The organism is Arthrobacter sp. K41, assembly GCF_059089645.1.
The window spans coordinates 337,135-448,139 of record NZ_JBNHEW010000002.1 but is presented as its reverse complement, the minus strand read 5'-3'; the positions used below and the strand labels follow the sequence as shown (position 1 = coordinate 448,139).

Below are 111,005 nucleotides of genomic sequence, written 5' to 3'. Positions count from 1 at the left end.
CAGCAAAACGTGTTACTCCACCACCCACGGACTCCACCACGCCAGCAACTTCCCGGCCCCGCACAGAAACTTTAGGCTTCTTCAGTCCGTAACCAAACAGCCGGAGCAGGTACGGCAGGCCGGTCATCAGGTGCCACACCCCCTGGTCGACGCCTGCCGCCCGCACGCGGATTTATACCTCATTTTTGTGCGGTGCCGGCACCGCTGTATCCCGCAGCTTGTTCACCTTTGCCGGCCCATAGACGTCCTGCACGATCGCTCTCATTCGATCTCCTTGGGCTGCTGGTACGTGTGGTCCTCAAGCAGTATTCCCGACGGCACTGGCGGCCTATCAGGACCCTTCAAAGTAAGGAACAACCGGACATCGAGTCAAGGACGGCGGACGACGGCGGGCTGGCCTTTCGGAAAAGAGGCCGCCGCTGCCGGTGGCCACCGCAGCCCGCTTCAGCAAGCAGGGAAGGAGCGCGTGGGAATCAGGACCGGGGACGAAACGGGCCCCGCCGGAGTTAGGATCAGGCATGGTCCCGACCTCCAACCTGGCGGCGTTTTCCCTTGCGGCCGTGATCCTCATAGCCGTGCCGGGGCCAAGCGTATTGTTCGTGGACGGCAGGTCCCTGGCGCTCGGCTGGAAGGGTGGCGTCCTTTCCGTCCTGGGCAACGCGGCCGGGCAACTGCTGCAGGTGGCAGCGGTGGCGTTGGGGGTGGGCGCCGTTGTTGCTCAATCCGTGGTCCTCTTCACGGCGGTTAAGCTGGCCGGCGCCGCCTACCTGATCTGCTTGGACATCAAAACCATCCGGCAGCGGCGTAACCACCAGCTCCCCCAGCCTCGGCCGGCGTCCTCCCCACCGCTGCGCCTGATGGCAGAGGGCCTGATGGTTGGTGTCACCAATCCGAAGTCAGTGGTGTTCTTTGTGGCCGTCCTGCCGCAGTTTGTGGATTACCCCTCAGGCGCCATTCCGCTCCAACTGGCGATGTTGGGTGCGGTCTTCCTGCTGATCGCGCTGGTTTCGGACAGCATTTGGGCCATAGCTGCCGGTTGGGCGCGCCAGTGGTTTGCACGGTCGCCGGGCCGGATTTCAACCATGGAAGCAACAGGCGGGGCGCTGATGATCGCCTTGGCAGTACTGTGGCGCTCACCGGCACGGGATCCTAGCTGCCCGAAGAGGTGCCGGGCAGCCAGGCTTGAACTCGGATGGTAGTCCGGCGCCGCAGGGACTATCCCGAAACACCGCTGCCCGATAACAACTGCTATACAGCAGCAGCAGCTGAACGGACCGCGTCTGCCAGCGAAGTGGCAGGTCGTCCGATCAGCTTGCGCAGGTCGCCGGAGCTTACCAGGAGGTCGCCGCGGGCAATCCCGAGGTCGGAGTCCGCAAGGGTTTCCGCGAAAGCCTCCGGTACGCCAACGCCGGCCAGCATTCCGGCGTATTCCTGCGCCGGGAGGTCCTGGTAGGAGATGTGCTTGCCGGCCGCGGCGCTGATCTCGGCCGCAAGCTCAGCCATGGTGAACGGTTCATCGCCGCCCAGCTCATAAATCCTGCCTGCCTGGCGCTCTGCCACCAGCACTGCCGCCGCCGCATGCGCGTAATCCGCCCGGGACGCTGCACTGACCCGCCCCTCCCCGGCACTTCCGGCGATGGCACCCTGTGCGAGGGTGCCGGGCAGCTGGTCGGTGTAATTTTCGAGGTACCAGCCGTTACGGAGAAGGACGAAAGGAACGCCCGAGGCCCTGAGGATAGCCTCCGTGGCCTGGTGCTCGGCGGCCAGCTTCATCCCGGTGGTATCCGCGTTGGCGATGCTTGTATAGGCGACCAAGTCCACACCCGCCGCCTTCGCCGCCTCAATGACGGTACGGTGCTGCTGCACCCGCTGGCCAACTTCATTGCCCGAAATGAGGAGCACCTTGGCGGCGCCCTTCAAGGCCTCGGCTACGGAGGCTGCATCGGCGTAGTCCATGCTTCTAACCTGTACGCCGCGCGCCGCCAGGTCTGCGATCTTTTCGACGGACCGGCCCGCGGCAACAATGTCCTGCGCGGGCACGTTGCGCTCCAGCAGGGCCTCAACCACATGGCGGCCCAGCTGGCCTGTTGCTCCAGTGATAACGATGCTCATGATTTTCCTTTCAGTCGGTGTCTGTCAGGAAGCACAACTGCGGCGATTCCCGCTTACTTCCCAAAAGGAAGTACGCACTTTCAACTAAGGTATTCCGCCGCGGGTCAATTACAGCCTGACGAAGCACGGATACGAACTGGCGGCACTCCTGGTTCCGCTCGTGGCGTGGGTGTTCGAAAAGGCCGATGACGTCGTCACCGGCAAGCGGTGAACAGCGCCCGGAGTGCACCGCGAGGCTGGTTCAAGCAGCCCTTCCAAGTACCGGGAATAAACGAGTATAGGCGCTCCGAAAACATGAGTACCTGTTACTGGTGTGACTGCTGGGAATACTGCGTACCGTAAGCGTAAGGTGCCAACCGGGATTGGAGGGCCGCCCTCACGCTGGGAGCGTTCCGGTTAACCTGCACCGCCAGGCAGCGGCTGAACGCCGCGGGCAAGGAGTTGGTACGCATGGTGAAAGCTATTGTCCAGGACCTTTCCAGCATGGGCCGGCCCGTGAGCCTGAGCTCAATGGCCGCTCGCGTATGGAGCCGGGCACGGAGTACCTTCACCCCGCAGTCCCCCTACAGGATTGGCGACGCCGTGGTGGGCGACGATCCTTTCAAAGGCCGGCGCGAGGGCGTGGTGGTATTCCTGCAGGGAACATCTGCGGGTGTGGACACGGCCCAAGGGGTCTTCTTCTACGACCACCGGCAGCTCAGGAAGCTGGACTAGCCACCACTGCGGCCAGTCCAGCCCGGATTATTATTGGGCTAACGGGCTGACCAGCCGCCGTCCATGGTGTAACTGGCGCCGGTCACCATGCCGGCATGGTCCGAGGCCAGCCAGCCGACCAGCGACGCAACCTCCTCGGGCTCCACGAGACGTTTGATCGCCGATTCCGTAAGCATCACCTTGGCCAGGACCTCGGATTCGGGGATGCCGTGCACCTGTGCCTGGTCCGCGAGCTGCTTTTCCACCAGGGGCGTGCGCACATACCCCGGATTGATGCAATTGGATGTGACCCCGTGGTCACCGCCTTCGAGTGCCGTGACCTTGCTTAGCCCTTCCAGGCCGTGTTTTGCGGAGACATAGGCGCTCTTGAACGGCGAGGCCCGGATCCCATGCACCGAGGACAGATTGATGATGCGGCCGAACCCGTTGTTGTACATATGGGGCAAGGCAGCCCGGATCAGCAGGAACGGCGCCTCCAGCATGAGGGCGAGGATCCGGCGGAATTCCACAGGATCAAATTCTTCGATGGGGCTGATGCGCTGGATTCCCGCGTTATTGACCAGGATGTCGCAGTCCAGGGTCAGGGTGGCAAGCGAGTCCACGTCCAACAGGTCCACGGTCCAGGCGGTGCCGCCCACCTCGTCGGCGAGCGCGGCGGCGCCGGCGGAGTCGACGTCGGCCACCACCACCTTCGCTCCGTGGGCAGCCAGTTCACGGACGCAGGCTGCGCCGATCCCGCTGGCGCCGCCGGTTACCAGGGCCTTGCGTCCGTTCAAAGAATTTTCCATAGCATCCCCTTTGGTGTTTCCGGTGTACTCCCCAGCGCTGAAACAGCCCAGCCGGCGTGCTGCCTGCAGCACTCGCGGCTCCACCGAGTATTGCTGCACAGACATGCACTATCAATAACCAAACCAGCACCAAACATGTGCACAATTGCAGACATGAAAGCCAACCCGGATGACCTGCTGGTACTCCTTGCAGTTTCCCGCTCCGCAAAGTTCACGACGGCGGCCCAGGCTTTGGGACTGAACCACACCACCGTCTCGCGCCGGATAGCCGCCCTCGAGAAGGCACTCGGCGGAAGGGTCCTGGCACGCGCCACCGGAGGCTGGGAGCTGACTGAACTCGGCGCGCAGGCTGTGCGGGTGGGCGAGCAGGTGGAAGCCGTGATGGGCACGCTGGGAGCGGCCGGCCAGGCGCCAGACCCGATTACCGGCGTCGTCCGCATGACGGCGACCGACGGCTTCAGCGCCTACATCGCGGCGCCTGCGGTGGCGCGGCTGCGCCGCGACCACCCCGGGCTGAGCGTGGAGGTGGTCACCATGACCCGCCGGGCGCTGCAGCAGCGCTCGGGCCTGGATATTGAAGTGGTGGTGGGCGAGCCGCAGGTGCACCGCGCCGAAGCGTTGCGGCTTGGTGACTACATGCTGGGAATGTACGCCTCGCGCGCCTACCTGGACGAGCACGGGACCCCTGCCACTGTGGCGGAACTGAACGAGCATCCGTTGGTTTATTTCGTGGATTCAATGCTGCAGGTGGATGACCTGGATGCGCCGCGCAGGCTGGTGCCCGCCATGCGCGACGGCCTCACCTCCACCAACGTCTTTGTCCACGTGGAGGCAACCCGTGCCGGCGCCGGCATTGGTTTCCTGCCGTGTTTTATGGGGGACCTGCACACCGACCTGGTCCGCTTGCTGCCCGCTGAGATCGCCGAGCTGCTGCCGTACTGGATGGTGCTGCGGCCGGACTCGCTGCGGCGGCCGGCGGTGGCGGCGGTAGTCCAGGGGTTGCGGGAGCAGATGGCCGGGCACCGGGAGTGGCTGCTGGGCCGCGGCCTCAGTGCTTGAGCTACTTAGCCACCAGGTCGCGGCGCACCGGTGATCCTGCCGCGAAGGCCCGAACTTGCGCATCGTCCCACAGGTGCGCCGGGACCGCTCCGCCCAGGAGCCGCCGTGCCAGCTTCGGGTCCTCGCCGAAGGGCGTATCGCTGCCGGCCATCACCATGTTTCCGTAGCGGCGGCCCTTGAGCATGGCGGGGTCCGCGATGATCACTGTGTGTTTGAAGGCTGCAGCGATGGTGGCGGCGTCCTCGCGGGCGTTCTTCAAATCAGGTGCGTCACCGGAGTTCACCACGTACAGCCCACCGGGCGCCAACACGCGCCTGACGTGCTGGTTGAATTCCGCCGTGGTCAGCGGGTGCGGAGTCAGGGCACCGGCGAAAACGTCCCGGATGATGAAGTCGCGGGTCTCAGGCGTCAGGGTTTCCGTGACCTCACGGGCATCCCCCACCCGCAGGCGCAGCAGCGGTGCCTTGGGCAGGTCGAACCAGCCGCGCACGTACTCGGCCAGTTTGCCGTCCAGCTCCACCACTACCTGCCGGGCGTCAGGATAGACGCTGTGGAAGTAGCGGGCCAGGGAGCATGCGCCCCCGCCGAGGTGCAGGCCGCGGAGCCTGGGCCCCGTTCCCGCAGTGCCCGACGGCGGCCAGCGCGACTCAATGAGCGCGGCCATCCAGCGCATGTACTCAAAGTCCAGGAAAAGCGGATCCGCAAGGTCGATGTGCGAGCTCATCACGCCGTTGATTTTCAGGAGCCAGCCGGTGGAGTTGTCCTGGTCCGCGATCAGCTCGCAATCCCCGGTATCGATGTAGTAAACACCTTCAACCGGCCCCTTTGGGCGTGTTCCTGCCGGAATGTCCACCACGCCTGCAACAGGGCGCAGGCCGTTCCGGGCCCCAGACCTACCGCGTTTTGCCATTACCATGCCACGCTTCAGTCATGCTTCAACCCTAATTGGTTTCAGCAGCCCTGTTGCTCCGCGCCCTAGGTTGTGGGCAGGGCTCCTTCGCCTTCCCGGATCCGCTTGACCACGGCAGTGGTGGATCGTTCCGCTACGTAATCCAGGATGGCTACCCGCCCGCCGTACTGCTCCACGGCGGGCGTCTCGGCAAGCATTTCCGGAGAATAGTCCCCGCCCTTGGCATAGACCTCGGGCCGCAGCTGTGTGATCAGCGGCGCAGCCGTGGGGGTGTCGAAGACGGTCACGTAGTCCACGCAGCTCAAAGCCGCTACTACTGCCGCCCGGTCCGCCACCCCATTGATGGGCCGCCCTGCTCCCTTGAGCTTGCGCACGGAGTCATCGCTGTTCAGCGCCACGACCAGGACGTCCCCAAGTTGTTTTGCCTGGTTCAGGTAGCGGGTGTGGCCACTGTGCAGCACGTCAAAGCAGCCGTTCGTCAACACGATCCGCTGGCCTTGGGACCGGTGCAGCTCCAGCTGCCGCTGCAGTTCGTCAGCGCCCAGTGCCGTGTCAGCGAAGGCTTTGAGGTACCGGCTCAGCTGGCCCGTACTGCAGACCGAGGTGCCCGGCTGATGCACCACCACATCGGCGGCCGACTGGGCAAGGTCCAGGCTCGCCGTCAGCGGCAGGCCGACGGAGCGCGCCAAAGTCAGCGCCGCTACGAACGTGTCACCGGCACCGGAGGCCTGCTTTTCCGCGGCCGGGCGGGCCCACGTACGGTGCGTCACGCCGTCGGGCCTGAGCAGCACTGTACCGTCACGGTCCAGGGTGACCACCACGGCCCGTGCCCCCGTGGCTTCCAGCAGGGCAGGGGCGTGCCTGCTGACCGCTTCCACCCTGTCCTGGCCGTCGGGAAGTTTCAGGTCAAGCATCCGCGCCGTTTCCTGTGCATTGGGGGTCACCAGGTCCGGGCGGAGCGGTGCCCAGGGCCGGGGATCATGGGAGTCAACCACCAGCAGCGGACGGTCCCCGTCACCGGACGCCGGCCCGGCCAGGGAGTCCACCAGGCTTGCACGGACCGGGTCCGCCAGCACCCCATTGGCGTAATCGCACACCAGCACCGCGTCCTGATGTTCGACGGCGGTGCGCACCGAAGCCGCCAGTGCGGCCAGCGCCTCGGCGGGCACCGCCGTGGCAGAGTCGTCGATGCGGAGCATTACCTGCCCGCCGCTGCTGATCCGGATCTTGGTGGTGGTCACCATGTCCGGGTGGCTGTGCAGGTGGCTGACGTCGATGCCCGCAGCCACGAGCTGGTTCCGAAGGTCCGCCCCGGCATCGTCTGTTCCGACGATGCCCGCCACGGAGACCCGTGCCCCGAGGGCGGCCAGGTTCATGGCAGTGTTGGCCGCCCCGCCCGGAACTGACTCGCGGGTCTGCACGTCCACCACAGGGGCGGGGGCCTCACGGCAGAGCCGTTCAATGCTGCCGCTCCACCAGCCGTCCAGCATCAGGTCGCCAACCACGAGGATGGCCGGCTCCTCAGCTGCCAAACGCCCCGGCAGCCACTCCGACAGGGCCCGCTGGCTCGAGAGGTCAACGGCACCGGGCTCTTCCGGCGGGTTGCCCGGAAGGTCCGCGGGGATGTCGTCCCGTGACCGGTTCTCAGCTGACAGGCTCATGACTCATCCCGCAGTTCAACATCAGGCTCTTCAACTTCCCGGTCTTCATCCGCCGCGCCGGGAGCTGCAGCGGGCGGTGCGGAAATGTGCACCACCTTCACCCGGCTGAACTCATCCAGCAGTTCCGGGCCGTAGCCAAAGCCCGCGCCGCTCTCCCCCCGCGGCTGCGCTGCGCCGCCGGGCGCCCCGCCAAAAACTGCGTTGACCTTCACGGTTCCCACCGGGAGGGCGGCAACGGCCTGCTGGATATGGGCGATGTTGCCGCTCAGGACGGTGGCGGCCAGGCCATACCTGCCGCTGCATGCGAGGCGCAGGCCGTCGTCGAACGATTTCACCACCTGCACGGGGGCAACCGGCCCAAACGTTTCCTCCGTCATGACCTGCATCCGGTCCGTGCACTCTAGCAGCACGGTGGCGGGGTAGAAGGAGCCCGGCCGGTCCGGCAGGGTGCCGCCTTCCACGGCATGTGCGCCCTGATTCAGTGCATCGGTGACCTGCGCATGGACCTCATCACGCATCCGGAGATCAACCAGCGGCGCCACCGTCCCGTTGCTGTTGCGGAGGGCCGCCTCGGCCTCAAGGGCCTTGCAGAACTTGGCGGCGATGTCCTCATGGACGTAGATCCGTTCAACCGCCACGCAGATCTGGCCGCTGTTGCTGAAGGCACCGATCGCTGCCTGCTCGGCAGCCCACAGCGGATCGACGTCACGATCCACCAGCAGCGGATCATTTCCGCCGTTTTCCCGGATGACGTGGGCTCCAGTCAAGGCTCCAGCCCTGGCGATCCGCGCGCCCGCCGCGCTGGAGCCAACATGTGCGATCACGTCAACTTCGGACTGTGCCAGGAGTGCACCTACGGCGGCGCCGCCCGAAAGGGTCTGGAACACGCCGGGTGGGAAGGCCGGGGCCAGCACTTCGCCAAGCGCCTCGCCCAGCCTCGGGCACCGCTCGCTCGGCTTGTGCACCACGGTATTTCCGGTGGCCAACGCGGCCCCGATCAGGCCGCAGGCCACCGCGACAGGATCATTCCACGGGGTGAGCAGCACAGCGACGCCGCGGGGTTCAGCCACGGTGTAATCGGAAGCGAGCGGGTTGCCGCGCAGGCTGTGGCCCCGGTGGACGGGCCCCAGCTCCGCGTACTGCTCAAGGGTGGAAACCCCCGCGCCAATGCCGGCGAGGGATTCCTCCACCGGCCGCCCCGTTTCGCTGGCGTTCAGTTCGGCCAACTCCTGGGCGGCCGCAGCCAGAGCTTTAGCCGCGGCCCGCACTGCCGCACCCCGCTGGGCCGGCGCCGTGGAAGCCCAGGCCCCCGCAGCGCTCCGGGCCACCGCTACTGCACGGGACACCGCTTCGGGTTCGGCCTCCGGCACAGTCCAAAGGACATCACCGGTTCGGGGGTTCCGGATGGTGATGCCGCTGCTGTCAGCGGTTTCCGGGCGAGCAGTCGTTTCTGTGGCAATGGTGGGCATGAAGTTCCTCCCGTCGGTTCCGGCTGGTGAGTATCGGGGTTTAGGGCCAGGAGCCCTCTTCCTCGTGGCAGATCAGCATTTCGCGGACCTCGCAGCCGGTGGGCTGGTTCAACGCGAACAGGATTGCCTGCGCCGTGTTGGCGGGGTCGTTGAGTCGTGAGTCGTCCTGCGGCTTGTACTGCTCGGTGCGGTCATCAAAGAAACGGGTTTTCATGCCGCCCGGGATGATGGTGGTGACGCCGATTTCGCCGCCGGTCTCAGCGGCCAGCGCATGGCTGAAGCCAACGACGCCGAACTTTGAGGCGCAGTAGGCGGTGGCATCGGCCACGGCTCGCTTGCCCAGGGTGGAGGCGATGGTGACCACCCTGCCGTGGGAGGCCTTGAGGTAGGGCAGGGCTGCACGGACAACAGAAACAGTGCCCATCAGGTTCACGCCGATGACCTTTTCCCACTCGGTGGCCTCGACATCCGCGAGCTTGCCGCAACGGTCGATTCCGGCGGCCGTAACCACTGCTTCGAGCCCACCCAGGGACTCCGCGGCTTCCTTGACAGCGGCCTCAACGGCCAGCCTGTCCGCCACATCCACTTCAAAAGCCTTTACGGCCGAGACGCTGCTGATGTCGCGGTCCAGCACCACCGGGGTGCCGCCTGCCTTCAAGACGGCGTCGACGACGGCGGCCCCCAGTCCGGAGGCCCCTCCCGTCACGAGTACACGGCCGGGTGAATTGAACTCTGCAGTCATGGTGTTCCTTTCGAATGGGACGTACAAAACTTGTTGGCTACCGCTCGTTTGCCGGGCAACCCGGGTTTGCGGCCGCGGCCGCGGACCTGTTTAGCTGACTTTGGCCAATGCATCCGCCAGGCCGGTGGTGGAACGGGCGGGGTGGTACGGCACGGTGACGCAGCGCCCGCCCCAGCTCTCCACCAGACCGGCCTCCGGGAGGCTGGCACCTTTGTAGTCGCCGCCTTTGACCCAGATGTCGGGGCGGAGGCGTTCAAGCGCTGCCTCCGGGGTGTCTTCGTCGAACACCATCACGGCGTCCACGCATTCCATTGCCAGGAGCAGTTCTGCCCTGTCGTGCTGGCCGATGATGGGCCGCTCCGGGCCCTTCAGCCGCCGGACGGAGTCGTCCGAGTTGAGGCAGACGATCAGGCAGTCGCCGAGCTCACGGGCCGCCGCCAGGGACCGGACGTGGCCGGCGTGCAGCAGGTCGAAGCAACCACCGGTGGCCACAACCTTGCCGCCGTTTTCGCGCACAGCGCGGGCCAGCAGCAGGGGGTCGTTGACGCGCGGTTTTGGCTGCGGCGCTTGTCCATTGGTGTCGGGAAGGGCGGACACCCCGCCGTTGGCGAGGAAGTCGGCAGCGTCATGGACCGCAAGTTCAGCGGCTTCGGCCAGGTCCCGTCCGGCCAGCAGGTGGACGGCGAGGCTGGCGGCGAGCCTGTCACCGGCTCCACAGGGATCACCGGCTTCCACCCGCGGCGCAGGAACGGCCCGGGGGCTCTGGTCGCGCCGGCACAGGACGGCGCCCTCTTCTCCCTTGGTGACCAGGACAGCCTGGCTGCCCCATTCCTCGAGCAGGACTGCGCCCACCCCGGCTGCAGGATCTCCCGCAACTGTCTGCCCACGGTCCGCGCCATCCTGCCGCGTCACGGCGTCCCGGCCCCGCGACTGCACAGCCTTTTGGGCCTCGGCGAAGTTGGGGGTGACGACGGCGACGCCGGGTACCGGGTCGGGTCCGGCAGGATGCGGGTCCCACACAATGGGCACGTGGCCGGCAAGCCGGGCAAGGAGCTCCCGCAACTGCGGGTTTGCCGCCAGTCCCCGGCCATAATCCGCGACAATGATGACGCCTGCCTTCTCCACCTCGCGCAGCATGGCAGGACTCACTTCGGGGACGGGAGCCTTCTCACAGCCCTGGTCGAACCGGACCACCGGATGCGAGCCGGCCCGCACGCGGGTCTTGACCGGTGATGCATGCCCGCTGGGGCCGGTCACGAGCCGCACTCCGGCGAGGTGCGCTTTAAGCTGCCGGCCGGCGTCGTCATCGCCCAGGACCGTCACCAGCGTGACTGGCCAGTTGTCCTCGCCAAGCATCCGGGCCACCAGCCCGGCTCCCCCGGCCCGGCGCTTGACGCCGGACACGTCGACCACCGGTACCGGGGCGTCGGGGCTCAGCCGGGTGGCTTCGCCGGAGAGGTCCACGTCCAGCATGACATCGCCAACCACGACAATCCTCATGCCTGGGCACCCCGGTTCTGAAGGCCCTGGTTCTGCAGGCTCCAGCCGTCGGCGGAACTGTGCCGGGCAACTTCCAGGTCAAAGGCGCGGCAGATCGCGTGCAGGGCGATGAGGTGGCCTTCCTGGGCATTGGCATTGAGGGCGTCAATCATCACCGCCTGGTCGCAGGCATCGGCCAACGGATTGGGACCGGCTCCCGTCAGCGCCCACGTGGTGACGTTCAGGCGTGCGGCCACCTCGGCTGCGCGCAGCAAGTTGGGGCTCTTGCCGCTGGTGGACAGCAAAAGCAGCACATCGCCGGACCGGGCGTGCGCCCGCACCTGGCGGGCAAAGACGTCGTCGTAGCCGTAATCATTGGCAATGGCGGTAACGGCCGAGGACTCAGCGTGCAGCGATATGGCGGAGAACGGAACCCGCTCGCCGTCGAACCTGCCCACGAGCTCCGCGGTGAGGTGCTGGGCTTCGGCGGCCGACCCTCCGTTGCCGGCGGCGAGCAGGCGCTGGCCGCGGAGCAGGCGCTGGGCCAGCTCCACGCCCCAGGCCGCAAGCCGGCCGGACTGGCTCCGCAACGACTCGAGCGCGGGTACGACGTTGTCCAGGTGCACGCGGACCGCTTCCGCACTGTCGGGGTCCACAAAGGCCGCTCCGGGCAGAACCGCAGGCAATGCGTCAGTTGTTGGCAAAGTGTGCAGGTCAGCTTCCCGCACGGTTGATTCCGCAGTCACAGTGCCGCTCCTTCCATTGGGACGACGCCGGCGGAAGCCCCGGCCACCGCCAGCTGGTAAGCCTTTTCGGTTTCGGCCGCGACCCGGTCCCACGAATACCTGGTGCGGGCGCGCTTCTTGCCTGCGCTGCCAAGCTCAGCGCGCAGGGCAGGGTTCTCCAGCAGCAGGGCGAGCGCCGATGCAATGGCTTCGGGGTCCCGCGGCGGCACGTGCAGTCCGGTGCCGTGGTCAACCACAGTGTCACGCAGGCCGCCCACTGCGGCTGCAACAACCGGAACGCCGCAGGCCATTGCCTCCAGCGGGACGATGCCGAATGGTTCATACCAGGGGGCGCACACCACGGCGTCGGCGCTGCGGAGGATGCCGGGCATCTCGCTGCGGGACACCTGGCCCTGCAGGCTCACCTGGTCCGCCACACCGAGTTCGGCTGCCAAATCCATGAGGCGCCGCACTTCAGGGTCCGCGTGGAGCACCCCGGAGTCTCCGCCGCCGCCCACGATCAGGAGTTCGACGTCGTCGAAACCCGCCGCCCGCAGGTGCGGCAGCGCCCGGATTACCAGGTCCACTCCCTTGCGCGGCACGAGGCGGCCCACGGAAAGGATGCGGTGGGTGCGCTTCCTCGGCGCGACCGACCCGTCTGCGGAAAAGAATCCGAGGTCCACACCGCAGGGGGCAATGGAGATCTTGCCCGTAGTGATTCCCATGGCTTTGAGCTCGAAGACCTCGTCGGAGCAGGTAGCCACGATCCTGTCGGCGGAACGCCCCACACCGGGCTCCAGCCAGCGCCGCTCCAGGGGGCTGGTGTCCTCTGCCCCCTGGTGCCGCCGCTTCACGGTGCCCAGCGCGTGGAAAGTCTGAATGACGGGAACCCGGTAGCCCTGGTTCGGCCGCCGGGCGGCGTCCAGTGCGGCAAGCCCGGACATCCAGAAGTGCCCGTGCACCACATCCGGCGGCCGCTGGCTCCAGTCCTTGGCAACGCCGTCGGCAAGTTCTCCCATGTAGGGCAGCAGTTCGTCCTTGGGGACATGGTGCGCGGGGCCCGCGTCCACATGGACCACCTCAAGGCGGCTTCCCACGCGGACCCTGGCCGGGAGCTCCGTTGCATCCCTGCGCGTGTAGACAGTCACATGGTGGCCCCGCCTGGCCAGGGCTTCGGACAGCGCGGCAACGTGCACGTTCTGACCGCCGGCGTCCACCCCGCCCAGTGCCGCCAGCGGACTGGCGTGCTCGGAAATCATGGAGATTCTCATGGGGTCTTCCTCTCTCCCGCCGGAACGAGGATCTTCTCCTCCAGGCGTTCGTTGTAGGAGTGCCGGGACCGGCCGCCCAGGTCCGCCAGGAGCTCATCCCAGCGGTCCTGGAACCTGCCCAGGCTGTAGCGTTCCAGTGCAGCCTCACGGGCGGCAAGGCCCCGCCGTCGGGCCTCATCCGGATCGGCGACCAGCCGCCGCGCGGAGCGCAGCAGCTCATCGACATCGGCGGAAACGGCCCCGGCCTCCGCCGGCACCGCCCGCGGCGCTTCGGTGGTTGCCAGCGCTACCACCGGCATTCCCAAGTGCATCGCCTCCAGCAGGGACAATCCCAGGGAGGTCCACCGCATGGGGTGGACATAGACGCGGCACCGGGCCAGTTCGCGGTGCAGCTGCTGGGTCTTCAGGTCGCCGCGTACCGTCAGCCGCGACTCGTCAATCCCTGCGGCGGCGGCCAGCCCGTCAGTCTTCATGCCGAAGACCTGCAGCGGCGCCACGGAGGCGAAAGCGGGTAACAGATCTGTACCGGTCACGCGGCCGCGGCGGATGGGCTCGTTCACCACGACGCCCAGTTCGGGCAGTTCCCCCGTGTAGAGCAGGCCCGGGTCCGGAATCCCGTGTTCGATGACCAGGCTGCGGGCTGAGCCATTGTCCCAGGCAAGCTTGTTGAAGTGGGTCACGTGCACCACGGGAATACGGTCCTGGTCCGCGAGCGGGTGCCGGGCGAACGGGAAATCGACTTTGGGGGTGTTGTGCTCCAGGTACACGGCGGGCAGGTCAACGCCGGGCCTCCGGCCGAGCAGACGGGCAACTTCGTCGATTTCCTCAGGGCGTTGCAGGACGACGGCGTCAACGGCGTCGGCGTCCAGGCTTGCCAAATCCACCTCGCGTACCGACGAGGGCCAGTTCCTGTCGGCACGGCCAAGACCCCAGGCACCGCCTTCGGGCAGGACGGGAAGGAGGTACTCGTGACGGCCGCGGACGAACGCGTCCGTCCAGGAACCGTGGACGTGCCAGAGCAGGATTCTCATCTGTTGCGGGCCTTTCTACGGGTGCTGACGTGCGTGCTGAAAGAGCTGACTCCGCCGATCAGGCGTTCCACGGCGGCCACCACTTCTTCAGGTGATACGGAGTCAAGGCAGGGGTGGCCGGGAACGGGGCAGACACGGGCGCGGGTCATCCGGCAGGCCGCGTTCTGGTCACCGAGCAGTTCCAGTGACACCCCGTACGGTGCCCAGCGGATGGCCGGGACCACGGGCGAAAAGAGGCACGCAACAGGGGTGCCCACGGCCGCCGCGAGGTGTGCCGGCCCGGTATTTCCGGTGACAACGGCATCCGCGCCCGCCATGACCCCAGCGAGGGTGTGGAGATCCGTGCGTCCGCCCAGATCCAGGGCGGAAGGCCCTGCGACGGTGGCGGTCAACGACATCTCGGCCGGACCGCCCGTTACTACTACGCGGTGGCCGGCACCCTGGAGGAGTTCGACGGCGGCGGCATGGTGCAGCGGTGGCCAGGCCCGGGCGGGGACTGCGGCTCCGGGGTGGACAACCACGTAGGGTTCCTCACCCACGAGGCCGCGGACATCGGGGACGGACGTGACGCGGAGTTTTCCGTCGTCGCCCTGTGGAAGGCGGAATCCTCCTGCCTCAGCGATACCCAAAGCACGTTCCGCCTCAGGCTGGTCCTCCGGAAAGTCTTCGCCCGGTTTGAGCCGGACATCAAGCAGGGAGCCCGCGTAATCAGTGGAGGCTCCGGTGATCCGTTCGACGCCGGCCAGCCGGAGCAGCAGCGCCAGCGGCAGGGGCGACTGGTGGAAAGAGGTGAGGATGACCGCTTCAGTAATCCTGGAGTTCCGGACGTATTCGATGAGCCTGTCTGCATGGGGTCCGGTCATTTTGGGCGCGGGGTTCATGATCCACGGGCTGTCCCAACTGTAGACCTCCGCGGCGCCCGGCAGCATGCCTGCCGCTGCCTCGCCCTGCCTTCCGCAAAGCATCACCACGTGGTTCGGCCGGCTGCCATCGGGAAACCGGCCGTTGGCCACGGCCCGTACGGCGGGCCCGGCCAGGAGAACGTCGCCCATGCTGTCCAGGCGTGCCACCAGCACGCGGCCCATCAGGGCCGCTCCGACAGGAGCGAAACGGCCTCGGCCAGGTCCCGGGCCACCAGTTGTGCCTCGGCCACTTCCTCGGATCGGGTCACCGGCGTGGGCACCAGGACTCCCCTTGCTCCTGCCGCTTCGGCAGCACGGACGTCAGCGCCGATATCACCGATGAGCGCTGCCTCCGATTCCTGGATGCCAAGTTTGCGGCAGGCGCTGTGCACCATTCCCGGTTCGGGCTTGCGGCAGGCGCAGCCGTCCTGCTCGGAATGCGGGCACACCTCCCACACGTCAAAGGGGCCGAGCAGTTCCTCCACCCGGGCATTGACGTCTGCAACGTCGGCTGCAGTGATCAGGCCGCGGGCAATGCCCGACTGGTTGCTGATGACTCCGGTTGCTATCCCGTCTGCACGGAGCGCATCAAGGACTGCCTTGGCGCCGGGCATTGGTGTGACCAGGCGGGGGTCCCCGTTGTAGGGCACATCGACCACCAGGGTCCCGTCCCGGTCGAACAGGACAGCGCGGAGCTTGGAGGTTACGGAGCTTCCCATACCCTCACTGTTCCCCACTGCTGCTGCTCCTAAACAGGGGCCGCTGGTTTTCTCGCCTTTCGACTGGTGAACGGGGAGGCGGCTGAACAGGCAAGATAGGGCATCTGAGGCTTCCCTGACGGGCCCTGAACCTGCTTCCGGGACGGGACGACAGGCGTTGCAGAGCTAGCTGCTCCGGGCCCGGGACGCGCTCTGGCGGGTGGAAATCTTGCCGGAAACTCCGGTGCCGGCAGTACGGCCGATTGCCGCTACAGAAGCCGTGGACCCCGTTGCGCGCTCCTGATCCTCACGTTCGCCGTCACTCAGGGTGCTGCTGCGCAGCCTGCGCTGGAGTTCAACGAGCACCCGGGCCAGCCGCCGCGAAACCTGCATCTGCGACATCCCGAGCCGCTTTCCCAACTGCACCTGGGTTTCCTCGCAGAAATAGCGGCGGTAGAGAAGTTCCCTGTCCGCGGCATCCAGGTCCTGCATTGCCTCCCGCAGGCAGGCAAGGTCTTCCAGCCGCTCCAGAGGTGTCTCAGGGCAGGCCAGCAGCTCGCCGATGGACGGCGCGTCACTGTGGGGGTTTGCCGCGTCCAGTGAGTCCGGGTGCATGCTGCTGGACGCAGAAATGGCTTCCTGCACGTCAGCGGCATCCGTTCCCAGCTCAACGGCGAGTTCGTCGACGCTTGGATTCCGGCCCAGGGACTGCACCAGCTCCGGCTCAACCCGGAACATCCTGGTGCGGAGGTCCTGAATGTGCCGGGGCGGCCGCACCACCCACGTGCGGTCACGCAAGTATCGCTTCAACTCCCCCGCAATGGTTGGAGCTGCATAGGCGGGGAAGCTTTCACCCTTGCTCTGGTCGAAACCGCGGGCGGCCTTGACCAGGCCGAGATAGGCCACCTGGTTGAGGTCTGCCCGTTCCCGGCCCCGGGCTTCGAAGCGGGCGGCCAAGGCCTCGGCAAGGTCCAGGTAGCTCAGGACGAGGTCATTTTCGAAGGTCTCCCGCAACCGCCCCGCCTTGGCGGAGGAGCGGCCCTGAGGGGCTTCGGGGCATGGATCATGGACAGGCGTAACGTCCACGGCAAGCGCGGTCAGTGGTTCGGGCATTGTCGTTTGGTTCCCTCGGTCTGGTTCCGAAGCCTGCGGCAAGACTTAGCAGTAGGAAATCATAAGGTTGCTTATAAAACAATCCTTGGCGGTATTAGGCTCGGCATGTAAGACGATCCGCACACCCCCGCCAAGGAGCCTTTGCCATGCATATTGCCGTTATCGGAGCCAGCGGAAACGCCGGAACAGCACTGCTGCGGAACCTCCAGGGCCAGCTGGCCGCGAAGCCTGGGAGCCTGCAATTGACAGGGATCAGCAGGCGCCTGCCCGACACCTCACGGGCACCCTATGCGGGAGTTGAATGGCACACGCTGGATGTTGGTTTGGAACGCGACCGCTCAAAGTTGGAGTCGGCCCTGTCAGGAGTGGAGGCCGTTGTCCACCTGGCCTGGCAGATCCAGCCGAACCGGGACCTCGACCAGCTGCACCGGACCAACGTGACAGGAACAGCCAATGTCCTGGAAGCGGCGCGGAAGGCCGGGGTCAAGCAGATCGTTTGCGCGTCGTCCGTCGGTGCCTACAGCAAGGCCCCCAAGGACCGGCGCATGGATGAGGCGTGGCCTGCCGGGGGCATGGCGGGCTCGCATTACAGCCGCCACAAGGCGGAGCAGGAGAAACTCCTTGACGGGTTTGCGGCCGCGGAGCCGGGGATCGCCGTCGCAAGGCTCCGGCCAGGGCTCATCTTCCAACGCGACGCCGGAAGCGAGATCGGAAGGTACTTCCTGGGACCGGCGATCCCCCGGCTCCTGCCCAGGAGGCTGTGGCTTCCACTGTTGCCCGCTCCGGATAACCTGATTTTCCAGGCCGTCCACGCGGACGACGTAGCGGAAGCCTACTGGCGGGTGATCGATCAACGGGCTTCCGGAGCGTTCAATATAGCCGCCGAGCCGGTCCTGACACCCCAGGAACTTGGGCGGATCGTCCAGGCCCGAAGAATCCTCCCCATCCCGATGGGCCTGCTCCACAAAGCAGTGGGCCTTGCCTGGCGGCTCCGGCTGCTGCCCACCGATTCCGGCTGGGTGGAGATGGCAGCGGGAGTCCCCGTGATGGACACCGGCCGGGCCCGCCGGATCCTGGGCTGGGAAGCGAAAATTTCATCCGTAGCGGCAGTCCTGGACGTGCTGGACGGCTTGGCGGCGGGGAAAGGAATCAGCCCCTCCCCCGCCCTGAAACCGAGGCGGGTAACCCTGTCAGGAGCCAGGTGAAGCCCAGCCTTAATCCGCCGGCGCGCCCCCCGGCGGATTAGATGCCTGAACGGGGGTCCTCGCGATCCACGTGCGCGCCGCCCCGGCCGGGGTTGGCGCCGTCGTTGCGCCATTCATCTTGGGCACCCTCACGGTCCGCGGTGACGGGATTAGTGGCGCCCCGGTGGGTATTATTGCCCGCGCCGTCACGGCTGCCCCTGACGTCGGGGTCGAGCTCGTCCGCCTTCCGCGTCCGTTCGCTCACATCGTCGCGCAGGGCCTTGGCCTCATTTGCCTGCTGGTCTGCCTGTTGCCGCAACCGGGCTGCTTCAACCTGCGCCTGCTCGGCGTCCGCCCTGGCCCGCGTCGCTTTCGCTTCGCGCTCCCGGGCATCGAGTTCCCTGTCTTCGGCTTCACGGCGGATCTCCGCCGCCTTCTGGCGATGCGCATCATCCCGCTTTTGCTGGATGGCCTTTCGGCGCCGTCCTGTTGCAAGCAGCAGCAGCACAATCAGCACCACCACAACTACGGCCACCAATACCCAAACCCACGGAGCTATTTCCAAATTACCCACCACTTCCACTTCGATGTGACCCGGGCCGGCAGAGCCATTCCGGCTGACAATTTTGGAACCGTTTATAACTCGCTTAGCAAGCGTACTTACCTTTTATTAGTAATCATGCTTATTATTTTAGGGCCAGTATCGCTGGTTCTTGATCAACAACCGGCCTTCTTGGAAAGAGAGAGCGAAGATGACAGAGAACCAATGGCCCGAGGATCCCGCCTACACGGCTCCGCCGGCCTCCACAGGAATTCCAGGGGAGCGAAGCGCCACCACTTTCCCGTCCGCCGCCACTCCACCATATGGAGATGCACCCGCCGGTGATGCCTCCGGGTCCCGAAAGGAAGCAGCGAAGGAAGAAGCAGCTGATGTTGCACGCACCGCGAAGGGCTCCGCGCAGAATGTAGCCCAGACCGCCAAGGAAGAAGCAGCCCACGTTGCCTCCGAAGCGAAGTCCACCGCCCAGGACCTGCTGTCCCAGGCGAAGTCCGGGCTTTCCAGCCAGGCCGGAACGCAGCAGCAGAAGGCCGCCGAAGGCATCCGGACCATCTCGGGCCAGCTGCAGAGCATGGCCGAGGCACCGGATCAGCAGGGCTTGGCCAGCGACTTGATCCGCCAGGCGGCCCAGCGCAGCGAATCAGTGGCGTCCTGGCTTGAGAACAAGCAGCCGGGTGACCTACTCGGTGAAGTCCAGAGGTTCGCACGCAACAAGCCCGGCACTTTCCTGCTGCTGGCCGCAGGTGCCGGCGTCCTGGCCGGCCGGTTGACCCGCGGCCTCACCGCAGGCACCACCGAAACCTCATCCACCACCGGCACTGCTGGTACGGCAGGACTGGCCGGCCAGTACTCCAGCCCCTACGGCGACCAGTACACCGAGGGTTACACCCCTGCCGGTGGAACGGTCCCTCCTCCTCCGGTCCAGCTCCCCGGTCCGGCCACCACAGCCGGTTACGATGCCGGCGCGCCCGGCAGCAGCTATTCCGCGGCTGGGCGTCCCGCCAGCCCGCTGGACAGCCCCCAGCTGGTGGAAGAGGAGCCTTGGTCCGGAACCCGGACAGCCGAGGACCCCTTGGGTGACCCCCGGCTTGCCGCTGATCCGCTGGATGACGATCCCCTCGCCCGCGACCGCCGCGCCGGCGGGCAGGCAGGCGGGCTCTGATGAGTAGCCAAATTCCGGAGCCTGCTCCGAGTGAGGCGCATGTGAAGGCGGACAACGCGTCCCTGGGTGAGTTGCTTGGTGATGTCACCCGTGATCTGTCCACCCTGATGCGCCAGGAAGTCGCTCTCGCCAAGGCTGAGCTGAAGCAGTCCGCCACGAAGGCAGGCAAGGGCGGCGGGATGCTCGCCGGCGCCGGCGTGGCCGGGCACTTCGTCCTTCTGTTCCTGTCCCTGGGGCTGATGTTCGCCCTGGGCGCGCTGATGCCGCTGGGCTGGGCCGCTGTGATCGTCGCCGTGATCTGGGGCATCATCGCCGCGGTCCTGGCCTCGATCGGCCGCAAGGAACTCAAGCAGATCCAGGGCCTGCCCCAGACGGGCGAAACACTTTCTGAAATTCCCCCAACCCTAAAACCAGGTGAGGTAAACCGATGAGCGATAACCCGGATGCAATCCGTCAGGAAATCGAAGAAACCCGTGCGCGCCTCGGCACCAACGTCGACGCGGTAGCGGACAAGGTCACCCCGGCCAACGTTGTCCAGCGCCAGACCGACAAAGTCACAAGCACAGTGAAGGACGCGGTCAGCGGGGTTAAGGAGAAAATCATGGGAGCAGCAGACACCGCCACCTCCACCGTCCAGGACAAGGTCACCTCGGCCACCTCCACAGTCCAGGACAAGGTCTCCTCCGGGACCGGGCACACCGGGAACGCCCTGCACAGCACCGGCGATACCCTGCACGGGGCCAAGGACAACGTCAGCGCCAAACTCTCCGACGCCGGAACCGCGATCTCCCACGCACCGGCACAGGTCAAAGCCCAGGCCCAGGGCAACCCGCTGGCCGCCGGGCTGATCGCGTTCGGCGCCGGGATGCTCATCTCCTCCCTGATCCCGGCCAGCCAGAAAGAACGCGAAGCGGCCCAGCAGCTCAAAACCGCTGCCGAACCCCTGGCCGGAAAGGTCACCGACGCCGCCAAAGACGTCGTCCAGGACCTGAAGGAACCCGCACAGGAAGCCATGCAAAGCGTCAAGGCCACCGCCGCTGACGCCGCCCAAAACGTCAAAAACGAAGGCCAAAGCGCCGTCACCGACGTCAAAGACCGCGCCACCGACGCCAAAACCAACGTCCAAAACACCTGACCCGCCACTAACGCGGCACTAAAAGGCACGAGCACCATCTGAGAGGCCGGCCCCGCCACCGCGCGGAGCCGGCTTCTCAGATTAAGCACCCTTATCGAGAGGACACCCCATGGCCACTCATGACGCATCCGAGAGCAGCACGGCCAAAGCACGCCAGGCGCCGGATCCAAATGATTCCCGGAAACCTGACAGCCCAAAGGACCTGGACAAGCCGAACTGGAAATACATTGCCAGGAAGACGCTGCGTGAGTTCAGCAAAGACCAGTGTCCGGACCTTGCTGCTGCACTGACGTATTACGCGGTGCTCTCGCTGTTCCCGGCCATACTCGCACTCGTCTCGCTGATCGGAATCTTCGGCGACCCGCAGAAAACCACCGATGCCCTGCTGCAGATCGTGCGCGGTTTCGCCCCTGCCGAGACCGTCAACACCGTCAGCGGCACCGTTTCGGACCTGGCAAACGCACCGGCGGCAGGATTGACCCTGGTCCTCGGCCTCGCCACCGCTCTATGGTCCGCGTCCGGATACGTTGGTGCTTTCGGCCGTGCCATGAACCGCGTCTACGAGGTGGATGAGGGGCGGCCGTTCGTCAAGCTGCGCGGCACCATGCTGGTGGTAACCCTTCTGGCGGTAGTCATCATCGCGATCCTGGCCGGCATGCTGGTGCTCAGCGGCCCCGTGGCGGAAGCGGTTGGTGGCCTGATTGGCCTCAGTGGTGTTTTCCTTGCCATCTGGGATATCGCCAAGTGGCCGGTCATGGTGGGGCTCATCATCGTGATCATCGCTGTCCTTTACTACGCGACACCCAACGTCAAGCAGCCCAAGTTCAAGTGGATGAGCCTTGGTTCAGGCATTGCCCTGTTCGTCTTCCTGCTGGCCTCATTGGGCTTCGGCTTCTACGTGGGCAACTTCGGCAACTACAACAAGACGTACGGCGCCCTGGGCGGCGTGATCGTAATGCTGCTGTGGCTGTGGATCCTGAACATGTCCTTGCTCTTCGGCGCTGAGTTCGACGCCGAGATGGAACGGGGCCGCCAGCTCCAGGCCGGCATCGAGGCTGAAGAGACCATTCAGCTGCCGCCGCGCGACACCAAGAAGAGCGAGAAGATGCAGAAGCAGGAGGAAGAGGACATCCAGCACGGACGGGAACTGCGTGAGAAGTACAGCGCGCAGAACGGCAAGGATGCGGAACCGGGCCAAAACGGGAACCAGGACCGGAATGACGACCAGCCTGCTCAGCCTCACCGCGACCGGGTGCGGGACAAGTTGCGCGAACGCGGCACGGGCCGCGACTGACCGGAAGGACCAGGGAGACAACGGCAGGCAGGCGTTCGCCGTTGTGTCCGGGGACTAGGCAGGACCTTCAAGATGGGGGAAAATTGTCTTGGAGGTCCTGTTCAGGTTTCCCGGGTCAACAAGGTGGCCCGGGGCGAAGGCGGGGTCGGCGGTGAGATGGCCTCTTCTGAGACCGAGGCCAGTCCCCCCAGTCGCCGTCGGCCCCCTCGAATGCAGCGGCGGGACTGCCGACTGGACAAAGTGAGCTCAGCTGCCATACCTTCATGATTACTCTGCTTGGCTTCCCGGAGCCTGCAGGTCCGCTGAAGCAGATACGGCGGCATCACGGTCGACCCCGAATGAGCGAACAATGCCTGCTACACATTTTGAACAATTCATCGCCGAAGCAGTCGTCGCGGACAGGGAACCCGGACTGGGCCTCGGACGGGATGAGCTGTACGGGCTTTATACGAGCTGGTGCCTGCTCCAAAAAGCCCCGCTTCAGGCTCCGGAAGCCCTCTGGGATGCACTGCAGGCACAGGGTATTAGCCCGGACAGCAACAACTTGTCCATGACCGGTCCAGCCGCTGCTGACTACATTGTTGCCAGCGCGCCCGACCTGGTCTGACGTTCCGATCGGGCCTGTTGAAGCTGCCTTCGGCTGGTTAGCATAAGGCATGGCCGGCGGTATACGTCCGCCGGCCATCCGCCGAAGGGAGAACCGCCATGGGTTTGGACGACAAGATTGACAACGCCGCTGAAAAGTTGAGTGGCAAGGCCAAGGAAGCTACCGGCGCGGCCACCAACGACGAGGGCCTTCGTGCTGAAGGCCAGATGGACCAGGCCAAAGCGGACCTGAAACAGGCCGGCGAAAAAATCAAGGACGCTTTCAGGAAAGAATAAGCCGACCGGCAAAAACCGGGCCTGGCAAGGGGCTGCTGCGGACACCGCGGCAGCCCCTCTTCGTGTGTCCGTACCAGTTCTCCTGGCACCCAGGAAGGATCAGGCAGGCTCCGTGACAGGGGCCGTGGCTGCCATGGTCTCGGCGTTGACCATCCAGGCCAGCTGCTCCAGGCGTTCAATCGCGGCATGAAGCAGATCGGCGCTGGTGGGGTCTTCCTCGTCCACTTCATCATGGACGTCCCGCATCGTCTGGACCGTGCGTTCGAGCCGGGCGGTAACGAGTTTGACGGTGTCCTTTGTACTGGTCAGCCCTTGCGGAAACTCCTCCAGCCGGCTGCCCGCCGAAACCGTGCTGCTCCGGCCGTCCGGAAGGGCTTGCAGAGCCCTCATCCGTTCTGCCGTCTGGTCGGCAAAGAGACGGGCGGCCAGAATAATTTCGTCCAACTGAAGGTGCAGATCGCGGAAATTGGTGCCCACGAGGTTCCAGTGGGCCTGCTTACCCTGCAGGTGCAGCTCAATGAGGTCCGTGAGCACCATTTGCAGGTTGCCGGCAAGGCTGGGCGAAGCTTTCATTATTTTCCTCCACTGGTGCACCGGGCCCGGCTGCGGACCAGCCGGCGAATAAATCTAAGCATACTTACCAATTCGGACACCCAGCCAGCCCGGCAGTTCCGCTCCGGGAGGCTACCGGATACGGGCCAGCGCGAACCCGTCCCACCCCTTGGAGCCCACTGTCTGAATGACTGTGGCGTCGAGCCTGGGATGCCCGCCCAGCAGCCTGAGGGCGTCAACAATTCCCTGCGCGTTGACCGGATCCATCCCCGGATCGAGCACAGCGCCTTCCCAAATGGTGTTGTCCAAAACCACTGTCGCCCCCGGACGGCCGAGGCGGACGGCCCACTCCAGGTAGCGGCTGTTGTTCTCCTTGTCCGCATCAATGAAGATGAAGTCGAAAGGTTCCCGGTCTTCCTCCGCCAACGCCGCCAGGGTGTCCAAGGCTGGTCCGAGCCGGATCTCGACTTTCTGCCCCAAGCCTGCAAAGTCGATGTTGGCCCAGGCCACTTCGGCATGCTTCGGCAGGAACTCGCAGGTAACCAACGTGCCGTCGTCGGGCAGGCCCTGCCCCATCCAGATGGTGCTGAAACCGGCCAAGGTGCCTATTTCCAGGATCCGGCGGGCGCCCGAGAGCTGAACCAGAAGCTTGAGGAGTTTGCCGGCATTTGGTGCCACTTCGATGGCCGGCATGCCTGAAGCGGCGGCGGATTGGACTGCGCGGAGCACGGCGGGATCCGGGTGGACTACGACGTCGGACAGGAACTGCTCCGTTGCAATCCACTCCGGCCGGGGCTTGTGCTCAAACATGGGCACAGTTTGGCACGCGGCCACGCGCGGGTCCAGAGTTATTAGCCGACGACGGCGGCCGGCACGCCCGGGTTCAGGAACCGTCGGTAAGCGCTTCTTCGAGGCGTTCCACTTTCGCGGTCAGCTCCCCCGAGTAGCCGGGCCTGATGTCCGCCTTGATGACCAGTGAAACGCGGCTGCCGTAATGTCCCACCGCCTCAGTGGCGCGCTTTACGACGTCGAACACCTCATCCCATTCGCCTTCGATGGTGGTGAACATGGAGTCGGTCTTGTTGGGCAGCCCCGATTCCCTGACGATCTTTACGGCGGCGGCAACGGCGTCGTGAACGGAAGCGTCGGCGGGCCGGGCACCTTCGGTGGGAGTACCGGACGGGGCGACAGAAAACGCAAGCAGCATGAAGCCCAGTGTGCCACGGCACCGGCTGCACCGCAGCGCAGGAAGCCCGGCGGCATCGTCACAAAACCCCCTACCCTCCAGTAACGGTGAACGCCGGAGGCTCCGTTGCTAACCTTTTGGCATGAGCCTCGCAGTTGCCCGCAAGCCGCTCCGCGCCGATGCAGCGCGGAACGTGGACAAGATCATCACAGCGGCGCGCCAATGCTTCCGCGAGTTTGGCCCGGAAGTACCACTGCAGACCATTGCAGCAACAGCCGGGGTGGGTCCAGCAACCCTTTTCCGTAATTTTTCGGACAAGGAAGAGCTGGTGCTTGCAGCCCTCAACCGGCAACTGCGGCTCACCGTGGATCCCGTCGTGGACGGCGCCCTGGCAGATATCGACGCCGCCGCCGGACTGCTGCGGGTGCTGGAAGCCCTGATGGCCGCTGCCAGCGAGGACGCCAACCTCCTGGGAGCCGTTGCCGGCCGCCGGGAACTCCTGACCGGCATCACGGGTTCGCTGATGGACTCGATGGGCGTGCTGCTGGTACGCGGCCAGGGCCAGGGAAGCCTGCGCAGTGATATCTCCATGACGGACATGTTCCGGCTGCTCGCAATGCTCATAGGAGTGGTGGACACGATGGAACCCGGATCCGATGCGTGGCGCCGTCCGCTGGCCTTGGTGGAGGACGCCATCCGGTCTGTCCGGCCCAGCCGCCCGCTGCCAATCCATGTGCCGCTGCCAGCTCCTTCGCTGAGCGGCCAGCAGCCGATCCAGCCCCAGGAATCCTGACTTCGGGACGCCGGTATCCCCCATTGTGGGCCTCCTGCGGGTGCAATACACTTCAAGTGGGTTACGCAGCCAGCCTCTGTTCCTTCAAGATGGAGCCACCCATGCCACAGTTCCTGCACCTCCGGCCCGCGGCCGCAGCGCGATGAACAGTTCAAGGCTTTTCCACTACATCAACGATCCGCGCGGCCCCGAGGAAGTTCTTCCCACCCTGCCGGCGGAGGAACTGGCAAAACTGTTGGATGCCCTCTTCCAGAACCTCGATACCCCGGAGCCCGAGTTCGGGGCCCAGGCCTGGTACGAGCTGGCAGTTGAAGAAAGCTCGCGCCGGTCAGGTGAACCAGACCGCGCCGCGCACGGGGTAGCCTGACCACTTTCCCTTAACGATGCCGGGACCAGTGCCGGGACGTCTCCCGATTCACCGGCCCCGAGTTCTCGTTGCCTTGCCCTGCTTTATCCTGCCTTGCCCTGCCTTGGCTAGTCGCTGTCCGCCGCTCTCCTGGCCCGGATCTCCCGGCCTACAAGGGCGTGCAGCGCCGGAACCTGCGACGCCGGATCGACGTCCATGGCCAACCTGAGACTTTTGGAGAGGGCCTCCAAATCCTCGGCAGGGACGTCCGAAATACTCGAGAAACGTGCAAAGAAGCGTTTGGCAGGCAGTCCCGCGCGCCATCGGGAATTCTTATGCTGCTGGGTTCTTCCGGCCCTTGCCCCGGACGCGTGCAGTTGATTTTCCATCGTTACCATTCATGCGGGTCGTCGGGGCCAACTGCTTAGCCGATCCCATAGTACAAACCCGCCACGGGCAAGAAAAGAGAACGGCATGATGTTCTTGGCGGGGGTTCAGCTCCAGCCCAACATCCGGAGCAGCGCCGCAGTTCCCGCTCCGGCCACCACCACCAGGAGAAACGGGGCCCGCAGCACCAGCGCAATCGCTGCTGCAGCCAGTGCACCCAGCCGCGCATCAGCCGCCAGGGACTGCCCTGAAGCCACCGCGTTAACCACCGTCAGGGACGCCAGCAAACCGATCGTCATGGTGCCTGCAACCCGCGACATCCGGGGGTTCTCCAGCAACCTCGCCGGAACGAAGTAGCCCACCAGCTTCCACGCGTAGGCCAGAACACAGGCAATCAGCAGCCATACCCAGAGACTCATGACTCCGCCCCCGGAGTACTGCTTCCTCCGCCGGGGTAGTGGCCCTTGCCATGGCCGCCGGGCTCCTTACTGCGGGGCTCGTCGTAGGCCTCCTTGTGGTGAGCCCCGTGGCGGTGGTGCTCCCGGTACGGCTCCACGTCCGGTTCCAGGCCCTCGTCGCTCCGGCCGCGGCTGAACCACCCGAGAAGGGCGGCCACAACCGCCGCCACCAGAATCGGCACGCCGGCCGGCACGAGCGGCACGGCCAGCACTGTTGCCACAGCGCACACCACCGCAATCGCAATCGGTTCTCGGCCCTTAAGCCTGGGCCAGAGAAGGGCCAGGAACGCCGCCACTGCTGCCCCATCCAGTCCCCATTGCCGGGGGTCCCCCAGCCCGCTTCCGGCGAGCGCCCCCACCGCCGTGAAGAGGTTCCACAACACGTAGATCCCGATGCCGGCTGCCCAAAAACCCCGGCGCTGCTCCGCGGGATCGGTCTGGCCGGTGCTGGTGGCGGCGGACTCATCGATGGTCACCTGCGCGGCGACGTACTTGCGCCACCCGGTGGGGTGCAGGAGGGCGTTGAGCTGCATGCCGTAGATGCCGTTGCGCATACCCAAAAGGGTGGCTGCGCTCATCGCTGCGATGCCTGAGCCGCCTCCGCCCACTACCCCGATGAAGGCGAACTGCGAGCCACCGCTGAACAGGAGCAGGCTCAGCGCCAGGGTCTGCCAGAAGCCAAGCCCGGAGGTGACGGAGAGTGCGCCGAAGGATATCCCGTACAGCCCGGTGGCCACGCTGATGGAGAGTCCCACACGCACGGCAGGGGACGCCAGAAGTTTCACCGCCACGGACTCAAGCCCGGGCTGCGGAGGCTCCACGCCCAGAGGATCAGCGGCGCCTGGAGCGGGAAGCGCAGGGTGTGCACCTTGCGCTGCATCGGCGTCCCCTGCGGTCCGTAGGCCCGGCGAAGGGCATCTGCATGACCGGCCAGGAACCCGGTGAACATGGCGGTGAGGGCGGTTGCGGCCGCTTTGCGCGTCACCGGGACGAGGATGCCCACGGCGGCTGCCAGTTCCAGCAGGCCGCTCACCGCAATCCATTCGTCCCTGGTCATGACGGCGAAGGGCCGACCGGCGCTGGACTTGTGGCCGCCGTCGAACGCAGCAGTTCCACTGGCGGGAGCAATGCCGGCGTCAGCGACGCCGACGTGTCCCGTTCCTTGCTGCCGCGGGTCGATCAGGCAGAGGTAGTCGGGCACTACCTGGCGGTAGAAGCCGGGATCGCGGAAGTGTTTCATGGCGCTCACCAGCAGCAGGGCGCTCATGGCTGCAGCGGAAAGGCTCTGGCGGGCCCGGCCGGACCGGGGAAAAGGCATGGCTCCACTCAACCACAAGCGTGGCGGGGCGCTGAAACGGCCAGGCTTCCCGCATTCTCCGCCAGGCCTACCCGGCCTGCGATGAAGCGACCTGCAGCTGGCTTAGGACGCGGGCCGGCACGTTGGTGGTGATCTCGTGCAAGCCCAGGCCCTGGCAGAGCGCCACGTCCTGCTCCGAGTCCACCGTCCACACCCGGAAACGGCGGCCCCGCTCCAGCCATCGCCGGATGGTGGCCGAGTGCTGGCGGACATAATCCACTCCAGGACCAGCCAGCCCAACCTCGCCGTGGTCCAGGATGCGCTCACCTTCAAGCTGCGCAGCCTTCAACACGTTGGCGATCGCACCGCCCGTGATCAGTCCCAACCCCATCTCTTCACGGAGCTCCCGCACGTCCACATCATCCACGAGCTGGCAGATGTACCCGGCCGGAACCGACCGCAGCAGGCGGCGGACAGATTCGGGGCTGAAGCTCATGAACGTCACCGCAATGTTGTCCACAGTTGAGCTTTTGGCGTCCCACCCCTCGCTTCGGAGGACTTCGAGCACTCGGTCCTCCAGCTTGAGCTGGTACGGGCTGGGGTGCTTCAGCTCGATGGCCAGCCCCACAGGACGTCCGGCGCCGCGGAGGATCTCAAGCAGTTCGGGAAGGGTCAGGAACTGCTCGGACTGCGCACCGTAAATCTCGGGAATGCGCGCACCCTTCCACGATGAAAAGTCCAGGCGGCGCAGCTCCCGCAGGGTCCGCTCGGCCACCGGCCCGGTGCCGTCCGAGGTGCGGTCCAGGCTGGCGTCGTGCAGGAGGATTACGTGCTGGTCGCGCGTGAGGTGGACATCGCACTCCACCCCGTCCGCCCCGTCGGCGAGCGCCTGCAGGTAGGCCGCGCGGGTATGTTCGGCAAAGGCGGCGCTTGAACCGCGGTGGGCAAAGACCAGCGGCCGCTGCGGCACTGACTCGTCGGTAGTCATGGAGACACGGTAGCCGACCTGCCCGGCGCTGCGGGACTAGGCTTGGCACATGCAGGTGAACTCTGAGTCAACTACCCGGGAAGCACCCAGTCCTACTCCTTCGGCCCCGCCCCGCGGGCTGGGCCCGACGGCCGCTCCCGCCGTCGGCCGCCACCTTGGCGAGGGGGATGCGGAAAAAGCGGCAGCGCTGCGGAAAATGAAGCTCTTGGCGTTGGGGCTGCTTGTGGCCATGGCAGTGATCTTTGTGTTCGCGTTCGCACTGCAGAAGGAGTACCCGTGGCTCCAGTATGTGCGCGCTGCGGCTGAGGGTGGCATGGTGGGCGCACTGGCTGACTGGTTCGCCGTCACCGCCCTGTTCAAATACCCCATGGGCATCAAGATTCCGCACACCGCGATCATCCCGCGCCGGAAGGACCAGATCGGGGCCTCGCTGAGCGAGTTCGTGGAAACCAACTTCCTCTCCGAGCAGGTGGTCCAGGACAAGCTGGCCAGCGTGAACATCGCGCGCCGGGCCGGCCAGTGGCTTGCCACACCGGCCGGGGCCGAGCGGGTAGCGAAGGAGGGTGCCGCCGCCATCCGGGGCGTGTTCAAGGTCCTGAATGACGACGACGTCCAGGCGGTCATTGAGGGCATGGTCCGCAAGCATCTGCTGACTCCGCCGTGGGGACCTCCCGTGGGCAGGATGGCGGAGCGGATCTTCCACGACGGGCACCACCACAAACTGGTGGACCTGCTGGTGGACAGGGCCGCGGACTGGGTGGACGACAACCACCACACCGTCACCCACCTGGTTTCGGACCGCTCCCCCACCTGGGTTCCGCAGTTCCTGGACGGCATGGTGGGCGACAAGGTGTACGTGGAACTCCTCAAGTTCGTCCGCGCCGTTCAGGCTGACCCGAACCACGAGGTGCGGCAGTCCATCGACAAGTACCTGAACGACCTGGCTCAGGACCTGCAGCACGATCCGGCCATGATCGCCCGCGCCGAGGACATCAAGGCACAGGTCCTCGGCGATCCGGAGGTGCGGGAACTCGCCTTCCGGACCTGGGGCACCGTCAAGAACGCGCTGCTCGGGGCCGTCGACGATCCGGACAGCGACCTGACCATCAGGTTCAAGGCAGCAGTCCGCGACTTTGGCTCGCGCCTGGTCAACGATCCGGAACTCGCCGGAAAGGTCAACGCCTGGATCGGCGACGCGGCGGGCTACCTGGTGCGGACGTACCGCTCCGACATTGCCGGGGTCATCACCGATACCGTGGCGCGCTGGGATGCAGAGGAAACCTCGCAGAAGATTGAACTCCAGGTGGGCAAGGACCTGCAGTTCATCCGGATCAACGGCACCGTGGTGGGTGCACTCGCCGGGCTCACGATCTTCACGGTGGCGCACCTGATCTTTGGGTAATTGCCCGGATCTTTGGCGCGGACAGAACCCCCACAACGCACAGATGCTCCGGCGCAGCCTGCTGAGGGCCGGGCCGGAGCATCTCCGTGTGGGGAATCTAGGCGAAGGACTCCAGTTCAACGCCGGCGGATTCAAGGCCGGCCCTGACTGCTGCAGCCATCCCGACGGCGCCCGGGGTATCGCCGTGGATGCATAAAGAGTCCGGCCGCACCCCGACCAGGGTCCCGTCCACGGCCAGCACCTCACCTTTGGTGGCCATGCGCACCGCCCGCTCGACAATAGCGTCCACGTCGTGCAGGACAGCGCCCTCCTGCGAGCGCGGCACCAGGGTTCCGTCAGCCAGGTAGGCGCGGTCCACGAAGGCTTCGATGAAGGTGGGGTGGCCGGCTTCCTTGGCCTGTTTCAGCAGCTCCGAACCGGGCAGGCCGAGGATGGGCAGCCCGGGGTCGTAGGAGTTCACTGCGGCCACCACTGCCGAGGCCTGGTCTGCGTCGCGGACCAACCGGTTGTACAGCGCACCGTGCGGCTTCACGTAGTCAACGGAGGCACCCACAGCGTGCGCGACGCCGTCGAGCGCGCCGAGCTGGTACAGCACGTCGCCGAACAATTCGTCAAAGGACATGTCCAGCGAGCGGCGGCCGAAGCCGGCGAGGTCCCGGTAGCCAACGTGCGCGCCGACGGTGACGTCCAGCTCATAGGCGGCCCTGCAGCTGTCCAGCATGGTGACGGGGTCTCCCGCGTGGAAACCGCAGGCCACGTTGGCGCTGGTGACCAGCCGGAACATGGCGGGGTCGTCGCCCATGTTCCAGGAGCCGAATGATTCGCCGAGGTCAGCGTTGAGATCCAATGTTGTTGCCTTCCAGCGTCAGGTTGTCCGGTGCGGCGGCATTGAGTTCGCCGGGGATGGTGTCCGGCATCGGGCCGAACGCTTCCTTCGCGTTGGACACCACTGCCCGCCCCATCATGAGGTTACCGGCTCCGCCTACCACTGCGCCGATGCCGAACGGCAGCGCCCGGCCGAACAGCGCAGTGCCCTGGCGCTTGAGGAGGTTCTTGAGGAAGGCTTTCTGGATCCGGTTCCGGACTGAACCAAAGCCGGGCATCGATTTCGAGAGCACGTTGCCCCACGCGCTGGAGGCACTGACGCCGTTGCCCGCGGCCTGGCCGCTGAGCGTTCCGAGCAAGGCGGTGCCTTCCTCACCAAGCATCAGGGCCATCACCATGGTGCTGGCCTTCTCCGGGTTGGTCAGGCGGATACCGTGCAGTTCTGCAAGTGAGGTGGCGTAAAGTGCGGTGGCTTCCAGGAATCCAACGGTCGCGGCTGCGGAGAGGCCAAGGGAGGCCACGGTGCCAACACCGGGGACAACCGCGGTGGCGCCCACTACCGCCCCGCCGCCAGTGACGGCCCGGAGGTAGTCGCGCTCCAGGATGTCCGCCAGCTGGGCGGCCGTGGCACGCGGGTGCTTGCGCTGCAGCCTGCGGATGTAGGCCAGGACCAGCGGGCGCTGGATCTCCACTGCCTTCAGGAGCGTGTTGTGCACGCCGGGCTTGGGTTTGCCGTCCGCGTCAAAAACGGCGTTGTGGGCGGTTTCGTGTGCGATTCGTACTGCGGGATTGCTGCGCCTGGCCATAGTCACCTCTGTTGGTCTCGCCGGCCGCGTCGGATGCGGCCTTTCCTAATACTAAGGTTGCTTAACACTAGGCCACGGCACCGTTCCCCACGTGGTGAAAGGGGCAGCAGCCCGCTGTCCCGGGTCTGCGCCCAAAGCCTAGACTTAACCCTATGCCCGCTCCCAAAGCCCTGCGGCCGTTTGCCCACCGCGAGTACCGGGTCCTGATTTCGGCGCTGGCCATCTCCATTTTTGGCTCCGGCATGTGGGCCGTGGCCATGGTCTACCAGGTGATCCACCTGGGCGGCGGACCGCTTGAGCTGTCCCTGGTGGCGGCCGCCGGCAGTGTTGGCCTGGTGGCCTTTCTCCTGGCCGGCGGGATAGCTGCGGACCGGATACCGCAGCGCCGCCTGATCATTGCTGTGGAAGGAACCAACCTCGCCGTGATCGCCGCCGTCAGCGGGCTTGCCCTGGCAGGGTGGCTGCAACTTTGGCACCTGGCCGTGGGCGCCTTTGTGCTGGGTGTCGGAGCCGCCTTCTTCTTCCCCGCCTACTCGGCCATCCTGCCGCGCATCCTTCCTGCCGAGGACCTGCTCGCCGCGAACGGTGTGGAGGGTTCCATGCGGCCGGTGCTCCAGCAGGCTGCCGGTCCCGCCGTGGCGGGCATCGTGGTGGCTGCCCTCTCGCCGTCACACGCCGTGACGGCAGTGGCCGTCTGCCATCTCTCGGCCTTCATCATCCTCAACTTCCTGGGCCAGCACGCGCTGGACGCGCCCCTCAACGGGGCCGAGGACGGTTCGTTCGCAGCGGGGGCCGAGCGCGGCAAACCATCGTTCCTCCAGGACCTGCGTGAGGGTGTTATTTACACACTGCGCACACCGTGGCTGCTGTGGACCCTGCTCTGGGCATGCATCTCGGTCCTGTTCCTGATGGGTCCCATCGAGGTGCTGCTGCCGTTTGTGGTGCGCGACCAACTGGACGGCGATTCGCGCATGTTCGGCTTCCTCCTCGCCGTGATGGGCGTGGGCGCGGCCCTGGGATCGCTGGTCACAGCGTCCTTGAGGCTTCCGCGTCGCTACCTCACGGTGATGATGGTGTCCTGGGGTGCGGGCAGCCTGCCGCTGGCCGCCGTCGGGATCATGAACAGCTTCTGGGCGGTCGCCGCCGCGCTGTTCATCTGGGGCGTGACCGGCAGCGTGGGCATGGTCATCTGGGGCACGCTCCTCCAGCGGCGCGTCCCGCCCCATCTTCTGGGGAGGGTCTCCAGCCTGGACTTCTTTGTGTCGCTTGCATTGATGCCCGTGTCCATGGCCCTGGCAGGGCCGGCCGCCGAGGTCCTGCCCCTCTGGCTGATCTTCCTTGTGGCAGGCCTCGTATGCCCCGTCATGGCGGTCATCGCCATGGCGGTGGCGCACATGGCCGACGACGAACTGGCGCACCCGCTGGACAGGGCTCCTGTTGAGGAACGGTCGACGGCGGCCGGAGACTAAGCCGCCCGGCGGCGCTGGTCGCCGGCCGGGCGTTACCTAGCTGTTGGCGCGCACCACCGGAATGCTCGCCGTCGGATGTCCACTGGGGAAGACCGTGGGTTCCGGTTCCGGCACCGGCTCAAGTGCCACCCGGACGGGCTCGGCGCCCACGCTGAGCAGGCCGCCGCGCACGTCCACCTCAAGGGCACTGCCGTCCTGGACTGTCAGGGTGATGGCTTCGGCGTCGAGCTGGACCAGCAGCAAACGGCCACGGATCTTGAGGTGGAACGCCAGGCTTTCCCAGCCGGCGGGCAGGCGCGGATCGAAGTACGGGACCGGCCCCTGGTCCCTTAGCCCCGCAAACCCGCAGACGAGGGAGCTCCACACTCCCCCGGTGGAGGCGATGTGGACGCCGTCGATGGTGTTGCCATGGGTGTCGTCCAGGTCGATGAACACCGCGTTGGTGAAGTGCTCAAGGGCTTCGCGGGAGTACCCTACCTCGGCGGCCATGATGCCCTGGACGCAGGCGGAGAGTGTTGAATCGCCCGTCGTCAGCGGGTCGTAGAAATCGAAGGCCCGCTGTTTTTCCCCGGCGCTGAAGTCCTGCCACTGCAGGAACATCGCCAGGACGGTGTCCGCCTGCTTCAGGACCTGGTGCCGGTAAATGACCAGGGGGTGGAAGTGCAGCAGCAGCGGGTACTTGGAACGGGGCGTGGTCCAGTCCCAGGGTTCGAGGTGCATGAAGTCGTTGTCCTGCGAGTGGACCTGCATGCGCTCGTCGAACGGCAGCTGCATGCGGTTCGCCGCCGCCTCCCACAGCTGCCGCTCCTCCTGGCTGACGCCGGCGTGCTCCAGTGCAGCGGCAGCCCGCAGGTTGAAACGCGCCATGACGTTTGTGTAGAGGTTGTCGTTGACAACGGCGGTGTATTCGTCCGGCCCGGTCACGCCGTGGATGTGGAAGAGCCCGTCCTTGCCAAAGAAGCCCAGCGAGAACCACATGCGCGCGGTTTCGATCAGCAGCTCGGCGCCCATCCCGTCACGGAAGGCTGCGTCCACCGTAGCCCAGACGTACCGGTTGGTGGCAAAGGCGATGGCGGCGGCAATGTGGAACTGGGCGGTGCCTGCGGCATAGTAGGCGCTGGCTTCGAGCCCATTGATGGTGCGCCAGGGGAACAGCGCACCGTCCACGCTGAGTTCCTTTGCCCGGACCTGGGCTTCGGGAAGGATGCCGTGGCGGAACTCCAGTACCTGGCGGGCGCCATCAGGGTTGGTGTACGTCAGGTACGGCAGGATGTACACCTCCTGGTCCCAGAAGTAGTGGCCTTCGTAGCCGGAACCGGTGACGCCCTTGGCGGGAATCCCGGCAACGTCCGCACGCGCGGTCGCCTGGGCCAGCTGGAACAGGTTCCACCTGATGGCCTGCTGCAGTTCAGGCTGGCCGGCCACCACGATGTCCGAGGTGGCCCAGTAGCGGCGGTAGTGCTCTTCGCTTTCGGCGAAGATGTCCTGGACCGAACGCAGGCTGCCTTCTGCCACCGCGGCGGGGTCAACAGAGGGGTCCTGGATCGCAGGGCCGGCCGCGTAGCTAACGCTCTTTTCCAGGCGGAACGGCTCGTCCGCGCTGACCGCCAGGACGTAGCGGACGCTGCTGTCATCCTGGTCCACGAGGGTATCGAAGGGCTGGTGCCCTGCGGAGGTCCAGTGGTCCACCGCAACGCCCACGCGCTGCTTCGATTCCGCCGCCTCCCAAGCCAGCCGGAGGGACCCGTCCCCGCCGTCGAGGCGCAGGGGCAGCAGTACGCGGCCGGCGTGGCGGCCTGCGCGGCGGGGATCGTGGACGGAGTGGTCCTCCACCGGCTGGTCCTGGCGGTTGATCACGGAGGAAGTGACGTCTACCGACACATCCCGGTTGGTGGCTACCTCCAGCGAGATGCCAAGGGCCCCCCGCGAAACGAAGCCCACGGCGCGCCGCTCGGTGGTGGTGACGGTCGCGCCGGAGCGGCACTGCCAGGTGATCCGGCATTCGTAAACGCCGGTGGAAAAATCAACGGAGCGCCGGTACTCCAGCACCTCGGATTCGGCGAGGCTGAGGGTTTCCCCGTCGATGATGACGGTGAAGTTGTTGGCGTCGGGGATGTACAGGATGCGCTGGCCGGTGCGGGCGAACCCGTAGGCGTTTTCAGCGTGCTTAATGTCCCAGATTTCATGCAGTCCGTTGATGAAGCTGCCGGGCAGGTCGGAGTCAGCTGCCGCCCAGTGTGCGCCGCGGATGCCCAAGTGGCCGTTTCCCAGCGCAAAAAGGGTTTCCAATGTCCCCTGAGTACCCTGTTCGTGGCGTGTTTCCACCAGTTGCCAGGGTGTGTTGGGGAACCTTTCGCGGTCCGCTGAGATCAGAGCCATGGTGTTGAGGTCCTTGTGCGTGTATGAGGGCAGCTTTCTCCGGCCGCTGTTGGCGCGGCAGCCTGGGTTGCTGCTTACTGCTTACTTGAGTAATTCGTGGTGTCCCGTCACCGGGACGGGGGTGCCGGTACCGGCAGCACTGCCTACAGGAGTTCGTTGAGCTCGTTGACCACCACGGTGGCTCCGGCGTCGAGCAGTGTCTGGCGTCCGGCGCCGCGGTCAACGCCGACTACGGAGTGGAACGACCCGGCGCTTCCGGCCTGGACACCGGAGACTGCGTCCTCCACCACCACGCATTGCTCAGTGGGCAGGTTCAGGAGCCCGGCGGCGTATTCGTATGTGGCGGGGCTGGGCTTGCCGGGCAGGTTCTCCCTGGCTGCCACCACACCGTCCACCACCACCGGAAAGTGGGTGCTCAGTCCGGCGGCCTTCAGGACGGCCGGTGCGTTGCGGGAGGAAGAAACGACGGCGACCTTGAGTCCGCGGTCCAGCACGGCGCCAAGGAACTGCACGGAACCCTCGAAAGGCTCGACGCCGGCGCCCACGATGTCGTTGAAGATCCTGTTCTTCCGGTTGCCCAGGCCCTGCACGGTGATGTTGGCGGGGTCATCGTCAGTGGGACCCTCGGGAAGCACTATTCCGCGGGAGGCGAGAAAGTCCCTGACGCCGTCAAAGCGCGGCTTCCCGTCGATGTGGTCGAAGTAGTCGCTTGCGGTGTAGCCGGCAGCCTGCGGGTGCAGCGCGAGGTAGCTTTCGAACAGTTCCTGCCACGCCTGCTCGTGCACAGTGGCTGTGGGGGTGAGCACACCGTCAAGATCGAAGAGGATCGCAGAGGCGCCTGCCCAAGCGGCAAGTCCGGGGGTGACGTTGTCTGTAGCCGTGTTTTCGGTCATCAGCGGTGCGGTGTCCTTTCAGGACGGCGGGCAGCCTCGAAGGCGGGGATGCTTGAAAAAGGTGAGGCCTCGATGCCCTGGCGACATGCAACTGCGGAAGGCAACCGGCGCCACGGGAAACGCGGCGGCCGCAAGCTTGCTGATCGTCCTCCACTATCATGGACGTGCTGCCCCGTACAGGACAAGCCAGCGGAACCTTCGTTACTGGAGGCCAAGCCAAGGGCATCAGCCCTCATCCGGCCGCCGAAAACCGTCCGCACCGCGCTGATCTCCTTATCCGCCCAGCTCAGGGCCGATAGGACGGCCGAGAACGAGTGTAAGCGCTTACAAATTTTGCTGGCAACTGTTTTTTCCTGGGCCGCTTCGTGTGACCGATTTCACCTTCGGCCCAAGGTGGGGTTACGTCGGTGCAGGTCCGCTTGTTTTGAGTACGTAATGGCGCAGGAAAGCACTCACGTCCACCATCTCCGTCTTGGACATGGCATGCCCCATCCCCGGGTAGGTCCTGGCGGTAAGGAGCGTGTTGTTTTGAAGCCACTCTTCGGTGTACGCCACGGCGTCCTCATTGATGACGAGGTCGGCCTTGTCCCGCCCCCAGAAGAAGGGCGGCTTGGTGTCGAAGGATTCGGTGAGCGACAGCAGCTCATTTTCCAGGACAAACCCGGAAAGCCCCACCACGGCCACATAGTCTTTCGGGTGGAGGCGCAGCAGCGTGCTGGCCATCGCCATGCCTTGTGAGTAACCGAGCAGGCTCACGCTGGTGTGCTGTCCCTTGACGGTATTGATCCAGGTCTGGACAGCGCTCGAGGCCTTGATGACATCTGCAAAGTCATTGGTCAGGAAGTAATCCAGCAGGAACCAGCCATAGTGGTCACCAATGGCCATGGGAGCCCTGAGGGCCGCACAGGTGAATTCCGCCGGCAGGTACTCGAAGAGCCGGACCATCCGTGATTCGTCGGTGCCGTAACCGTGCATCATCACCAGCAGCGGAGTCCCTGCCCGCTCACCCTCAGGCTTGGACCACACAACTGTTTCCATCGCCTCAGCCTAACGAGGCAGGTTGAAAGAAACGTGAAGCCGGGCCGGGCAAGGCGTGCCGGGTTGCCGGAGATCCCTCAGACCAGCCAGCTCCACCAGCGCCGCTGCTCCGGTTCCGGCGCCTGTTCCGGCTCCGGCTCCGGTTCCTCGCCCAAGGCCAGCGCGGCCCCCACGATGTCGTCCGCAGTGAGCATCATGACGGCCTCACGGTCGAGCGCGTCGAGACTATGCTCCTCGTCGAGCGACAGCCGCAGCGCCTGGCGGTTGAGGGCCTGCTCGAACAGAGTGCGGGCGAAGCGTGCGTTGCCGGAGTCCTCGCCCGCGTGGAGCCCCGTGAAAATGCGCCGCAGCATCTGGTCCGCGTCCGGCTCCAGCGTGTACTCGTGCTGGGTCAGCATCTGGTGGAAGATCGTCTGGAGTGCGTCCACGGAGTAGTCGGGGAACGTGATCTCGCGGGCAAACCGGGAGCGCAGCCCGGGGTTGGAGAGCAGAAAGGACTCCATGAGCCGCGGGTACCCCGCCACGATCACGACCAGGCGGTGGCGGTGGTCCTCCATTCGCTTAAGCAGGACCTCGATCGCCTCGGGTCCAAAGTCGGTCCGGCCGTCCTCAGGGGCAAGCGCGTAGGCCTCGTCGATGAACAGGACGCCGTCCAGCGCACGCCGGATGACCCGGTCCGTCTTGATGGCAGTGGCGCCGACGTACTGCCCCACCAGGCCCGAACGGTCAACCTCCACCAGGTGGCCTTTCTGCAGCAGGCCGACAGCCCGGTACATCTCGGCCAGGAGCCTAGCCACGGTGGTCTTGCCTGTGCCCGGGTTGCCGAGGAACACCAGATGCTGCGATGTGGCCACCTCAGGCAGGCCGTGCGCCTTGCGGCGGGCCTGGACCTGCAGCAGTGCGACGAGGGCCCGCACCTGTTCCTTCACGGTCTCCAGCCCCACCAGGGCGTCGAGCTCGGCCTGCAACTCGGACAGCGGCCGGGCGGGCCCTGGCCTCGCACCCACCAGATCGCCGACCAGCTCGTCGACGCGCTCAGAACCGGGCAGCTTGAGCTGATCGGCCAGATGGCCGATGGTTTCTCGCAGCTCCTCGAGCGGATTCCGGCTGGCAGCCATGCCTCCACTGTAGTACCCCCTTCCGGAACGGGGGGCGGGTTGGCCTCACCAGTATCAACCCGCTTTTGGTGGTCGCTCTCACCCGGCAAGGCCGTCTCCATTGGGGTGGGGAAGAACGACCATTTTGTTTCGTGTGGGTTTCCGTTGACAAACCAACAGAAGCAAAGATAAAGTCAAGTAACTCAACATCCTGTGATGCCAGTCACGCACCAGCGGAATGCTGTACGAATGAAACAGCAGTATCAGCAGCCGCACCATCAAGCCTTACGCAACGGAGGGTATGTGTTCGCCGAGGAGCGCCAGCAGAAGATTGCCGAGCTTGTAGCCGGCACCGGCCGGGTCAGCGTGACCCTCCTGGCCGAGCGCTTCCGCATCACCACCGAAACCGTCCGCCGGGACCTTGCCACCCTGGAAAACGCCGGGACGGTCCGCCGCGTGCACGGCGGCGCCGTGGCGGCAGACCGCTTCAGCACCACCGAGGAAAGCATCAACGAACGGGCCATCCAGCGGCCGGACCAGAAGATGCGGATCGCCGAGGCCGCCCTGGCCCTGATCCCCCGCACATCACGCGGCAGCGTCCTGATCGACGGCGGCACCACCACCGAGGTGCTGGCGGACCTGCTCTCCCGGCGCACCGCCGTCGAGGCCTCCGATTCCTTTGAACCACGGGCGGAACTGGTCGCGATCACCCACGCCGTGCCCATCGCGGGCAAGCTTTCCAGCATCCCCGGGATTGCCCTCGAGGTCCTCGGCGGCCGGGTCCGCGGAATCACCCAGGTTGCCGTAGGCCAGGCAACTGTGGACTCTGCCAGCAGGTTTCGGCCGGACATCGCCTTCATCGGTACCAACGGCATCCACGCAACCTTTGGCCTGAGCACTCCCGATCCCGAAGAAGCCGCCGTCAAGGCAGCTTTCGTCCGTTCGGCCCGCCGCATCGTGGTGTTGGCCGATTCCTCCAAACTGGACACGGAAACCCTGGTCCAGTTCGCCTCCCTGAAAGATCTGGACACTTTGATTACAGACAGCGAACCCGGACCGGAACTTGCAGCGGCCCTCGAAGAAGCCGGCGTAGATGTGGTGATCGCATGATTGTCACCTTCACAGCCAACCCGAGCCTGGACCGGACTGTGGCGCTCCCCGGCCCGTTGGAACGCGGCGAAGTGCAGCGCGCCGTCTCCGTCAGCCAGGAATCCGGTGGCAAGGGCGTCAACGTTTCACGCGCCCTGGTGGCCTCCGGCCTGGAGTCGGTAGCGGTCCTTCCCGGCGCGGACAGCGATCCCGTGCTGGCCGGCCTGCGCGAGAGCGAAGTGCCCTTCGTGTCCCTCCCCATCAGCGAGCCGCTCCGCACCAACGTTGCGCTCACTGAGCCTGGCGGGGTCACCACCAAGATCAATGAGCCCGGGCCGCTGCTCGACGCGGACCAGCAGGAAGCCCTGATGAAGCTGCTGCTGGAGAGCTCCCGTGGCGCCAGCTGGGTGGTCCTTGCCGGATCGCTTCCCCCGGGATTCCCCGCCGACTACTACGCCACCGTGGCCCGCCGGCTCCGCTCCGAGGCAAACGGAAATGCCCCGCGGATCGCTGTGGACTCCTCCGGCGCCCCTCTTGCCGCCGCTGTTTCCAGCGGCGAGGCAGGCGATGGTTCGGGAAAGCCGGACCTCCTCAAACCCAATGCCGAAGAACTGGCGGAGCTGGCTGCCGCAGCCGGCTCCGCCTCCCCGGCCACCGCTGACGAACTTGAAGCGGACCCGGCTGCAGCCGCAGCAGCAGCCGCCGCCGTCGTACGTTCCGGTGTGGGTGCTGTGCTGGCAACTCTCGGATCCAAGGGAGCTGTCCTGGTAACGGCCGACGGGGCGTGGCTGGCCACGCACCCGCCGGTCGCCGCGGTCAGCACTGTCGGCGCGGGCGACTCTGCCCTCGCCGGCTACCTGCTCGCCCACGGCCAGGGCGCCGCCCCGGCCGACTGCCTTCGCCAGGCGGTGGCCCACGGTGCTGCCGCCGCTTCCCTGCCGGGTTCCACTGTCCCGGCAGTCCACCAAACCACACCGGATGCCGTAACCATCACGGCCCTTCGAAAGGATTGACAGTGACCCAGCTCATCACCACGGAACTGGTCGACCTCGACCAGAACCTGGGCAGTACCCCCGAGGCCGTGATCCGGCACCTGGCAAGCAAAGTAGCCGCCACCGGACGCGCCTCGGAAGTCGAAGGCCTCTTTGCGGATGCTTTTGCCCGCGAACAGAAGACCGCCACAGGCATCCCCGGCGGCATCGCCATTCCACACTGCCGCTCCGCAGCAGTCACGGAACCGACCCTGGCCATGGCCCGCCTCAACCCCAAGGTGGACTTCGGTGCCAAGGACGGCCCGGCCGACCTGATTTTCTTCATCGCAGCCCCGGACGGCGCGGACCAGCAACATTTGAAGCTGCTGTCCAAGCTCGCGAGGTCCCTGATCAAAAAGGACTTCACCGCAGCCCTGCGCAATGCCGCATCCGGGGAAGAAATCGTGGAACTGGTGGACGGCGCACTAGCGGACAAGCCCGCCCATGCAGCCGCTTCCCCCGCTGACGCAGTGCCGGCAGGCGCGGTTTCAACAGGCTCGACCACCGGGACGCTGAATGCCAGCGGCCAGTCGGGTGCGTCCGCGGTTGCGGCTGCCGGCCCTGCAGACGCGGCACCGGCAGGCTCAACCAATGGTGGGGGACCCAAGCGGCTCGTGGCAGTGACCGCGTGCCCCACCGGCATCGCCCACACCTACATGGCCGCTGATTCCCTGGTGGCCGCAGCCCAGGAAGCCGGCGTTGACCTGCAGGTGGAAACCCAGGGTTCCTCCGGCGCCAAGCCGCTGGACCCGGCGGTTATCGCCGCCGCCGACGCCGTGATCTTCGCGGTGGACGTGGACGTGCGCGGCAAGGAACGCTTTGCCGGCAAGCCAGTCATCAACGCCCCCGTAAAGCGCGGCATTGACGAGCCCGCCAAAATGGTCCAGGAAGCCCTCGCCGCGGCATCAGACCCGCACGCACGCCGCGTCCCCCACTTCGGTGCCGAGGAGCAGGCAGAACGGGAAGCCAGCGAGAAGGGCGAGCACATCGGCCAGAAACTGAAGCGCGCGCTCCTGACCGGCGTCAGCTACATGATTCCCTTCGTTGCCGGCGGCGGCCTGCTCATTGCCCTGGGCTTCCTGCTGGCGGGTTTCGACATCGCCCTTGGCACGAAGGCCAATGACATTCTGGCCAACAACACCCTTTTCAACCTCCCTGACGGGAACCTGGCCCTCTATCTGGGCACCGTATTCTTCAAAATCGGTGCCTTGTCCATGGGCTTCCTGGTCCCGGCGCTGGCCGGGTACATCGCCTACGCCATTGCCGACCGGCCCGGCATCGCCCCGGGCTTCGTTGCAGGCGCCGTAGCCGGATTCATGGGGGCCGGCTTCCTCGGCGGCATCGTGGGCGGCCTGCTGGCCGGCTACATCGCACACCTGATCGGCACCTGGCAGGTCGCCCGCTGGCTGCGGGGCCTGATGCCCGTGGTCATCATCCCCCTGCTTGCATCCATTGTTGCCTCCGGCGCAATGTTCCTGTTCCTTGGCGGCCCCATCGCAGGCCTCACCACCGCCCTTAACGGCTGGCTGTCCAGCATGACCGGTGCGTCCGCTGTGATCCTGGGAATCATCCTGGGCCTCATGATGTGCTTCGACCTGGGCGGCCCCGTGAACAAGGTGGCCTATGCCTTCGCCGTGGCAGGTCTCGGTGCCGGCAGTGCCTCCAATCAGGCGCCATGGCAGATCATGGCCACCGTGATGGCGGCCGGCATGGTGCCCCCGCTGGCCATGGCTCTGGCTACTGTCCTGGATAAGAAGCTCTTCAGCCTGGCCGAGCGAGAAAACGGCAAGGCCGCCTGGCTGCTGGGTGCGTCCTTCATTTCGGAGGGCGCCATCCCGTTCGCCGCTGCCGATCCGCTGCGCGTCATCCCTGCCAGCATGATGGGCGGTGCCCTGACGGGTGCACTGTGCATGGCGTTCAACGTCACATCACAGGCACCGCACGGCGGTTTCTTCGTCTTCTTCGCCATCGGCAACCTGTTGATGTTCGCGGTCTCGATCATCGCCGGAACGATTGTGAGCGCGCTTGCTGTTGTAGCACTCAAGCGCTGGGCAGCCCCCAAGACCACTGCTACGGTGGAAACCGTCCCAGCAACGGTCTGACCCGCCTCACCTACTACCTGTCCGGCACTGAAGCCCAGTTCCGATAGACATAAGGAGCAAAAATGCCAGAACGCACCGCAACCGTCGCCAGCCGCGTAGGCCTGCACGCCCGCCCTGCCGCCATTTTCGCCGAGGCAGCCGGCGAGTTCGACCTGGACATCACCATTGCCCGTGAAGGTGAGCCGGCAGATGAGGCCATGGACGCTGCGAGCATCCTGTCCCTCATGAGCCTGGGCGCCTCACACGGTGACGTTGTGGTGCTCCGCGCCGAAGGCGACGGGGCTGACACTGCGCTGGACCGGCTGGTCCAGATCCTGGAAACTGATCACGACGCCGAGTAGCAGCACCGGCAACTGCCGCTAAGGCAGGACAACGGCGGCCGCCGTCGGGCTCCCTATCAAGGGGAACGCCCGACGGCGGCCGCCTGCGTTACCGGCGCTCAGCCGGCCCCCTTGGCCTTCCTGGCGGTAAACAGCAGGTACTCCCACTCCATGTGGAACGGAACATCGCCGTGGGCGTCGCCGAACGACTCGGCCAGTTCTGTCAGTGCCTTGTCCAGGTCCTTGACCTTCTCCCCGTCCTCCGCGATGAATTTATAGACCGAGATGGTGGGGCCGTAGTGGGACTTGAAGTAGCGGACGAAGTCCTCCGGCTGGTGGAAACTGCTGACCCCGAGCGTTTTTTTGCGGGCCTGGATGTCGGTGATCCTGTCACCGAAGAGTTCACGCACGTGTTCCTCGCTCCCCCACAGCGGAGCCGGCTGTGCACCGGGCGGGGGTGGCGGGGCGAACGGTTTCATGGCGGCGAACATCCTGCCGATGAATCCTTCAGGTGTCCAGCTGAGGAGCCCGATGGTGCCGCCCGGTTTGCACACCCGCAGGAGCTCGTCGGCTGCCGGTTGGTGGTGGGGTGCAAACATCACGCCGAGGCAGGACATTACGGTGTCGAACCCGTTATCGCCAAAGGGCAGCGCCTCCGCGTCCCCCTCCATCCATTCCAGCTCCACCCCGCGGTCCGCTGCCTGGTGGCGGCCGGCGTCGAACAGTTCCGGCGTGAGGTCGCTCGCCACCACCTTCGCACCCATCATCGCGGCTGGGATGGCAGCGTTGCCTGCCCCGGCGGCGACGTCCAGGACCCTATGCCGTGAATTGATGCCGCATGCTTCCACCAGGATGGCTCCCAGTTCGGGGAGCAGCTCACTGGCCAGCGCGGGATAGTCTCCTGATGCCCACATGGCGCGGTGCTTCTGCTTGAGCGCCCGGTCCGCCTCCGAGACATCTGCTTGATCTGTCATGACTGTGCCTTCCTCTACGGTGGTTCGTCAGTGAGTGGCAGCACGCTGCGGGCACAGCGGAGGCTGCGATGCGACTCATTGTGAACTCGCCGAACTCCGCTGTAAAGAGACGGCTTCAAAGGGAACGGCTCGAAGCACCACGACGGCCGGACCTGCTGCCGGCAGCCCCGCTACGAGGCGGCGACTACCGGAAAGCAAGCAGGCTTAGTAGTTTCATACTCATGGCACTAATCCAGGGAACAGGCACCGCAAGCGCACCATCAGGCCGGCTTGCGCGCCCTGGTGCCGGTTGCCTTACTGGTGGTGCTCTTGGCCGCAGGTTTGGCAGTGGTCTTACTGCCCGTCGACTTTGTGGCAGTGGATTTGGCGGCGGTGGACTTTTCCGTACCGGTCTTCGCCGTGCTGGACTTACCGTCCGTCGACTTCGCCGCGGCGGTCTTACTGGCCGTGGACTTGCTGGCAGTGGACCTGGATGCAGTGGTTTTCGTGTCCGCGGACTTGCCCGCCGGGGCCCTCTTGGGCGCCGGCTTGGCGCTTTCTCCGCCGTCGCCTCCAGCCTCAGCGTCCGCGTCCTCAGCCTCCGGGTCCTCAGCGCCGGAGCCGGCAGCATCGGACCCGCTCCCGCGTTTCCGGTCCAGGCTCCGTTTCAGTGCTTCCATCAGGTCAATGACCTCACCCTTGCCGCCCTCGCCGGCTTCGACGCCAAACGTTTCCTCGGTATTCAGGGAGTCGCCCTGCTCAAGCTTGGCCTCGATGAGCTGGCGCAGCTGTACCTGGTAGTCATCCGTGAAGTGGGCGGGGTCGAAGTCGGCCGCCATGGACTCCACCAGGGCCGCGGACATGTCGCGTTCCTGCGGGGAAATCCTGATGTCTGCCTCCAGGGAGGGGAAATTCGCTTCGCGCACCTCGTCCGGCCAGAGCAGGGACTGGAGGACCAAAGTGTCGTCCTTGATGCGCAAGGCACCGAGCCGCGTCTTCTCCCGCAAAGCGAACTGGACGATGGCCACCCGGTCCGTGTCCTCGAGCGCCCGGCGCAGCAGCACATAGGCCTTGGGCGACTTGGAGTCCGGCTCCAGGTAGTAGCTTTTCTCGAACATCATGGGTTCAAGCTGCTCGGACGGGACGAACTGCACCACCTCGATCTCGTGGCTGTTCTCCGCCGGAATGGCCTTGAGTTCATCCTTGGCCAGGATGACAGTCCGGCCGTCCTCCTCGTAGGCCTTCTCGATATCCGAATAATCAATGACCTGGCTGCAGACCTCGCACCTACGCTGGTAGCGGATGCGTCCCCCGTCGGCATTGTGGACCTGGTGCAGACTGATGTCATGATCCTCGGTGGCGCTGTAGACCTTTACGGGTACGTTGACCAGGCCAAACGCGATGGCACCTTTCCAGATGGCTCTCATTCCCTAAGTCAACATCACGGAGCCCCGGAGGTGAAGCCCCATGGCCGCAGCTAAGGAGCGTGTCCGGGTTGCGGGAAGGGAATTGACCCTCACCAACCTGGGCAAAGTCATCTATCCGGAGACCGGCACCACCAAGGCCGACGTCCTCGCCTACTACGCCGCGGTGGCCCACGTCCTGATCCCCGCCGCAGCCGGCAGGCCGGCCACCAGGAAGCGGTGGGTCAACGGCGTGGGCACGGCGGAAAAGCCGGGCGAAGTGTTTTTCCAGAAGAACCTAGAGGACTCCGCCCCCGGGTGGCTCCCGCGTGCCGCCATCACCCACAAGGACCGGACCATCCAATACCCGATGGTCAACGATCCCGCCACGCTCACCTGGTTCGGCCAGATCAACTCGCTGGAAATCCACGTTCCCCAGTGGCAGGTGGATTCGCACGGCAACCAGTTGAATCCCGACCGCCTGGTCCTTGACCTCGACCCCGGGGAGGGCGCGGGCCTGGAGGAGTGCGTGGAGGTTGCCCTCCTGGCGCGCTCAATCCTTGAGGACGTGGGCTTGGATTCGGTCCCGGTGACCAGCGGCAGCAAAGGCATCCATCTGTATGCCGCGCTGGACCGGAGCCAGACCTCCGACCAGATCTCGGCTTTTGCCCGCGAATTGGCGCGGGCCCTGGAGTCGGACCATCCCGACCTCGCCGTCAGCGATATGAAAAAGACGCTCCGCAGAGGCAAAGTGCTGGTGGACTGGAGCCAGAACAACGCAGCCAAAACCACCATCGTCCCGTATTCGCTCCGTGGACGCCCCACACCGATGGTGGCCGCGCCCCGCACCTGGCAGGAGATCAGTTCCCCGAACCTTCGGCACCTGGATTACCAGGAGGTGATCCGGAGGGTGCAGGACGGCACGGAGCCGTTCGCCGCCGTCGTCAGGGCCGCAGGCGGAGGCTCCGCCACTGCCCGGGGCACGGACAAAGAAGAGCACGACGACGGTAATCCCCGCCTCACAAAGTACCGCTCCATGCGCGATCCCAGGGCGACACCCGAGCCGTTCAGCGGAGCGGCCGGCACCGGAGACGCGTTCGTCATCCAGGAACACCACGCCAGCCGGCTCCATTTCGATCTCCGGCTGGAACACGAGGGCGTCCTGGTGTCGTGGGCGCTGCCCAAGGGCGTCCCCGAATCCGGCGGCAAGAACCACCTGGCTGTTCAGACCGAGGACCACCCGATGGACTACCTCACCTTCAGCGGGACCATCCCCAAAGGAGAGTACGGTGCGGGCGACATGACCATCTGGGACACCGGCACATATGAGCTGCACAAATGGATCAATGGCAGGGAAGTCATCGTTACGCTAAACGGGTCCGAGGGTGGCGGGTTGGGCGGGCCGAAGAAGGTGGCGCTGATCCACACCGGCCGCGGGCAGGGCGGGGACTCCGAGGGCCAGTGGCTCATCCACCTCATGGATAAAGAGCACCAAGGCGGACGACGGCGGCACGCGCCACTGCCTGCCGGGCCGGAGGAGGATGCCGGGGAGCCCGGGAGCGGCGGGGCGCCCCAGGAGAGCGCCCGGGAACCGGAGAATAAAGCGCACGCAACCACTGGCAGTGCCGCGGCAGCCCGGGAGGGTGCTGCCCGGGACGGCGCCCCGCTCCCTGTTTCACCGGAGGACTTCGGCCCGATGATGGCCACCTCCGGGGACACCGCAGACCTGCAGGGCAGCAACTGGCAGTTCGAGCTCAAGTGGGACGGGGTGCGGGCAATCCTCGTGGCGGATGAGGAAAAGGTCCGCATCTTCAGCCGCAACGGGAATGACGTCAGCAGGACCTACCCCGAATTCACTGACCGCTCCTGCTGGCCGGAACAGCCGTTCGTGGCCGACGGCGAAATCGTGGCCCTGGGCGCGGGCGGCAGACCCGACTTTGGGCTGCTGCAGGGACGCATGAAGCTCACCCGCGCCGCCGACGTCGCAAAGGCCCGTACAGCCATCCCCGTCCGGCTGGTCCTTTTCGACCTGCTCCACGACGGCGGGATGGATCTCCGCCGGCTCCCGCTCACCGAGCGGCGCGAACGGCTGGAACGGTTCTACCGCCCCTCCAACTGCCCGGTGGACCTGTCGATGGTGCTGGAGGACCGGGTGGAGCACATCCTCGAAAGCGCACAGGAACTCGGCCTTGAGGGCGTTATGGCCAAGCGGACGGACAGCCGCTACGTGAGCGGACAACGAACCCGCACCTGGATCAAGCTCAAGACCGAGCAGACCCAGGAAGTGGTGGTGGGTGGCTGGCGCCCGGGCAAAGGCGGCCGAGAGGAGACCGTGGGCTCACTCCTGGTGGGTATTCCCGAGGGCGGCAAGCTGCGGTACATCGGCCGCGTGGGCAGCGGTTTTAGCACCCGGGAGCTCGCCGAACTCCGGCAGAAGGTGGAACGGCTGGGCAGGAAAACGTCTCCGTTCCACGATGTTCCGCGCCCCGATTCCTCGGACGCGCATTGGGTGGCACCGGAGCTCGTGGGCGAAGTGACCTACAGCGAATGGACCGGCCCAGGGCGGCTTCGGCACCCGCGGTGGCGGGGCTGGCGGGTGGACAAGGACCCGTCCGATGTGGTCCGTGAGGCCTGACGGGGTAGAAGGATGCAAGAGAACGGGGACACCGGAAGTCCGGTGTCCCCGTTCCGTTTGGTTTCCTGCGGCGATTTCAGGACGAGTGCGGCATTTGCGGCCGGCCGGTCCGGTGGATGGCCGTCACGGCCGCCCCCATCCCCATGCGGCCATGGCTGCCGCCGTGGTCCTTGGGATGCCGCCGCTTGCCGTTGCCGTCCGGCCAGCCGCTCTGTCCGGCTGCCCCCATCGGAGGCAGCGGGGCAACCGCACCAGGCTTGGGCGGGGAGTCCATTGCCTTCGCAAGGTGGTCCGCCAGCTCCGGCGCAATGCGCTTGCCAGTATTTTCGTCAGCCATGGTTCTTCCTTTGCAATCAAATGAAGTGCTGCCAAAAGAGAGGCCAAAGGCCTCTGAAGGTTTGATGGAGCGGCCGGCGGTGGCCAGGCCGCAGACGATTGCCTACTTGAAAGAAAGTGTTTCCATGGCTCCACCATAGGCAAGCGAGCGGCACCTGTGAACCCCTCGGACGGCCATGCTTTCAGTGCCCAGACGACGGCGGCCCGGCAGCCAGGGAGGATGGCTGCGGACGCGGTGGGCGGCATCACTTTTTCGGCTGAATCCGGGGCGAAAGAGGGTTCCGGGCGCCAGAAAGGACAAAGATTTCGTAACGAGGGGGCCGGACGGCGCCGATCCCAGTACTGGCGCGGGAAAACCCGGAAAAGAAGTTTCGTGTAGCTGGCCGGAAACGCTTCGAAAAGGGGCCACCTTACGCCATTAAGGCAGCGGGCGCCATAGCCTTCGCGTAAAATTGAAGGCCTGCCCGGAGCGGGGCAGCTACAAGTCGCAAGCAAATGACCTCCACGGGAGCTGCCCAAATGCCCACAGACCGAAGCATCACCGACTCTTCCGCAGGCATGAACATCGCCTCCGGAAGCAACCCAGCTACACCCCCCGGCACCCCAGCCACAGCTGCCAGAGGGCCGCGCAAGCCAAACATTCTGAAGCGCCGCCGGCTCAAGGAGTCGGACGTCAACGTCGTCAACCAGCCCATGCTGAAGAAAGCCCTGGGCGGAACCATCGTGGGCAACACGATGGAATGGTACGACGTGGGCGTGTTCGGCTACCTCATCACCACCATGGGGCCCGTTTTCCTGCCGGAGTCCGACCCCACCACGCAGACACTCTTCCTGCTGGGAACCTTCGCCGCCACCTTCATCGCGCGCCCGCTTGGCGGCGTGATCTTCGGCTGGCTCGGGGACAAGATGGGCCGGCAGAAGATCCTCGCCACCACCCTGATGATCATGGCGGCAAGCACCTTCGCCATCGGACTCCTTCCCGGCTACGCCCAAATCGGGCTGTGGGCGGCGGCCCTTCTGGTGCTGCTCAAGATCGTCCAGGGCTTCTCCACCGGCGGCGAATACGCCGGTGCCACCACCTTCGTCAGCGAGTACGCCCCGGACAAGCGCCGCGGCTTCTTCGCCAGCTTTTTGGACATGGGCAGCTACTTTGGCTTCGCCCTCGGCGCGGCACTGGTCTCTGCTCTGCAGCTGACCCTTGGCCAGGCGGCAATGGAGGAGTGGGGCTGGCGGATTCCGTTCCTGGTGGCCGGTCCCCTGGGCCTCATCGCCGTCTACTTCCGGAGCAAGATCGAGGAATCTCCTCAGTTCCAGGCAACCCTGGACGCCCAGGAAGAGCTGGCAAAACACGCCGCTGCCTCCGACCAAGCATCGGTTAAGGGCCCGGTGGGAATTGTGAAGGCGTACTGGCGCTCCATCATCGTCGCCATGATCCTGGTTGCCGCAGCCAATACCGCCGGTTACGCCCTTACCTCGTACATGCCCACGTACCTCACCGAGTCCAAGGGCTACGACGAAGTCCACGGCACCCTGCTGACCATCCCTGTTCTCGTGGTCATGAGCCTCTGCATCCCGCTGACCGGCAAGCTGTCCGACCGGATCGGCCGCCGCCCCGTCCTGTGGATCGGTGCGCTGAGCACGGTTGTCCTGGCAACCCCGGCCTTCATGCTGATCGGCATCGGCGACGTCTGGTCCACGCTCTCCGGCCTTTCCCTGATCGCATTCCCGGTGACGTTCTACGTGGCCAACCTGGCCTCCGCGCTTCCGGCCCAGTTCCCCACGTCCAGCCGGTACGGCGCAATGGGCATCGCCTACAACTTCTCAGTGGCAATTTTCGGCGGAACAACGCCGTTCATCGTGGCAGCGCTTATCAGCGCCACCGGCAACGACATGATGCCCGCCTACTACCTGATGGGCACCTCACTGGTGGGCGCCGTCGCCATCTACTTCCTCAAGGAATCCGCCCAGCGGCCACTGCCAGGCTCCATGCCCAGCGTGGACACCCAGGCAGAGGCCCGCGAATTGGTGGCCACGCAGGATGAGAACCCGCTGATCGACCTCGATGAGCTTCCGTTCGAGACCCAGGACATCACGGATTCCAGTTCCGCCGGGAAGGCTCCAGCCCAGGTCTAGCCGTGCAGCAACAGGCAGGCTCCCGTCCCGGGCTGGCCCGGGTGAAGCCGCCGATGATAGGTTCCTGCCCGGAAGGGATCCGGTGACAAGCAGGGACGGAGCGGCATGAAGCTTCTGGTGGAGCAGGTGCGCGCCCTTCATCGGCTGGAACCGGCCAGCCGGGACCACCTTGCGGCCCTGCGGGTAGCCCTCAGCGTCGCAGTCCCCTCGCTCCTGCTTTTGGCCGCGGACCACACCGGACTCATCATGTACGCCGTCTTCGGCGCCCTGACCGGCATGTATGGCCGCTCCGAGCCGCACCAGCTCCGCCTCCGGCACCAGGCGCAGGCCTCGGTGGTCCTGCTCGGCGGGGTTGCGGCAGGCCTGTTCCTGTCCGTCAACCACCTTCATTCCTGGTGGCTCGTCGCCGTCGAAGCGGTGCTGGCCGGCGTCGGATCGGTGTTTGCGGATAGGGTCCGGCTCAAACCCAACGGGCCGTTCTTCGGCATCCTTGCCCTGGGGGCCTGCGCCTCCGTACCTACAGAGGTCCCCTGGCATGCGGCTCTGTTGATCGCGGCGGGGTCGGCCGTCTTTTCCATGATGGTGGGTTTTGCCGGCTGGATCCGCCGCAGGTCCTGGCAGCGGGGTGCGGTCAGGAGCGTCCCCGCAGGACACTCCGCCGGCAGACCGGAGGTGCTGGTGCACGCTGCCCGGTACGTCCTGGCTGTGGGGGCCGCGGGTACTGTTGGAGTCTTGTCCGGCAGCGGCCACCCGCACTGGGCCATGGCCGCGGCCGCGGTTCCCCTTGCCGGGGCCGACCTCCCCAGCAGCGTGCGGCGGGGCATCCACCGCATTGTGGGGACGTTCGCTGGGCTGGCGGTGACCGCCGTCGTCATCCTGCCCGGCCCTTGGTCCCTGGCAGGATTCCTTCCCGTCCGGCAGGCCGTGGTGCTGGCACTTCTGGTTATTCTCTTCCAGTTCACCACCGAGTTGTTTATGGCCCGCCATTACGGCCTGGCCATGGTCTCCTTTACGCCGGTAATCCTCCTGATGACCCAGCTCGCCGATCCCAGGGACCCCGCCGTCCTGATCCTGGAACGCGGTATTGAAACGCTGGTGGGCGCGCTGGTGGGAATTGCGGTGGTGGTGGCCGTCCGGCGGGCGGGCACGCGCAGCCCGGCGGTGCTATTTGGGTTTACGCGCAGGTCCCGCCACTAGCTTTGCCGGCGCTACCCTGGCCACCGCCGCCACCACCTTGTAGCGCTTGGACGGGATGGACACGGCTTTGCCCCGCGCGTTGTCAGCCAGTCCTTCCCGGACCACCCGCTCGGCGTTCAGCCAGGCCCACGAGGGTGCCACGGATTTGTCCATTCCCATCCGGTCGTGGAACTCCGTGTGGGTGAAGCCCGGGCACACCGCGGTGACCTTGATGCCGCGCTTGCGGTAGGTGAGGTTGGCCCAGCGGCTGAAGCTCACCAGCCAGGCCTTCGCGGCGGAGTATGTGCCCCGGGGCAGGAACGCCGCGATGCTCGCCACGTTGATAATCCGGCCGCCGCCCCGCTCCAGCATGCCCTTTAATGCAGCGTGGGTGAGTTCCATTGCCGTCTCGCCATGCAGCTTCAGGTGCTTTTTCTCCTCCGAAATATGGTTGTCCTCGAAGTTGTGCAGCAGACCGATTCCTGCGTTGTTCACCAGGATTCCTACCGGGTGCTGTGGATCCGAGAGGCGCCCGACGACGGCTGCCACCCCGGCGTCGTCGGTCAGGTCCGCGGGCAGCACCTCAGCCGTAATTCCGTAGCGCTTCTCCAGGCCCGCCGCGGTTTCCTCGAGGCGGGCCCGGTTCCGCGCCACCAGCACCAAGTTGCAGCCTTGGGCAGCAAGCTGTCGTGCGAACTCACTGCCCAGGCCCGCACTGGCGCCGGTGATGAGGGCGGTAGCTCCGGAGATGTCTGCAGTCATGCTGCCAGCCTAGCCACCGGTAGGGTCTCCCGTGCCTTACTGTTCCGCGGACTTCGCCAGGCGTCCGGCCATGTAATTGTCTTGCGAATCCCGCCACACCGGCCGGACCGCGTGGCCATGCGGCAAGAAGGGCGGCATTAGGGTGGTGCTACCAGCAGCACGGAGTTGCGGGTTCGATGTGTGGGGGGAAATTTGGAGCAGCAAGCGGGTGCGTACGGATTCCGGGAAGTGGATGCGTATGGACAGACCGTGACGGAGGATGCGCCGTCCGCAGCCGCGGAAGAGCCGGGAAGCGTCGGATCCTTTGCCGTCAACCCTTTCATCATTGTTCTTTGGCTGCTGGCCGCCCTTCTGGTGGGTGGCGGCGTCTCGGCTGCCTTTAATGCCGATCTGACCACGGGACCGTCAGGCGGAGGGACGCCGATGCCTTTCGTGATTTTCACCCTCGCCCCTTACGCAATGCTGGGCGGGGTCATTGCTGTCGTAGGCCTGCTGCTCTGGCATGCACACCAGTGGCAGCACCGGCGGAGCCAGGGGCACAAGGCCGGCGCCTTCAGCGGGCAGCAATAGACAGCCTCGGGGCAGCGCCGGACGGCCTTGGCGGCAGGCAGCGGGAAGGCAAATGTGCCCTGCGCCACGGGCGGATTTGTCCAACTATTAGTAAGCATGCTTTGCTTATGCGGTAAATGAACCTCCGCAAGCAGTTCGCGGCGGGGCTGCCAACGCCGGCAGTTCCGTGAAGAAGCCCAAGGACGAACATCGTGACCACAGCAGTGAAAAATCAGTCGGCAGCACCCATCGAGCCGGAAGCAGGGGCAGAAGCTCCGGTCAGCTTCCTCCGTCCGGTGGACGCGGGACTGCTGGTCACCATGACTTCACGGATGCACTGCCGTGCCCCCATGCAGCTGGTGGATCCGGACGCCACACCGCTGTACCAGCCCGTCCACGTTGACATCGCCCCGGCCCTTCCCGCCGGCCCCGGCTCCCCCGCCAGTGTGGACACCTACCGCTGCGCCTGCGGTTTCACCCTCGACGTCCCGGCAGCCACCCTTCACGCCCTGGCCAGCTGACAGGGCCCACACCGCACACCCGGCCAGCTGACAGGGCCGGCCTTTAACGGATGGCGGGGCTCCTTGCCGCCTCCACCGCGAGCCGGGTGTCCTCCAGCACCAGGTCCGCATTGATTGCTGCGGCAGCCTTGAGTCCGGCAGCAGCAGCTGTCATGACCTGGGCGGAAACGTCGGTGGCATTGCCTGCCGCCCAGACGCCCGGGCAGGATGTCAGCCCCGCTTCGTCGGTCGGGAGGCGGGTCCCCGGCCCCTCCTCCAGGTCATCTGGCTCCAGCCCCAGGGCTTGGAGCATGTTGGCCTTACTGACTGTTGCCGGGCTGACCACCAGCACTTCCAGCGGTACTGCTGATCCGTCATCGAGCGTGACCGCCGTGAGCCGGTCGTCCTGGACCACCAGCCCGTGGACCCGGCCGTCAACCACCTTGACCGACCGTGCGGCCAGCTGTTCCGATTGGCCCGGGCTGAGCACCAGTTGACCGTGGAGCAGGAGGGTTACGTCCGCGCTCCACTGCCGGAAGGTCAAGGCCTGAAGGACAGCGTGGTCATCGGAGGCCAGCACCCCCACCTTTTGGTTCCGGATTTCCCAGCCGTGGCAATAAGGGCAGTAGAGGACATCCCGGCCCCAGCGGTCGGCCACCCCAGGCAGTTCGGGGAGCTCGTCCTGAATCCCCGAGGTAATCAGTAGCCGGCGGGCACGGCACGTCGACCCGTCCTCGAGTGAGAGCTCGAAGTTGTCGCCGTCGCGCCTGGCAGACTTAACAAACCCGGGGATGGCTTCACCACCGTAGTCCGCCAGTTCTTCCCGCCCCGCAGCAAGGAGCTCCCGGGGGCTCATGCCCTCGCGGGTGAGGAAACCATGCACGCCTTCCGCAGGGAGGTTCCTTTGCCCGCCGGCGTCAATCACTACTACTGACCGCAATGCCCTGGCCAGGGCAACGCCGGCGCTAAGGCCGGCCGGTCCGCCGCCGATGACGGCCACATCAAACAGTTGTTCCTGGTGATTCATCCAGGATTCCTTCCGGTGCGCGCTGCCTCAAGGGCCGCGCGTTTTCAAAGCGTGCGCCCTCTGCAAGACCGCGCACAGGAAAGGTACCCGACACTGCGGCGCCATAACGCGCAGCCCGGGCACAAATGGTGGAAAGGAAGGATCTGTCGGTAACTTGCCGGGGGCCGCCGGTAGATTTCAGGCTCCGGAACCGCTCCTCGCCGGGCTGTCGGGCCAGTCAACGCACTGCTCATAGCCCTCGTGCCGGCGGAGGTAGCCGGCGATGAACGGGCAGTGCGGGATGATCCGCTTTCCCGCTGCCACCACGTCATCCAGCGCGAAATGGGCGAGGACCTTGCCCAGGCCCTGGCCCTCGAACTCCGGGGACGTCTCTGTGTGGCTGAAGTCGATATGGCCGGGGAGGTCGCGGTAGAAGGATTGGACGGCCAGCTTGCCGCCCACGTGCAGCTCGTAGCGGTGGTGTGCGTCGTTGCGGCTCAGTGAGACATCGGGGGTGAACTGGTCCTCGGTGGACATCGTGTTCTCGGTCATGGTTTGACACTGGCACTACTTCACCCCGCTGGCAATGCCCCGGCTTACCCTTCAGCAACGTCCTGTCACTTGCGGCCTAGCGGGAAAGCATGCCCAGCGCCGATGAAGCGAAGCTGCCCACTGACTGGCTCCAGTGGCGCAGGAGTCCCTGGAGGTTCTCGCCGTCGGACCGGTGTCCCGGCAGCTGCTCCTGCAAGGTGGCGAGGACACCCGTGCGAAGCTCGGTGTTGAAGTTGACCTTGCCAACGTTCATGGCCGCAGCCTTCACCAGTTCCGCTGCCGGGATCCCGGAGGCTCCGTGCAGCACCAGTGGAATGTGCGTCCGCACTGCGATGTCCTGCAGCACGTCCCAGCGCAGCTGCGGCTCCCCCTTGTACTTGCCGTGAACGTTGCCGACGGCGACAGCCAGCAGCTGCGCGCCGGTGCGGGATACAAAATCCTCCACTTGGGCGGAATCCGTCAGCCCGGTCACGGATACACCCGACTGGTCGGCGCCAAAGGCTCGGTCCTCGTCTCCCGCAAGGCCGCCCAGTTCAGCTTCCAGCACCACGTCAGGGCCCAACAGGGCCCGGGCCGCAGCGACCAGTGCGATGTTGTCCTCGTAAGGAAGGGACGAACCGTCGGCGAGGACGGAATCCGCCCCCGACGTCACGGCGTCGGCCATCACCTGAAGGTCAGTTGCGTGGTCCAGCTGCACGGACACCGGAACGGACGCCGCGTCAGCGAGGCCACGCAGGGCGCCAATGAGGCGCCGTCCGTTGGGCGTGGCGGCGGTCTTGGGAGCCACGAGGAGGATGACGCCCCGGCCCGATTCCTCGGCTGCGGCCACCACTGCCGAAGCGGTGGTGAAGTCGTAGCAGGTGAAGGCCGGGACGGCGGAGCCCTGCTGGAGGGCGGAGGTGACCAGGTGGTCGAGTCGGGTGCGCATCAGACGGTCAGGCCTCCGGCAAGGATCCAAACCAGGAACGTGAGGACGAAGCCTGCCAGGCCAAGGACCGTGGTGAGCACAGTCCAGGTCTTCAGGCCGTCGGCCACGGAGAGGCCAAGGAAACGGGTGACGATCCAAAAGCCGGAGTCATTGACGTGGCTCAGGCCAAGTGCGCCGAAGCCCATGGCTACCAGGATGAGTGCTGTCTGGAAGGGCGAGAAGCCGCCGCCGGCCACGGATGCTGCCAGCAGGCCCGAAGTGGTGATGATGGCCACCGTGGCGGACCCCTGGGATGCACGGAGGATGGCCGCGAGGACGAAGGCCATCACGATGACGGGGAGGCCGGCAGTCTGCAGCCCTTCCGCGAGGGCCTTGCCGATGCCGGAGACGGTGAGCACCTTGCCGAAGACGCCGCCGGCGCCGGTTACCAGGATGACGATCGCGGTGGGAGCCAGTGCGGAGTCCATCACCTCGCCGGTGTGCTGCGAGGACCAACCGCGGCGGATGCCCAGGAAGTAGTACGCCAGGCCCAAGGCCGTGAGGAGTGCAATCAGCGGAGCGCCGATGAACGCGGCCAGCTGGGAAGCGAAGGATTCCTTGGGCAGGATGACAGCGCCCACAGTTCCCACCATGATCATGAGGATCGGAAGGACAATCAGGGTGATGATCATGGCGGGGCTGGGAGCGGTCTTGACTTCGCTCTTGACGGCAACGTTGGATGCGCCCTGGGCAGCTTCCTGCTCGACCTGTGATGTACCGGTACCAAAGAGCTTGAACTGCTCGGCAGTGGCGGGCAGCATGGCAAAGTCACGCCGGTTGAGCCTGCGGGCAACGAAGTAGCCCAGGACGCCCACGGGAATGCAGAGGGCGAGGCCAATGATGGTGGTCCAGCCAATGTCTGCGCCGAGGATTCCGGCGCCGCCAACAACGCCGGGGTGCGGCGGGACAACAACGTGGATGGCCAGCATGATGCCGCCGACGGGCAGGCCGATTTTGACCGGGTTGAATCCGGCGGCCTTGGCAAATCCGTAGATGATGGGGATGAGGATGATGAATCCGACGTCAAAGAAGACTGGGATGGCCAACAGGAAGGCTGCGGAGGTCAGGGCCGCGATGACCCGGCGGGGGCCGAGCAGCTGCGTGAACTTGCCGGCGAGGGCCTGCGCACCGCCGGAAATCTCAATCATTTTGCCCAGCATGGCGCCGAGCCCAACCAGGATGGCGACGGATCCAAGGGTTCCGCCCATGCCTTCAGTAACCGTCTTGATGACATCCGGCAGCGGAATGCCGGCCACCAGGGCAACTGCCACGCTGACCACCAGGAGGGCAAGGAAAGCGGGGATTTTGAACTTGATGACGGCCACGAGCAGCAGGGCGACGCCCGCCGCTGCTATGGCCAGAAGAGCTAGTGCGCTCATCGTGTGTCTCCTTTGACATCGCCAGTTAAGCCTGGCGAGCTGGGTTGGTACGACGACGGCGGAGGGGGGACCGCCGTCGTCGTACGTTTTGGGGGAAGGTGGCTTGTTACTGGGTGCGCTTGGTGGGGGCGACGACCTTGATGACGGCGGAGTCATCAGCGGCGGCGAGGCCCTGTGCCTGGCCCAGGAGGTAGAGCTGCTCGGCAGCGGCTGCAACCGGAGCTGCCAGCCCGGCAGCGCGGGTGGCCTTGCCCACGATGCCCATATCCTTGACGAAGATGTCCAGGCGGGACAGCACCTCCGCGCCTTCCTCGTTGTACGCCTCGAGGATGCGGGGCCCGCGGTTGGACAGCATGAACGAGCCAGCGGCACCGGCTTCGAGGGCGGCCAGGGTCTTGGCCTGGTCCAGTCCCAGGGCGTCGGCGAGGGCCATGGCCTCGGCGGCAGCTGCGATATGGACGCCGCAGAGCAGCTGGTTGACGGTTTTCAGGGCCTGGCCGTCGCCGGGCTTGTCGCCCACCACGGTCAGGGTCGAAGCCAGCAACTCCAGGGCCGGGGCTGCTTTCCCCCGGGCCTCAGGCGAAGCGCCCACGACGATCAGCAGGTCGCCTTCTCCGGCGCGCTTGGGTCCGCCGGAAAGCGGGGCGTCAACAAGCTCCACGCCGTACTCGGCAAGCTTGGCCACGGTGCCGGGGATTGGCTCGGTGCCCACGGTGCTGCCGAGGATGACGACGGCACCGGGCTCCAGCACGGAGGCGACGCCGTTCTCGCCGAAGAGGACGTCGTTGAGCTGGTCGCCGTTGCGGACCGCCAGGAGCACGGCGTCGGCGCCCTTGGCGGCTTCGCGGGCTGTGGCGAACGTGGTGATGCCCGCTTCCTCGGCCAGCTTCAGGCGCGGCTCGGCGATGTCGTAGCCGTGCACGATCAGCTGGGAGGCCATCCGGGTGGCCATGGGCAGTCCCATGGCGCCGAGGCCCAGGACGGTAACGGTGTAGCTGCTGGTCATGGTGTTCTCCATTGAATTCTGGGGGAATTACGATGAGTGGCGGTGGGGCCGTGGGGACTAGAAGGTGTTGCTGAGCTTGCGGGTGACGTCGGCCAGTGACTGGTCATCGCCCACGTTGCCGGCGAAGACGATGTACGGGATGCCCTTGGCGGGGCCGTCCACCGGCTCCCAGAGCGAGACGATGCCGGGAAGCATGGGCCCGCGGACGATAGCGTGGCGGATCTCCAGGCCGTGCGCTGCAACGTCGGAGGAGGTGATGCCGCCCTTGGCGATGACGAACCGGGGCGGGAAGGTTTTCAGCGTCCGGTTGACCACGGCGACGACGGCGGCGGACACCGTGCGGGCGATCCGAAGGCTTTCGGCGGGGTCGTCAGTCTTGATCAGCAGGCGGCTGGTGTGGACGATGACGTCACCTTCGCGAAGGGCTTCGACGACGGTGTCCACGGTGAGGTCCAGGTGGCCGGCCGCTTCTGTTTCGGCACCAAGGAGCTTCTCGACGTCGATCTCCACGATGCGTGCCGCCCGGTGCTGCTCGGTGAGTGCCTTGAGCTGGCGGGTGGTGACGCCGACGTGGGAGCCGACAACGATGAGCCCGCCTGCTTCGGAGGGAGTGTTGCCGGCGTAGGCTTCCGCTGCAGTCAGCTCGGTGCGGATTTCCTGGCCGATCCGGGCGCGGCCAAACGGCGGACCCACGCGGTAGAGCAGCTTTTTGCCCCGCCGCTCGGCTTCTTCCAGGCCCAGGGACAGGGCGCGGAGGTCGTTTTCGGTGACGATGTCAGCCACGATCGGAGTGGAGTCCGTGGCCGCATCGATGGCATCGGCGATGGCGTTGGCACTGATGGCGGGGTCCTGGGCTGCAGCACCGGCGCGAATGGTGTTCAGGTCCAGGACGATCACGGAGTCCGCTGCGAAACGTCCTTGGGACTTCTCTTCGACGTAGTCCGCCATGACGGACGTGGTGAAGCCGAACGTGGCGTCCTCGGCAAACTCGGTCTCCGACACAGGAGTTAGAGTGCCGCCGGCCCCGCCGGTGCCGCGCATGTAGTGGACACCGCCGATGGTGACGCGCCCGGCGTCGGGAAAGGCGGGGACCAGCACTACGCCGTCGGTTTTTTCACCGCTGACATCGGCAACCGTAGCGGCAATGACATCCGGTTCCAGAGGATAGTGGCCGCGAAGGGTGGAATCGCTGCGGCTGACGAACCCGAGGCGCAGCCCTTCAGGCGAGCCGGCGGCGGCAAGGGCGTTGCGGACCACTTCTTCATTGCGGGCCGCGGCCTCTGCTGGGTCCAGGCTGCGGGTGTTGGTGAGGACGTAAACGGCGGGTTTTGACTGGCCAAAAGCCCAGATGAAGTCCTCCACGTCCCAGCTGGTGAGCACGGGCAAATCTGCCACGGACTGCGTACCGGTGGGGTCGTCGTCGAGCACTACCAGGACGCGCGGGGTCTCGGCGTTGGAGGCAGCCAGCGTGCTGGCCACCAGTTCGGCGGGAATCCGGACTTCGGCCGGGTAGCGGGCAAGAACGTCTGCTTCAAGCGTCACAGTGCACTCCATTGTGTATGAATCCGGGACGGATCCGGATGTGAAAACTGTAAGATGTCTGACATTTCTATCTGAAGGCCAGTGTGGCACAGGACATAAAGACGCGCAAGTAGACTTGTCTGACATATCCACGGAGACACCGACGGGGGCAGCAATGGCAAGAAAGTCGCTGGTAGGCCAGGTGGCTGATGAACTCCTTGACCGGATCATCGCAGGCGATTTTCCGCCCGGTGCCACCGTCCCCGGCGAGCATGAACTCAGCGCCAGGCACGACGTCAGCCGCATGACTGTCCGCGAGGCGATGAAGACTCTGGAGGCGCAGCAGATCCTCAGCGTGGAGCGCGGCCGCGGCACTTTCGTCAATCCGTTGAACCGGTGGACATCACTCGAAGCCGTGCTGCGCGCCGCTTCCGAAGGCAAAAACGAGGCAGAGGCGTCCGTCCAGCTCATCGAGCTGCGGCGCATGCTGGAGACAGGCGCCTGTGAACTTGCGGCAGGACGCATCAGCGACGCCGACATCCAGACGCTCTACAGTCACGTGGCCGCAATGCGGGCCGCCCACGGAGTGAACGATGTTGCCGCTTTCGTGGCGGCAGATTTGGCCTTCCACGACCTGATCCTGCATTCCTCCGAAAACGTTTTTGTGGCCGTGTTGTTCGAACCGCTCCACCGTGTGCTGGAAAAACGGCGGGCAGAGACCTCGGCGGTGCCGGAGATCCAGGAACACGCTATAGGCCATCACCAGAACATCGCCGAGGCACTGGAGTCCCATGATGCATCACGGGCACGTGAAGCCATGGACGCGCACATGCAGCAGACCCTCGATGACCTCAGGAACCTGGTGCTTGAAGCCCAGTGAGTATCCCCTCGAGGGGTCAGGGCCGGGAGCTGCAGTTCCCGTCCGGGGACTGGCCAACGTTCTTGGCGTGCCATTAGTCTTCAAGGACGGCCCGCAAACTGGGTGCGCAAGGCAATCACGAGGAGCGAAGTTGTCCAACCACACATACAGCATTTCTGAAATTGTCGGCACGTCGGATCAGGGAGTGGACGACGCCGTCCGGAACGGAATAGCCAAGGCATCCCAGACCCTCCGGAATCTTGACTGGTTTGAGGTCAAGGAAATCCGGGGTCACCTGGAAGAGGGCAAGATCGCCGACTGGCAGGTGACCATCAAGCTCGGTTTCCGGCTCGAAGATCACTAAGTCAAAGCCAACTGGCCCGCAGTCAGCGCCGCTCGTAGTGGGCGGCACTGACTGCGGGCCAGTCCTATGTCCAGCCCCTGCTAATTAGCCGGGGCTGTACCTGCTGAACGGCGCCGCCAGACTGTGGGAACGCCGTCGAACGCCGGAAAAACGTGTCCTTCGAAGAAGGACAGCACGGTGTGCGGGTCGAGGTCAGGGCTCCAAAGGCCGGAGGCTGGGCAGTGGGAGCCCGTGGCGGTGGAGGGCGCGCCGGTGGCGGCGGAAGTTTGGCGTTCCTTCAGCAGGGCGATGCGTTTCATCGTTGAGACCATCCTTGGGTGGGAGCTTGTTTTCCCAGCCTAGGAAGGGCAGGGAACGATCCCTATGGGCTCATGGCCAGAATTGGTCGCTCCTGCTGGCCAAAAGTACAGGGGCGCGGCACCACTTACTCCCCGCCCTCGGTGGCGGCTACGGGAGCGTCGGCCACCGCTTTGGCCTGTCCGTCCTGGCTTGTTGCGCTGGCGTCGGCGGCACCGAGGCTGCCGAGCAGTGCCAGGGCATCGGCGGACGGCGACCCCGGCCGGGCGGAATAGATCCGGAGCGTCTGGTCCGGGTCCTCCGGAAGAACGAGGTTTTCAAAGTTCAGCTCGAGTTCTCCGATGACGGGGTGATACAGGCGGACCATTCCCGCGGACCGCGTGGCCACCCGGTGCCCCGCCCACCATTGTCGGAAATGCTCGCTGTTCACCGCCAGTTCGCCCACTAAATGGTTGGCCTGCGCGTCGTTGGGATGCCTGCCGACATCCAGGCGGAGCGCGCCGGCGGCTTCGGCAGCCACTGTCTTCCAGTCCCGGAACAGCTCGCGGGCAGCGGGGTCCAGGATGAGCCAGCGGGTCAAGTTCCGTTCCAGCGCAGGAAGGGCAGGAAAGTCGGTGAAAAGCAGGAAGGCCAAACGATTACCCGCGAGCACGTCGGTGCGGCGGCCAAGCACCAGGGCTGGAACATCCCCCACTGCCTCAAGGAGGTAACGCAGAGCCGGACGAACGCCTTGGGCCACCTGCCCCGTTGACCGAGGCGTGGTTGCGCAGTGCTCCAAAAGATCCATCATGTGGGCCTGCTCGCCGCTGCTGAGGCGGAGCGCCCGGGACACCGCGTCCAGGACGGTGCGCGAAGGGTGGATGTTCCGGCCCTGTTCCAACCGGACATAGTAGTCCGTGCTGACGCCAGCCAGTCTTGCCACCTCTTCCCGCCGAAGGCCGGGCACCCTGCGGGCACCTGTGGACCGATTGGTTCCGGCGTCTTCGGGGGTTAACCGGGAACGCATGGCTTTAAGAAATTTGCCGAACTCGGCGCTTTGACCCATGCAGACCATTGTGACCCGCGCTGTCCGCCCGGTTCTACAACGAAGGTAGGACTGGCAGTCCTAGGAAAAATAAGAACAGCCTTGCTTACTGACAGAGCCGTCAAAAGTGCATAGGCTCAATACCGAGCCAAGCGGAAACCGCTTTCTCACGGTCGAGCCCACGGCACCCCCGCACTTTTACCCCGCCTCTATACAAGGAGCCACCCATGTCAGAGCTGACACTGAACAACGGCGTCACCATCCCCCAACTTGGTTTCGGCGTTTTCCAGGTACCGCCGGAAGACACCCAGCGGACCGTGGAGGACGCCCTTGAGGCCGGATACCGCCACATCGACACCGCTGCCGCCTACCGCAACGAGGCCGGCGTGGGAGCTGCAGTCGCGGCCACCGGCATCCCGCGCGAGGACATCTTCATCACCACAAAACTTCGCAACGGCGAACAGGACCGGGCCCAGGAAGCATTCCAGAACAGCCGCAAGGCACTGGGCCTGGACTATGTGGACCTGTACCTCATCCATTGGCCGGTCCCGTCGCAGAACCTGTACGTGCAGGCCTGGAAGGAGATGGAGCGGCTGTACGAGAACAACCAGATCCGCGCTATCGGGGTCTCCAACTTCCTGCCCGAGCACCTGGACGAGCTACTGGAATCTGCGGAAATCGTCCCGGCCGTGAACCAGGTTGAGCTGCACCCCAGCTACCAGCAGGCGGAACTGGCGGACAAGTGCCGGAGCCTTGGCATCGCAGTGGAGGCTTACAGTCCCCTCGGCCGCGGTGCGGATCTGAACCGCAACGCAGTGACCGCCATCGCAAATGACCACAACGCCACCACCGCCCAGGTGGTGCTGGCCTGGCACTTGGCGGCCGGAAACATCGTCATCCCTAAGTCCAGCCAGGGGTCACGCATCCGTGAAAACTTCGCCGCGTCCGCCCTCACACTTTCCGACGAGGAACTTTCCGCAATTACGGCACTGGAGTCCGGAGCGCGCCAAGGGTCCGATCCCGCCGTCGCCTCCTTCACACAGCTGTAGTTTCGACGGGCTCAACCACCGAAAGGACTTCGAATGCAGTACACCCAACTGGGCCGCTCAGGCCTGAAAGTCTCCCGGCTCTGCCTGGGAACCATGAACTTCGGCCCCCAGACAGAGGAAGCCGAAGCCCACAGCATCATGGACTCCGCACGTGACCAGGGAATCAACTTCTTCGATACCGCCAACGTGTACGGCGGAGCCGGGCACCGGGGCTGGACCGAGGAAATCATCGGCCGCTGGTTCGCCAAGGGCGGCGAGCGCCGGGAGCACACGGTGCTGGCCACCAAGCTCTACGGGACCATGACAGACCGCCCCAATGAATCCAAGCTCTCTGCGCTGAACATCCGGCGTGCGCTGGATGCAAGCCTGAAACGCCTGCAGACGGACTACATTGACATCTACCAGTTCCACCATATCGACCGGAACACCCCGTGGGACGAGATCTGGCAGGCCATCGAGGTGGCGGTGCAGCAGGGCAAAATCCTCTACTCCGGCAGCAGCAACTTCGCCGGCTGGCACATCGCCCAGGCGCAGGAAGCTGCCCGGAGGCGCAACTACACCGGCCTGGTCAGCGAACAGTCCATTTACAACCTGTTTATGCGCCAGGTGGAACTGGAGGTTATTCCGGCGGCCCAGCAGTACGGTCTCGGGCTCATCCCCTGGTCCCCGCTGCAGGGCGGACTCCTGGGCGGGGTGCTGAAAAAAGAGCGGCAGGGTGTCCGGCGGACCGAGGGCAGGGCAGCTGAGACCCTCAAGAAGCACCAGGACCAGATCCAGCAGTATGAGGACTTTGCCGATGACCTGGGCCAGGAGCCCGGCGACATTGCCCTCGCCTGGCTGCTGCACCAGCCCGCGGTCACGGCGCCAATCGTGGGGCCGCGCACCCAGGAACAGCTCGACGCCGCCGTCCGCGCTTTAGACGTCACCCTTGACGCCGATGCGTTGAAGCGGCTCGACGACATCTTCCCCGGGCACCGGACCGCACCGGAAGACTACGCGTGGTAAACCCACCTGTCAGCGAGGCTGGAACGGTGGCGCCAAAAAGCATCCTATTCATTGGCGGCACCGGGGTGATCAGCGCCGCGGCGGCACAACGCGCCGTCGCGCTGGGCCACCGGCTCACAATCCTCAACCGGGGCCGGTCCACCAGGCCGGTCCCGGTTGGGGTGGAGATTCTGCACGCGGACGTCCGGGATGTCTCAGCGGTTCGGGAGGCGCTGGCCGGGCGGGAGTTCGACACCGTTGCGGATTTCATCACGTACAAGCCGGACCAGGCCAAAGCCAGCCTCGACCTGTTTGCCGGCGGCACCGGCCAGTACGTGTTCATCAGTTCCGCGTCCGCCTATCAGAAGCCTCCGACGCGCCTGCCCATCCGCGAATCCACACCGCTGAAAAACCCGTTCTGGCAGTACTCCCGGGACAAGATCGCCTGTGAGGAACTGTTTTACGAGGCCTACCGGGAACAGGACTTTCCGCTCACGGTGGTCCGCCCGTCCCATACCTACGACCGCACCAAGATTGCCATGGTGGGCGGCTGGACGGACATCCACAGGATGCGTACTGGGCTGCCGGTCATGGTGCACGGCGACGGCACCTCGCTCTGGACATTGACCCACAGCAGGGACTTCGCCAAGGCATTCGTGGGGCTGCTGGGCCGGCCCCAGGCGGTAGGCGAAAGCTACACCATCACTTCCGATGAGTACCTGCCCTGGAACCAGATCTATCGGCTGTTCGCCCGGGCAGCAGGTGTCCCGGAGCCGGAACTCGTTCACGTTGCATCGGAAACGATCGCCGCGCACAGCGACGAGCTCGGGCCCAACCTGCTGGGCGACCGCTCCCACTCGGTGGTGTTCGACAACGCCAAGATCAAGTCCCTGGTGCCGGACTATTGCGCCACCATCCCCTTTGCCGACGGAGCCCGGGAAATCGTGGGCTGGTACGACGCCAACCCTGGGCTGCAGGTAGTCAACCGGGAGTTTATGGACCTGAGTGACCGGCTGACCGCCTGGACACGCCGCGGCGCCTGAGCCGGTCAGCTCAATTTACAACGTTCTAAATACCTTCTTTGCCGGCATGCCGCAAGGCTTGTTTTGGGCACACCCCTGCCGCTAGGTTATCGGGGAAGCGTTTTCCCACGACAAAATTGAAAGGATTCACTGATGAATCCGAGCAGGAACCCCGCTCGCCTTCTTTCGGCAGGTGCCCTGGGCGTTGCCCTGGCCCTGGGCTGCCTCTCCACCCCGGCCACCGCCGTCGAACGTTCCCCGAAGCCCGGCGCCCCCGGCGTCCAGCTGGACCACCTGGACCGCGGCCTGGTGGCCGCCAAGACGTCGGAAGGAGTGTTCCTCAGCTGGCGCCTCCTTGGCCACGAAGCCACCGGATCCTCTGCCACCGGCCTAACCGGCACGGACTTCAACGTCTACCGGGACGGCGAGAAGCTGGCGACCGTCACGGACAGCACCAACTACCAGGACGCTGCTGGAACCGCGGCGTCGGAATACCAGGTGCGGGCCGTCGTCGGCGGCGTTGAACTGGACCGGAGCCCAAGCGCCACGTCCTGGGGCGGCAACTTCACGGACATCCCCCTCAAAAAGCCGGCCGACGGTGTCACCCCCATGGGTCAGGCATACACCTACGCTGCGAACGATGCCTCCATTGGTGACGTGGACGGTGACGGCCAGTACGAGTTCGTCGTCAAATGGGACCCGAACAACTCCAAGGACGTCTCCCAGGTGGGTTACACCGGGAACACCTATGTTGACACCTACAAGACGGACGGCACCCTCCTCCACCGCATCGACCTCGGCGTGAACATCCGCTCCGGCGCCCACTACACCCAACTCCTGGTCAACGACTTCGACGGCGACGGCCGCGCGGAGATGATGATGAAGACGGCGCCGGGAACCAAAAGCATCAACTTCAACGCCGACGGCAGCGTAGCTTCGGAAAGCTTCATCTCCCTGCTGCAGCCGGACATCGTTGCCGGCTACTCCAACTCCGACGACTACCGGATGAGCGCCGCTGACTACTACCAGCACATGGTGACAATGTTCCAGGGCTGGAGTGAGCACCCGGAAGTGAAGGCCGGCAACTGGCCCGCCACGCTGGAGGAAGCGTTCGGAATCGCGCCGAAGTACCAGTACCCGCTGTCCGAACCGGACGCCAAGGCACTCGCTGACTACTTCATGGACGTCTATGCGCCGTCCCGCAACACCAAAAACAACCTGCGGGCCTTCGAGGGCTTTGTCCTGTCCGGCCCGGAGTACCTTACTGTCTTTGAAGGCGCCTCGGGCAAGGAACTGAAGACGGTTGCCTATGAGCCCGGCAGGCACGACGACGGCCTCATGTGGGGCGATTACGCGATGGCCCGCATTGAGCCGGGCAACCGCGTGGACCGGTTCCTCGCCGGAGTCGCGTACCTGGACGGTAAGAAGCCCGCGGCCGTGTTCGCCCGCGGCTACTACACGCGCAGCACCGTTGCCGCCTACACCTGGGACGGGTCAAACCTCTCCCCCGAGTGGAACATCGACTCGGGCTGGACGCCCATGACCAACCCGTTCAATGACGGCCCGCACGGGCGTGACGGCACCGACCCCGAGTTCGGCAAGCTGACCACCCAGGGCTTCCACTCACTAAGTGCCTCGGACGTTGACGGTGACGGCAAGCAGGAAATTGTTTACGGCTCCGCAACGATCGACGACGACGGCTCGCTGCTCTACAGCTCCTTCGACACCATGCCGGCTGGCAGCGCCACCCCGGGCACCGAAGCGCGCCTGGGCCACGGCGATGCCATGCACGTCACCGATATCGATCCTGCACGGCCGGGCAAGGAAATCTTCAGCGTGCACGAAGGCGGCACCTATGCGCCCTACGGCTACGCCATGCGCGACGCCGCCACCGGGAAAGTTCTCTTCGGCGCCTACTCCGGCAAGGACACCGGCCGCGGGATGATCGGGGATGTTGATCCTGCCGTTCCCGGCATCGAGAACTGGGCCATCGGCATGCAGTCGGCCGATGGAGACAAGCTCTCCACCAAAACCCCGGGCACCAACATGAGCATCAAGTGGGCCGCGGACATGACCACACAGCTCATCAACGGGTCCGGGAATGAGACCCCCAGCATCGACGACTGGAAGCGCGGGCGGCTGCTCACTGCCACGGACACCCGCACCAACAACGGCACCAAGGGTACCCCCAGCCTGGTGGCGGACGTGGTGGGTGACTGGCGGGAGGAACTGCTGGTGAGGACTGCGGACAGTTCAGCCCTGCGCATGTACCTGAGTACCGAGGTGACCAACCACAAGCTCTACACCCTGATGCAGGATCCCCAGTACCGTGCAGAAGTTGCACGGCAGAACACCGCTTACAACCAGCCGGCCTATACGGACTTCTACCTCGCCTCCGACATGGACTTCACAAATGTTCCCCTGCGCGCCGCCTGGCTCCCCGGCAGCGTAAAAGCGCAGGAGCACGTTTTGGAAGACCTGGTCGAATCAGGAGACGTTGCGGGGCCGGTGGCCAGCCAGCTGACGGCGGGACTCCGGCAGGCTGCCAAGGCCGTTGAGGACGGCGACGCAGCCAAGGCCGGGCAGGCGCTGCAGCGCTTCACGGACTTCCTCAGCCAGCAGAAGAACCCGGACAAGGTCTCCAATGACGCACGCGTTGCCCTGAGCTACAACGCGGAAAACATTTTGAAGGCGTTCGGGGGCTAGGACGGCCGCTACATAAGGGAGAGACTGTTGCAATGACACTCGCACCGCTGATCAAACTCAATGACGGCTACTCCATCCCGCAAGTGGGCCTCGGCACCTGGCCCATGGACGATGACCAGGCGGCGACCGCCGTCGTACAAGCCCTGGAAGCCGGCTACAGGCACATCGATACTGCCGTTAAGTACGGGAATGAACAAGGCGTGGGCAACGGTCTCCGGGCCAGTGGCGTGGACCGGGACGAAGTGTTCATCACCACCAAGGTCGATGGCCAGTTCCAGGGCAACGACCGGGCCGTGGAAGGGCTGGAAGGGGCGTTGAAGCGGCTGGGGCTCGACTACGTGGACCTGTTCCTGGTCCACTGGCCGCTGCCCCAGAGGGACGAGTATGTGTCCACCTGGAGGACCTTCGAGCGGCTGCAGGGGGAGGGCAAGGCGCGTTCCATTGGTGTTTCCAACTTCAAGCCCGCCCATTTGGAGCGGCTGATGGCCGAGACGGACACAGTGCCGGCTGTTAACCAGATTCAGCTGAATCCGGCAGTCACCCGCGTAGCGGAAAGGGAGTTCCATGACCGGCACGGGATTGTGACGCAGTCCTACAGCCCGTTGGGAGGGGACGGAGCCGGCCTCTTGAGTGCCCCGATCCTGTCCCAGCTGGGGGAAAAGTATGGCAAAACACCCGGCCAACTGGTCCTTCGGTGGCATGTCCAGAACGGAATTGTGACAGTTCCCAAAACATCCAATCCGGAGCGGATGCGGGAGAACCTGGACATCTTCGATTTCGCCCTGGACGCGCAGGATCTAGCGGAGTTATCGATCCTCGATGAGGGGCCCAACGCGGGCAACGATTCTGACGTCACGGGCCACTGAATGGCCCTGAAATGGGCTTTTTCTAAAAACCGGGGTTGGCAAATAGATAGTAAGCATGATTACTATTGAGGCAGAAGGATGAAGTGCTTCCGGGATCCGGAGGCCTCCTTTACTTAGGAAGAGGAACAAAAAATGGGATTCATTGCATTTCTAATTCTCGGACTTATTGCTGGTGCGATCGCTAAGGCGATCCTTCCGGGCCACCAGGGTGGCGGCTGGCTCATCACCCTTGTTCTGGGCGTCGTTGGAGCACTCCTCGGCGGCTGGATTGGCGGAATGCTCTTCGGCACCGGTCTGCAGGAGTTCTTCTCCCTGCAGACGTGGCTGCTGGCCATCGGCGGCGCACTGATCGTGCTGCTGGTGTACGGCATGATCACCAAGCGCGGCGCGCGCCGCTAACTAGCGGGCAAGCCAGGAAAACCGGCCTTGGGACAACATCCCCTGGCCGGTTTTCCTATCTCCCGGCCTCTCTGGCCGGAACTGAAACCTTCTCAGGGAGCAGGAGTTCATCATGAAAAACAAACTTCTTTTAGGTATCGGCATCGCCACCGGGTATGTTCTCGGATCACGGTCCGGCCGGGCAGCTTACGACAAGCTCAAGGCACGCGCTGCGGGCATCTGGGACAGCAAGCCTGTCCAGGACAAGGTGTCCGTGGCAACAGAGGCCTTCAAGGAGAAGGCCCCTGAAGTTGCGGACCAGCTGACCGAAGCGGCCCGCCGCGCAAGTACCGTCATTGGCTCCGCAATGCACCGTGACTCCTCGTCCGCATCCGGCAAGTCCACGTCCGATGCCGCTACTACTTCGGATGCCTCAGGCGGCACGGCTGGAACTTCTGCCGGGGGGACACCTGGCGTTTCGGGCACTACTTCCGGCACCCCCGGGGTTTCCAGCCTTGACGGTGGCCACATCCCTGCCCACAGCACCCATCCCGAGACGCTTTACCTGGACACCTCCAGCGGCGAACCGGAATCAAAGCCGTAGCTCGCGCGGCTGCCCGTTAAGGCGCAGCGCTTCCTTCTGACAGGGGCCCAGCGCTGACGTGCTACAAGTAAGTTGCCGTGCTGGCCGTCGCGATCCTTGGGGGACGCGGCGGCCAGCGGCGTTTAATGCCAGCTAACCCTCTTATCCACATAGCTGCTTTTGCTCGCGGTTTTGTCAGGGGTGTTTGGCAGAGTTGTCCTATGGAAGCCATTGGGCAACAGCTTGCGGGGTTCGGCGGTTCTGCCGCTGTGCTGACGCGGGCGGGGAGCAGTTTCGCCGGTGGCCTTGAGGCGTACGACGGCGGCACTCGCGTCGGTCTGGCCGGTCGCCTTCGCGTCGTTCCCGGCAGTCCCGCGCCTCATAAACCCGAACTGGATGAACCCGAGCCGTTTGAACCCACTGATGAATCTGACGGGGACGAAGCTGTACCGGATAAAGCTGCGCCGGATGAAGCGGCGGCCTTGGCCGTGGCAGACCCGGCACGCCCTGAATTGCCGCTGGGTTTGGCCGAGTGTGGCCGGCTCCTGACGGCGGCCGCTGCAGCCGCGCCGGGTTTGCTGGCCGGGGCTGACTACGTTGAAGCCGCTGATTTCGCCGGGCACGTGGAGGACCTTTCCCGGACGGTGGAGTACCTGCAGGTCCTCGCCGCAGGGACCGTGGACCGCACCCGAACACAGGCCATTGCCGCCGCGGACACCGCCCGGGCCTGCCGGGCTCGGACGGGCAAAGGCTGGGTCACCGGCTGGGACAATGGCGTGGAAACCCTGACCGAAACAGACACCGCATGGCCGGCAGCTTCAACAGCAACCGGTACACCTTCTGACCGGCTGGTCACCTCACCGGCCGATGACGGGTGCGCCACCACCGCCGAGTTCCTCCGCCAACGGCTCCGGATCGGCAAGAGCGAAGCCCACCGCCGGCTCGCCCTCGCCGCGGACATCCTGCCCGCCACCACCCTTACCGGCCAGACCATCCCGGCCCCACGCGAACACCTCACCACCGCCCTCACCCCAACCCCCGGCACCGCCACCGGCAGCACCGCCGCCGGCACCGGCTCTGGTGCCGGCCCGGCCGTGTCTTCCCGGGCCGGGACCATCATCAGCCTGACCCTGAACCGGCTCCAACACCTCACCACCGGGGAGAACCTGGCGCTGATCGAGGAAAACCTCACCACCACCGCCGCAGCCGCCGATCCCGACTTCCTCACCCGCGTCGCCCGCCGCTGGGCCGAGACCATCGACGCCGACGGCACCGAACCCAGCGAAGAAGCCCTCCGCCACACCCAGGGCGCGTTCATCCGCAAACCCCGCCACGGCCTGCACCACCTCGACATCTACGCCACCACCGACCAATACGAACACCTCCTCACCGTCATGAACACCGCCACCAACCCACGCACCACCACCGGAACTAAACCCGGCACCGGCACTGCAGCTGAACTAGGGCCCGGCACGGGCACCGGCACGGATCACTGGCGGGACCGCGGCGTGGACGTGGAACTGGACCGCCGCACCAGGCCACAAAAACAACTCGACGGCCTCGTCGGCGCCGCCAAAATCGCCCTGGCCACCAACACCCTGCCCAGCACCGGCGGAAACCGCCCCCAAATCATCGCCACCATCAACTACCAAGACCTCCTCCCCCACCACAAAGCCACCCACCCCACACCCACCACCGGCACACACCCCGGCACCGACAAGGACACCACCACCGGCACACACCCCGGCACCGACAAGGACACCACCACCGGCACACACCCCGGCACCGACAAGGACACCACCACCGCCACCGCTCTACGCACAAGGACCAGCACCGGCCCCGGCACCGGCACGCCCCTCGGCACCGGCACGGGGAACTTCGTGTTTACCGGGCCCGTCGCCGCCGCGACCCTCCGCAAAATCGCCTGCGACGCCGACATCATCCCCGCACTCCTGGGCAGCCACGGCGAAATCCTCGACCTCGGCCGCAAAACCCGGCTCTTCACCCCCACCCAACGCCTCGCCCTCACCGCCCGCGACCAAGGCTGCACCTTCCCCCACTGCACCATCCCCGCCCCCTGGTGCGAAGCCCACCACATCACCTACTGGTCCCACGGCGGCCCCACCACCATCAACAACGGCGCCCTCCTCTGCAGCAGCCACCACCACCTGATCCACAAAGAACAATGGACCATCACCACCATCAACGGCACCCCCTGGTACACACCCCCAAAACACCTCGACCCCCACCAAAAACCCCAACAAAACCACTACTTCAAACCACCCCCACCACCCCAAACCACCACCGAAACAACCACCACCGCGCGGAAATGAAGATGGACCCCAACTGGGGATGCCAGCGACCGTGGGTCCGGCTGCAGGCATCGACCGCGGCTACTCCTTGGACAAGGTCGCCCTGCCTACAGAACGGCTAACCGTAGTTTGCACAGGCAGTGCCGCGCTTGTTAGCACTTTCGTAATCACAGGCAACAAGCGTTGGGTGCACGAAGAGCCATAGGTGGTGGCAAGTCACCGCCACCGGGGCGTACCTACCACGACTGTGCCGTCCAGCTCCTCCGAGTGGACAGTCCGTGCGGCAAATCCCGCAACCGCCATGACGGCCGCCGTTCCGGCAGCCTGAGGCTCGCTGGTTTCGATGACCAGATGGCCGTTTGGATCCAACCACTCGGGGGCTTCACGGATGATGCGCCGGTGGAGGTCCAATCCGTCGACACCGCCATCGAGAGAATGGGACGGCTCGTGGACCCTCGCCTCGGGCGGCATGGTGGGCAGCGCGCCTGTGGGCACATACGGGGCGTTCACCACGATGAGCTGCACTTGCCGTCTGAGCCGGGCGGGGAGGGCGGCATACAGGTCACCCTGATGAACTTGCCCGCCCACGGCTGCCGCGTTCCGTCGGGCGCACTGCACGGCAAGTGGATCAATATCTGCCAAGTGAAGTTCGCCTAGGGACGCCCGGGCAGCCAGTGCGACGCCCACTGCCCCGGATCCGCAGCACAGATCAACAACAGCGGACGACGACGCCGATGCAGGCAGCAGAGAACGGTCGCGCAGCAGTGCAGCGGCCTCCGAAACGAGCAGTTCGGTGCGTCGCCGAGGTACAAAGACACCAGGGTCGACCGCTATATGAAGTCCGCAAAATTCTGCCCAACCAATGATGCATTCAAGGGGCTCACCGGAAACGCGGCGTTCCACCCACACCGCAAGTTCAGCGGTGCTTGGTGCTTCGGACAGGAGCAGCTGCGCCTCGTCTTCGGCGAATACACAGCCGGCCGCCCGCAGGACTGATACGAGGTCGGCAATGTCGTGAGGAGCAGGTGGCACTGGAGCTGGCATGAAGCGCCTTTCGGTGATCCGCTGGGCATCTCGCTCATTACCTAACCGGAAGGCCCCAGCGACACGAGGACTAACCAGGTGAAACCCAAAGGGGCACACCTCCGTCAAGCTGCAAAATCCAATGCTATTCCGCAATTCCCGGATTACGGCGGTTTTCTTGGCAGGATGGACCCATGACTTCGCCTGCCCCGCACACGTTGATCTGGACCGGCACCTACACTCCCGACGGCGGCGGACGGGCGGAAGGGATCGGTGCACTTGCCGAACACCCCGACGGCAGTCTCGAGTGGCTTGGTACGGCCGCCAAAACCGATTCTCCGTCTTTCGTGGCTGTGCATCCAGCTTTGCCTGTGGTCTATGCAGTGGCGGAGCAGCGCAAGATGGTCCGGGCCTTTCGACGCACCGGTGATTTTGCGCTGGAGCCCCTGGGCCGTCCAAACCCCTCGGGAGAAGCCACATGCCATGTGGCGGTGGACCCGCAGGGCCGCTTTCTTACCGCCACGTGCTGGGGTGACGGCCAGGTCCTGCTGTACGAACTGAACCCGGACGGCAGCATCGCCGGGCGTTTTCCCGCACTGCCCTCGGTTGATCCCCATGCCAGCCAGACTCCTGGCGATCCCCGGCAGAGCCGGGCCCACGCGAGCCTGATGCTTCAGGACGGGCGCATTATGACGACGGACCTGGGCCACGACACTCTCAGGATCTGGAACTACGTGCCGGGGGAGGGCCTTGTGGCAGACCACGAGGTGGCCCTCCCATTCGGGGCCGGCCCGCGCCACTTGGTGCAGCACGCCAGCGGCAACGTCTATGTGGTTTCGGAATATTCGATTGAGGTCTTCGTGGTCAGGCCGGAAGCCGGGACATTCGAACTCGTTTTTCGAGGCCCGGCTACGTCCGGCGGCAGCCTGCCCGATGACTCGGCTGCAGAAATTAGCCTTGGCAACGAGGGCAGGCACGTGTACGTGGGTGTCCGCGGTTCCAACTTAGTAAGCGTCCTGAAAGTCGGTGCAGGAGGGACAGAACTGGTGCCGGTTGGAGACTTCGCCAGCGGCGGGAACTGGCCGCGACATCATCTGGTCAAGGGCCGCTGGCTGCACGTGGCCCACGAGCGGTCGGACAATATAGCAACTTTTGAACTCGACCCGGTGTCGGGTTTACCGGGACCCCTGGTCCACAACCTGGAGACGCCTTCCCCTACCGCGCTGGTACCGGCGGGATAGTCCGCAGGACAAGCCACAGGACCCGCAGGACAACCAGAATAGGCGCACCAGGCGGAAGCAACGCTGCCGGAACAGTGAAAAGTGCAGTAAAGCTCAGGCCGGAGCTCAGTTACGCACCGGATGCCCGAGAATGGTGATCAGCCGCCTTACCGCCTCCTCTGCTGTGGGCGGCGTCCCAAAAAACTCCTGTTGCCTGGCGGTGTCAGCCACGTACCTGCCGGTCTGGAACCACGCAATCATTGCTGCCAAATCCTTTGCCATGGGATTCACTGGCCCCATTACAGCACCGGCCGCCCGCAGGATCCGAAGCGGAACAGTCCGGACCCGGATTTCCTCCCCCAACACCTGTCCGGCGAGGTCGGCGAACTCCTGCATGGCGATGGGCCGGTCCCACCCGATATCGATGCGCTGGCCCTCGACACCCGGAGCATCCACGGCCGCGGCCAGGTATCCGGCGACATCCGGAGTGAGCACGAACGTCAGAGGGATTCCGGCGGAGCCGAACCACATGACCTTGTGCCTGCTGAGCGGGTCGCCGCCGAAACGCGTCACCTGGTCCAGGAAGGCCCCCGGCCGCAGAGCGACAAACGGCACGCCCAGGGCCTCGAGCCGGTCCTCCATCAGCCTTTTGTGCCAAAAGTGAGGGACGCCGGGTGTTTGGTCACACGTCAGGATGCTGGTGAGGACGAACCGGCGGATCCCGCTATGCTTGGCGGCTTCAGCCAGGTTTGAGTTGCCCAACGTATCGGTTTCCGGGGTATCGCCTTTGCGGTGCCGTGTGTAGCCGGCAGCTGTAGTGACAACGGCATCTGCACCGCCCATCGCCCGCCGCAGCGATTCAGGGTCCAGCATGTCGCCACGCGCAATCTCCACGCCGGCAGAATCGAGCCGGGAAGCATCTGAGCCGGGGCGCACCAGGGCACGCACCTGCTTTCCCCGCTTCAGCAATTCCGTCACCACTTGGCCGCCCAGCATGCCGGTGCCGCCTACTACCAGTACTGGTCCCTCACCCATCGTGCTCTCCTGACCGTTCGCCCGGCCGCGCAGCCTACCCGCGCATGGCCTCCTCCACCGCCGCCAGCAGCGAGTTGAACCGCGGGTTGGCGGGAAGATCGTCCAGAAACACCGGCTTGCCGTCCGGCCCGCCCAGAGGGACCTGCCAGTTCGGGTACAGCGCTTCGGTAGTGCCTGGCTGGTTCTGGACCCGCCGCTCCCCCACGGCATCCACCAGGGCAACCCCCAGCAGTACCGACGGCGCCTGTGCCAGCAGCAGGTGCAACGCCTCGATGGTCCGTTCTTCATTAGCACCCGGACCGCCGGAAGCGTCGTCCGGCAGGTAGCCGCGCTCCCGCACCAAAGCCAGCATCTTCTCCAGCGAAGCGTTGTGCTCGGCCCGTTCCTCCTCTTCGGAGCGCTCCAGAAGGCCCAAGCCGCTGCGCAGCGCCACATGGTCACCGGCGAGGTAACCGGCGGTCGGCGGCAGGTCATGGGTATTCACGCTGGCGAGTGCCTGCGTGCGGTACTTTTCGGGCGCAAGGGGCGAGTCGCCGTCGTACTCGAACCAGAGGATGGACGTCCCCAGGATGCCGCGGGCAGCGAGGTAGTCCCGTACCCAGGGCTCGAAGGTGCCCAAATCCTCGCCAATCACCACGGCGCCGGCACGCTGCGCTTCGAGGGCGAGGATGCCGATCAGCGCCTCATGGTCGTAGCGGACGTAAGCACCGTTACCCGGGGAATTGCCGGACGGGATCCACCACAGCCTGAACAGGCCCAGGATGTGGTCCACCCGCACGCCGCCGGCATGCCTCAGCACCGTGGCCAGCATGTTCCGGAACGGGATGTAGCCGGCTTCGGCGAGCCTGGCGGGATGCCAGGGCGGCTGGCCCCAGTCCTGGCCCTGCTGGTTGTACATATCCGGCGGCGCTCCCACGCTGGTGCCGGGAGCCAGGACATCACGCAGTGTCCATGCGTCGGCGCTGGCGTGGTCCACGCCCACGGCGAGGTCGTGGACAACGCCCAGCCGCATGCCGGACCGCAGCACTGCGTGCTGCGCAGCTTCAAGCTGTTCATCACAGATCCACTGCAGCCAGCGATAGAACCCAATCCGGTCGGCGAGCTTTTCCCGGAGCGCCTCGGTCTGCGGTGTGCCGAGGGCGCTGGCAGGGTCTGACCAGAAGGGGTCTCCGGCCGGCAGGTCCTCACGGATGGCGGACCAGAGGGCAAAGTCGTCCAGCCCGCTGCCGGAGACGCGGCAGAACTCATTGAAGGCGGCCTGCCGGGCAGGCGAACGGCGGGTGTGGTAGAGCAGCTCCAGAGCCTGGAGCTTGGCTGCGTAGACCGAGTCGCGGTTTAGCCGGTCGCCCTCCCTGTTCAGCGGAGCCACTTCCTCGCGCAGCTTCTCCAGTGCGGCACGCTTTCGCGGCTTCAGGTAGGCCAGTTCGGGGATCGCCTCGATGCGGATATACAGGGGGTTGAAGAACCGGCGGGTGGACGGCGAATACGGGGAGGGCTGCACGGGCGGCACCGGCTCGGCGGCGTGGAGCGGATTGACCAGGATGTAGTCGGCTCCGCGGGCAGCGCTCAGTGCGCCGAGGTCAGCCAGGTCGGAGAAGTCGCCGATACCCCAGGACCGGCGGGAGCGCACCGAGTACAGCTGCATGGCCAGTCCCCAGCCGCGGCGCTTTTCGAGCGGTGCAGCGGTGGTCATCCGCGCCGGCACCACCACCAGGGTGGTGGACGCGGTGGCGCCGCCTGATTCGGCGTGGAGGGTGTGCCAGCCCAGCGGCAGGTCCCGTGGAAGGGCGAAGGTGGCACGCCCGGTGGATACACCGTCAACATCCCGCGGCTGCACCCGGAGGTCCTGCTCCACGGCGTCCCTGGACCCGGCACCGCCTTCGAGCGTGATGCGCACCTGCACCGCGGCGCCGTCCCGCACGTGGACCGGGACCTGGGCCGGCTCGCCCTGCTGGATCACGACGGCGGGAGGCAGCATCCGCCGCCACGGAGCCAGTTCCGCTTCCGCGAGCGCGGCCTTGATGAGCTCGTTGGTGTGGGCCTGCACGCCCAGGGAGGCCAGGACCTTGATCAGGGTTTCTTCGGCAACATTGTGGGGCAGCCCGTCCCAGCCCTGGAAGGACGTTCCCACGCCATGCACGTCCGCCAGTTGCTGGAGGAGGTGCTGGTCCACGGCCCCGGCAGCTACTTCGCGGTCAGCGCGTGGAATGCCTGGCGGATCCGCGGGCATCTGCGATCGCTGTGGGTGCTGCTGGTCTGAAGCCGTCATGCGTGTCCGCCTCGTCTGGTGTGATGTGGCCTGAACTTACAGTGCTGCCTGTTGCACCGGGCGCCTGCACCCCCGCGCACAACCGTTGGTTCAGATTATTGCAGGGCGGCCCAGAGGCGAAACTGGAGCGCCCGCACTGCGCGGGTTACTGCTCGAAGTAGGTGCTGACCGAGCCCGAGCCCACCTGGTGCAGGATGTCGGCCGCGACGTCGCGCAGTTTCTGGTTGCGATGGCTCGATGCCTGGGTCAGCACAGCCATCGCTTCTTCCTGTGTGCACCGGTTCTGGGCCATCACTACACCGCACGCCAGATTGATCACTGTGCGGTGTTCCAAGGCAGCGGTGAGGTCCTCCGCGAGGTTCTGCGCATCAGCAATCTTGAGTGCCAGCCGCAACGCCCGTCCGGCCAGCTCGGCAAATGCTTCTGCCCTGCGGACCACGTGAGCGGTGAATACTGCGGGTTCGTCCGCGAAGAAATCCAGAGCAGCCGCCTGCGTTTCATCCAGCGCGAGCGGAACGCCCAAAACACTGCGGCAGTCGCTTTCCGCAAGGAGCTTCTGGTCCTCCGGCCAGCGCGTGTCCCTTTCCGCATCATCGAGGATTACGGGCTTCATGGCTTCCAGGGACGTAAGGCACGGACCGTGTCCCAAAACCTGCTCGAGTTTGTCCAGCGCCGTTGCCCGCGCGCTGCTGCCCGCAACAGTTGCACTTCGCTTCCGTTGCCGGAGCGTCACACCGCACTCAATGTGTGAATTGGCCGTCTCACTCAGTGTCGAGGCAGCCAGGATGGAAAGGTCGGCAAGGAAGCCACTGACGTTGGTGCTGCCGATAATCATGTCGTGCAGTTTCAGGAACTGCTCCTCATTACTGGGAGTGCCCCATGCCTCAATATATGCGACGCCAGGCCAGCCGGTCGCTCCATATTTCGTCATACCGGCCCCCTGCGTTACCCCGGAAGTCGAAAAGAGAAGCCCCGAGGCGGGAACCCGCCGGTACCCGGCCAATCTGTGTAGCCTCGTGACGATCAAGGGCATGCATCGGAAGCAACATGCCGCAAAATATCGGAGGAGACCGGAGATGAGCCTCAGCGAATTGCGGGTGTTCGGGCGATCAGGCACCCCTATCAGCCCGCTGACCCTGGGCACCATGAACTTCGGGGAAGGACCGGGCGGAGCCCCCGGTGCCCCGACCGGTGCCGAGGAGAGCATCCGGATCATCCAATCGGCGGTGGACTCGGGCATCACCGCGATCGACACGGCCGATGTGTACTCCCAGGGCGAATCGGAACAGGTGGTGGGGCGTGCACTCCGGGGCCGCCGGGACGACGTCTTCCTGGCCACCAAGTTCCACGGCCAGATGAGCCCCAACCCTGCCCATGCCGGCAACTCCCGGCGGTGGATCACCCAGGCGGTGGAGGGCAGCCTTCGCCGCCTCCAGACTGACCGCATCGACCTGTACCAGGCGCACCGGCCGGACTACAACACCGACGTCCTCGAAACCATCACCACCCTCAACGACCTGATCCGGCAGGGGAAAATTCTTTACTACGGCACCTCCGTGTTCACGCCGGCGCAGCTGGTGGAGGCACAGTGGCTTGCCACCACCAACCACCTGATTCCGCCGCTCGGAAACCAGGTGCCGTACTCGATGCTGGTGCGGGCCAACGAACGCGACGTCTTCCCCATCGCCCAGCAGTACGCCCTCGGTGTCCTGGCGTACGGCCCGCTGGCAGGAGGCTGGTTGTCAGGCAGCTTCGTCCTGGAGTCCGGCAAGGCACCCACCCGGGTCCATTCCCTTCCCGGCCGCTACGACATCTCCGGCCCCTCCAGCGAGCGCAAGCTGCATGCAGCCGATGCCCTGGCACGGCTGGCGGACAAGCTGGAACTGTCGCTGGTGGACCTCTCGGTTGGTTTCGCCCTGTCGCATCCGGCCATCAGCAGCGTGATTATTGGACCGCGCAGCGAAGAGCACCTGGCGGCATACCTGAAGGCGGCCGAAGTCCGGCTGGGTGAGTCCGTACTGGATGCGATTGATGACGTTGTCCCGCCCGGCACCAACTTCGTGGAGCGGGACGCCGGCGCCATTGTGCCGCCACTTGAGTTCGCAGAATTACGACGGCGGTAGGACAGTGCTGCGCCCAAGTCCGGAACCCCGGCCAGCCGGGAGCTGTGCCAGTGGAGCTTTGGGGCCTCACCGCGGCGGCGGAGATTTGTGATCCAGGCCCGGGCTCTTGACGGAACAGGACAAGAATTCTACGGTCGTATCGATACTCCCGTATGAGACTCAAGGGCGTCCTATGCCAATGTCCGAGGAGGAGCGAAGGCTCCTCAAGGAGCTGGAGCTCGGGCTGATCGCCGACGATCCACACCTGGCGATGGAGCTGCTCTCCGGCTACCCCTCCCGCCAGTTCAGCGCCGGCTTCTACTACGGTTCAGGCGCTGGCCTGCTCGGCCTTGTGCTTTTCATCGCCGGCCTCAGCGGCCCGGAAATTGGCGTTGGCGTAACCGGCCTTCTGCTGATGGCTTTGGGCGCCTGCCTCGCGCTGCAGAAGCATCCCTTCAGCCGTGGGCGGCGGCGCGGACAGCCGACGTAGCCCGGCCCTGTTGCTGTGCTGACTGCCCCGTGATGAAGAACGTGGAACCAGGAAGATCAGTCCCGCCAAGACAAGCCCCGCGCCAATCCAGGCCACTGCGGGCAACCGCTCCCCCACCACCAGCACAGCCAAGGCAGCTGCCACCACAGTTTCCAGCAGGGAAAGGCCTGTGGCGGTACTGGCATGCACCCGGGCCAGCCCCCAGCCGAACAGGACGTATCCGGCGAACATCGGGACGAGGGCCATGTAGGCCCCCACGCTGAAGTTGGACCAGGATTCCACCAGCGGGCGGCCGGTGAAAACCAGGACGGGCATCAGCAGCAGGCCGCCAGTTCCGAACATCGTTCCCATCGCGGCACGGGAGGAAACGCCTTGATTGATGAGTCGATGGGCGGCCCATGAGTAGAGTGCGTAAGTGATGCCGGCAACCAGGCCCAAGGCTATTCCGGCCAGGCCGGCCCAGGACTCCCCCGCCGGACCTGCGCCGCCGCCGTCGGGCCTGTGGCCGGCAAGCGACAACAGCACCGCACCTGCCACGCCAAGCAGCGCCCCGGCCAGCCAGCGGCGGGTGAGCGGCTTGTGGTCTGCAAGGCGTTCTATCACCGCTGCCGCCACCGGGGCCGAGCCGATGGAAACCACCGTCCCCACTGCCACGCCGGCAAGATGCATTGAGCTGTAGAAGGCCAGGGGATATACCGCCACTGCCGAGGCTCCGAGGGACACCAAAGGCCATTGCCCTCTTAAGCGGCCCCATTGGGCGCTGATCGGCCTGGCCGCGTACAGAGCCTGCAGCAACCCGCCAACTCCCATCGCCACCGCACCGATTGCCAGCGGACTGACCGCCGGCGCGAAGGTGGCCGCCGTTCCCGTGGTGCCCCAGAGTACCGATGCGGCCAGCACGAAAACGGCACCCCACAGCGGACCGGACATGCGGCCGGTGGAAGCCGTCACAGCTCGTCCAGCAACTGCGCGGCGATGGTGCGGGCCTCCACGAGCCGGGTCTCCCCACCTTCAAGTCCCGCACGGACCATGGCGCCTTCGAGCAGGAAGGCCAGGTGACGGGCAAGTTTCCCCTGGCGCTCTTCCTGTCCGGGGAGCATCTCCGCCAGATGGTTTGCGAGGAGGCGTTCTACTTCTTCCTTGTGACGCTTCACCGAAAGGCGGCCCGGGCTCCCGGCCGGCAGTTCCGCCGCGGCGTTGAGCAGCCCGCACCCCCGGAATCCGTTCTCGTAGGCAAGGCGGGCATGATCGAGGTAGGCGTCAAAGGTGGCCAGCACGCGTTCCTTGGGCCCGGACGCTTTACCCAGCCGTTTCCGGTAGAGGCCAAGCCATTCCTCGTGCCGGGTTTCCAGGTAGGCGGTTACCAGGTCCGACTTGGACGCGAAGTTGTTGTAGAGGCTCTTTTTAGCCACTCCTGCCTCGGCCGTGATGGTGTCGATGCCCGTGGCCCCCACACCGTGTGCATAGAAAAGCTTCGCCGCCGCCGCGAGCAACAGTTCGCGGGCAGATCTTCGGGTCGGGTCAGACACTGCTGACGGGGTCATGGCCAGTCCTTTGGCGGTAGTAGTAGGTAGACCAGTCTACCTACTACTACCGTTCCTGCCAACCGTCCCTACAGGAATTCGCGCTTACCGCTTGGGACCGGACCCCGAGAGCTGGGCAAACGCCATCTTGAAACAGAGTTTCCCGCTGAGCTCCTGAGGCTGGATCCACACTTCAAAACCCTCGGCGGCCGCGTAGAGGGCCCTGCCTCCCCCGGCATCCGCCGCCAGCCACAAGGCTGAGGAACCAGCCATGGCATCATCTACGGTGCCGGCACGTACGATGCCAAAATCCCTGCGGATCTCCACCGGCGTTCCAATCAACCGGCTCCAGTCGTGGTAGCGATACGGCTTCATCCCGCTGCTCCGCTCCGTCACTTCAGGCGCTTCCGCGGCCAAGCCCTTTAGTGGAGGTGGCTTCCGCCGTTGATGTCGATGGTGGTGCCGGTGAGGTAGGCCGAGTCCTCGGAGGACAGGAAGGTGATCACGGCTGCCACCTCTTCGGTGGTCGCGTTTCGGCCCAGCGGGATGCCGGCGTTGATGGCGGCCTCCTGTTCCTCCGTGCTGCCCACGCGGATGTTGGTGTCGACCGCCCCTGGAGTGATGGCGTTGACGGTGACGCCGGTGGTGCCGAGTTCCCGCGCCAGGGCCTTGGTGAAGCCGAGGATTGCGGCCTTGGCGGCGGAGTAGGGGACCTTGCCGAACACGCCCCCGCCGCGCTGGGCGGAGACGGAGGACATGTTGACGATCCGGCCCCAGCCGTTGTCGATCATGGCCGGCAGGAAGGCCCTGGTCACCAGGTATGTGCCCGTGGCATTTACGTCCATGATCTTGTGCCACAGCTCCAGGGTGGTCTCCAGGAACGGCAGCGGCGACGTGATGCCGGCAATGTTGGCGAGGGCGCCGACCGGGGGCAGGTTGCCTGCCGCAACGTCGGCTGCCACCGCCGCGTGGGCTGTAGTGACGGAGGCTTCGTTGGCAACATCGATCTCGTGGCCGAAGGCGGGGACGTTGAACTCATTGCCGATCTCCGCGGCGACCTTGGCGGACCTCTCCCCGTCGAGGTCCAGGATGACCACAGCCCAGCCCTGGCGGGCGTAGCGGCGGGCGGTGGTGATGCCGATACCCCGGTCCGAGGTTGCCCCAGTGAGGACGGCGGTGCGCTGGATGGTGGTCATGATTGCTCCTTGGTGGTTTCGCACGACATCGGACTTCCGTCCCAGGTGCAGCAGTGATAGGGACCACAATACGTACGGCTACTGTCAACAGTCAACCTTCAAAGTTGACTGTTGACAGTGCCGCATGAGGTGGGTCACACTTGAGGCGTACCATCGTTAACAGTCGACAGCGGCAGGCTCCTTGGTCGCTATTCGGAAGGGAACCACCATGAGCAACGAAGCTCTTAAAATGCGCGGCCACGTGCACGGCACTAAGGACGCAAAGCGTGTTGCAGTCGGCTCAGGCGTCGGCGCAGTCATCGAGACATACGACTTCATCGGCTTCGGCACAGCTGCGGCCCTGTACTTCGGTACAGCCTTCTTCCCCACCGGTGACCCCGTCACCGGGACGCTGGCGGCCTTCGCAACCCTGGGTGTCGGCTTTGCCGCCCGTCCCCTGGGTGGCATCATCGGCGGCCATCTTGGCGACAAGGTGGGCCGCAAGCCCGTCCTGGTGGCGTCGCTGATCCTCATGGGCGTGGCCACGTTCCTGATCGGCCTGCTTCCCACCTACGAGCAGGTTGGCCTGCTCGCCCCGGCGCTGCTGGTGTTCGTCCGCATTGTCCAGGGCCTGGCCTTCGGTGCCGAATGGGGTGGCGCCATCCTGATGAGCTACGAGCACGCGCCGTGGAAGTCCAAGGGCAAGTACACCGGCATCGTCCAGGCCGGCTTCCCGGTAGGCCTGCTGCTGGCCAACCTCGTCTTCCTCGTAAGCGTGAACCTCGGCGGCGAACTCGCCTGGCGTGTTCCCTTCCTGGCCAGCATCGTACTGGTGGCAGTGGGCCTGATCATCCGCTCCAAGGTTCCCGAGTCCCCCGTCTTCGATGAAGTCAGGGACAGCGGCGATATCGTCAAGTCCCCCATCGTTGAGGTCATCAAGACCGACTGGCGCAACATTGTGAAGGGCATCGGCCTGCGAGTTGCTGAAACTGCCGGCTACGCCGTGTCCATCACCTACATGATTTCCTACCTGCACACCGAGCAACTGGCGGACAAGACTGAAACCCTTGTAGCCCTCTGCATTGCATCCTTCATCGGCATCTTCGCCACCGCCGCCTGGGCCCGGCTGACGGACAGGATCGGGCGCCGCCCTGTGTACATCTGGTCCTGCGCCTTCGCGGTCCTGTTTGCAGTACCCATGTTCCTGATGGTCAACACCGGCCTTTTTATTGCTGTGATAGCGACCATCGCCATCTCTTACGCTGTCTGCCAGAACTCGCTCGCGGGCGCCCAGGGAGCCTGGTTCCCGGAACTCTTCCAGGCCAAGACCCGCGCTTCGGGCGCTTCCCTGGCCTACCAGATCTCCGCCATGGTTTCGGGTTTCACCCCGTTCGTCACCACCCTGCTGTTCGTTAGCTTCGGCTGGATGGGTCCCGCCCTGCTCTTCGGAACCTACGCAGCCATTGGACTCTGGGCCGCTGTCGCGACCCGCGAAACCTGGGGAAAGCGGGAGCGCCAGCTCGCAGACGAGATCACCAAAAGCACCCCCAACACGGTGAGCGTCTAATGACCGTCATCCAGAACACAACAACGGAGTCAGCAATGCCAGTAGAGACCGTCCGGGACCAGGCCACCACGCGCCAGGTGACGCGGGATCGAATCGCCCAAGTCAGCGCGGCCGCGTACCGGATCCGTCACCACGCCCTGAACATGGGTGAGGTGCAGGGACAGGGCTACGTAGGGCAGGCTTTGGGTGCGGCGGACATGCTCGCCACCGTCTACGGGGACCAGTTGAACTTCCGCGCTGAGGATCCGCATTGGGAGGCCCGCGACCGGTTCCTGCTCTCCACCGGCCACTACGCCATCGGCCACTACGCGGCCCTCGCCGAGGCCGGGATCGTCCCGGTCGAGGAACTGGAAACCTACGGCTCCGACGATTCCCGCCTGCCGATGTCCGGGATGTCCACCTACACCCCCGGCATGGAAATCTCCGGCGGCTCCCTGGGCCACGGCCTGACCATCGCCGTCGGCATGGCCCTGGGCCTGCGCTACCAGGGCTCCAACGCACGGGTCTTCAACTTCCTCTCCGACGGCGAACTCGACGAGGGCTCCACCTGGGAGGCCGCCATGGGCGCCCACCACCACCAGCTGGGCAACCTGACCGCGATGGTGGACATCAACGCCCTGCAGGCCGACGGCAAGACGGACACCGTACTCCGCACCGAACCGGTGACCGAAAAGTGGGAATCGTTCGGCTGGTACACCCAGCGGGTGGACGGCAACGACGTGGCCGCGCTGCTGGAAGCGTTCGACAACGCAGCCGCCCAGGCCGCCGCCGTCGGACGTCCTTCCGTGATCCTGTGCGACACCAAGGTGGGCCGCGGCGTCCCGCTGCTGGAGAACCGCGAAAAGGCGCACTTCATGCGCATCGAAGAGAACGAATGGCAGACCTGCCGCGAGCAGCTCACCGCAGGCTACGAAGGAAAGGCTTCAGCATGAGCACCACCACCGAGGCCCCAGACACAACAACAGCCGCCAAGCCGAAGCTGAAGACATCGGCGATGATTGCCTCCTTCGCCGACCCGGACCAAAAGACCGCATCGGCCCCGTTCGGGCACGCACTGGTCAAGGCCGCGCAGGAGAACGACAAGATCGTCGGCCTGACGGCGGACCTGGGCAAGTACACGGACATGCACATCTTCGCCAAGGCTTTCCCGGAGCGGTTCTTCCAGATGGGCATGGCCGAACAGCTCCTCTTCGGCGCCGCCGCCGGCCTGGCCGAAACAGGGCTCGTACCGTTCGCCTCCACCTACTCAGTGTTCGCCGCCCGCCGCGCCTACGACTTCCTCTGCCTGGACGCCGCCGAGCCGAACCTGAACGTGAACATTGTCGGCGGCCTGCCGGGCCTGACCACCGGGTACGGCCCCAGCCACCAGGCAACCGAGGACATGGCGATCTTCCGCGGCATGCCCAACCTGACCATCGTGGACCCCTGCGACTCAATTGACATCGAGCAGGCCGTCCCGCAGCTGGCCGCAAGTAACGGGCCCACCTACCTGCGCCTGCTGCGCGGCAACGTCCCCACCGTCCTGGACGAGTACGACTACACGTTCGAACTCGGCAAGGCCAAGGTCCTCCGCGGCGGCAACGACGTCGTGTTCATCTCCTCGGGCCTGATGACCATGCGCGCCCTGCAGGCAGCAAAGGCCCTCGAAGCCCACAACGTGGACGTGGCCGTCGTCCACACCCCCACCATCAAGCCCTTCGACGCCGCTACCGTCCTCGCCGAAATCAACACAGACCGGCTCGCAGTCACGCTCGAGAACCACTCCGTGGTGGGCGGCCTGTTCGAAACCGTCGCCTCCGCCGTCGTCACCGCAGGAGTAGGCAAGCGCGTGGTTCCCGTCGCGCTGCCGGACGAGTTCCTCGATGCCGGAGCACTGCCCACCCTCCATGACCGCTACGGCCTTGCTGTGGACCGCATCGTCGCCAGGGTCCTCGCCGAACTAGGCTAAGCGCGCCTTCAGAAACAGAAAGCACGGCACCGGTCCAGCCCGGGGCCGTGCTTTCTGCCGTACTATCGGAACTAAACCCGACTGTAAACAGTCGACTTACAACACTGAAGGACAGACGCGATGGCCGGACTGACAGCTCCCCTGCTGGGACTGCAAAAGAAAAGCCTGCGCGAGCAGGCGCTCTCGGCACTGAGGACCGCCATCACGAGCGGTGAACTTGCGCCCGGCCGGCACCTGGTGGAAACCGAACTGTCTGACATGCTGCAAATCAGCCGGGGAACCCTGCGTGAAGCGCTGCGCCAGCTCGAACAGGAAGGCCTGCTCTCCGCCGGGCCACGCGGCAGGCTGTCTGTCCGGCACCTGGATGAAAAGGAAATCCGGGACATCTTCGCCGTCCGGGCCGCCCTTGAATCCCTTGCCGCGCGCACCCTTTGCGAACTTCCTGACCGCGCCCATGCCATCGAAGCGCTCCACAAAACCATCGACGTGATGGAGGCCGCCCAGGACGCGTCACTGGAAGAGCGGATCGAATCCGATATGGAGTTCCACCGGACGCTGTGCCGCCTGACCGGCAACGAGACGCTGCTTCACTCCTGGCAGTCCCTGGAAGGTTCCATCCGGATGTCCATCATGTTCGGCGGCCTGGAAAAGGGCGTCAAAAACATGAGCGTGGACCGCCACCGCGACATCGTGGCAGCCATCGAAACAGGCGACGCCTCGCTCGCCCGGAACACCATCCGTGCCCACATGGACTCGGCCGCAGCCAACCTCGTCGCTTAGCGGCAGCTTTCCGGCTGATTCGCCGGCCCCTCCCATGCGCAGTCCCGCCGGGAATCACTTTGAGTTCCGGACCGTTAACTGACTGTGCGGTAAGTTACCGCGCGTAAACGAGGGATGTAATGAACGCGAAGTATGTCTCAGTTGAAGACGACGCAGGAAAGGTCACCCGATATGCCCGCCACGCCAACGGTGGAGGCCTGACCGCCCCCGGTGCAACAGTTGCCGAAAGCGCGCGCATCGGACCGATGACCTACGTGGAGTACGGTGCCCGGATCGGCTCGGGCTGCCGGATTGGCCACGGCAGCTGGATCGACCGCGATGCCACCATCGGCGACCGTTCCGTTATTGGTGACGGTGTGCGGATTGGCCGCGGAACGGTGATCGGAAACCGGGCGCATATCGGCAGCCACTCGCGGATTGGAGCCGGCGTCCTTATCGAGCACGGGGTCCACTTGCACGCTGACAGTGCAGTCCCCGACGGCGGCCATGTTGCCCTGCGATCCCCGGCACGGGTTTCCGAGCAGGCAAAGGCAGCCGCCTCCGCGAAGGCCCCGGCTGCGAAGGCTCCGGCTTCCAAGGCCCCGACGGGAGGGAAGGGCCGCCCGCACCGGAAGATGAAGGGGCGGATGGCCGCCTGATTAGTGCTGTTGTTTTGAGCCCCCCTGTGCCCGTCCCTTAAACGCTTCCCCGGCCCAGACCGCCAGCAGCAGTCCTGCCAGCAACAGGCCGGCGTCGCCCAGATCGACGGATCCCAGCCACAGGGTCAAGGGATCCTCAAGCGCGAAGGCGGCGTTGAAGAAGCCGCCGAGTGTGATCACGGCGATGAACAACGCGGACACCGCCGATATCCCGGTCACCAGGGCGTTGAAGCCCAGTTTCCGCTGCGGGTCTTCCAGCGCCGAGCGGTACATCCGCATCATGGCTACGCCGTTGACTGAGTCGCACAGGGTCATGGCTGCGGTGAATGCCAGCGGCAGCGCCAGCAGGGCGAAGGGCGGTACCCCGGCCAGGGAGGCCGCCGTCGTCATCATGAGCAGGCCGATGGTAGTCGCCGTGTCAAAGCCCAGCCCGAACAGGAAACCGATGACGTAGATGTTCCGCGGCTGCCGCACCCTGGACAGCGGCCGGGCGAGCAGCCGCGCCATAAGCCCCTTCGGTTCAAGGTCCCCGGGGTCGATTGCCGCGCCGGCCCGGGCCCGGCGGTAGGCCTGGGCCGACCGGGCGAAGGCGGAGCCGTTGAAGAGACCCATCGCCAACAGGAACAACCCGGAAACGCCGCTGCCGATCAGCCCGAGCACCAGGTTTCCGGCGGACCCGTCCTGCATGAACTCCCCCACGACGGCTGCGCCGGCGATAACAAGCATGCCTGCCAGAGTTACCACGGAGCTGTGTCCCAGGCTGAAGGCGAAGCCGACACTGACCGGATCCTGGCGGCTGGCGACAAACTTGCGGGTGGAGTTGTCGATGGCTGCCAGGTGGTCCCAGTCGTAGCTGTGCTTCACGCCCGCCAGGTATGCAGTCAGGACCAGGCCCCACGAAAGGGCTTGCACCCCGGCCTCCCCCGGGGTACCGGCGGTGCCGCGGGTTCCTACGCCGCCTGCGGTGCCCATGTTGCCAGCGAGGAGCAGTACGACGGCGGCTGCGTGCAACGCGGCCACCGCACCAAACAAGCACAGCAGGCGGGTCCGCAGCGGCAATGTTTGCCGGTAGCGGTAAAGGCTGGTGATGTTCGTGAGGGCTGTCATCAGTGCTTCCTGAGGTTCAGTGGTTCCTGTCCGTACCACCGTTTCCGGAGGAGGGCGGTGCAGGCGCCAAGGAGCTGGTTCAGTTCGCCCGTGCTGTTGGACAGCGAGCGGAGTACCAGCCCGGTTGTTCCAGCTACGCTTCCGGTCAGCGAGATTCCAGTAAGTGCTTCGTGTTCCGACGCGGCGCCGTGCAGCTCATCAGCGAGCGCCTGGTCTACGCGCGGGTCCACCACGATCAGGGAACCGAGGTGGCTTAAGCCTTCCATGAAACCCAGGCCAGTGACATTTCCCGTCGGCGGCCGGATGAGCAGGTTGTCCAGCGCCAGCAGCTGGTTGCCTTCTTCCGTCTCAACCAGGAGTTCGTTCCGCAGGCGCAGTTCCTCGTACTGGAACGTGGCTCCGTCGGGTGACCAGCCGGGTGTCACCACTTCCGCCATCACCAGCGACGACGACGGCCGCACCGTTACCCGCGTCCGTTGCCGGTAGCTCGCCTCCCGATAGGCGATGAGCTGGTCAGGTACCAGCTCCAGCCGGGCCCGCTCCCTCAGCCGGACAACCAGTCGCTGCTCAGCAAAAGAGCCGGGAGTTTTGTACACCTTCGTCGCAGACTGCGTGGTGAGCAGGAGATCAGCGCCGTCCCCAACTTCAACATCGAGGAGAAAAAGATCAGCCCCAAGATAAGCCCCGCCTGGATTTACGATGACATAACAAACCTGTCCGGAGTCATCGAGATAATGGGGCCTGAGTATCCGAAGAGCGCCCCGATGATATTGATGCAAAGCGACCGACCGACCGCCTCGCTGCTCAATACTTATGGCGAGCTCCCCCATAGGTGACGAAGGCACTGAGGTGGCGAGGCCGGATTTTGGGGCCGCGGCGTGGTGGGCCGGGCATGGCCCAAAGTCCGGCGAAGCCGCCCAACCCAGCCCGGCACCCGGTGAAGCGGCCGGACCCAAGTGGGCCGCCGTCGTACTCACGAAGCCAGATCGAGCATCAGGACATCCCGCCGAACCCATTCGATGACTGCGTCCAGTCCGTCATCTGTTTTGAGGTTGGTGAAGCAGAACGGCTTGGTCCCGCGGAATTCCTTGGAGTCGCGTTCCATGACGGCGAGATCAGCTCCCACGTGCGGCGCAAGGTCGGTTTTGTTGATGATGAAGAGGTCGGATTTGATCATGCCCTGGCCGGCTTTGCGGGGGATTTTTTCGCCTTGGGCGACGTCGATGATGTAGATGGAGAAGTCGACGAGTTCGGGGCTGAAGGTTGCGGACAGGTTGTCTCCGCCGGATTCGACGAAGATCACCTGCAGGCCGGGGTGCCTGGCTTTGAGTTCCTCGATGGCGGCGGTGTTCATGGAGGTGTCTTCGCGGATGGCGGTGTGCGGGCAACCGCCGGTTTCGACGCCGATGATCCGGTCCTCGGGGAGGATGCCGTTGGCGGCGAGGATTTTGGCGTCCTCGATGGTGTAGATGTCGTTGGTGATGGCGGCCATGGAGATCCCACCGCTCATGTGCCGGGTGAGCCGCTCCACGAGTTGGGTTTTGCCGGCACCGACTGGTCCGCCGATGCCGATTTTGATGGGTTCCGTCATGCTGTCCTCCTTTGATTTTCCAAGCACTGTCAGCTCATGAACATCCGGGCACGTTGTCGTTCGTGCCGCATTTGCGAAATTTCCAGTCCGGGGCTGACCGCCCCGAAGTCGTCCGGCACCAGGTGCGGGATCCTTTCGACGGCGGCAGCAACGTCGTCGGCCGCGCGCCGTAGCAGCCGCTGGCCGGCGCTTTGGCCCAGCGGGATGGCGCGGACGGCGTTTTGCGTCAGCGAGGTCACGGCGGCGAAAAGGTAGGCGGCCAGCGCCTCCTGCAGGGGCACCCCCAGCGACCGTGCGACGACGGCGAACGCCAGCGGCTGGTGCCCGGCGGCACGGCCGGTGGTCACCAGGTGCCGGTACAGTTCCAACCCGGCCGAGGGAAACACCTCGGCCCCAATCTCAAGCAGCCGGGAGCCCATCTTGACGCTCGCCTCCCGAACCTGCCGCGGCAAAAGCGAAGCGGTAAGCAAGGAATCCAGCTCCCCAACATCAACCCCCTCATAAAAGAACCGAACGGCCAACCCGTCGGAGTAGGTCAGCGGCTGCGAGACAAAAACGGACAACCACTCCCCAAACGACCCCTCATCAAAAACGAGCCCACCATCGATATACGCCTCAAAGCCAAAAGAGTGAGCAAAAGCCCCAGTAGGAAGCGCGGAGTCAACCAACTGCTGAAGGGCCAACTGATAGCGGCTGACGCTGGCGGTGGCGGGTGAAGGGGGCTGCGGCGTGGTGGGCACCGCGAAGCGGGCACAGCCCCCTTCACCCGCCGCCGCTTCCAAGGTGACGCTGGTACTAGTGGCTGTGTTCAGCATGGCGGAAAGGCACAGGCATGACGCGTTCCTGGCGGGTGTAGGGCACGGCGGCGTGGGTGAGGTAGTCCTCGACGGTGTGGTCGTAAGCGCACACCATGACGTCGGCCCCGTACTCGGAAGACGAGTCGAAGAACTGTGCCTGCAGGTGCCGGTTGCCGAGGGAGTGCGCCGCCACGCCCATCTCATATACCGAGCGGGGCGCGATCACCAGGACATCGGTGGGCAGCACGGATACCACGATCATGTTGGACTCTTCCACGTGCAGGATATCGCCGTCGCGCAGGTCGCCGGAGCCGGAGGGCAGCCGGATGCCGATCTCCTTGCCGTGGTCGGTGGTGGCCCGCTGGATGCGCTTGACCAGCTGCGCGCTGGGCAGCACCACTTTCTCCTGGTGCAGGCTGGCGTAGGCCTGCGGGTCCGGAAGTTCGTGCAGGTTGCCGAGGACTTTTTCGATGATCACGTGGTGCTCCGGGGGTTGTCAGGGCGGGGCGGTCAGAAGAGGAAGTAGCGCTGGGCCATGGGCAGCACATCGGAGGGCTCACACGTCACGTCCTCGCCGTCGACCGTTACCTGGTAGGTTTCGGGATCCACCTGGATGTCCGGGGTGGCGTCGTTGTACTTCAGGTCCGCCTTGGTCAGCGTCCGGATTCCGGAAACTGGCCTGATGACCTTTTCCAGCCCCAGCTCGTGGGGCACGCCGGCGTCGACCGCTGCCTGGGAGAGGAAAGTGATGGAGCACTGCTGCACAGCCTTGCCGAACGCGCCGAACATCGGGCGCATGGTGCGCGGCTGCGGGGTGGGGATGGAGGCGTTCGCGTCGCCCATCAGGGCATAGGCGATTTGCCCGCCCTTGATCACGAGCTCGGGTTTCACCCCAAAGAACGCAGGGTCCCACAGGACAAGGTCGGCGAACTTGCCCACCTCCACGGAACCAACGGAATCCGCGATGCCCTGCGCGATAGCCGGGTTAATCGTGTACTTGGCCACGTAGCGCTTGATCCGGAAGTTGTCGCTGCCCTCGCCGGAGCCGACGGCTGAAGCATGGGAACCGCCGTCGGGATCCTGCAATCCCCCCCGCTGCTTCTTCATCTTGTCCGCCACCTGCCAGGTGCGGGTGATCACCTCGCCCACCCGTCCCATCGCCTGCGAGTCGGAGGAGGTGATGGAGAAGATGCCCATGTCCTGCAGGACGTCCTCGGCCGCGATGGTTTCGGCCCGGATCCGGGAATCCGCGAACGCCACGTCCTCGGGAATGTCCGGGTTGAGGTGATGGCACACCATCAGCATGTCCAGGTGCTCTTCGATGGTGTTGCGGGTGTACGGAAGGGTGGGGTTGGTGGATGCCGGCAGGACGTTGGGCATCCCGGCAATCCTGATGATGTCCGGAGCGTGCCCGCCACCGGCTCCCTCGGTGTGGAAGGTGTGGATGACGCGTCCGTTGATGGCGCGGACGGTGTCCTCCACGAAGCCGCACTCGTTCAGGGTGTCCGTGTGGATGGCCACCTGCACGTCGTATTCGTCAGCCACCGTCAGGGAGGTGTCGATCGAGGAGGTGGTGGACCCCCAGTCCTCATGGACTTTCAGCCCGATGGCGCCGGCGCGGATCTGTTCCGCGAGGGGTTCCACGGCCGACGCGTGTCCCTTGCCGAACAGGCCGATATTCATGGGAAAGCCTTCGGCCGCCTGCAGCATGCGCTGGATGTGCCATTTTCCGGGAGTTACGGTGGTGGCCTTGGTGCCTTCGGCCGGGCCGGTGCCGCCGCCGATCATGGTGGTGATGCCGCTGGTCAGTGCCGTAGGGATCTGGTCCGGGGAGATGAAGTGGATGTGGGTGTCCACTCCCCCAGCGGTGAGGATCTTGCGCTCGCCGGCAATGATTTCAGTGCTCGCTCCGATCACGATGTCCACGCCGTCGGTGATCTGGGGGTTGCCCGCCTTGCCGATCCTAAGGATGTGGCCGTCCTTGAGGGCGATGTCGGCCTTGTATATGCCGGTGTAGTCCAGGATCACGGCGTTGGTGATGACGGTGTCGGGAACTCCGTCACCGGAACCAGCACCGTCCCGCGTCATTTGGCCGTTCTGTCCCATGCCGTCGCGGATCACCTTGCCGCCGCCGAAGACCACCTCCTCGCCATACACAGTGAGGTCGCGTTCAATTTCGAGGAACAGATCCGTATCTGCAAGCCGGATGGCGTCACCGGTAGTGGGTCCGTAAAGGTCGGCGTACTGCCGGCGGGGAATCTCGAAACTCACTGCTGGTCCCCTTCCACTGCGGCACCTGGGCGGGGCGGCCCCTCAAGGTGCGTCCCGCCGTCGAGCTTTCCGTTCACGGCGTTGCTGAGTCCGTACACTTCCCGGGTGCCGGCGAGTTCTATCAGCCGCACGTTGCGGGAATCCCCCGGTTCGAAGCGGGCGGCAGTTCCGGCAGGGATGTCCAGGCGCTTGCCATAAGCGGCTCCCCTGTCGAAAATGAGGGCAGCATTGGCCTCGGCAAAATGGAAATGCGAGCCCACCTGCACGGGACGGTCGCCAGTGTTAACCACGACGACGTCAATCGCCTCCCGCCCTGCGTTCGCCGTCACCGGCTCCGGCCGAAGGACGTACTCTCCTGGGATCATGGCCTGCCCCTTCAGCGGATGGGATCGTGGACGGTGACGAGCTTGGTGCCGTCCGGGAAGGTCGCTTCGATCTGCACGTCGTGGATCATTTCCGGCACGCCTTCCATAACGTCGTCGCGCCTCAGCAAGGAAGTGCCGTAACTCATGAGGTCTGACACCGTGCGGCCGTCCCGTGCGCCCTCGATCAGTTCGTAGCTGATGATCGCCACGGCCTCGGGGTAGTTGAGCTTGAGCCCGCGGCTCTGGCGGCGCCGGGCGAGATCGGCGGCCACCACAATCAGCAGCTTTTCCTGCTCACGTGGCATCAGATGCATGAGGGTCCCTTCGGCGGCCAGCGGACGGCGTGGGACCCACAGTAGGTGGCGGACGTTTCCGCCACGTTTCAGTCTTGTTATGAGCGGCTCTCCCTTAGACGGCGGCACTTCGGGGGTGCCGCCGTCGGCCACACTAAATGGAGCGCAACCTCTCCAGGATCTCGTCACTGGACTGGACAGGCTGGCGGTAACTGGTGGACAGGATGCGCAGCATGTCGGCGGCATCCTGGTTGTCTTCCGAGGCCATGGCGTCCTTCGCGTAGGTGACCCGGATGTTGTGGGCGAAGGCGTCTGCGCCGGTCTGGGCGATGCAGTTGTGCGTGGAGACTCCGGCCAGCACCACCTCATCGGCGCCCCAGTTGCGGAGCCGCGAAAGCAGGTTGGTACCCACGAAGGCGCTGTCCCGCGTCTTGTTCAGCTGGGGCAGGCCGTCGATGGCCAGGCCGGGCACAGCCCGCGTCTGGTCACTGCCGCGGAAGATAAAACCCTGGTCGTCATCGAGCATGTTCAGCGTCCACGTGGATTTGTCCCGCTCGTGCTCGGTGCCGATCATCAACGCCTTGTGCCCGCTGGCCTTGAAAGCTTCGAGCAGCCTGTTGCAGGACTTGACCAGCTGCTCCTGTTGCTCTGCCAGCTCCGGCGCCTCGAAGTACGCGTTCTGCATGTCAATGACAAGAAGTGCAATCATGTGGCACCCTTCCTCTTTGAGTCCTGCAGGAAAGGTACCCTCGGTCCGGCCAGGCGAAACCTGGCGCGCCCACCTTAGGCTGCCCCGAAGACTTTTCGGTCAAGGAAGGCGTTGCGGAACTTGCCTTCAGGGTCCAGGCGCCGCGCGAGAGCCCGGAAATCGTCAAACCTGGGATACAGCGGTGCAAGCTGTTCGGCATCCGCCGCAAACAGCTTGCCCCAGTGCGGGCGCATGCCGAGTGGCGCGAGCGCGCCCTCAAGTTCGGGCAGCAGCGCCTCGACCTCCATCTGAAGCGGCTTCCACGTGAAGTGGAGGCCGATTCCGGCGCGCTGGTAGTTGTTGCTAAGCCACAGCTCATCAGCTGCCATTGACCGCACCTCGGAGACTTGCAGCAAAGGGGTGATTTTCGGCGCAAGCTCCCGCATGCGCCGGATGGCCTCGGTGGCGTGTTCCTGGCCGATGAGGTATTCCGTCTGGAGCTCCTGTCCGCTGCTGGGCGTAAAGGCGAGGCGGAAGTGTGCAAGACGGTCGGACCATGGCCCGGGAATGCCCAGCTGCTGGGTGCAGTGGTCAGCGGCCACACCTGGCACCGGATGATAGGCCCGGGCCGCGGGCACGCCGCCGTAGAAACTCATAGGCACCGCAGCGCCGTCCATCCTGCTCTTGAGCCACACTTGGCCGATGGCCTCCCCGGCCCAGTCTGTGAACAAGCTAACGCTGTAGGCGGATGACGTCGCTGCGTTGTAGTCCGCGAGGACGGCGTCCCAGGGCACATCCCTGAAGACGTCCTGGCGCACGTCGAATGACGGTTCTATTTTCAGCGTTACGCGGTGGATGACGCCAAGGGCGCCCAGTCCCACGACCATGCCCTCGAAGTCCGGGTCGCCCTGGTTCACAACCAGGACATCGCCAGAGGCAGTAACCAGCTCCAGCGCGACAACAGCGGTGGCGAGGTTGCCGTTCCTGTTCCCGGAACCGTGGGTTGCAGTCGCGATAGCGCCGCCGATCGAGATGTGGGGCAGGGATGCGAGGTTGTGGAGGGCGAAGCCTTGGCGTTGCAGGTACCCGGCGAGGACTCCGTACCGGACCCCCGCGCAAACTGTAACCGTCAGCGCAGCCTCGTCCACCTCAATGCCCGGATCGAGGACATCTAGGGACACCAGGGTTCCCGAGGTGTCCGCGATGTCATTGAACGAGTGCCGTGACCCAAGGGCGCTTACGCGGCTGGCCCGCGCCACCGCACGCTGAAGGTCGGGGAGTGATCTGGGATGCTCCATTGACCGGGCCTGAAACTCATAGTTACCTGCCCAGTTGAGCCTGTCCCGTACCTGTTCCTCGATCATGGTCGTCCTTGTCTGGCCGGTGTCGCGACGTAGGGTGAAGGGGCCGGTGCCAACTGGAAGCGGCCCGGGCAACCCTACAACGTTGTAGACTTTCTACCATACGTGACGTACAGGGCATCACGTCAGGATCTCAGGGAGCGGCATGGCGGCCACACTAAAGGACGTTGCACTGGCGGCGGGCGTGTCTATCAAAACGGTCTCTAATGTCATCAACGACTACCCGCACATCCGCACAGACACCAAAAAGCGGGTCATGGAGGCTATCGCCGAGCTTGGCTACAGCCCCAACATGTCCGCGCGAAGCCTGCGTTCCGGCAGGACCGGCGTGATCGGACTCGCTGTCCCCGAGCTTTCCCTGAGCTACTTCGCCGAACTGGCGGATTCAGTCATCAAGGCCGCTGCGCGCCGGGGCCTCAAAGTCCTCATCGAGCAGACCGACGGGGACCGCGCCCACGAACTCGAGATCCTCTCCAGCCCACGGCTCCAAATGACTGACGGACTGCTGTTCAGCCCCTTGGGCATGTCAAACGAGGACGCCCCGTACCTCAACGTCAATTTTCCGCTCGTGCTCCTCGGTGAACGCATATTCGGTGGTCCAACCGACCACGTGACCATGAGCAATGTGGAGTCAGCGCGTGCCGCCACGGCACACCTGCTGTCGAAAGGCCGCCGGCGCATCGCCGTAGTCGGCGCGCACGAGGGTGAGGTCATCGGCTCCGCTGGACTCCGTCTGCGGGGCTACCAGCAGGCGCTCGAAGAAGCCGGCATCCCGTTCGATCCGGAACTGGTGGCATACACCACCTTCTGGCACCGCTCCAACGGAGCGACATCAATGCGGGAACTGCTCGCAACTAACGTTGAGTTCGATGCTGTGTTCGGTTTGAACGATACTTTGGCGCTCGGAGCGATGCGCGTGCTCCAGGAAGCAGGCCGGCGGATACCCGACGACGTCGCTGTAATCGGTTTCGACGATCTGGACGAGGGCAGGTATTCGCTGCCCACCCTGTCAACGATCGATCCCGGCAGGGACGAAATTGCCGACACCGCGGTGCGTGTCCTGCAGGAACGGATCTCGGGGCTTGAAGTCGGCGCGCCGCCGCGTGAGTACGAAGCACGGTTCCAGGTCATTGAGCGTGAATCTTCAGCATTGCCCGCCTGACTGCACTCTAGAGAAAGTTTCAGCCCCAGCTGCTTGACAGTGACGGGACTCACTAGGCATGATTCTTCTACAACGTTTACCTACAACGATGTAAAGAACGGCGCCGGCACCTGCGGCATCCCTCGCCAGAGGTTGTCCAGCAGGAGGACGGGCCCGGATCAAGGAAGATTCAGTGGCACAGCACTGGTGTCCGGCGATCTTCCTTCCTGAAGCACCCGGACCGGCCGCCCACGGGCGACCACGGTGGAATGCCACCGCGAGAGGAAGCAAGAGATATGAAAGCCAAGTTCCTGGCATCGGTTGGCATCGTCGCCGCCACTGCTGCAGCACTGACCGGCTGCTCCGGCGGAAGCGCAGGCGGTTCCGAAGCTGCGTCATGCACCAACACCATTGTTAATGCGGAGGCCCCGCAGGTAACTGTTTGGGCCTGGTACCCTGCGTTCAACGAGGTTGTCGACAACTTCAACAAGACCAACAACGATGTGCAGATTTGCTGGACCAACGCGGGCCAGGGCAACGATGAGTACACCAAATTTTCGACCTCGATCGAGTCCGGCTCAGGCGCACCCGATGTGATCCAGCTCGAGTCGGAAGTCCTTTCCAGCTTTACCATCCGCGATGCACTTGTGGACCTCACCGAATTCGGTGCCAACGACGTCAAGGATCAGTACGCCGAGGGCGCCTGGGAAGACGCCTCGAGCGGGGATGCCGTGTATGCCATTCCCGTCGACGGCGGCCCCATGGGAATGCTCTACCGTCAGGACATCTTTGAAGCAGCGGGCATGCAGGTGCCGACAACCTGGGCAGAGTTCGAGGCCGCCGCCCAAAAGTTGAAGGAGTCCGGCAACGGTGCTGTCATGGCCGACTTCCCCACCAACGGGCGTGCATTCAACCAGGCCCTGTTCGCCCAGGCCGGTTCCGTGCCGTTCGAATACGACTCCGCCAACCCACAGGAAATAGGAATCAAGGTCAATGACCAAGGCGCCAAGGACGTCCTGAAGTACTGGGAAGGACTGGTCAAGAAGGGGCTGGTTGCCACCGACGACGCCTTCACCGCGGACTACAACACCAAGCTCGTCGACGGCTCATACGCCGTCTACCTCGCCGCTGCCTGGGGCCCTGGCTACCTGCAGGGCCTGTCCGACGCCGACCCGAACGCAGTCTGGCGCGCTGCCCCGCTGCCGCAGTGGGACGCAGCAAATCCCGTCCAAGTCAACTGGGGTGGTTCCACCTTTGCCGTGACTAAGCAGGCCAAAGACAAGAAACTGGCAGCGAAGGTTGCCATGGGCATCTTCGGGAACAAAGAAGGCATGAACCTGGGCGTTGACAAGGGAGCTTTGTTCCCCTCATACTCGCCCGTCCTTGATTCCGAGGAGTTCGCCAACAAGGAATACCCGTTCTTCGGCGGGCAGCAGATCAACAAGGACGTTTTCCTGAAGGCAGCTGCGGGCTATGAGGGCGCAACCTTCAGCCCGTTCCAGAACTACGCCTACGACCAGTTGACGGTGCAGCTCTACTCGATGGTCCAGGGCGAGAAGGACGCGGGCAAGGCCCTCGATGATCTCCAGGCATCCCTCGAGCAGTACGCGACCGAGCAGGGCTTCACCCTGAAGTAACCGCCGGGGCAGGTGCCCGCGCCTCTGCGCGGGCACCTGCCCGTCCGGCCTCCAGCGGACACCTCCACCGCGCCATCCGTCCCACTGCTTGAGGAAAGACCATTATGGCTACGACCACAGCGCCGAGCTCGGCCCCACAGGCCGAGGCACCGGCCCCCGCGAAGCACCGCCCCGACAAGAACTACCGGCGCCGGCAGCGCTGGGGATGGCTCTTCGTTGCCCCCTTCGCGGCAATCTTCCTGACTTTCCTCATCCTCCCCCTGGTCTACGCATTCCGGATGAGCCTTTTCACCAGTACGCTGGCCACGGGCACCAAGTTCGTCGGGGCGGACAACTACATCAAGGCCTTTAGCGATCCGGTCTTCCTGCAGGGTTTGGCGACCGTAGCGAAGTTCGCATTGATCATGATTCCGGCACAGATGATCGTGGCCCTGCTAGCCGCCCTTGTCCTGGACAACCTCGCCACGTGGGCGTCAAAGTTCTCCCGGCTTATGATCTTTGTCCCCTACGCGGTTCCCGTGGTCATCGGTGCCCTCATGTGGGGTTTCCTTTACAGCCCCCGCTTTGGACCCGCAAGCTCCATCTTCGGCGCTTTTGGTATGGCCGCACCCGAATTCCTGGCGCAGGACAGCATTTTCGGCAGCCTCGTCAATATTGTGACGTGGCAGTGGGCCGGCTACTACATGATCATCATCTACGCAGCGCTGCGTGGAATCGATCCCGGCATCTACGAGGCAGCCGTGCTCGACGGCGCCTCCGACCGGCAAATCGCCTGGCGGATCAAAATCCCCATGATCTCTTCCTCCCTGGTGATGGTGGTCATCTTCGCCCTCATCGGCACACTGCAGTTCTTCACCGAACCTCAAGTGCTTCGCGGGGTGGCACAGGGAGCCATTCCTACCTCGTACACGCCCAATATGTATGCCTTCTCGCTGGCGTTCTCCTACAGCCAGTTCAACTATGCCTCCGCCATCTCCTTCGCGCTCGGCATCGTCGTGTTCGTCTTCTCCTTCCTTTTCCTCTTCCTGACCCGCAAGCAGAGCGGACTGAAATAAACCATGGCACTCGTCACCGACACCCCCCAGCTTCAGGGCGGCCGGAAGGGCCGCAGCGCCGCAGGCCGCGCCAGGGCCCGCAAGGGCGGTTCCCGCATCGGCTCACATATTTTCCTGCTCATCCTTGTCATCTACTTCATCACCCCGATCTGGTGGCTGACCGTCGCCAGCACCAAGGACACTGCCGGCCTCTTTGCTGGCTCAGGCGGGCCTCTCTGGTTCGATGATGAGTTCCACTTCTTCAGCAACATCCAGGGCCTGTTCGAGCGGCAGGACGGCATCTACTGGCGATGGCTCGGGAACTCATTCCTGTACGCCATCTCTGGCGGCGTTGGAGCGACGATCCTCGCCGTGCTGGCGGGCTATGGCTTCGCCAAGTACAACTTCCGCGGCCGGGGTCCGTTTTTCGGGCTTCTGCTCGGTGCGGTGATGGTGCCGCTAACAGCGCTTGTCATCCCGACTTTCGTGCTGCTTAGTTCGGTGGGGCTGGTGAACACTATCTGGGCCGTGATCCTGCCCTCGCTCCTTAGCCCGTTCGGCGTCTACCTCATGCGGGTCTTCGCCCAGGAAGCGGTCCCGGACGAATTGCTGGACGCCGCCCGGATCGACGGTGCAGGAGAAATCCGGACATTCTTCCAAATCGCGCTGCCCCTGCTGCGCCCGGCCATCGTGACAGTACTCCTGTTGTCCGTCGTCGGGACCTGGAACAACTTTTTCCTGCCGCTGGCAGTCCTCAGCGATCCGCTGCTGCTTCCGGTAACGGTGGGGCTCAATGGCTGGCAGGCTCTGTCCAACGCCGGCAGCGGCGGCGAGGCCCTCTGGAATCTGATTACGACGGGCGCTTTCCTCTCAATCATCCCGCTGATCATTGCCTTCCTTTCCCTCCAGAAGTACTGGCAGGGCGGATTGTCGCTGGGCTCACTAAAGTAGCCCGGCCCCGCTCCCATCCTTAAAGCAACACACGTACGCACAGAAAGTCTTTAGATGCAGAACGCTCGCCTTACGCTCGACCCCCACTTCACCGTCGGTCGGATCAACCGCAACATCTTTGGCGGATTTGTTGAACACCTCGGCCGCCACGTCTACGACGGCATCTACGAGCCCGGCCATGAAAGCGCCGATAACGAAGGCTTCCGGCAGGACGTCATTGAGCTGGTCAAGGAAATGGGCGTCTCGACCATCCGCTATCCCGGCGGCAACTTCGTCTCCGGGTTCCGCTGGGAAGACAGCGTGGGACCGCGCGAGGAGCGCCCCACCCGCCTGGACCTTGCCTGGCACTCCACCGAAACGAACCAGGTGGGCATGCACGAGTTCGCCTCGTGGCTGCAGAAGGTGGGCAGTGACTTGATGCTCGCCGTGAACCTTGGCACAAGGGGAACAGCCGAGGCACTCGAACTCCTCGAGTACTCCAACCTGCCCAAGGGGACCGCCCTCGCCGACCAGCGCATGGCCAACGGCCGCCCTGACCCCTTCGATGTCAAGATCTGGTGCCTTGGCAATGAGATGGACGGCCCGTGGCAGCTCGGGCACCGCTCCGCCGAGGACTACGGCAAACTCGCGGCCATAACAGCCCGAGCCATGCGCCAGCTGGATCCGTCCATCGAGCTCGTTGCCTGCGGTTCCTCCAGTGCCCATATGCCCACCTTCGGCGAGTGGGAGCGCGTGGTGCTGACCCACACCTACGACGTGGTCGACTACATCTCCTGCCACGCCTACTACGAGGAGAAGAACGGGGACCTCGGGTCCTTCCTTGCCTCCGCCGTCGACATGGACCACTTCATCGAGTCCGTGGTGGCCACAGCCGACCATGTGAAGGCCGTCCGGGGCAGCTCGAAGACCATCAACATATCCTTCGATGAGTGGAACGTCTGGTACATCAGCCGCTTCGAGAACGTCGACAAGATCGAGGGGCTGGACAATTGGCCGGTAGCCCCCCGGCTGCTTGAGGACTGCTACTCCGTTGCGGACGCCGTCGTATTCGGCAACCTCATGATCTCGCTGCTCAAGCACGCCGACCGCGTCACCTCGGCTTCACTGGCGCAGCTGGTCAACGTCATCGCGCCCATCATGACCGAGCCGGGTGGCCCGGCCTGGCGCCAGACAACGTTCTTCCCGTTCTCCATCACATCGAAGCTCGCGCAAGGGTCAGTGCTGGAACTCAAGCTCGACACCGGGACATACGAGACCAGCGAGTACGGCGTTGTGCCGCTCGTGGATGCTGTGGCCACGCACGACGACGAAAGCGGTGCCACCGCCGTCTTCCTCGTCAACCGGTCCCAGACCGAAGAAACCACTGTGACCATCGACATCGGGGCACTGGACGGCTTCAGCACTGTGCAGGCGCAGTCTCTGTACGATACAGACGTGTATGCGAAAAACACCCTCGAGGAGCCGGAGCGCGTGGGTATGAAGCCCAACACATCCGCCACCCTCGACGGCGGAGCAGTCACCATCACCCTCCCGCCCGTGTCCTGGACGGCCGTCTCCCTGGCATGAACTCGCCCGAATACAGGATCGAGGGCGGCGGCTACACGGCCGTCGTCCTCGGTTTCGGCGCCACCGTCCGTGAGCTGACCTACGAGGGGCGGCCGCTCGTGGTCGGTTTTGGCCCGGACGAGACAATGCCTAACTTCCGTGGCGCTTTCGTGGCTCCGTGGCCCAACCGCATAGCCGACGGGCGTTACAGGTTCGACGGGGAGGAGTACCACCTCCCCATCAATGAGCCGGAACGTGGCACCGCACTGCACGGCCTGGTGTTCGACGTGCCGTGGTCAGCCGTAAAGCATAAGCCGGATACGCTCATCCTGGAATGCACCATCGAGCCCACGGCTGCGTACCCCTTTACTATCACCCTTGAAGCCCGCTTCAGCGTTGACAGCGGTGGTTTCAGGACAGACGTGGCAGCAGCCAATACCGGTGCACGCCGCGCGCCCTACGGCGTCTGCCCCCACCCGTACCTCGTGGGAGGGCCCTCACCGCTGGATGAGTGGCTGTTTGAGTTGCCCGCCTCGACGGTCCTGTCGGTAACTCCTGACCGCCTCCTGCCCGTGGGGAAGGAGCAGGTAGCCGGTACTGCCTTCGACTTCCGCTCGGCCCGTCCCATCGGTACCGTGCAAATCGACCATGCCTTCACCGACATCGCCTGGGAAGGGAATGGCCACGCCATGGTTCGGGTCATCGATCCGGTGCACGGGACCGGCACAGCGATGGTGTGGGATGCCAGCTGCCCCTGGGTACAGATCCATACTGCGGATCTTCCAAAGAAACCGGAAAACACCCGCCTCGGCCTCGCCGTCGAACCCATGACCTGTCCGCCCGAGGCTTTCAATACCGGCGAAGACCTCGTGGTCCTGGACCCGGGAGAGACGCACCGCACAGGCTGGACCATTACGGCCTTGTGAGGAACCAAAGCGTCAGTTGTTCCTGGCCCGGAACTGAGGGAGCCCGTCAGCCGTCCGCCTTCGCAGCTTTCGCCGCTGCCTTCGCGGCCTGTTTGTTGGTCCTGACCTTCGCCAGTGACTCCGGATCCACGATGTCCGCAACGGAGAGGTAAGCGCCCTCGTCCCCGTAGTGCCCGGCAGCTTCGCGCCATCCTGGCGCCTCCAAACCACATTGCTTGCCCAGCAGAGCGAGGAAAATTCTGGCCTTCTGCTCGCCAAAGCCGGGCAGCGCCGTCAGCCGCCGCAGCACCTCGGCTCCATCAGGTCCACCCTTGGTCCAGATGGCCGCCGCATCCCCGCCCCACTCGGTTTGTACAGCTTCTGCGAGCGCCTGTACACGTCCCGCCATGGACCCCGGAAAGCGGTGGACCGCGGGCCGTTCCTTGAATACATCCACGAACGCCTGCGGCTCCTGGGCGGCGATGGATTCAGGCCGGATGGACCCTATCCGCGTCTTGATCTTTGCTGGCCCCGCAAAGGCCGACTCCATGGTCACCTGCTGATCCAGCAGCATTCCCGTCAGCAGCGCGAACGGATCCTTACTCAGCAGCTCGTCCGCAGCAGGGTCCCCCGTGATGTGCAATTCCATGCTGCTCATCATTCCAGAGGTTGCGCAATCAGAGACAGGACGGTGGCCAAGTAGTACCTAATCTCAAAAACGAGTACTGGCTACGCGTTCTCCCGGGACGGCGTCCGAACTAGGTTTTTCATTGAGGCAAGACGTTTTTGACTCGCTGTAACTTGCTCACGAGGGGGTGTGAGACGAAATGCATGCACGATACGCAAGCTCAAGTTTCCCGGTCCGAGAGACTCGGGTAGCAAACGGGGCCGGCGACGAGGAGGCCTTTGAGACCAAGGCCTCTCCCCCAGCCGTCGCCGGCCCTCTTGTTTCTCAGGAGGCCCCTGGCCATCAACGGCAAGGGCCTGCCACGCCGGAAAACGGCCGTTCCAACACACTGGCAGGATATGGCGCACCGGCAAAGACAGGGCAGCCCCGGCCGGCCAATCCCCCACCAGTTAAGCCGGACGGGATCCTGCTGGATCTCATGACGGGCACGCAGACGCTGCACGACTCTCTTGAACTCCTCGCAGCCGCTTCTGCCCGGGCAGTGGTACGTGCCGGAGGCCCCGTTGTTGAATGCGGCGTTGTGCTGCATCAGCCGAAAAGGACTCCGGCCATCACCGGCACCTCACCCGAGGTGCTCCGGTTGCTGGAGTGGGAGCAGGAATCTCACGAAGGTCCGGTCAGTGAGGTGTTGATAGGGGAGCAACCCGTGGCCGTGCTGCAACGAAGCGGGGACTTCCGATGGCCGCGGTATTGCAGGCAGCTGCAGCTTGCCAATTTGGGCAGCGTCCTCAGCTTCCGGCTCGGATTGGAATACGGTGGGCAGGCCCGGGACGTTGGCACGCCCATCCGCCCAACACGTGCCGTCCTGGCGTTTTTTGCCCAAAATGCCAAGGCGTTTCCGCTGCAGGTGATTCCCGAGGCAAAGAATTTCGCAGGCCTTGCGGCCAAAAGCCTGCAGATGGCCCTTGACCTGCACACGGCAAGGTCCACCGCTTCGGACCTGCGTATGGCACTGGACAGCCGCACGTCGATCAACGTTGCCTGCGGGGTCATCATGGCGCAGAACAGGTGTTCCTACCATGAGGCGTTTTCCATCCTGGCGAAGGCCTCAAGCCACCGGAACATCAAGGTACGAAGGGTGGCGGAGGACATCCTCGAACGGCTGCCAGAAGGCGCCCCAAGGTCACACTTCGGCCACTAGACGGACCCTCCCCAGGGCAAGAGCATGGAAAAGCAGCCCCGGAAGCAGAGCTTCCGGGGCTGCTTTTCCAGGAGATGAGGCCTAGATTCCACCGGCGAGCCTGTAGTAGGCGGCGTTCCAGTTCAGGTCCTTTTTGAACTGGCGGATGGTGGTGTCCTCGTCGATGGTGAGCAGTTCGGTCTTGGCGATCTCCGCAAAGTCCTCGAACACGTCCATCCCTACCTGCGTGGACAGCACGGTGTGGTGGGCGGCCCCTGCCGTCAGCCATGCCGCAGCCGAGGTGGCGAAATCCGGCTTGGGCTGCCACAGTGCGCGTGCTACCGGCAGGTTGGGCAACGGCTGGTCGAGGGGCACCACGTCGACGGCGTTGGCCACCAGGCGGAAGCGGTCCCGCATGTCGGACAGGGCGACGACGACACCCGGGGAGGCATCGGCGTCGAACACCAGACGGACGGGGTCCTCCTTGCCGCCGATGCCCAGCGGATGGATTTCCAGGCGCGGCTTCCCCGCCGTCAGGGAGGGGCAAACCTCCAGCATGTGCGCGCCAAGGATCTTTTCCGCTCCGGGTTCCAGGTGGTAGGTGTAGTCCTCCATCAGGGAAGCGCCGCCAGGCAGGCCTGCGCCCATGACCTTCGCCGCGCGGACCAGGATGGCGGTTTTCCAGTCACCCTCAGCACCGAAACCGTAGCCTGCGGCCATCAAGCGCTGCACGGCCAAACCGGGAAGCTGGCGGAGTGCGCCCAGGTCCTCGAAGGAGGTGGTGAACGCCGCCGAGCCGTTGGCCTCCAGGAAGCTGCGCAGGCCAAGTTCGATCCTGGCGCCGTAGCGGAGCGACTCGTGCCGGGCAGCCCCGGCGCGGAGCTCCGGAACCACGTCGTAAAGGTCCTCGTACTCACTGAGCAGGGCATCGACGTCGGACTCCGCAGCACCATGCACGGCGTCGGCGAGCTCATTGACCGACCAGGTGTTCACGGCCACTCCGAAGCGGAGTTCCGCCTCGGTCTTGTCGCCTTCCGTGACGGCAACGTTGCGCATGTTGTCGCCGAACCGGGTCAGCTTCAGGGTCCGGACGGCTGCCCAACCGGCAGCGGCCCGCTGCCAGGAGCCCACTTGGCGGGCGACCTCCGGGTTTGAAACGTGTCCTACGACGGTTTTGCGGGCAATGCCCAGGCGGGACTGGATGTACCCGAACTCCCGGTCGCCGTGGGCAGCCTGGTTCAGGTTCATAAAATCAAAGTCGATGTCCGCCCAGGGCAGGTCCCTGTTGGCCTGGGTGTGTAGGTGCAGCAGTGGCTTGCGGAGCAGATCCAGGCCCTGGATCCACATCTTTGCCGGACTGAACGTGTGCATCCATGCAGTGACGCCGATGACGGAATCATCCGAGTTGGCCTCAAGTGCAGTGCGGCGGATGGCGTCGGAGTCCGTCAGGACCGGCTTCCACACGATGCGTACCGGCACTGAGGAGGAGGCGTTGAGCTGGTTGGCGATCTCCTGGGACTGGGCGGCCACCTGCTTAAGGACGTCCTCGCCGTAGAGGTGCTGGCTTCCGGTGAGGAACCATACCTCGTAACCGTCAAGGGAAGTGTTTGCTGCGGTGCTCATAGGGTTTCCTCCGGAAGTAAGTCTTTATCAGCCATACAAGGCTGGCCGTTACTGGCCATAAACGTTTTGGTAGCGGGCGTAGAGGGAGTCGATGTGGCCAGGGTCGATGGCAAGGGGCTCACCCAACTGGCGGGCAATGTGCACCGTCCGGGCAACTTCCTCGCACATCACGGCCGCCTTCACCGCCGATTTCGCGTCCTTGCCGATGGTGAAAGGCCCGTGGTTCTGCATGAGCACGGCCGGGGAGTTCGAGTTCTTCAGCGTCTCCACGATTCCGTGGCCGATCGAATCATCGCCAATCAGCGCGAACGGCCCCACCGGGATCTCGCCGCCGAATTCATCGCTCATCATGGTCAGCACGCAGGGGATGGCCTCCCCGCGCGCGGCCCAGGCCGTGGCGTAAGTGGAGTGCGTGTGCACCACCCCGCCCACCTCGGGCAAGTGCCGGTAGACGTACGCATGGGCTGCAGTGTCCGACGACGGCGAGAGTGCCGGGTTTCCCCACTGGCCTGCCGCGTCCCCATCCACGGGCAGCCCATATAGATCCGTCACCACCATCTGTTCCGGGGTGAGGTCCTGGTAAGAGACGCCGGAGGGCTTGATGACCATCAGCTCATGGCCCGGGACCCGGGCGGAGACGTTGCCGGCCGTCCACACCACCAGTTCGTAGCGGGTCAGCTCTGCGTGCAGGGCGCACACCTCGTCACGGACGCGGGAGATCGTGTCCAGGATGTTCACGCGGACACCTCCACGGCAGCCTCGGAAACAATTGCCGGGGGCGCCGAAAGTGGACCCGCTGCCCGCCGCTGGATGGCCTTGAGCCGGTGCATCACATCGTTGTTGCCGCGGCCGAAGTAGTCATGCAAGGTCTTGTACTCCTGGAAAAGTTCCTCGTAGGCGGCTACGTTCGCCGGTATGGGCGTGTACACCTCGCCCGGCTGGGAGCCCATAGCCTCGGCGGCTTCGCGGATATTCGTGTATTTTCCGGCGGCCACAGCAGCATGGATGGCGGAACCGAGGGCCGGGCCCTGGCTTGAGCCGATGGTGGAGAGCTGAAGGTTGGTGGCATCCGCATATATCTGCATCAGAAGCGGGTTTTTGAGCAGGCCGCCGGCAACGATGAACTCCTTCACCGGAACACCGGAGTCCCGGAATGCGTCCACAATCGTGCGGGTGCCGAACGCGGTGGCTTCCAGCAGCGCACGGTAGGTGTCCTCCGGGCGCGTCGCCAGGGTCTGCCCCACCACGATCCCGGAGAGCTCGTGATCAACCAACACGGAGCGGTTGCCGGAGTGCCAGTCCAAAGCCATCAGGCCGTGCTCGCCGATGGCTTGGCGGGACGCCAGTTCAGTGAGGTATTCATGGACGTCCAGCCCGGCTGTTTCGGCTGCCTGGTGGTACTCGCGCGGCACGCCGTATTTCGTGAACCAGCCGAAGATATCGCCGACGCCGGACTGGCCGGCTTCGTAGCCCCAGAGTCCGTCCACGATGCCGCCGTCCACCACCCCGCACATGCCGGGCACTTCCCGCAGTTCGGTGCCGTTCATGACATGGCATGTCGAGGTACCCATAATGGCCACCAGCTGACCAGGGTCTACTGCCTTCGCGGCAGGAGCGGTCACGTGGGCATCCACGTTGCCCACAGCCACTGCAATTCCCTCCGGCAGCCCTGTCCATTCAGCAGCTTCTGTGGTGAGGTACCCGGCGGCATCGCCGAGGCGGCCAATGGTGTGCTCCAGCTTGGAACTGACAAAATCCTTGAATTGCGGGTTCAGTGCCGTAAGGAAGTCCTCGGAGGGATAACGGCCGTCCTGGTAGATGCCCTTGTAACCGGCGGTGCAGGCGTTCCGGACATACCGGCCACAGAGCTGCCACACAATCCAGTCAGCAGCCTCAACCCAGTGATCCATCGCTGCATAGGCTTCAGGGTCCTCCTCCAGGAGTTGCAGTCCCTTAGCGAACTCCCACTCCGAAGAAATCAGCCCGCCATAGCGGGGCAGCCACTGCTCACCGCGTTCACCTGCAAGTTGGTTAATCCTGTCCGCCTGGGCCTGCGCGGCATGGTGGCGCCAAAGCTTGACATAGGCATGGGGCCGGTTTCTGAATTCCGGAAGCTCATTCAGCGGTGTTCCGTCCGCCTTGACCGGCACCATAGTGCAGGCCGTGAAGTCCGTGGCAATTCCAACTACGGCGGCCGGGTCAATACCTGCCTCAGCGACGGCGGCGGGAACCGCGGTGCGCAGAACGTCGCGGTAATCATCAGGCACCTGCAGGGCCCAGTCACCCGGGAGCCTCGCGCCGGGTTTGCCGGCAACGTCGGCCGGAAGGGCTTCCGTAACAACTGCGTGCGGGTACTCACACACCCCGCTGCCGAGCTCCTTGCCGTCCCGGACGCGGACCACCACGGCCCTGCCGGATAGCGTTCCGTAATCCACACCGATGACGTAGCTGTCCGCGTCTACTCTGACTTCCATAGAATCCTCCAATTGATGCCGCCGCCTTGCGACCCTTTAATTGTTAGCGCTAACAAGACTTCTGTCAATGTTTTTGCGGGCCCTCTCCCACACCAAATCGCGTGTACCCGGAAAGTGTGGAACGGTGCCAAAAGGGGTAGGGACAGTGGGACGCCCAGCACAACCGGAAGGATCCTTGTGGCCGACGCACAACCACACGCCCGTGCTGGCTCTCTTGCGTGGCTGGCGGGCCCACTCTCCACCGGCCTCGGACTGGTCGCCCACCTCGTAGGCGGGGGCCCGGCGCCCGGCCTCATGATCCTCGGAGCACTTGCCGCGCTGCTCGGGATGGGCGCGGCAATCCTCGGGCGCTTCCAACTGCCCGGCTGGGCGTTGCTGCTTTTGTGCGGAGTGGCCCAGCAGTTGCTTCATTGGGGGTTCGCGATCTTTTCCGGCGGCGCGGCGAACGGGCTGTCGGAGCACGGTCACGGCGGCATCAGGCAGGAGCCATCAGCGGCCGGTGAGGCAGCTGTGCCGGCGGGCTACTCACTGCATCTGATGCTTTACCTGCACATGGCCGCGGCGCTGGCGTCAAATGCCCTTATCACGTACTGGCCCCGGCTCGCCGGCTGGTCCCGCACCTTGACGCGCAGGCAAAGCTCCCCCGCTGCTTAGGACCCGGCCAAGAACCCGGCCCAGGGCTAAGTTACCGGCCGCATCAGACGCATGGCGTGCCCGAAGGCTCCTCCCCTTTTGCCCGCTTGGCGGGTGTTCTTTCTTCCGAGCAATGGCGGCACGTGCTTGAGCGCCAGCGGAACCGCTTCCCGCAAAACTCGACTCTGACGTCATAAGTCCAAGCTTTAGCGCAGGATTTACGTAGGTTGCGCTGCACCGGTCGCCGGGAGAAATAGAGTGGATCCGCCAGCCCGCGCATTTTGTCGTCTTCACCATGCCCTTTAGAGTCCACAAAGGAACCCTGACATTTTTTCCTCATC

General features: G+C 65.0%; 111 protein-coding genes and 1 pseudogene (1 of these 112 running past the window's edge). 50 read left to right on the top strand and 62 right to left on the bottom strand.

What is annotated here, in order from left to right; genetic code table 11:
* A protein-coding gene (locus tag AC5RTE_RS06430; RefSeq protein WP_494040787.1) for a hypothetical protein crosses the window boundary here: on the bottom strand, window positions 1-127 show its 5' portion. It extends 53 nt beyond the left edge of the window; the window shows 127 of its 180 coding nt (coding positions 1-127); it begins with the start codon at window positions 125-127; the stop codon falls past the left edge of the window.
* A gap of 391 nt (window positions 128-518) precedes the next feature.
* Here AC5RTE_RS06430 and AC5RTE_RS06425 point away from each other — a divergent pair, with 391 nt between their 5' ends.
* Window positions 519-1,199: a LysE family translocator gene (locus AC5RTE_RS06425; protein ID WP_494040567.1), complete on the top strand. Its 681-nt coding sequence runs from the start codon at window positions 519-521 to the stop codon at window positions 1,197-1,199.
* Window positions 1,200-1,248: 49 nt separating this feature from the next.
* Here AC5RTE_RS06425 and AC5RTE_RS06420 read toward each other — a convergent pair whose 3' ends face one another.
* Window positions 1,249-2,112, bottom strand: a complete 864-nt coding sequence (locus AC5RTE_RS06420; protein ID WP_494040566.1) for an SDR family oxidoreductase — start codon at window positions 2,110-2,112, stop codon at window positions 1,249-1,251.
* Between the two features lie 91 nt (window positions 2,113-2,203).
* On the opposite strand from AC5RTE_RS06420, the gene AC5RTE_RS06415 reads away from it, so the two are divergent.
* Both AC5RTE_RS06415 and AC5RTE_RS06410 read left to right on the top strand, forming a co-directional pair.
* Entirely contained in the window at window positions 2,204-2,323 is a 120-nt protein-coding gene (locus AC5RTE_RS06415; RefSeq protein WP_494040786.1) for a winged helix-turn-helix transcriptional regulator, read from the top strand.
* A 239-nt stretch (window positions 2,324-2,562) separates the two neighbouring features.
* Window positions 2,563-2,826: a hypothetical protein gene (locus AC5RTE_RS06410; RefSeq protein ID WP_494040565.1), complete on the top strand. Its 264-nt coding sequence runs from the start codon at window positions 2,563-2,565 to the stop codon at window positions 2,824-2,826.
* Window positions 2,827-2,864: 38 nt separating this feature from the next.
* Here the strand turns inward: AC5RTE_RS06410 and AC5RTE_RS06405 are convergent, their stop codons facing one another.
* A complete protein-coding gene (locus AC5RTE_RS06405; RefSeq protein WP_494040564.1) occupies window positions 2,865-3,614 on the bottom strand; it encodes a 3-hydroxybutyrate dehydrogenase in 750 nt (249 codons plus the stop codon).
* Between the two features lie 153 nt (window positions 3,615-3,767).
* Here AC5RTE_RS06405 and AC5RTE_RS06400 point away from each other — a divergent pair, with 153 nt between their 5' ends.
* Window positions 3,768-4,673 (top strand): LysR family transcriptional regulator, encoded by a 906-nt coding sequence (locus AC5RTE_RS06400; RefSeq protein WP_494040563.1) that lies wholly within the window; start codon window positions 3,768-3,770, stop codon window positions 4,671-4,673.
* Window position 4,674: 1 nt separating this feature from the next.
* Here AC5RTE_RS06400 and AC5RTE_RS06395 read toward each other — a convergent pair whose 3' ends face one another.
* From AC5RTE_RS06395 to AC5RTE_RS06345, 11 genes are all read right to left on the bottom strand, one after another.
* Window positions 4,675-5,583, bottom strand: coding sequence for a spermidine synthase (locus AC5RTE_RS06395; protein ID WP_494040562.1), 909 nt, complete (start codon window positions 5,581-5,583; stop codon window positions 4,675-4,677).
* A 65-nt stretch (window positions 5,584-5,648) separates the two neighbouring features.
* Window positions 5,649-7,244 (bottom strand): D-glycero-beta-D-manno-heptose 1-phosphate adenylyltransferase, encoded by a 1,596-nt coding sequence (rfaE2, locus tag AC5RTE_RS06390; RefSeq protein ID WP_494040561.1) that lies wholly within the window; start codon window positions 7,242-7,244, stop codon window positions 5,649-5,651.
* Window positions 7,241-8,713, bottom strand: coding sequence for an aldehyde dehydrogenase family protein (locus AC5RTE_RS06385; RefSeq protein ID WP_494040560.1), 1,473 nt, complete (start codon window positions 8,711-8,713; stop codon window positions 7,241-7,243). Before AC5RTE_RS06385 ends, rfaE2 begins: the two co-directional genes overlap by 4 nt.
* 40 nt (window positions 8,714-8,753) lie before the next feature.
* Window positions 8,754-9,455, bottom strand: coding sequence for an SDR family oxidoreductase (locus AC5RTE_RS06380; RefSeq protein ID WP_494040559.1), 702 nt, complete (start codon window positions 9,453-9,455; stop codon window positions 8,754-8,756).
* Between the two features lie 90 nt (window positions 9,456-9,545).
* Window positions 9,546-10,955: a PfkB family carbohydrate kinase gene (locus tag AC5RTE_RS06375; RefSeq protein ID WP_494040558.1), complete on the bottom strand. Its 1,410-nt coding sequence runs from the start codon at window positions 10,953-10,955 to the stop codon at window positions 9,546-9,548.
* Window positions 10,952-11,680 carry a D-sedoheptulose-7-phosphate isomerase gene (locus tag AC5RTE_RS06370; RefSeq protein ID WP_494040557.1) on the bottom strand — a complete coding sequence of 243 codons (729 nt, stop codon included), beginning with the start codon at window positions 11,678-11,680 and terminating at the stop codon, window positions 10,952-10,954. Before AC5RTE_RS06370 ends, AC5RTE_RS06375 begins: the two co-directional genes overlap by 4 nt.
* Window positions 11,677-12,930: a glycosyltransferase gene (locus tag AC5RTE_RS06365; protein ID WP_494040556.1), complete on the bottom strand. Its 1,254-nt coding sequence runs from the start codon at window positions 12,928-12,930 to the stop codon at window positions 11,677-11,679. Before AC5RTE_RS06365 ends, AC5RTE_RS06370 begins: the two co-directional genes overlap by 4 nt.
* The gene (locus tag AC5RTE_RS06360; protein WP_494040555.1) at window positions 12,927-13,961 is read right to left on the bottom strand and encodes a glycosyltransferase; all 1,035 of its coding nucleotides are present in this window, start codon (window positions 13,959-13,961) and stop codon (window positions 12,927-12,929) included. Before AC5RTE_RS06360 ends, AC5RTE_RS06365 begins: the two co-directional genes overlap by 4 nt.
* The gene (locus AC5RTE_RS06355) at window positions 13,958-15,046 is read right to left on the bottom strand and encodes a glycosyltransferase family 9 protein (RefSeq protein ID WP_494040554.1); all 1,089 of its coding nucleotides are present in this window, start codon (window positions 15,044-15,046) and stop codon (window positions 13,958-13,960) included. Before AC5RTE_RS06355 ends, AC5RTE_RS06360 begins: the two co-directional genes overlap by 4 nt.
* Complete coding sequence (locus AC5RTE_RS06350) at window positions 15,046-15,582, bottom strand: D-glycero-alpha-D-manno-heptose-1,7-bisphosphate 7-phosphatase (RefSeq protein WP_494040553.1); 537 nt, start codon at window positions 15,580-15,582, stop codon at window positions 15,046-15,048. Before AC5RTE_RS06350 ends, AC5RTE_RS06355 begins: the two co-directional genes overlap by 1 nt.
* Window positions 15,583-15,747: 165 nt before the next feature.
* Entirely contained in the window at window positions 15,748-16,674 is a 927-nt protein-coding gene (locus AC5RTE_RS06345) for a sigma-70 family RNA polymerase sigma factor (RefSeq protein WP_494040552.1), read from the bottom strand.
* Window positions 16,675-16,820: 146 nt separating this feature from the next.
* Between AC5RTE_RS06345 and AC5RTE_RS06340 the strand changes: the two genes are divergently transcribed.
* Window positions 16,821-17,879: an NAD-dependent epimerase/dehydratase family protein gene (locus AC5RTE_RS06340; RefSeq protein ID WP_494040551.1), complete on the top strand. Its 1,059-nt coding sequence runs from the start codon at window positions 16,821-16,823 to the stop codon at window positions 17,877-17,879.
* 37 nt (window positions 17,880-17,916) lie between these two features.
* Here AC5RTE_RS06340 and AC5RTE_RS06335 read toward each other — a convergent pair whose 3' ends face one another.
* Window positions 17,917-18,423 (bottom strand): hypothetical protein, encoded by a 507-nt coding sequence (locus AC5RTE_RS06335; protein WP_494040550.1) that lies wholly within the window; start codon window positions 18,421-18,423, stop codon window positions 17,917-17,919.
* A gap of 187 nt (window positions 18,424-18,610) precedes the next feature.
* Between AC5RTE_RS06335 and AC5RTE_RS06330 the strand changes: the two genes are divergently transcribed.
* The 6 genes from AC5RTE_RS06330 to AC5RTE_RS06305 all read left to right on the top strand — a co-directional run bounded on the left by AC5RTE_RS06330 (window position 18,611) and on the right by AC5RTE_RS06305 (window position 22,890).
* On the top strand, window positions 18,611-19,579 hold the full coding sequence (locus AC5RTE_RS06330; protein ID WP_494040549.1) for a hypothetical protein: 969 nt from the start codon (window positions 18,611-18,613) through the stop codon (window positions 19,577-19,579).
* Window positions 19,579-20,010, top strand: a complete 432-nt coding sequence (locus AC5RTE_RS06325) for a phage holin family protein (RefSeq protein ID WP_494040548.1) — start codon at window positions 19,579-19,581, stop codon at window positions 20,008-20,010. The genes AC5RTE_RS06330 and AC5RTE_RS06325 overlap by 1 nt, the downstream gene beginning before the upstream one ends.
* Window positions 20,007-20,714: a DUF3618 domain-containing protein gene (locus AC5RTE_RS06320; RefSeq protein ID WP_494040547.1), complete on the top strand. Its 708-nt coding sequence runs from the start codon at window positions 20,007-20,009 to the stop codon at window positions 20,712-20,714. The genes AC5RTE_RS06325 and AC5RTE_RS06320 overlap by 4 nt, the downstream gene beginning before the upstream one ends.
* A 109-nt stretch (window positions 20,715-20,823) precedes the next feature.
* Complete coding sequence (locus AC5RTE_RS06315; RefSeq protein ID WP_494040546.1) at window positions 20,824-22,008, top strand: YihY/virulence factor BrkB family protein; 1,185 nt, start codon at window positions 20,824-20,826, stop codon at window positions 22,006-22,008.
* Window positions 22,009-22,357: 349 nt separating this feature from the next.
* A complete protein-coding gene (locus tag AC5RTE_RS06310) occupies window positions 22,358-22,615 on the top strand; it encodes a hypothetical protein (RefSeq protein ID WP_494040545.1) in 258 nt (85 codons plus the stop codon).
* A gap of 98 nt (window positions 22,616-22,713) precedes the next feature.
* Window positions 22,714-22,890: a CsbD family protein gene (locus tag AC5RTE_RS06305; protein ID WP_494040544.1), complete on the top strand. Its 177-nt coding sequence runs from the start codon at window positions 22,714-22,716 to the stop codon at window positions 22,888-22,890.
* Window positions 22,891-22,989: 99 nt separating this feature from the next.
* Here the strand turns inward: AC5RTE_RS06305 and AC5RTE_RS06300 are convergent, their stop codons facing one another.
* The 3 genes from AC5RTE_RS06300 to AC5RTE_RS06290 form a co-directional block, all read right to left on the bottom strand.
* Entirely contained in the window at window positions 22,990-23,463 is a 474-nt protein-coding gene (locus AC5RTE_RS06300; RefSeq protein ID WP_494040543.1) for a Dps family protein, read from the bottom strand.
* Window positions 23,464-23,574: 111 nt separating this feature from the next.
* Window positions 23,575-24,252 carry an O-methyltransferase gene (locus AC5RTE_RS06295; RefSeq protein WP_494040542.1) on the bottom strand — a complete coding sequence of 226 codons (678 nt, stop codon included), beginning with the start codon at window positions 24,250-24,252 and terminating at the stop codon, window positions 23,575-23,577.
* Between the two features lie 73 nt (window positions 24,253-24,325).
* Window positions 24,326-24,649, bottom strand: coding sequence for a thiamine-binding protein (locus AC5RTE_RS06290; RefSeq protein WP_494040541.1), 324 nt, complete (start codon window positions 24,647-24,649; stop codon window positions 24,326-24,328).
* 121 nt (window positions 24,650-24,770) lie between these two features.
* Here AC5RTE_RS06290 and AC5RTE_RS06285 point away from each other — a divergent pair, with 121 nt between their 5' ends.
* Window positions 24,771-25,421: a TetR/AcrR family transcriptional regulator gene (locus tag AC5RTE_RS06285; RefSeq protein WP_494040540.1), complete on the top strand. Its 651-nt coding sequence runs from the start codon at window positions 24,771-24,773 to the stop codon at window positions 25,419-25,421.
* Window positions 25,422-25,563: 142 nt separating this feature from the next.
* Window positions 25,564-25,788 carry a hypothetical protein gene (locus AC5RTE_RS06280; protein ID WP_494040539.1) on the top strand — a complete coding sequence of 75 codons (225 nt, stop codon included), beginning with the start codon at window positions 25,564-25,566 and terminating at the stop codon, window positions 25,786-25,788.
* 473 nt (window positions 25,789-26,261) lie between these two features.
* Here the strand turns inward: AC5RTE_RS06280 and AC5RTE_RS06275 are convergent, their stop codons facing one another.
* From AC5RTE_RS06275 to AC5RTE_RS06260, 4 genes are all read right to left on the bottom strand, one after another.
* The gene (locus AC5RTE_RS06275) at window positions 26,262-26,573 is read right to left on the bottom strand and encodes an AzlD domain-containing protein (protein ID WP_494040538.1); all 312 of its coding nucleotides are present in this window, start codon (window positions 26,571-26,573) and stop codon (window positions 26,262-26,264) included.
* Window positions 26,570-27,397 (bottom strand): AzlC family ABC transporter permease, encoded by an 828-nt coding sequence (locus AC5RTE_RS06270; RefSeq protein ID WP_494040785.1) that lies wholly within the window; start codon window positions 27,395-27,397, stop codon window positions 26,570-26,572. The genes AC5RTE_RS06275 and AC5RTE_RS06270 overlap by 4 nt, the downstream gene beginning before the upstream one ends.
* Window positions 27,394-27,930: a DoxX family protein gene (locus AC5RTE_RS06265; RefSeq protein ID WP_494040537.1), complete on the bottom strand. Its 537-nt coding sequence runs from the start codon at window positions 27,928-27,930 to the stop codon at window positions 27,394-27,396. Before AC5RTE_RS06265 ends, AC5RTE_RS06270 begins: the two co-directional genes overlap by 4 nt.
* A 67-nt stretch (window positions 27,931-27,997) precedes the next feature.
* The gene (locus AC5RTE_RS06260) at window positions 27,998-28,897 is read right to left on the bottom strand and encodes a glycerophosphodiester phosphodiesterase (RefSeq protein WP_494040536.1); all 900 of its coding nucleotides are present in this window, start codon (window positions 28,895-28,897) and stop codon (window positions 27,998-28,000) included.
* Between the two features lie 196 nt (window positions 28,898-29,093).
* Between AC5RTE_RS06260 and AC5RTE_RS06255 the strand changes: the two genes are divergently transcribed.
* Window positions 29,094-30,299, top strand: coding sequence for a DUF445 domain-containing protein (locus AC5RTE_RS06255; protein WP_494040784.1), 1,206 nt, complete (start codon window positions 29,094-29,096; stop codon window positions 30,297-30,299).
* 97 nt (window positions 30,300-30,396) lie between these two features.
* On the opposite strand, the gene AC5RTE_RS06250 is transcribed toward AC5RTE_RS06255, so the two are convergent.
* Window positions 30,397-31,146, bottom strand: a complete 750-nt coding sequence (locus tag AC5RTE_RS06250; protein WP_494040535.1) for a LamB/YcsF family protein — start codon at window positions 31,144-31,146, stop codon at window positions 30,397-30,399.
* On the bottom strand, window positions 31,130-31,930 hold the full coding sequence (locus AC5RTE_RS06245) for a hypothetical protein (protein WP_494040534.1): 801 nt from the start codon (window positions 31,928-31,930) through the stop codon (window positions 31,130-31,132). The genes AC5RTE_RS06250 and AC5RTE_RS06245 overlap by 17 nt, the downstream gene beginning before the upstream one ends.
* A 152-nt stretch (window positions 31,931-32,082) precedes the next feature.
* Between AC5RTE_RS06245 and AC5RTE_RS06240 the strand changes: the two genes are divergently transcribed.
* Complete coding sequence (locus AC5RTE_RS06240) at window positions 32,083-33,399, top strand: MFS transporter (protein WP_494040533.1); 1,317 nt, start codon at window positions 32,083-32,085, stop codon at window positions 33,397-33,399.
* A gap of 36 nt (window positions 33,400-33,435) precedes the next feature.
* Here the strand turns inward: AC5RTE_RS06240 and AC5RTE_RS06235 are convergent, their stop codons facing one another.
* From AC5RTE_RS06235 to AC5RTE_RS06220, 4 genes are all read right to left on the bottom strand, one after another.
* Window positions 33,436-35,778, bottom strand: coding sequence for a glycoside hydrolase family 65 protein (locus AC5RTE_RS06235; protein ID WP_494040532.1), 2,343 nt, complete (start codon window positions 35,776-35,778; stop codon window positions 33,436-33,438).
* A 143-nt stretch (window positions 35,779-35,921) separates the two neighbouring features.
* A complete protein-coding gene (locus AC5RTE_RS06230) occupies window positions 35,922-36,671 on the bottom strand; it encodes an HAD family hydrolase (RefSeq protein WP_494040531.1) in 750 nt (249 codons plus the stop codon).
* Window positions 36,672-37,070: 399 nt separating this feature from the next.
* Complete coding sequence (locus AC5RTE_RS06225) at window positions 37,071-37,709, bottom strand: alpha/beta hydrolase (RefSeq protein ID WP_494040530.1); 639 nt, start codon at window positions 37,707-37,709, stop codon at window positions 37,071-37,073.
* Between the two features lie 77 nt (window positions 37,710-37,786).
* A complete protein-coding gene (locus AC5RTE_RS06220) occupies window positions 37,787-38,827 on the bottom strand; it encodes an AAA family ATPase (RefSeq protein WP_494040529.1) in 1,041 nt (346 codons plus the stop codon).
* A 282-nt stretch (window positions 38,828-39,109) separates the two neighbouring features.
* Here AC5RTE_RS06220 and AC5RTE_RS06215 point away from each other — a divergent pair, with 282 nt between their 5' ends.
* From AC5RTE_RS06215 to AC5RTE_RS06200, 4 genes are all read left to right on the top strand, one after another.
* Entirely contained in the window at window positions 39,110-39,916 is an 807-nt protein-coding gene (locus tag AC5RTE_RS06215) for a DeoR/GlpR family DNA-binding transcription regulator (RefSeq protein ID WP_494040783.1), read from the top strand.
* Window positions 39,913-40,908 (top strand): 1-phosphofructokinase family hexose kinase, encoded by a 996-nt coding sequence (locus AC5RTE_RS06210; RefSeq protein WP_494040528.1) that lies wholly within the window; start codon window positions 39,913-39,915, stop codon window positions 40,906-40,908. Before AC5RTE_RS06215 ends, AC5RTE_RS06210 begins: the two co-directional genes overlap by 4 nt.
* A 2-nt stretch (window positions 40,909-40,910) precedes the next feature.
* The gene (locus tag AC5RTE_RS06205; protein WP_494040527.1) at window positions 40,911-43,028 is read left to right on the top strand and encodes a PTS fructose transporter subunit IIABC; all 2,118 of its coding nucleotides are present in this window, start codon (window positions 40,911-40,913) and stop codon (window positions 43,026-43,028) included.
* Window positions 43,029-43,090: 62 nt separating this feature from the next.
* Window positions 43,091-43,369, top strand: a complete 279-nt coding sequence (locus AC5RTE_RS06200) for an HPr family phosphocarrier protein (protein ID WP_079598623.1) — start codon at window positions 43,091-43,093, stop codon at window positions 43,367-43,369.
* 98 nt (window positions 43,370-43,467) lie between these two features.
* Here AC5RTE_RS06200 and AC5RTE_RS06195 read toward each other — a convergent pair whose 3' ends face one another.
* Window positions 43,468-44,322, bottom strand: a complete 855-nt coding sequence (locus AC5RTE_RS06195; protein ID WP_494040526.1) for a class I SAM-dependent methyltransferase — start codon at window positions 44,320-44,322, stop codon at window positions 43,468-43,470.
* A gap of 260 nt (window positions 44,323-44,582) precedes the next feature.
* Window positions 44,583-45,728 carry a non-homologous end joining protein Ku gene (gene ku / locus AC5RTE_RS06190; RefSeq protein WP_494040525.1) on the bottom strand — a complete coding sequence of 382 codons (1,146 nt, stop codon included), beginning with the start codon at window positions 45,726-45,728 and terminating at the stop codon, window positions 44,583-44,585.
* A 40-nt stretch (window positions 45,729-45,768) separates the two neighbouring features.
* Between ku and AC5RTE_RS06185 the strand changes: the two genes are divergently transcribed.
* Entirely contained in the window at window positions 45,769-48,339 is a 2,571-nt protein-coding gene (locus tag AC5RTE_RS06185) for an ATP-dependent DNA ligase (RefSeq protein WP_494040524.1), read from the top strand.
* 76 nt (window positions 48,340-48,415) lie between these two features.
* On the opposite strand, the gene AC5RTE_RS06180 is transcribed toward AC5RTE_RS06185, so the two are convergent.
* A complete protein-coding gene (locus AC5RTE_RS06180; RefSeq protein WP_494040523.1) occupies window positions 48,416-48,676 on the bottom strand; it encodes a hypothetical protein in 261 nt (86 codons plus the stop codon).
* Window positions 48,677-49,194: 518 nt separating this feature from the next.
* Here AC5RTE_RS06180 and AC5RTE_RS06175 point away from each other — a divergent pair.
* On the top strand, window positions 49,195-50,808 hold the full coding sequence (locus AC5RTE_RS06175; protein ID WP_494040522.1) for an MFS transporter: 1,614 nt from the start codon (window positions 49,195-49,197) through the stop codon (window positions 50,806-50,808).
* A 105-nt stretch (window positions 50,809-50,913) separates the two neighbouring features.
* Complete coding sequence (locus tag AC5RTE_RS06170; RefSeq protein ID WP_494040521.1) at window positions 50,914-52,005, top strand: FUSC family protein; 1,092 nt, start codon at window positions 50,914-50,916, stop codon at window positions 52,003-52,005.
* Here AC5RTE_RS06170 and AC5RTE_RS06165 read toward each other — a convergent pair.
* Window positions 51,973-52,746, bottom strand: a complete 774-nt coding sequence (locus AC5RTE_RS06165) for an SDR family NAD(P)-dependent oxidoreductase (RefSeq protein WP_494040520.1) — start codon at window positions 52,744-52,746, stop codon at window positions 51,973-51,975. The two genes, AC5RTE_RS06170 and AC5RTE_RS06165, sit on opposite strands and share 33 nt — an antisense overlap.
* A gap of 249 nt (window positions 52,747-52,995) precedes the next feature.
* On the opposite strand from AC5RTE_RS06165, the gene AC5RTE_RS06160 reads away from it, so the two are divergent.
* Window positions 52,996-53,316 (top strand): hypothetical protein, encoded by a 321-nt coding sequence (locus tag AC5RTE_RS06160; protein ID WP_494040519.1) that lies wholly within the window; start codon window positions 52,996-52,998, stop codon window positions 53,314-53,316.
* 191 nt (window positions 53,317-53,507) lie between these two features.
* Window positions 53,508-53,816: a hypothetical protein gene (locus AC5RTE_RS06155; protein ID WP_494040518.1), complete on the top strand. Its 309-nt coding sequence runs from the start codon at window positions 53,508-53,510 to the stop codon at window positions 53,814-53,816.
* Between the two features lie 43 nt (window positions 53,817-53,859).
* On the opposite strand, the gene AC5RTE_RS06150 is transcribed toward AC5RTE_RS06155, so the two are convergent.
* The 6 genes from AC5RTE_RS06150 to AC5RTE_RS06125 form a co-directional block, all read right to left on the bottom strand.
* A complete protein-coding gene (locus tag AC5RTE_RS06150) occupies window positions 53,860-54,822 on the bottom strand; it encodes an NAD(P)/FAD-dependent oxidoreductase (protein WP_494040517.1) in 963 nt (320 codons plus the stop codon).
* A 177-nt stretch (window positions 54,823-54,999) separates the two neighbouring features.
* Window positions 55,000-55,353, bottom strand: a complete 354-nt coding sequence (locus AC5RTE_RS06145) for a GNAT family N-acetyltransferase (RefSeq protein ID WP_494040516.1) — start codon at window positions 55,351-55,353, stop codon at window positions 55,000-55,002.
* A 76-nt stretch (window positions 55,354-55,429) separates the two neighbouring features.
* On the bottom strand, window positions 55,430-56,281 hold the full coding sequence (locus AC5RTE_RS06140) for a class II fructose-bisphosphate aldolase (protein ID WP_494040515.1): 852 nt from the start codon (window positions 56,279-56,281) through the stop codon (window positions 55,430-55,432).
* On the bottom strand, window positions 56,281-57,699 hold the full coding sequence (locus tag AC5RTE_RS06135) for a GntP family transporter (protein WP_494040514.1): 1,419 nt from the start codon (window positions 57,697-57,699) through the stop codon (window positions 56,281-56,283). The genes AC5RTE_RS06140 and AC5RTE_RS06135 overlap by 1 nt, the downstream gene beginning before the upstream one ends.
* A 106-nt stretch (window positions 57,700-57,805) precedes the next feature.
* Window positions 57,806-58,705 carry an NAD(P)-dependent oxidoreductase gene (locus tag AC5RTE_RS06130; RefSeq protein ID WP_494040513.1) on the bottom strand — a complete coding sequence of 300 codons (900 nt, stop codon included), beginning with the start codon at window positions 58,703-58,705 and terminating at the stop codon, window positions 57,806-57,808.
* 57 nt (window positions 58,706-58,762) lie between these two features.
* Window positions 58,763-60,247 carry a four-carbon acid sugar kinase family protein gene (locus tag AC5RTE_RS06125; protein WP_494040512.1) on the bottom strand — a complete coding sequence of 495 codons (1,485 nt, stop codon included), beginning with the start codon at window positions 60,245-60,247 and terminating at the stop codon, window positions 58,763-58,765.
* 154 nt (window positions 60,248-60,401) lie between these two features.
* On the opposite strand from AC5RTE_RS06125, the gene AC5RTE_RS06120 reads away from it, so the two are divergent.
* Window positions 60,402-61,106 (top strand): FadR/GntR family transcriptional regulator, encoded by a 705-nt coding sequence (locus AC5RTE_RS06120; protein WP_494040511.1) that lies wholly within the window; start codon window positions 60,402-60,404, stop codon window positions 61,104-61,106.
* Window positions 61,107-61,236: 130 nt separating this feature from the next.
* The gene (locus AC5RTE_RS06115; RefSeq protein WP_256249351.1) at window positions 61,237-61,449 is read left to right on the top strand and encodes a dodecin; all 213 of its coding nucleotides are present in this window, start codon (window positions 61,237-61,239) and stop codon (window positions 61,447-61,449) included.
* 80 nt (window positions 61,450-61,529) lie between these two features.
* On the opposite strand, the gene AC5RTE_RS06110 is transcribed toward AC5RTE_RS06115, so the two are convergent.
* Window positions 61,530-61,748 carry a hypothetical protein gene (locus AC5RTE_RS06110; protein ID WP_494040510.1) on the bottom strand — a complete coding sequence of 73 codons (219 nt, stop codon included), beginning with the start codon at window positions 61,746-61,748 and terminating at the stop codon, window positions 61,530-61,532.
* A gap of 125 nt (window positions 61,749-61,873) precedes the next feature.
* The gene (locus tag AC5RTE_RS06105) at window positions 61,874-62,791 is read right to left on the bottom strand and encodes a helix-turn-helix domain-containing protein (RefSeq protein ID WP_494040509.1); all 918 of its coding nucleotides are present in this window, start codon (window positions 62,789-62,791) and stop codon (window positions 61,874-61,876) included.
* Window positions 62,792-62,997: 206 nt separating this feature from the next.
* Between AC5RTE_RS06105 and AC5RTE_RS06100 the strand changes: the two genes are divergently transcribed.
* The 8 genes from AC5RTE_RS06100 (at window position 62,998) to AC5RTE_RS06065 (ending at window position 72,691) form a co-directional block, all read left to right on the top strand.
* On the top strand, window positions 62,998-63,819 hold the full coding sequence (locus AC5RTE_RS06100; protein WP_494040508.1) for an aldo/keto reductase: 822 nt from the start codon (window positions 62,998-63,000) through the stop codon (window positions 63,817-63,819).
* 33 nt (window positions 63,820-63,852) lie between these two features.
* Window positions 63,853-64,824 carry an aldo/keto reductase gene (locus AC5RTE_RS06095; protein WP_494040507.1) on the top strand — a complete coding sequence of 324 codons (972 nt, stop codon included), beginning with the start codon at window positions 63,853-63,855 and terminating at the stop codon, window positions 64,822-64,824.
* Window positions 64,818-65,846, top strand: a complete 1,029-nt coding sequence (locus tag AC5RTE_RS06090) for an NAD-dependent epimerase/dehydratase family protein (protein ID WP_494040506.1) — start codon at window positions 64,818-64,820, stop codon at window positions 65,844-65,846. Before AC5RTE_RS06095 ends, AC5RTE_RS06090 begins: the two co-directional genes overlap by 7 nt.
* 132 nt (window positions 65,847-65,978) lie before the next feature.
* Window positions 65,979-68,531, top strand: a complete 2,553-nt coding sequence (locus tag AC5RTE_RS06085) for a rhamnogalacturonan lyase (RefSeq protein ID WP_494040505.1) — start codon at window positions 65,979-65,981, stop codon at window positions 68,529-68,531.
* A gap of 32 nt (window positions 68,532-68,563) precedes the next feature.
* Window positions 68,564-69,397: an aldo/keto reductase gene (locus tag AC5RTE_RS06080; protein ID WP_494040504.1), complete on the top strand. Its 834-nt coding sequence runs from the start codon at window positions 68,564-68,566 to the stop codon at window positions 69,395-69,397.
* Between the two features lie 132 nt (window positions 69,398-69,529).
* A complete protein-coding gene (locus AC5RTE_RS06075) occupies window positions 69,530-69,796 on the top strand; it encodes a GlsB/YeaQ/YmgE family stress response membrane protein (protein WP_494040503.1) in 267 nt (88 codons plus the stop codon).
* 112 nt (window positions 69,797-69,908) lie between these two features.
* Window positions 69,909-70,379 (top strand): YtxH domain-containing protein, encoded by a 471-nt coding sequence (locus AC5RTE_RS06070; RefSeq protein ID WP_494040502.1) that lies wholly within the window; start codon window positions 69,909-69,911, stop codon window positions 70,377-70,379.
* Window positions 70,380-70,579: 200 nt separating this feature from the next.
* Entirely contained in the window at window positions 70,580-72,691 is a 2,112-nt protein-coding gene (locus AC5RTE_RS06065; RefSeq protein ID WP_494040501.1) for an HNH endonuclease signature motif containing protein, read from the top strand.
* 195 nt (window positions 72,692-72,886) lie between these two features.
* Here AC5RTE_RS06065 and AC5RTE_RS06060 read toward each other — a convergent pair whose 3' ends face one another.
* Entirely contained in the window at window positions 72,887-73,714 is an 828-nt protein-coding gene (locus tag AC5RTE_RS06060; RefSeq protein ID WP_494040500.1) for a putative protein N(5)-glutamine methyltransferase, read from the bottom strand.
* Window positions 73,715-73,887: 173 nt separating this feature from the next.
* Between AC5RTE_RS06060 and AC5RTE_RS06055 the strand changes: the two genes are divergently transcribed.
* A complete protein-coding gene (locus AC5RTE_RS06055; RefSeq protein WP_494040499.1) occupies window positions 73,888-74,934 on the top strand; it encodes a lactonase family protein in 1,047 nt (348 codons plus the stop codon).
* A 105-nt stretch (window positions 74,935-75,039) separates the two neighbouring features.
* On the opposite strand, the gene AC5RTE_RS06050 is transcribed toward AC5RTE_RS06055, so the two are convergent.
* The 3 genes from AC5RTE_RS06050 to AC5RTE_RS06040 form a co-directional block, all read right to left on the bottom strand.
* Complete coding sequence (locus AC5RTE_RS06050; RefSeq protein ID WP_494040498.1) at window positions 75,040-75,948, bottom strand: SDR family oxidoreductase; 909 nt, start codon at window positions 75,946-75,948, stop codon at window positions 75,040-75,042.
* Window positions 75,949-75,982: 34 nt separating this feature from the next.
* Window positions 75,983-78,217: a 4-alpha-glucanotransferase gene (gene malQ / locus AC5RTE_RS06045; RefSeq protein WP_494040497.1), complete on the bottom strand. Its 2,235-nt coding sequence runs from the start codon at window positions 78,215-78,217 to the stop codon at window positions 75,983-75,985.
* A 145-nt stretch (window positions 78,218-78,362) separates the two neighbouring features.
* Window positions 78,363-79,148, bottom strand: a complete 786-nt coding sequence (locus AC5RTE_RS06040) for a GAF and ANTAR domain-containing protein (RefSeq protein WP_494040496.1) — start codon at window positions 79,146-79,148, stop codon at window positions 78,363-78,365.
* A 145-nt stretch (window positions 79,149-79,293) separates the two neighbouring features.
* On the opposite strand from AC5RTE_RS06040, the gene AC5RTE_RS06035 reads away from it, so the two are divergent.
* Together AC5RTE_RS06035 and AC5RTE_RS06030 are read left to right on the top strand one after the other, a co-directional pair.
* Window positions 79,294-80,340 carry an aldo/keto reductase gene (locus tag AC5RTE_RS06035; protein WP_494040495.1) on the top strand — a complete coding sequence of 349 codons (1,047 nt, stop codon included), beginning with the start codon at window positions 79,294-79,296 and terminating at the stop codon, window positions 80,338-80,340.
* A gap of 172 nt (window positions 80,341-80,512) precedes the next feature.
* A pseudogene (locus AC5RTE_RS06030) lies at window positions 80,513-80,692 on the top strand (DUF3040 domain-containing protein); the annotation flags it as partial.
* On the opposite strand, the gene AC5RTE_RS06025 reads toward AC5RTE_RS06030, so the two are convergent.
* The 4 genes from AC5RTE_RS06025 to AC5RTE_RS06010 form a co-directional block, all read right to left on the bottom strand.
* Window positions 80,648-81,739, bottom strand: a complete 1,092-nt coding sequence (locus AC5RTE_RS06025) for a DMT family transporter (RefSeq protein WP_494040782.1) — start codon at window positions 81,737-81,739, stop codon at window positions 80,648-80,650. The pseudogene AC5RTE_RS06030 and the gene AC5RTE_RS06025 sit on opposite strands and share 45 nt — an antisense overlap.
* 17 nt (window positions 81,740-81,756) lie before the next feature.
* Window positions 81,757-82,353 (bottom strand): TetR/AcrR family transcriptional regulator, encoded by a 597-nt coding sequence (locus AC5RTE_RS06020; RefSeq protein WP_494040494.1) that lies wholly within the window; start codon window positions 82,351-82,353, stop codon window positions 81,757-81,759.
* Window positions 82,354-82,437: 84 nt separating this feature from the next.
* Window positions 82,438-82,707, bottom strand: a complete 270-nt coding sequence (locus tag AC5RTE_RS06015; RefSeq protein ID WP_494040493.1) for a hypothetical protein — start codon at window positions 82,705-82,707, stop codon at window positions 82,438-82,440.
* A 47-nt stretch (window positions 82,708-82,754) separates the two neighbouring features.
* Window positions 82,755-83,528, bottom strand: coding sequence for an SDR family NAD(P)-dependent oxidoreductase (locus AC5RTE_RS06010; protein WP_494040492.1), 774 nt, complete (start codon window positions 83,526-83,528; stop codon window positions 82,755-82,757).
* Between the two features lie 208 nt (window positions 83,529-83,736).
* Here AC5RTE_RS06010 and AC5RTE_RS06005 point away from each other — a divergent pair, with 208 nt between their 5' ends.
* From AC5RTE_RS06005 to AC5RTE_RS05985, 5 genes are all read left to right on the top strand, one after another.
* On the top strand, window positions 83,737-85,074 hold the full coding sequence (locus AC5RTE_RS06005; protein ID WP_494040491.1) for an MFS transporter: 1,338 nt from the start codon (window positions 83,737-83,739) through the stop codon (window positions 85,072-85,074).
* A 35-nt stretch (window positions 85,075-85,109) separates the two neighbouring features.
* A complete protein-coding gene (locus AC5RTE_RS06000) occupies window positions 85,110-86,006 on the top strand; it encodes a transketolase (RefSeq protein ID WP_494040490.1) in 897 nt (298 codons plus the stop codon).
* Complete coding sequence (locus AC5RTE_RS05995; protein ID WP_494040489.1) at window positions 86,003-87,022, top strand: transketolase family protein; 1,020 nt, start codon at window positions 86,003-86,005, stop codon at window positions 87,020-87,022. Before AC5RTE_RS06000 ends, AC5RTE_RS05995 begins: the two co-directional genes overlap by 4 nt.
* Window positions 87,023-87,142: 120 nt before the next feature.
* Window positions 87,143-87,802 carry a GntR family transcriptional regulator gene (locus AC5RTE_RS05990; protein WP_494040488.1) on the top strand — a complete coding sequence of 220 codons (660 nt, stop codon included), beginning with the start codon at window positions 87,143-87,145 and terminating at the stop codon, window positions 87,800-87,802.
* Window positions 87,803-87,921: 119 nt separating this feature from the next.
* Window positions 87,922-88,440 carry a transferase gene (locus tag AC5RTE_RS05985; protein ID WP_494040487.1) on the top strand — a complete coding sequence of 173 codons (519 nt, stop codon included), beginning with the start codon at window positions 87,922-87,924 and terminating at the stop codon, window positions 88,438-88,440.
* Here AC5RTE_RS05985 and AC5RTE_RS05980 read toward each other — a convergent pair whose 3' ends face one another.
* The 10 genes from AC5RTE_RS05980 to AC5RTE_RS05935 all read right to left on the bottom strand — a co-directional run bounded on the left by AC5RTE_RS05980 (window position 88,441) and on the right by AC5RTE_RS05935 (window position 96,916).
* The gene (locus tag AC5RTE_RS05980) at window positions 88,441-89,547 is read right to left on the bottom strand and encodes a HoxN/HupN/NixA family nickel/cobalt transporter (RefSeq protein ID WP_494040486.1); all 1,107 of its coding nucleotides are present in this window, start codon (window positions 89,545-89,547) and stop codon (window positions 88,441-88,443) included.
* Window positions 89,547-90,377: an urease accessory protein UreD gene (locus AC5RTE_RS05975; RefSeq protein ID WP_494040781.1), complete on the bottom strand. Its 831-nt coding sequence runs from the start codon at window positions 90,375-90,377 to the stop codon at window positions 89,547-89,549. Before AC5RTE_RS05975 ends, AC5RTE_RS05980 begins: the two co-directional genes overlap by 1 nt.
* A gap of 143 nt (window positions 90,378-90,520) precedes the next feature.
* Entirely contained in the window at window positions 90,521-91,138 is a 618-nt protein-coding gene (gene ureG / locus AC5RTE_RS05970) for an urease accessory protein UreG (RefSeq protein ID WP_494040485.1), read from the bottom strand.
* Between the two features lie 29 nt (window positions 91,139-91,167).
* Complete coding sequence (locus tag AC5RTE_RS05965) at window positions 91,168-91,953, bottom strand: urease accessory protein UreF (protein ID WP_494040484.1); 786 nt, start codon at window positions 91,951-91,953, stop codon at window positions 91,168-91,170.
* On the bottom strand, window positions 91,934-92,413 hold the full coding sequence (gene ureE / locus AC5RTE_RS05960) for an urease accessory protein UreE (protein WP_494040483.1): 480 nt from the start codon (window positions 92,411-92,413) through the stop codon (window positions 91,934-91,936). Before ureE ends, AC5RTE_RS05965 begins: the two co-directional genes overlap by 20 nt.
* Before the next feature lie 32 nt (window positions 92,414-92,445).
* On the bottom strand, window positions 92,446-94,206 hold the full coding sequence (gene ureC, locus AC5RTE_RS05955; RefSeq protein ID WP_494040482.1) for an urease subunit alpha: 1,761 nt from the start codon (window positions 94,204-94,206) through the stop codon (window positions 92,446-92,448).
* Window positions 94,203-94,571, bottom strand: coding sequence for an urease subunit beta (locus tag AC5RTE_RS05950; RefSeq protein ID WP_494040481.1), 369 nt, complete (start codon window positions 94,569-94,571; stop codon window positions 94,203-94,205). Before AC5RTE_RS05950 ends, ureC begins: the two co-directional genes overlap by 4 nt.
* 11 nt (window positions 94,572-94,582) lie before the next feature.
* A complete protein-coding gene (locus AC5RTE_RS05945) occupies window positions 94,583-94,885 on the bottom strand; it encodes an urease subunit gamma (protein WP_494040480.1) in 303 nt (100 codons plus the stop codon).
* Between the two features lie 133 nt (window positions 94,886-95,018).
* Complete coding sequence (locus AC5RTE_RS05940) at window positions 95,019-95,573, bottom strand: cysteine hydrolase family protein (RefSeq protein WP_494040479.1); 555 nt, start codon at window positions 95,571-95,573, stop codon at window positions 95,019-95,021.
* Window positions 95,574-95,647: 74 nt separating this feature from the next.
* A complete protein-coding gene (locus AC5RTE_RS05935) occupies window positions 95,648-96,916 on the bottom strand; it encodes an FAD-binding protein (RefSeq protein ID WP_494040478.1) in 1,269 nt (422 codons plus the stop codon).
* A gap of 142 nt (window positions 96,917-97,058) precedes the next feature.
* Here AC5RTE_RS05935 and AC5RTE_RS05930 point away from each other — a divergent pair, with 142 nt between their 5' ends.
* The 6 genes from AC5RTE_RS05930 (at window position 97,059) to AC5RTE_RS05905 (ending at window position 104,147) form a co-directional block, all read left to right on the top strand.
* The gene (locus AC5RTE_RS05930) at window positions 97,059-98,075 is read left to right on the top strand and encodes a LacI family DNA-binding transcriptional regulator (RefSeq protein ID WP_494040477.1); all 1,017 of its coding nucleotides are present in this window, start codon (window positions 97,059-97,061) and stop codon (window positions 98,073-98,075) included.
* Window positions 98,076-98,350: 275 nt separating this feature from the next.
* Window positions 98,351-99,691, top strand: a complete 1,341-nt coding sequence (locus AC5RTE_RS05925) for an ABC transporter substrate-binding protein (protein ID WP_494040476.1) — start codon at window positions 98,351-98,353, stop codon at window positions 99,689-99,691.
* Between the two features lie 104 nt (window positions 99,692-99,795).
* Complete coding sequence (locus AC5RTE_RS05920) at window positions 99,796-100,746, top strand: carbohydrate ABC transporter permease (RefSeq protein WP_494040475.1); 951 nt, start codon at window positions 99,796-99,798, stop codon at window positions 100,744-100,746.
* 3 nt (window positions 100,747-100,749) lie between these two features.
* Window positions 100,750-101,676: a carbohydrate ABC transporter permease gene (locus AC5RTE_RS05915; RefSeq protein WP_494040474.1), complete on the top strand. Its 927-nt coding sequence runs from the start codon at window positions 100,750-100,752 to the stop codon at window positions 101,674-101,676.
* A 54-nt stretch (window positions 101,677-101,730) separates the two neighbouring features.
* Window positions 101,731-103,242 (top strand): arabinosylfuranosidase ArfA, encoded by a 1,512-nt coding sequence (gene arfA / locus AC5RTE_RS05910; RefSeq protein ID WP_494040473.1) that lies wholly within the window; start codon window positions 101,731-101,733, stop codon window positions 103,240-103,242.
* Complete coding sequence (locus tag AC5RTE_RS05905; RefSeq protein WP_494040472.1) at window positions 103,239-104,147, top strand: aldose 1-epimerase family protein; 909 nt, start codon at window positions 103,239-103,241, stop codon at window positions 104,145-104,147. Before arfA ends, AC5RTE_RS05905 begins: the two co-directional genes overlap by 4 nt.
* Before the next feature lie 46 nt (window positions 104,148-104,193).
* On the opposite strand, the gene AC5RTE_RS05900 is transcribed toward AC5RTE_RS05905, so the two are convergent.
* Window positions 104,194-104,784, bottom strand: coding sequence for an HhH-GPD-type base excision DNA repair protein (locus AC5RTE_RS05900; RefSeq protein ID WP_494040471.1), 591 nt, complete (start codon window positions 104,782-104,784; stop codon window positions 104,194-104,196).
* A gap of 448 nt (window positions 104,785-105,232) precedes the next feature.
* Here AC5RTE_RS05900 and AC5RTE_RS05895 point away from each other — a divergent pair, with 448 nt between their 5' ends.
* Complete coding sequence (locus AC5RTE_RS05895) at window positions 105,233-105,955, top strand: ANTAR domain-containing protein (RefSeq protein WP_494040470.1); 723 nt, start codon at window positions 105,233-105,235, stop codon at window positions 105,953-105,955.
* An 81-nt stretch (window positions 105,956-106,036) separates the two neighbouring features.
* Here AC5RTE_RS05895 and araA read toward each other — a convergent pair whose 3' ends face one another.
* Genes araA through araB form a run of 3 tightly spaced genes read right to left on the bottom strand, consistent with a single transcriptional unit; the run spans window position 106,037 to window position 110,031 of the window.
* The gene (araA, locus tag AC5RTE_RS05890) at window positions 106,037-107,557 is read right to left on the bottom strand and encodes an L-arabinose isomerase (RefSeq protein ID WP_494040469.1); all 1,521 of its coding nucleotides are present in this window, start codon (window positions 107,555-107,557) and stop codon (window positions 106,037-106,039) included.
* 48 nt (window positions 107,558-107,605) lie between these two features.
* Window positions 107,606-108,295 (bottom strand): L-ribulose-5-phosphate 4-epimerase, encoded by a 690-nt coding sequence (locus tag AC5RTE_RS05885; RefSeq protein ID WP_494040468.1) that lies wholly within the window; start codon window positions 108,293-108,295, stop codon window positions 107,606-107,608.
* Window positions 108,292-110,031 (bottom strand): ribulokinase, encoded by a 1,740-nt coding sequence (araB, locus tag AC5RTE_RS05880; RefSeq protein ID WP_494040467.1) that lies wholly within the window; start codon window positions 110,029-110,031, stop codon window positions 108,292-108,294. The genes AC5RTE_RS05885 and araB overlap by 4 nt, the downstream gene beginning before the upstream one ends.
* Window positions 110,032-110,208: 177 nt before the next feature.
* Between araB and AC5RTE_RS05875 the strand changes: the two genes are divergently transcribed.
* The gene (locus tag AC5RTE_RS05875) at window positions 110,209-110,685 is read left to right on the top strand and encodes a hypothetical protein (RefSeq protein ID WP_494040466.1); all 477 of its coding nucleotides are present in this window, start codon (window positions 110,209-110,211) and stop codon (window positions 110,683-110,685) included.
* Window positions 110,686-111,005 lie beyond the last annotated feature (320 nt).

Bases quoted from the DNA above. Each gene is read 5' to 3' on its own strand.
- AC5RTE_RS06425 (WP_494040567.1), top strand. From the start codon at position 519: ATGGTCCCGACCTCCAACCTGGCGGCGTTTTCCCTTGCGGCCGTGATC.
- AC5RTE_RS06420 (WP_494040566.1), bottom strand. From the start codon at position 2,112: ATGAGCATCGTTATCACTGGAGCAACAGGCCAGCTGGGCCGCCATGTG.
- AC5RTE_RS06410 (WP_494040565.1), top strand. From the start codon at position 2,563: ATGGTGAAAGCTATTGTCCAGGACCTTTCCAGCATGGGCCGGCCCGTG.
- AC5RTE_RS06405 (WP_494040564.1), bottom strand. From the start codon at position 3,614: ATGGAAAATTCTTTGAACGGACGCAAGGCCCTGGTAACCGGCGGCGCC.
- AC5RTE_RS06400 (WP_494040563.1), top strand. From the start codon at position 3,768: ATGAAAGCCAACCCGGATGACCTGCTGGTACTCCTTGCAGTTTCCCGC.
- AC5RTE_RS06395 (WP_494040562.1), bottom strand. From the start codon at position 5,583: ATGGCAAAACGCGGTAGGTCTGGGGCCCGGAACGGCCTGCGCCCTGTT.
- rfaE2 (WP_494040561.1), bottom strand. From the start codon at position 7,244: ATGAGCCTGTCAGCTGAGAACCGGTCACGGGACGACATCCCCGCGGAC.
- AC5RTE_RS06385 (WP_494040560.1), bottom strand. From the start codon at position 8,713: ATGCCCACCATTGCCACAGAAACGACTGCTCGCCCGGAAACCGCTGAC.
- AC5RTE_RS06380 (WP_494040559.1), bottom strand. From the start codon at position 9,455: ATGACTGCAGAGTTCAATTCACCCGGCCGTGTACTCGTGACGGGAGGG.
- AC5RTE_RS06375 (WP_494040558.1), bottom strand. From the start codon at position 10,955: ATGAGGATTGTCGTGGTTGGCGATGTCATGCTGGACGTGGACCTCTCC.
- AC5RTE_RS06365 (WP_494040556.1), bottom strand. From the start codon at position 12,930: ATGAGAATCTCCATGATTTCCGAGCACGCCAGTCCGCTGGCGGCACTG.
- AC5RTE_RS06360 (WP_494040555.1), bottom strand. From the start codon at position 13,961: ATGAGAATCCTGCTCTGGCACGTCCACGGTTCCTGGACGGACGCGTTC.
- AC5RTE_RS06355 (WP_494040554.1), bottom strand. From the start codon at position 15,046: ATGGGCCGCGTGCTGGTGGCACGCCTGGACAGCATGGGCGACGTTCTC.
- AC5RTE_RS06350 (WP_494040553.1), bottom strand. From the start codon at position 15,582: ATGGGAAGCTCCGTAACCTCCAAGCTCCGCGCTGTCCTGTTCGACCGG.
- AC5RTE_RS06345 (WP_494040552.1), bottom strand. From the start codon at position 16,674: ATGCCCGAACCACTGACCGCGCTTGCCGTGGACGTTACGCCTGTCCAT.
- AC5RTE_RS06340 (WP_494040551.1), top strand. From the start codon at position 16,821: ATGCATATTGCCGTTATCGGAGCCAGCGGAAACGCCGGAACAGCACTG.
- AC5RTE_RS06330 (WP_494040549.1), top strand. From the start codon at position 18,611: ATGACAGAGAACCAATGGCCCGAGGATCCCGCCTACACGGCTCCGCCG.
- AC5RTE_RS06325 (WP_494040548.1), top strand. From the start codon at position 19,579: ATGAGTAGCCAAATTCCGGAGCCTGCTCCGAGTGAGGCGCATGTGAAG.
- AC5RTE_RS06320 (WP_494040547.1), top strand. From the start codon at position 20,007: ATGAGCGATAACCCGGATGCAATCCGTCAGGAAATCGAAGAAACCCGT.
- AC5RTE_RS06315 (WP_494040546.1), top strand. From the start codon at position 20,824: ATGGCCACTCATGACGCATCCGAGAGCAGCACGGCCAAAGCACGCCAG.
- AC5RTE_RS06310 (WP_494040545.1), top strand. From the start codon at position 22,358: ATGCCTGCTACACATTTTGAACAATTCATCGCCGAAGCAGTCGTCGCG.
- AC5RTE_RS06305 (WP_494040544.1), top strand. From the start codon at position 22,714: ATGGGTTTGGACGACAAGATTGACAACGCCGCTGAAAAGTTGAGTGGC.
- AC5RTE_RS06300 (WP_494040543.1), bottom strand. From the start codon at position 23,463: ATGAAAGCTTCGCCCAGCCTTGCCGGCAACCTGCAAATGGTGCTCACG.
- AC5RTE_RS06295 (WP_494040542.1), bottom strand. From the start codon at position 24,252: ATGTTTGAGCACAAGCCCCGGCCGGAGTGGATTGCAACGGAGCAGTTC.
- AC5RTE_RS06290 (WP_494040541.1), bottom strand. From the start codon at position 24,649: ATGCTGCTTGCGTTTTCTGTCGCCCCGTCCGGTACTCCCACCGAAGGT.
- AC5RTE_RS06285 (WP_494040540.1), top strand. From the start codon at position 24,771: ATGAGCCTCGCAGTTGCCCGCAAGCCGCTCCGCGCCGATGCAGCGCGG.
- AC5RTE_RS06280 (WP_494040539.1), top strand. From the start codon at position 25,564: ATGAACAGTTCAAGGCTTTTCCACTACATCAACGATCCGCGCGGCCCC.
- AC5RTE_RS06275 (WP_494040538.1), bottom strand. From the start codon at position 26,573: ATGAGTCTCTGGGTATGGCTGCTGATTGCCTGTGTTCTGGCCTACGCG.
- AC5RTE_RS06265 (WP_494040537.1), bottom strand. From the start codon at position 27,930: ATGCCTTTTCCCCGGTCCGGCCGGGCCCGCCAGAGCCTTTCCGCTGCA.
- AC5RTE_RS06260 (WP_494040536.1), bottom strand. From the start codon at position 28,897: ATGACTACCGACGAGTCAGTGCCGCAGCGGCCGCTGGTCTTTGCCCAC.
- AC5RTE_RS06255 (WP_494040784.1), top strand. From the start codon at position 29,094: ATGAAGCTCTTGGCGTTGGGGCTGCTTGTGGCCATGGCAGTGATCTTT.
- AC5RTE_RS06245 (WP_494040534.1), bottom strand. From the start codon at position 31,930: ATGGCCAGGCGCAGCAATCCCGCAGTACGAATCGCACACGAAACCGCC.
- AC5RTE_RS06240 (WP_494040533.1), top strand. From the start codon at position 32,083: ATGCCCGCTCCCAAAGCCCTGCGGCCGTTTGCCCACCGCGAGTACCGG.
- AC5RTE_RS06235 (WP_494040532.1), bottom strand. From the start codon at position 35,778: ATGGCTCTGATCTCAGCGGACCGCGAAAGGTTCCCCAACACACCCTGG.
- AC5RTE_RS06230 (WP_494040531.1), bottom strand. From the start codon at position 36,671: ATGACCGAAAACACGGCTACAGACAACGTCACCCCCGGACTTGCCGCT.
- AC5RTE_RS06225 (WP_494040530.1), bottom strand. From the start codon at position 37,709: ATGGAAACAGTTGTGTGGTCCAAGCCTGAGGGTGAGCGGGCAGGGACT.
- AC5RTE_RS06220 (WP_494040529.1), bottom strand. From the start codon at position 38,827: ATGGCTGCCAGCCGGAATCCGCTCGAGGAGCTGCGAGAAACCATCGGC.
- AC5RTE_RS06210 (WP_494040528.1), top strand. From the start codon at position 39,913: ATGATTGTCACCTTCACAGCCAACCCGAGCCTGGACCGGACTGTGGCG.
- AC5RTE_RS06200 (WP_079598623.1), top strand. From the start codon at position 43,091: ATGCCAGAACGCACCGCAACCGTCGCCAGCCGCGTAGGCCTGCACGCC.
- AC5RTE_RS06195 (WP_494040526.1), bottom strand. From the start codon at position 44,322: ATGACAGATCAAGCAGATGTCTCGGAGGCGGACCGGGCGCTCAAGCAG.
- ku (WP_494040525.1), bottom strand. From the start codon at position 45,728: ATGAGAGCCATCTGGAAAGGTGCCATCGCGTTTGGCCTGGTCAACGTA.
- AC5RTE_RS06185 (WP_494040524.1), top strand. From the start codon at position 45,769: ATGGCCGCAGCTAAGGAGCGTGTCCGGGTTGCGGGAAGGGAATTGACC.
- AC5RTE_RS06180 (WP_494040523.1), bottom strand. From the start codon at position 48,676: ATGGCTGACGAAAATACTGGCAAGCGCATTGCGCCGGAGCTGGCGGAC.
- AC5RTE_RS06175 (WP_494040522.1), top strand. From the start codon at position 49,195: ATGCCCACAGACCGAAGCATCACCGACTCTTCCGCAGGCATGAACATC.
- AC5RTE_RS06170 (WP_494040521.1), top strand. From the start codon at position 50,914: ATGAAGCTTCTGGTGGAGCAGGTGCGCGCCCTTCATCGGCTGGAACCG.
- AC5RTE_RS06165 (WP_494040520.1), bottom strand. From the start codon at position 52,746: ATGACTGCAGACATCTCCGGAGCTACCGCCCTCATCACCGGCGCCAGT.
- AC5RTE_RS06150 (WP_494040517.1), bottom strand. From the start codon at position 54,822: ATGAATCACCAGGAACAACTGTTTGATGTGGCCGTCATCGGCGGCGGA.
- AC5RTE_RS06145 (WP_494040516.1), bottom strand. From the start codon at position 55,353: ATGACCGAGAACACGATGTCCACCGAGGACCAGTTCACCCCCGATGTC.
- AC5RTE_RS06140 (WP_494040515.1), bottom strand. From the start codon at position 56,281: ATGCGCACCCGACTCGACCACCTGGTCACCTCCGCCCTCCAGCAGGGC.
- AC5RTE_RS06135 (WP_494040514.1), bottom strand. From the start codon at position 57,699: ATGAGCGCACTAGCTCTTCTGGCCATAGCAGCGGCGGGCGTCGCCCTG.
- AC5RTE_RS06130 (WP_494040513.1), bottom strand. From the start codon at position 58,705: ATGACCAGCAGCTACACCGTTACCGTCCTGGGCCTCGGCGCCATGGGA.
- AC5RTE_RS06120 (WP_494040511.1), top strand. From the start codon at position 60,402: ATGGCAAGAAAGTCGCTGGTAGGCCAGGTGGCTGATGAACTCCTTGAC.
- AC5RTE_RS06110 (WP_494040510.1), bottom strand. From the start codon at position 61,748: ATGAAACGCATCGCCCTGCTGAAGGAACGCCAAACTTCCGCCGCCACC.
- AC5RTE_RS06105 (WP_494040509.1), bottom strand. From the start codon at position 62,791: ATGGGTCAAAGCGCCGAGTTCGGCAAATTTCTTAAAGCCATGCGTTCC.
- AC5RTE_RS06100 (WP_494040508.1), top strand. From the start codon at position 62,998: ATGTCAGAGCTGACACTGAACAACGGCGTCACCATCCCCCAACTTGGT.
- AC5RTE_RS06095 (WP_494040507.1), top strand. From the start codon at position 63,853: ATGCAGTACACCCAACTGGGCCGCTCAGGCCTGAAAGTCTCCCGGCTC.
- AC5RTE_RS06085 (WP_494040505.1), top strand. From the start codon at position 65,979: ATGAATCCGAGCAGGAACCCCGCTCGCCTTCTTTCGGCAGGTGCCCTG.
- AC5RTE_RS06080 (WP_494040504.1), top strand. From the start codon at position 68,564: ATGACACTCGCACCGCTGATCAAACTCAATGACGGCTACTCCATCCCG.
- AC5RTE_RS06075 (WP_494040503.1), top strand. From the start codon at position 69,530: ATGGGATTCATTGCATTTCTAATTCTCGGACTTATTGCTGGTGCGATC.
- AC5RTE_RS06070 (WP_494040502.1), top strand. From the start codon at position 69,909: ATGAAAAACAAACTTCTTTTAGGTATCGGCATCGCCACCGGGTATGTT.
- AC5RTE_RS06065 (WP_494040501.1), top strand. From the start codon at position 70,580: ATGGAAGCCATTGGGCAACAGCTTGCGGGGTTCGGCGGTTCTGCCGCT.
- AC5RTE_RS06060 (WP_494040500.1), bottom strand. From the start codon at position 73,714: ATGCCAGCTCCAGTGCCACCTGCTCCTCACGACATTGCCGACCTCGTA.
- AC5RTE_RS06055 (WP_494040499.1), top strand. From the start codon at position 73,888: ATGACTTCGCCTGCCCCGCACACGTTGATCTGGACCGGCACCTACACT.
- AC5RTE_RS06050 (WP_494040498.1), bottom strand. From the start codon at position 75,948: ATGGGTGAGGGACCAGTACTGGTAGTAGGCGGCACCGGCATGCTGGGC.
- malQ (WP_494040497.1), bottom strand. From the start codon at position 78,217: ATGACGGCTTCAGACCAGCAGCACCCACAGCGATCGCAGATGCCCGCG.
- AC5RTE_RS06040 (WP_494040496.1), bottom strand. From the start codon at position 79,148: ATGACGAAATATGGAGCGACCGGCTGGCCTGGCGTCGCATATATTGAG.
- AC5RTE_RS06035 (WP_494040495.1), top strand. From the start codon at position 79,294: ATGAGCCTCAGCGAATTGCGGGTGTTCGGGCGATCAGGCACCCCTATC.
- AC5RTE_RS06025 (WP_494040782.1), bottom strand. From the start codon at position 81,739: ATGTCCGGTCCGCTGTGGGGTGCCGTTTTCGTGCTGGCCGCATCGGTA.
- AC5RTE_RS06020 (WP_494040494.1), bottom strand. From the start codon at position 82,353: ATGACCCCGTCAGCAGTGTCTGACCCGACCCGAAGATCTGCCCGCGAA.
- AC5RTE_RS06015 (WP_494040493.1), bottom strand. From the start codon at position 82,707: ATGAAGCCGTATCGCTACCACGACTGGAGCCGGTTGATTGGAACGCCG.
- AC5RTE_RS06010 (WP_494040492.1), bottom strand. From the start codon at position 83,528: ATGACCACCATCCAGCGCACCGCCGTCCTCACTGGGGCAACCTCGGAC.
- AC5RTE_RS06005 (WP_494040491.1), top strand. From the start codon at position 83,737: ATGAGCAACGAAGCTCTTAAAATGCGCGGCCACGTGCACGGCACTAAG.
- AC5RTE_RS06000 (WP_494040490.1), top strand. From the start codon at position 85,110: ATGCCAGTAGAGACCGTCCGGGACCAGGCCACCACGCGCCAGGTGACG.
- AC5RTE_RS05995 (WP_494040489.1), top strand. From the start codon at position 86,003: ATGAGCACCACCACCGAGGCCCCAGACACAACAACAGCCGCCAAGCCG.
- AC5RTE_RS05990 (WP_494040488.1), top strand. From the start codon at position 87,143: ATGGCCGGACTGACAGCTCCCCTGCTGGGACTGCAAAAGAAAAGCCTG.
- AC5RTE_RS05985 (WP_494040487.1), top strand. From the start codon at position 87,922: ATGAACGCGAAGTATGTCTCAGTTGAAGACGACGCAGGAAAGGTCACC.
- AC5RTE_RS05980 (WP_494040486.1), bottom strand. From the start codon at position 89,547: ATGACAGCCCTCACGAACATCACCAGCCTTTACCGCTACCGGCAAACA.
- AC5RTE_RS05975 (WP_494040781.1), bottom strand. From the start codon at position 90,377: ATGGGGGAGCTCGCCATAAGTATTGAGCAGCGAGGCGGTCGGTCGGTC.
- ureG (WP_494040485.1), bottom strand. From the start codon at position 91,138: ATGACGGAACCCATCAAAATCGGCATCGGCGGACCAGTCGGTGCCGGC.
- AC5RTE_RS05965 (WP_494040484.1), bottom strand. From the start codon at position 91,953: ATGCTGAACACAGCCACTAGTACCAGCGTCACCTTGGAAGCGGCGGCG.
- AC5RTE_RS05950 (WP_494040481.1), bottom strand. From the start codon at position 94,571: ATGATCCCAGGAGAGTACGTCCTTCGGCCGGAGCCGGTGACGGCGAAC.
- AC5RTE_RS05945 (WP_494040480.1), bottom strand. From the start codon at position 94,885: ATGCATCTGATGCCACGTGAGCAGGAAAAGCTGCTGATTGTGGTGGCC.
- AC5RTE_RS05940 (WP_494040479.1), bottom strand. From the start codon at position 95,573: ATGATTGCACTTCTTGTCATTGACATGCAGAACGCGTACTTCGAGGCG.
- AC5RTE_RS05935 (WP_494040478.1), bottom strand. From the start codon at position 96,916: ATGATCGAGGAACAGGTACGGGACAGGCTCAACTGGGCAGGTAACTAT.
- AC5RTE_RS05930 (WP_494040477.1), top strand. From the start codon at position 97,059: ATGGCGGCCACACTAAAGGACGTTGCACTGGCGGCGGGCGTGTCTATC.
- AC5RTE_RS05925 (WP_494040476.1), top strand. From the start codon at position 98,351: ATGAAAGCCAAGTTCCTGGCATCGGTTGGCATCGTCGCCGCCACTGCT.
- AC5RTE_RS05920 (WP_494040475.1), top strand. From the start codon at position 99,796: ATGGCTACGACCACAGCGCCGAGCTCGGCCCCACAGGCCGAGGCACCG.
- AC5RTE_RS05915 (WP_494040474.1), top strand. From the start codon at position 100,750: ATGGCACTCGTCACCGACACCCCCCAGCTTCAGGGCGGCCGGAAGGGC.
- arfA (WP_494040473.1), top strand. From the start codon at position 101,731: ATGCAGAACGCTCGCCTTACGCTCGACCCCCACTTCACCGTCGGTCGG.
- AC5RTE_RS05905 (WP_494040472.1), top strand. From the start codon at position 103,239: ATGAACTCGCCCGAATACAGGATCGAGGGCGGCGGCTACACGGCCGTC.
- AC5RTE_RS05900 (WP_494040471.1), bottom strand. From the start codon at position 104,784: ATGAGCAGCATGGAATTGCACATCACGGGGGACCCTGCTGCGGACGAG.
- AC5RTE_RS05895 (WP_494040470.1), top strand. From the start codon at position 105,233: ATGACGGGCACGCAGACGCTGCACGACTCTCTTGAACTCCTCGCAGCC.
- araA (WP_494040469.1), bottom strand. From the start codon at position 107,557: ATGAGCACCGCAGCAAACACTTCCCTTGACGGTTACGAGGTATGGTTC.
- araB (WP_494040467.1), bottom strand. From the start codon at position 110,031: ATGGAAGTCAGAGTAGACGCGGACAGCTACGTCATCGGTGTGGATTAC.